109 protein-coding genes (2 of these 109 cut by a window edge) are annotated in these 111,554 nt (G+C 63.8%); 61 read left to right on the forward strand and 48 right to left on the reverse strand.

The features are described 5' to 3' along the window. The 5 genes from AC1RBA_RS21390 to AC1RBA_RS21410 form a co-directional block, all read right to left on the reverse strand. Positions 1-555, reverse strand: partial view of a YbdK family carboxylate-amine ligase gene (locus AC1RBA_RS21390; RefSeq protein ID WP_034780287.1) — the 5' portion only. Its footprint begins 576 nt before the window's first position; only the first 555 of its 1,131 coding nucleotides appear in the window; its start codon is at positions 553-555; its stop codon lies beyond the left edge, outside the window. Further along, positions 556-1,743, reverse strand: a complete 1,188-nt coding sequence (locus tag AC1RBA_RS21395) for a cation:proton antiporter (RefSeq protein ID WP_070218615.1) — start codon at positions 1,741-1,743, stop codon at positions 556-558. A 313-nt stretch (positions 1,744-2,056) separates the two neighbouring features. Beyond that, entirely contained in the window at positions 2,057-3,226 is a 1,170-nt protein-coding gene (locus AC1RBA_RS21400; RefSeq protein WP_070218606.1) for a vWA domain-containing protein, read from the reverse strand. Next, positions 3,220-3,858: a GNAT family N-acetyltransferase gene (locus AC1RBA_RS21405; RefSeq protein WP_070218605.1), complete on the reverse strand. Its 639-nt coding sequence runs from the start codon at positions 3,856-3,858 to the stop codon at positions 3,220-3,222. The genes AC1RBA_RS21400 and AC1RBA_RS21405 overlap by 7 nt, the downstream gene beginning before the upstream one ends. A 9-nt stretch (positions 3,859-3,867) precedes the next feature. After that, positions 3,868-4,737 carry an AAA family ATPase gene (locus tag AC1RBA_RS21410; RefSeq protein WP_070218604.1) on the reverse strand — a complete coding sequence of 290 codons (870 nt, stop codon included), beginning with the start codon at positions 4,735-4,737 and terminating at the stop codon, positions 3,868-3,870. A gap of 233 nt (positions 4,738-4,970) precedes the next feature. Between AC1RBA_RS21410 and AC1RBA_RS21415 the strand changes: the two genes are divergently transcribed. Then, positions 4,971-5,300, forward strand: coding sequence for a c-type cytochrome (locus AC1RBA_RS21415; protein ID WP_046684254.1), 330 nt, complete (start codon positions 4,971-4,973; stop codon positions 5,298-5,300). 14 nt (positions 5,301-5,314) lie between these two features. Beyond that, a complete protein-coding gene (locus tag AC1RBA_RS21420) occupies positions 5,315-5,656 on the forward strand; it encodes a c-type cytochrome (RefSeq protein ID WP_099410807.1) in 342 nt (113 codons plus the stop codon). 14 nt (positions 5,657-5,670) lie between these two features. Here the strand turns inward: AC1RBA_RS21420 and norR are convergent, their stop codons facing one another. Beyond that, complete coding sequence (gene norR, locus AC1RBA_RS21425; RefSeq protein ID WP_492419778.1) at positions 5,671-7,227, reverse strand: nitric oxide reductase transcriptional regulator NorR; 1,557 nt, start codon at positions 7,225-7,227, stop codon at positions 5,671-5,673. A gap of 150 nt (positions 7,228-7,377) precedes the next feature. Between norR and nirK the strand changes: the two genes are divergently transcribed. The 3 genes from nirK to AC1RBA_RS21440 are packed head-to-tail and all read left to right on the forward strand — an operon-like array spanning position 7,378 to position 11,872. Continuing rightward, entirely contained in the window at positions 7,378-8,874 is a 1,497-nt protein-coding gene (gene nirK, locus AC1RBA_RS21430) for a copper-containing nitrite reductase (RefSeq protein ID WP_492419779.1), read from the forward strand. Positions 8,875-8,906: 32 nt separating this feature from the next. Further along, positions 8,907-9,584, forward strand: coding sequence for an iron-sulfur cluster repair protein YtfE (gene ytfE / locus AC1RBA_RS21435; protein ID WP_492419780.1), 678 nt, complete (start codon positions 8,907-8,909; stop codon positions 9,582-9,584). A 14-nt stretch (positions 9,585-9,598) separates the two neighbouring features. Further along, positions 9,599-11,872 carry a nitric-oxide reductase large subunit gene (locus AC1RBA_RS21440; protein WP_492419781.1) on the forward strand — a complete coding sequence of 758 codons (2,274 nt, stop codon included), beginning with the start codon at positions 9,599-9,601 and terminating at the stop codon, positions 11,870-11,872. Positions 11,873-11,920: 48 nt separating this feature from the next. On the opposite strand, the gene AC1RBA_RS21445 is transcribed toward AC1RBA_RS21440, so the two are convergent. Genes AC1RBA_RS21445 through AC1RBA_RS21460 form a run of 4 tightly spaced genes read right to left on the reverse strand, consistent with a single transcriptional unit; the run spans position 11,921 to position 14,355 of the window. Next, positions 11,921-12,304 (reverse strand): DoxX-like family protein, encoded by a 384-nt coding sequence (locus AC1RBA_RS21445; protein WP_052140001.1) that lies wholly within the window; start codon positions 12,302-12,304, stop codon positions 11,921-11,923. Continuing rightward, positions 12,301-12,771 (reverse strand): DUF2269 family protein, encoded by a 471-nt coding sequence (locus tag AC1RBA_RS21450; RefSeq protein ID WP_099410756.1) that lies wholly within the window; start codon positions 12,769-12,771, stop codon positions 12,301-12,303. The genes AC1RBA_RS21445 and AC1RBA_RS21450 overlap by 4 nt, the downstream gene beginning before the upstream one ends. Then, positions 12,768-13,886: a saccharopine dehydrogenase family protein gene (locus tag AC1RBA_RS21455; RefSeq protein ID WP_492419782.1), complete on the reverse strand. Its 1,119-nt coding sequence runs from the start codon at positions 13,884-13,886 to the stop codon at positions 12,768-12,770. Before AC1RBA_RS21455 ends, AC1RBA_RS21450 begins: the two co-directional genes overlap by 4 nt. Positions 13,887-13,932: 46 nt before the next feature. Then, the gene (locus tag AC1RBA_RS21460) at positions 13,933-14,355 is read right to left on the reverse strand and encodes a DUF1841 family protein (RefSeq protein WP_070218599.1); all 423 of its coding nucleotides are present in this window, start codon (positions 14,353-14,355) and stop codon (positions 13,933-13,935) included. Between the two features lie 442 nt (positions 14,356-14,797). On the opposite strand from AC1RBA_RS21460, the gene mqo reads away from it, so the two are divergent. Further along, positions 14,798-16,396, forward strand: a complete 1,599-nt coding sequence (gene mqo / locus AC1RBA_RS21465; RefSeq protein WP_205602292.1) for a malate dehydrogenase (quinone) — start codon at positions 14,798-14,800, stop codon at positions 16,394-16,396. 100 nt (positions 16,397-16,496) lie between these two features. Here mqo and AC1RBA_RS21470 read toward each other — a convergent pair whose 3' ends face one another. Further along, positions 16,497-17,129 carry an RNA pyrophosphohydrolase gene (locus AC1RBA_RS21470; protein WP_070218597.1) on the reverse strand — a complete coding sequence of 211 codons (633 nt, stop codon included), beginning with the start codon at positions 17,127-17,129 and terminating at the stop codon, positions 16,497-16,499. A gap of 204 nt (positions 17,130-17,333) precedes the next feature. Here AC1RBA_RS21470 and AC1RBA_RS21475 point away from each other — a divergent pair, with 204 nt between their 5' ends. Beyond that, complete coding sequence (locus AC1RBA_RS21475; RefSeq protein ID WP_492419783.1) at positions 17,334-19,073, forward strand: proline--tRNA ligase; 1,740 nt, start codon at positions 17,334-17,336, stop codon at positions 19,071-19,073. Continuing rightward, a complete protein-coding gene (locus AC1RBA_RS21480) occupies positions 19,070-19,687 on the forward strand; it encodes a lytic transglycosylase domain-containing protein (RefSeq protein WP_492419784.1) in 618 nt (205 codons plus the stop codon). The genes AC1RBA_RS21475 and AC1RBA_RS21480 overlap by 4 nt, the downstream gene beginning before the upstream one ends. 212 nt (positions 19,688-19,899) lie before the next feature. On the opposite strand, the gene AC1RBA_RS21485 is transcribed toward AC1RBA_RS21480, so the two are convergent. Continuing rightward, positions 19,900-20,295 carry an SWIB/MDM2 domain-containing protein gene (locus AC1RBA_RS21485; RefSeq protein ID WP_071650146.1) on the reverse strand — a complete coding sequence of 132 codons (396 nt, stop codon included), beginning with the start codon at positions 20,293-20,295 and terminating at the stop codon, positions 19,900-19,902. 77 nt (positions 20,296-20,372) lie between these two features. Between AC1RBA_RS21485 and AC1RBA_RS21490 the strand changes: the two genes are divergently transcribed. Continuing rightward, complete coding sequence (locus AC1RBA_RS21490; protein ID WP_139142937.1) at positions 20,373-20,582, forward strand: hypothetical protein; 210 nt, start codon at positions 20,373-20,375, stop codon at positions 20,580-20,582. Positions 20,583-20,731: 149 nt separating this feature from the next. On the opposite strand, the gene ffh is transcribed toward AC1RBA_RS21490, so the two are convergent. Next, entirely contained in the window at positions 20,732-22,099 is a 1,368-nt protein-coding gene (gene ffh / locus AC1RBA_RS21495) for a signal recognition particle protein (protein WP_034746567.1), read from the reverse strand. Between the two features lie 238 nt (positions 22,100-22,337). Here ffh and AC1RBA_RS21500 point away from each other — a divergent pair, with 238 nt between their 5' ends. From AC1RBA_RS21500 to AC1RBA_RS21540, 9 genes are all read left to right on the forward strand, one after another. Then, complete coding sequence (locus AC1RBA_RS21500) at positions 22,338-22,847, forward strand: sigma-70 family RNA polymerase sigma factor (RefSeq protein WP_492402325.1); 510 nt, start codon at positions 22,338-22,340, stop codon at positions 22,845-22,847. Continuing rightward, positions 22,844-23,836, forward strand: a complete 993-nt coding sequence (locus tag AC1RBA_RS21505; RefSeq protein ID WP_492419785.1) for a FecR domain-containing protein — start codon at positions 22,844-22,846, stop codon at positions 23,834-23,836. Before AC1RBA_RS21500 ends, AC1RBA_RS21505 begins: the two co-directional genes overlap by 4 nt. A 115-nt stretch (positions 23,837-23,951) precedes the next feature. Further along, entirely contained in the window at positions 23,952-26,153 is a 2,202-nt protein-coding gene (locus AC1RBA_RS21510) for a TonB-dependent siderophore receptor (protein ID WP_492419786.1), read from the forward strand. 116 nt (positions 26,154-26,269) lie between these two features. Then, a complete protein-coding gene (locus tag AC1RBA_RS21515; RefSeq protein ID WP_083287002.1) occupies positions 26,270-26,551 on the forward strand; it encodes a hypothetical protein in 282 nt (93 codons plus the stop codon). Beyond that, positions 26,548-28,245 (forward strand): PepSY-associated TM helix domain-containing protein, encoded by a 1,698-nt coding sequence (locus AC1RBA_RS21520; protein WP_492419787.1) that lies wholly within the window; start codon positions 26,548-26,550, stop codon positions 28,243-28,245. The genes AC1RBA_RS21515 and AC1RBA_RS21520 overlap by 4 nt, the downstream gene beginning before the upstream one ends. Continuing rightward, positions 28,242-28,583 carry a DUF3325 domain-containing protein gene (locus AC1RBA_RS21525; RefSeq protein WP_492419788.1) on the forward strand — a complete coding sequence of 114 codons (342 nt, stop codon included), beginning with the start codon at positions 28,242-28,244 and terminating at the stop codon, positions 28,581-28,583. Before AC1RBA_RS21520 ends, AC1RBA_RS21525 begins: the two co-directional genes overlap by 4 nt. A 91-nt stretch (positions 28,584-28,674) precedes the next feature. Beyond that, positions 28,675-29,862, forward strand: a complete 1,188-nt coding sequence (locus AC1RBA_RS21530; protein WP_492419789.1) for an efflux RND transporter periplasmic adaptor subunit — start codon at positions 28,675-28,677, stop codon at positions 29,860-29,862. Positions 29,863-29,867: 5 nt separating this feature from the next. After that, a complete protein-coding gene (locus tag AC1RBA_RS21535) occupies positions 29,868-31,862 on the forward strand; it encodes a MacB family efflux pump subunit (RefSeq protein ID WP_492419903.1) in 1,995 nt (664 codons plus the stop codon). 189 nt (positions 31,863-32,051) lie between these two features. Next, positions 32,052-33,041: an ABC transporter substrate-binding protein gene (locus AC1RBA_RS21540; protein WP_492419790.1), complete on the forward strand. Its 990-nt coding sequence runs from the start codon at positions 32,052-32,054 to the stop codon at positions 33,039-33,041. 69 nt (positions 33,042-33,110) lie between these two features. Here AC1RBA_RS21540 and AC1RBA_RS21545 read toward each other — a convergent pair whose 3' ends face one another. Continuing rightward, positions 33,111-33,650: a hypothetical protein gene (locus AC1RBA_RS21545; RefSeq protein ID WP_492419791.1), complete on the reverse strand. Its 540-nt coding sequence runs from the start codon at positions 33,648-33,650 to the stop codon at positions 33,111-33,113. A 332-nt stretch (positions 33,651-33,982) separates the two neighbouring features. Between AC1RBA_RS21545 and AC1RBA_RS21550 the strand changes: the two genes are divergently transcribed. From AC1RBA_RS21550 to AC1RBA_RS21575, 6 genes are all read left to right on the forward strand, one after another. After that, entirely contained in the window at positions 33,983-34,786 is an 804-nt protein-coding gene (locus AC1RBA_RS21550; RefSeq protein ID WP_070288603.1) for a cytochrome C assembly family protein, read from the forward strand. Then, the gene (locus AC1RBA_RS21555; protein WP_070218586.1) at positions 34,783-35,037 is read left to right on the forward strand and encodes a PP0621 family protein; all 255 of its coding nucleotides are present in this window, start codon (positions 34,783-34,785) and stop codon (positions 35,035-35,037) included. The genes AC1RBA_RS21550 and AC1RBA_RS21555 overlap by 4 nt, the downstream gene beginning before the upstream one ends. A gap of 119 nt (positions 35,038-35,156) precedes the next feature. Continuing rightward, positions 35,157-36,236: a sigma 54-interacting transcriptional regulator gene (locus tag AC1RBA_RS21560; protein ID WP_070288602.1), complete on the forward strand. Its 1,080-nt coding sequence runs from the start codon at positions 35,157-35,159 to the stop codon at positions 36,234-36,236. Next, the gene (gene ampD, locus AC1RBA_RS21565; RefSeq protein WP_492419792.1) at positions 36,214-36,825 is read left to right on the forward strand and encodes a 1,6-anhydro-N-acetylmuramyl-L-alanine amidase AmpD; all 612 of its coding nucleotides are present in this window, start codon (positions 36,214-36,216) and stop codon (positions 36,823-36,825) included. Before AC1RBA_RS21560 ends, ampD begins: the two co-directional genes overlap by 23 nt. 391 nt (positions 36,826-37,216) lie before the next feature. Then, on the forward strand, positions 37,217-40,168 hold the full coding sequence (locus tag AC1RBA_RS21570; RefSeq protein WP_070218583.1) for a ribonucleoside-diphosphate reductase subunit alpha: 2,952 nt from the start codon (positions 37,217-37,219) through the stop codon (positions 40,166-40,168). Positions 40,169-40,286: 118 nt separating this feature from the next. After that, complete coding sequence (locus AC1RBA_RS21575; RefSeq protein WP_034780261.1) at positions 40,287-41,438, forward strand: ribonucleotide-diphosphate reductase subunit beta; 1,152 nt, start codon at positions 40,287-40,289, stop codon at positions 41,436-41,438. Between the two features lie 719 nt (positions 41,439-42,157). On the opposite strand, the gene AC1RBA_RS21580 is transcribed toward AC1RBA_RS21575, so the two are convergent. Then, positions 42,158-43,228, reverse strand: a complete 1,071-nt coding sequence (locus tag AC1RBA_RS21580) for a hypothetical protein (protein WP_492419793.1) — start codon at positions 43,226-43,228, stop codon at positions 42,158-42,160. A 318-nt stretch (positions 43,229-43,546) separates the two neighbouring features. Here AC1RBA_RS21580 and AC1RBA_RS21585 point away from each other — a divergent pair, with 318 nt between their 5' ends. Next, positions 43,547-44,080 (forward strand): YggT family protein, encoded by a 534-nt coding sequence (locus tag AC1RBA_RS21585; RefSeq protein ID WP_227742044.1) that lies wholly within the window; start codon positions 43,547-43,549, stop codon positions 44,078-44,080. A 70-nt stretch (positions 44,081-44,150) separates the two neighbouring features. On the opposite strand, the gene AC1RBA_RS21590 is transcribed toward AC1RBA_RS21585, so the two are convergent. The 8 genes from AC1RBA_RS21590 to AC1RBA_RS21625 all read right to left on the reverse strand — a co-directional run bounded on the left by AC1RBA_RS21590 (position 44,151) and on the right by AC1RBA_RS21625 (position 51,121). Next, positions 44,151-45,089, reverse strand: a complete 939-nt coding sequence (locus tag AC1RBA_RS21590; RefSeq protein ID WP_492419794.1) for a carbohydrate kinase family protein — start codon at positions 45,087-45,089, stop codon at positions 44,151-44,153. Positions 45,090-45,100: 11 nt separating this feature from the next. Continuing rightward, positions 45,101-46,366, reverse strand: coding sequence for a DUF3426 domain-containing protein (locus AC1RBA_RS21595; protein WP_492419795.1), 1,266 nt, complete (start codon positions 46,364-46,366; stop codon positions 45,101-45,103). A gap of 8 nt (positions 46,367-46,374) precedes the next feature. After that, entirely contained in the window at positions 46,375-47,319 is a 945-nt protein-coding gene (gene prmA, locus AC1RBA_RS21600) for a 50S ribosomal protein L11 methyltransferase (RefSeq protein WP_070222159.1), read from the reverse strand. Continuing rightward, entirely contained in the window at positions 47,316-48,731 is a 1,416-nt protein-coding gene (accC, locus tag AC1RBA_RS21605) for an acetyl-CoA carboxylase biotin carboxylase subunit (RefSeq protein ID WP_070222157.1), read from the reverse strand. Before accC ends, prmA begins: the two co-directional genes overlap by 4 nt. Positions 48,732-48,832: 101 nt before the next feature. Beyond that, positions 48,833-49,297, reverse strand: coding sequence for an acetyl-CoA carboxylase biotin carboxyl carrier protein (accB, locus tag AC1RBA_RS21610; RefSeq protein WP_070222155.1), 465 nt, complete (start codon positions 49,295-49,297; stop codon positions 48,833-48,835). Positions 49,298-49,388: 91 nt separating this feature from the next. After that, the gene (gene aroQ, locus AC1RBA_RS21615; protein ID WP_034746628.1) at positions 49,389-49,826 is read right to left on the reverse strand and encodes a type II 3-dehydroquinate dehydratase; all 438 of its coding nucleotides are present in this window, start codon (positions 49,824-49,826) and stop codon (positions 49,389-49,391) included. 82 nt (positions 49,827-49,908) lie between these two features. Continuing rightward, positions 49,909-50,463, reverse strand: coding sequence for a TlpA family protein disulfide reductase (locus AC1RBA_RS21620; RefSeq protein WP_070222153.1), 555 nt, complete (start codon positions 50,461-50,463; stop codon positions 49,909-49,911). A 19-nt stretch (positions 50,464-50,482) separates the two neighbouring features. Next, positions 50,483-51,121 (reverse strand): hypothetical protein, encoded by a 639-nt coding sequence (locus AC1RBA_RS21625; RefSeq protein WP_070222151.1) that lies wholly within the window; start codon positions 51,119-51,121, stop codon positions 50,483-50,485. Between the two features lie 115 nt (positions 51,122-51,236). Here AC1RBA_RS21625 and mpl point away from each other — a divergent pair, with 115 nt between their 5' ends. From mpl to AC1RBA_RS21670, 9 genes are all read left to right on the forward strand, one after another. Beyond that, positions 51,237-52,613, forward strand: coding sequence for a UDP-N-acetylmuramate:L-alanyl-gamma-D-glutamyl-meso-diaminopimelate ligase (mpl, locus tag AC1RBA_RS21630; RefSeq protein WP_492419796.1), 1,377 nt, complete (start codon positions 51,237-51,239; stop codon positions 52,611-52,613). Next, entirely contained in the window at positions 52,610-53,194 is a 585-nt protein-coding gene (locus AC1RBA_RS21635; RefSeq protein WP_070290492.1) for a YqiA/YcfP family alpha/beta fold hydrolase, read from the forward strand. The genes mpl and AC1RBA_RS21635 overlap by 4 nt, the downstream gene beginning before the upstream one ends. Continuing rightward, positions 53,191-53,805 carry a chorismate--pyruvate lyase family protein gene (locus AC1RBA_RS21640; RefSeq protein WP_492419797.1) on the forward strand — a complete coding sequence of 205 codons (615 nt, stop codon included), beginning with the start codon at positions 53,191-53,193 and terminating at the stop codon, positions 53,803-53,805. Before AC1RBA_RS21635 ends, AC1RBA_RS21640 begins: the two co-directional genes overlap by 4 nt. 2 nt (positions 53,806-53,807) lie before the next feature. Next, entirely contained in the window at positions 53,808-55,895 is a 2,088-nt protein-coding gene (locus AC1RBA_RS21645; RefSeq protein WP_492419798.1) for a ribonuclease catalytic domain-containing protein, read from the forward strand. Positions 55,896-56,032: 137 nt separating this feature from the next. Beyond that, complete coding sequence (locus tag AC1RBA_RS21650) at positions 56,033-56,890, forward strand: energy transducer TonB family protein (protein WP_492402366.1); 858 nt, start codon at positions 56,033-56,035, stop codon at positions 56,888-56,890. 11 nt (positions 56,891-56,901) lie between these two features. Then, complete coding sequence (gene aroE, locus AC1RBA_RS21655; RefSeq protein ID WP_492419799.1) at positions 56,902-57,729, forward strand: shikimate dehydrogenase; 828 nt, start codon at positions 56,902-56,904, stop codon at positions 57,727-57,729. Then, entirely contained in the window at positions 57,711-58,451 is a 741-nt protein-coding gene (mtgA, locus tag AC1RBA_RS21660; RefSeq protein ID WP_492419904.1) for a monofunctional biosynthetic peptidoglycan transglycosylase, read from the forward strand. The genes aroE and mtgA overlap by 19 nt, the downstream gene beginning before the upstream one ends. 221 nt (positions 58,452-58,672) lie before the next feature. Next, positions 58,673-59,638, forward strand: a complete 966-nt coding sequence (gene corA, locus AC1RBA_RS21665) for a magnesium/cobalt transporter CorA (RefSeq protein WP_034746658.1) — start codon at positions 58,673-58,675, stop codon at positions 59,636-59,638. Between the two features lie 278 nt (positions 59,639-59,916). Further along, the gene (locus AC1RBA_RS21670; RefSeq protein ID WP_070222139.1) at positions 59,917-60,633 is read left to right on the forward strand and encodes an HAD family hydrolase; all 717 of its coding nucleotides are present in this window, start codon (positions 59,917-59,919) and stop codon (positions 60,631-60,633) included. A 6-nt stretch (positions 60,634-60,639) separates the two neighbouring features. Here the strand turns inward: AC1RBA_RS21670 and hemL are convergent, their stop codons facing one another. Both hemL and thiD read right to left on the reverse strand, forming a co-directional pair. Then, positions 60,640-61,929: a glutamate-1-semialdehyde 2,1-aminomutase gene (hemL, locus tag AC1RBA_RS21675; RefSeq protein ID WP_492419800.1), complete on the reverse strand. Its 1,290-nt coding sequence runs from the start codon at positions 61,927-61,929 to the stop codon at positions 60,640-60,642. Between the two features lie 59 nt (positions 61,930-61,988). Then, a complete protein-coding gene (gene thiD / locus AC1RBA_RS21680; protein ID WP_070222137.1) occupies positions 61,989-62,846 on the reverse strand; it encodes a bifunctional hydroxymethylpyrimidine kinase/phosphomethylpyrimidine kinase in 858 nt (285 codons plus the stop codon). A gap of 96 nt (positions 62,847-62,942) precedes the next feature. Here thiD and AC1RBA_RS21685 point away from each other — a divergent pair, with 96 nt between their 5' ends. The 6 genes from AC1RBA_RS21685 (at position 62,943) to AC1RBA_RS21710 (ending at position 72,131) form a co-directional block, all read left to right on the forward strand. Next, positions 62,943-63,095 (forward strand): rubredoxin, encoded by a 153-nt coding sequence (locus AC1RBA_RS21685; RefSeq protein ID WP_010401308.1) that lies wholly within the window; start codon positions 62,943-62,945, stop codon positions 63,093-63,095. A gap of 84 nt (positions 63,096-63,179) precedes the next feature. After that, a complete protein-coding gene (locus AC1RBA_RS21690; protein WP_492419801.1) occupies positions 63,180-63,602 on the forward strand; it encodes a response regulator in 423 nt (140 codons plus the stop codon). A 36-nt stretch (positions 63,603-63,638) separates the two neighbouring features. Next, complete coding sequence (locus AC1RBA_RS21695; protein WP_070222135.1) at positions 63,639-64,004, forward strand: response regulator transcription factor; 366 nt, start codon at positions 63,639-63,641, stop codon at positions 64,002-64,004. Between the two features lie 26 nt (positions 64,005-64,030). Next, positions 64,031-64,636 (forward strand): chemotaxis protein CheW, encoded by a 606-nt coding sequence (locus AC1RBA_RS21700; RefSeq protein ID WP_492419802.1) that lies wholly within the window; start codon positions 64,031-64,033, stop codon positions 64,634-64,636. Continuing rightward, a complete protein-coding gene (locus AC1RBA_RS21705; RefSeq protein ID WP_070308405.1) occupies positions 64,636-66,873 on the forward strand; it encodes a methyl-accepting chemotaxis protein in 2,238 nt (745 codons plus the stop codon). The genes AC1RBA_RS21700 and AC1RBA_RS21705 overlap by 1 nt, the downstream gene beginning before the upstream one ends. Before the next feature lie 41 nt (positions 66,874-66,914). After that, positions 66,915-72,131 (forward strand): Hpt domain-containing protein, encoded by a 5,217-nt coding sequence (locus AC1RBA_RS21710; protein ID WP_492419803.1) that lies wholly within the window; start codon positions 66,915-66,917, stop codon positions 72,129-72,131. Positions 72,132-72,288: 157 nt separating this feature from the next. Here AC1RBA_RS21710 and AC1RBA_RS21715 read toward each other — a convergent pair whose 3' ends face one another. Then, the gene (locus tag AC1RBA_RS21715; protein ID WP_492419804.1) at positions 72,289-73,752 is read right to left on the reverse strand and encodes a cryptochrome/photolyase family protein; all 1,464 of its coding nucleotides are present in this window, start codon (positions 73,750-73,752) and stop codon (positions 72,289-72,291) included. A 386-nt stretch (positions 73,753-74,138) separates the two neighbouring features. On the opposite strand from AC1RBA_RS21715, the gene AC1RBA_RS21720 reads away from it, so the two are divergent. From AC1RBA_RS21720 to AC1RBA_RS21745, 6 genes are all read left to right on the forward strand, one after another. Beyond that, on the forward strand, positions 74,139-74,741 hold the full coding sequence (locus AC1RBA_RS21720) for a YqgE/AlgH family protein (protein ID WP_070222127.1): 603 nt from the start codon (positions 74,139-74,141) through the stop codon (positions 74,739-74,741). Beyond that, positions 74,738-75,136 (forward strand): Holliday junction resolvase RuvX, encoded by a 399-nt coding sequence (gene ruvX, locus AC1RBA_RS21725; RefSeq protein WP_492419805.1) that lies wholly within the window; start codon positions 74,738-74,740, stop codon positions 75,134-75,136. Before AC1RBA_RS21720 ends, ruvX begins: the two co-directional genes overlap by 4 nt. A 39-nt stretch (positions 75,137-75,175) precedes the next feature. Beyond that, complete coding sequence (pyrR, locus tag AC1RBA_RS21730; protein ID WP_070222125.1) at positions 75,176-75,700, forward strand: bifunctional pyr operon transcriptional regulator/uracil phosphoribosyltransferase PyrR; 525 nt, start codon at positions 75,176-75,178, stop codon at positions 75,698-75,700. After that, on the forward strand, positions 75,693-76,658 hold the full coding sequence (locus AC1RBA_RS21735) for an aspartate carbamoyltransferase catalytic subunit (RefSeq protein WP_034746695.1): 966 nt from the start codon (positions 75,693-75,695) through the stop codon (positions 76,656-76,658). The genes pyrR and AC1RBA_RS21735 overlap by 8 nt, the downstream gene beginning before the upstream one ends. Positions 76,659-76,682: 24 nt before the next feature. Next, positions 76,683-77,984, forward strand: coding sequence for a dihydroorotase (locus AC1RBA_RS21740; RefSeq protein WP_492419806.1), 1,302 nt, complete (start codon positions 76,683-76,685; stop codon positions 77,982-77,984). Positions 77,985-78,131: 147 nt separating this feature from the next. Continuing rightward, positions 78,132-78,878, forward strand: coding sequence for a lysophospholipid acyltransferase family protein (locus AC1RBA_RS21745; RefSeq protein ID WP_070290477.1), 747 nt, complete (start codon positions 78,132-78,134; stop codon positions 78,876-78,878). Here the strand turns inward: AC1RBA_RS21745 and AC1RBA_RS21750 are convergent. The 7 genes from AC1RBA_RS21750 to AC1RBA_RS21780 form a co-directional block, all read right to left on the reverse strand. Continuing rightward, the gene (locus AC1RBA_RS21750; protein WP_070222119.1) at positions 78,875-79,639 is read right to left on the reverse strand and encodes an ABC transporter permease; all 765 of its coding nucleotides are present in this window, start codon (positions 79,637-79,639) and stop codon (positions 78,875-78,877) included. The genes AC1RBA_RS21745 and AC1RBA_RS21750 overlap by 4 nt on opposite strands. Positions 79,640-79,641: 2 nt before the next feature. Continuing rightward, complete coding sequence (locus AC1RBA_RS21755) at positions 79,642-80,886, reverse strand: ABC transporter substrate-binding protein (protein WP_070222116.1); 1,245 nt, start codon at positions 80,884-80,886, stop codon at positions 79,642-79,644. 20 nt (positions 80,887-80,906) lie between these two features. Further along, on the reverse strand, positions 80,907-81,695 hold the full coding sequence (locus tag AC1RBA_RS21760) for an ABC transporter ATP-binding protein (RefSeq protein WP_070310174.1): 789 nt from the start codon (positions 81,693-81,695) through the stop codon (positions 80,907-80,909). Continuing rightward, entirely contained in the window at positions 81,692-82,771 is a 1,080-nt protein-coding gene (locus tag AC1RBA_RS21765; protein WP_492419808.1) for an acyl-CoA dehydrogenase family protein, read from the reverse strand. The genes AC1RBA_RS21760 and AC1RBA_RS21765 overlap by 4 nt, the downstream gene beginning before the upstream one ends. A 1-nt stretch (position 82,772) precedes the next feature. After that, the gene (locus tag AC1RBA_RS21770) at positions 82,773-83,327 is read right to left on the reverse strand and encodes a carboxymuconolactone decarboxylase family protein (RefSeq protein ID WP_492419809.1); all 555 of its coding nucleotides are present in this window, start codon (positions 83,325-83,327) and stop codon (positions 82,773-82,775) included. A 129-nt stretch (positions 83,328-83,456) separates the two neighbouring features. Then, the gene (locus AC1RBA_RS21775; RefSeq protein WP_070222108.1) at positions 83,457-84,377 is read right to left on the reverse strand and encodes an AraC family transcriptional regulator; all 921 of its coding nucleotides are present in this window, start codon (positions 84,375-84,377) and stop codon (positions 83,457-83,459) included. 93 nt (positions 84,378-84,470) lie between these two features. Then, on the reverse strand, positions 84,471-85,310 hold the full coding sequence (locus AC1RBA_RS21780) for a symmetrical bis(5'-nucleosyl)-tetraphosphatase (protein WP_492419810.1): 840 nt from the start codon (positions 85,308-85,310) through the stop codon (positions 84,471-84,473). Positions 85,311-85,758: 448 nt separating this feature from the next. Here AC1RBA_RS21780 and AC1RBA_RS21785 point away from each other — a divergent pair, with 448 nt between their 5' ends. From AC1RBA_RS21785 to waaA, 4 genes are all read left to right on the forward strand, one after another. Next, on the forward strand, positions 85,759-86,067 hold the full coding sequence (locus AC1RBA_RS21785; RefSeq protein ID WP_070290469.1) for an H-NS histone family protein: 309 nt from the start codon (positions 85,759-85,761) through the stop codon (positions 86,065-86,067). A 90-nt stretch (positions 86,068-86,157) separates the two neighbouring features. Beyond that, positions 86,158-87,540, forward strand: coding sequence for a phosphomannomutase/phosphoglucomutase (locus tag AC1RBA_RS21790; protein WP_409027855.1), 1,383 nt, complete (start codon positions 86,158-86,160; stop codon positions 87,538-87,540). 4 nt (positions 87,541-87,544) lie between these two features. Beyond that, complete coding sequence (gene waaC, locus AC1RBA_RS21795) at positions 87,545-88,567, forward strand: lipopolysaccharide heptosyltransferase I (RefSeq protein ID WP_070290465.1); 1,023 nt, start codon at positions 87,545-87,547, stop codon at positions 88,565-88,567. Between the two features lie 32 nt (positions 88,568-88,599). Continuing rightward, positions 88,600-89,877 carry a lipid IV(A) 3-deoxy-D-manno-octulosonic acid transferase gene (gene waaA / locus AC1RBA_RS21800; protein ID WP_492419811.1) on the forward strand — a complete coding sequence of 426 codons (1,278 nt, stop codon included), beginning with the start codon at positions 88,600-88,602 and terminating at the stop codon, positions 89,875-89,877. A 59-nt stretch (positions 89,878-89,936) separates the two neighbouring features. Here the strand turns inward: waaA and AC1RBA_RS21805 are convergent, their stop codons facing one another. The 11 genes from AC1RBA_RS21805 to miaB all read right to left on the reverse strand — a co-directional run bounded on the left by AC1RBA_RS21805 (position 89,937) and on the right by miaB (position 101,533). Then, positions 89,937-90,857, reverse strand: coding sequence for a M48 family metallopeptidase (locus tag AC1RBA_RS21805; protein WP_492419812.1), 921 nt, complete (start codon positions 90,855-90,857; stop codon positions 89,937-89,939). A 44-nt stretch (positions 90,858-90,901) separates the two neighbouring features. Further along, entirely contained in the window at positions 90,902-91,642 is a 741-nt protein-coding gene (locus AC1RBA_RS21810) for a lysophospholipid acyltransferase family protein (protein WP_034746739.1), read from the reverse strand. A 16-nt stretch (positions 91,643-91,658) separates the two neighbouring features. Continuing rightward, positions 91,659-92,246, reverse strand: coding sequence for a D-glycero-beta-D-manno-heptose 1,7-bisphosphate 7-phosphatase (gene gmhB / locus AC1RBA_RS21815; protein WP_121670435.1), 588 nt, complete (start codon positions 92,244-92,246; stop codon positions 91,659-91,661). Then, positions 92,246-94,348, reverse strand: a complete 2,103-nt coding sequence (glyS, locus tag AC1RBA_RS21820; RefSeq protein WP_492419813.1) for a glycine--tRNA ligase subunit beta — start codon at positions 94,346-94,348, stop codon at positions 92,246-92,248. The genes gmhB and glyS overlap by 1 nt, the downstream gene beginning before the upstream one ends. 37 nt (positions 94,349-94,385) lie before the next feature. Beyond that, entirely contained in the window at positions 94,386-95,300 is a 915-nt protein-coding gene (gene glyQ, locus AC1RBA_RS21825) for a glycine--tRNA ligase subunit alpha (protein ID WP_070290459.1), read from the reverse strand. 146 nt (positions 95,301-95,446) lie between these two features. After that, a complete protein-coding gene (gene lnt, locus AC1RBA_RS21830) occupies positions 95,447-97,036 on the reverse strand; it encodes an apolipoprotein N-acyltransferase (protein ID WP_492419814.1) in 1,590 nt (529 codons plus the stop codon). A gap of 16 nt (positions 97,037-97,052) precedes the next feature. Further along, the gene (locus AC1RBA_RS21835; protein ID WP_034746750.1) at positions 97,053-97,931 is read right to left on the reverse strand and encodes a CorC family transporter; all 879 of its coding nucleotides are present in this window, start codon (positions 97,929-97,931) and stop codon (positions 97,053-97,055) included. Positions 97,932-98,048: 117 nt separating this feature from the next. After that, positions 98,049-98,471 carry a DUF4259 domain-containing protein gene (locus tag AC1RBA_RS21840; RefSeq protein WP_492402343.1) on the reverse strand — a complete coding sequence of 141 codons (423 nt, stop codon included), beginning with the start codon at positions 98,469-98,471 and terminating at the stop codon, positions 98,049-98,051. 179 nt (positions 98,472-98,650) lie between these two features. Then, positions 98,651-99,121: an rRNA maturation RNase YbeY gene (gene ybeY / locus AC1RBA_RS21845; protein WP_230502140.1), complete on the reverse strand. Its 471-nt coding sequence runs from the start codon at positions 99,119-99,121 to the stop codon at positions 98,651-98,653. Continuing rightward, complete coding sequence (locus tag AC1RBA_RS21850) at positions 99,105-100,169, reverse strand: PhoH family protein (RefSeq protein WP_492419815.1); 1,065 nt, start codon at positions 100,167-100,169, stop codon at positions 99,105-99,107. Before AC1RBA_RS21850 ends, ybeY begins: the two co-directional genes overlap by 17 nt. After that, the gene (gene miaB / locus AC1RBA_RS21855; RefSeq protein ID WP_121670432.1) at positions 100,166-101,533 is read right to left on the reverse strand and encodes a tRNA (N6-isopentenyl adenosine(37)-C2)-methylthiotransferase MiaB; all 1,368 of its coding nucleotides are present in this window, start codon (positions 101,531-101,533) and stop codon (positions 100,166-100,168) included. The genes AC1RBA_RS21850 and miaB overlap by 4 nt, the downstream gene beginning before the upstream one ends. A gap of 650 nt (positions 101,534-102,183) precedes the next feature. Between miaB and AC1RBA_RS21860 the strand changes: the two genes are divergently transcribed. Next, positions 102,184-102,510 carry a hypothetical protein gene (locus AC1RBA_RS21860; RefSeq protein ID WP_034746769.1) on the forward strand — a complete coding sequence of 109 codons (327 nt, stop codon included), beginning with the start codon at positions 102,184-102,186 and terminating at the stop codon, positions 102,508-102,510. 166 nt (positions 102,511-102,676) lie between these two features. On the opposite strand, the gene AC1RBA_RS21865 is transcribed toward AC1RBA_RS21860, so the two are convergent. Both AC1RBA_RS21865 and AC1RBA_RS21870 read right to left on the reverse strand, forming a co-directional pair. Further along, the gene (locus AC1RBA_RS21865; protein WP_070221006.1) at positions 102,677-103,522 is read right to left on the reverse strand and encodes an HDOD domain-containing protein; all 846 of its coding nucleotides are present in this window, start codon (positions 103,520-103,522) and stop codon (positions 102,677-102,679) included. Continuing rightward, on the reverse strand, positions 103,519-103,857 hold the full coding sequence (locus AC1RBA_RS21870) for a hypothetical protein (protein ID WP_492419816.1): 339 nt from the start codon (positions 103,855-103,857) through the stop codon (positions 103,519-103,521). The genes AC1RBA_RS21865 and AC1RBA_RS21870 overlap by 4 nt, the downstream gene beginning before the upstream one ends. A 207-nt stretch (positions 103,858-104,064) precedes the next feature. On the opposite strand from AC1RBA_RS21870, the gene AC1RBA_RS21875 reads away from it, so the two are divergent. The 4 genes from AC1RBA_RS21875 to AC1RBA_RS21890 are packed head-to-tail and all read left to right on the forward strand — an operon-like array spanning position 104,065 to position 106,808. Continuing rightward, positions 104,065-105,630: a sensor histidine kinase gene (locus AC1RBA_RS21875; RefSeq protein WP_230502680.1), complete on the forward strand. Its 1,566-nt coding sequence runs from the start codon at positions 104,065-104,067 to the stop codon at positions 105,628-105,630. 13 nt (positions 105,631-105,643) lie between these two features. Next, complete coding sequence (locus tag AC1RBA_RS21880) at positions 105,644-106,231, forward strand: DUF1697 domain-containing protein (RefSeq protein WP_070290442.1); 588 nt, start codon at positions 105,644-105,646, stop codon at positions 106,229-106,231. Further along, a complete protein-coding gene (locus tag AC1RBA_RS21885) occupies positions 106,231-106,632 on the forward strand; it encodes a DUF3224 domain-containing protein (protein WP_492419817.1) in 402 nt (133 codons plus the stop codon). Before AC1RBA_RS21880 ends, AC1RBA_RS21885 begins: the two co-directional genes overlap by 1 nt. Further along, positions 106,629-106,808, forward strand: a complete 180-nt coding sequence (locus AC1RBA_RS21890) for a hypothetical protein (RefSeq protein ID WP_121670428.1) — start codon at positions 106,629-106,631, stop codon at positions 106,806-106,808. Before AC1RBA_RS21885 ends, AC1RBA_RS21890 begins: the two co-directional genes overlap by 4 nt. 71 nt (positions 106,809-106,879) lie before the next feature. Here AC1RBA_RS21890 and AC1RBA_RS21895 read toward each other — a convergent pair whose 3' ends face one another. Beyond that, entirely contained in the window at positions 106,880-107,284 is a 405-nt protein-coding gene (locus AC1RBA_RS21895) for a PEP-CTERM sorting domain-containing protein (protein WP_409027864.1), read from the reverse strand. A 333-nt stretch (positions 107,285-107,617) separates the two neighbouring features. Between AC1RBA_RS21895 and AC1RBA_RS21900 the strand changes: the two genes are divergently transcribed. Genes AC1RBA_RS21900 through AC1RBA_RS21915 form a run of 4 tightly spaced genes read left to right on the forward strand, consistent with a single transcriptional unit; the run spans position 107,618 to position 109,744 of the window. Beyond that, positions 107,618-107,971: an ArsR/SmtB family transcription factor gene (locus AC1RBA_RS21900; RefSeq protein ID WP_035822023.1), complete on the forward strand. Its 354-nt coding sequence runs from the start codon at positions 107,618-107,620 to the stop codon at positions 107,969-107,971. Positions 107,972-107,978: 7 nt separating this feature from the next. After that, positions 107,979-108,404: a YeeE/YedE family protein gene (locus tag AC1RBA_RS21905; RefSeq protein ID WP_492419818.1), complete on the forward strand. Its 426-nt coding sequence runs from the start codon at positions 107,979-107,981 to the stop codon at positions 108,402-108,404. 8 nt (positions 108,405-108,412) lie between these two features. Next, positions 108,413-108,844 carry a DUF6691 family protein gene (locus AC1RBA_RS21910; protein WP_492402348.1) on the forward strand — a complete coding sequence of 144 codons (432 nt, stop codon included), beginning with the start codon at positions 108,413-108,415 and terminating at the stop codon, positions 108,842-108,844. Positions 108,845-108,886: 42 nt separating this feature from the next. Continuing rightward, the gene (locus AC1RBA_RS21915) at positions 108,887-109,744 is read left to right on the forward strand and encodes a ChaN family lipoprotein (RefSeq protein WP_492419819.1); all 858 of its coding nucleotides are present in this window, start codon (positions 108,887-108,889) and stop codon (positions 109,742-109,744) included. Here AC1RBA_RS21915 and AC1RBA_RS21920 read toward each other — a convergent pair whose 3' ends face one another. After that, complete coding sequence (locus AC1RBA_RS21920; protein ID WP_492419820.1) at positions 109,745-110,572, reverse strand: IclR family transcriptional regulator domain-containing protein; 828 nt, start codon at positions 110,570-110,572, stop codon at positions 109,745-109,747. A 165-nt stretch (positions 110,573-110,737) separates the two neighbouring features. On the opposite strand from AC1RBA_RS21920, the gene AC1RBA_RS21925 reads away from it, so the two are divergent. Continuing rightward, complete coding sequence (locus AC1RBA_RS21925) at positions 110,738-111,436, forward strand: 3-oxoacid CoA-transferase subunit A (RefSeq protein ID WP_121670423.1); 699 nt, start codon at positions 110,738-110,740, stop codon at positions 111,434-111,436. 11 nt (positions 111,437-111,447) lie between these two features. Beyond that, positions 111,448-111,554: the beginning of a 3-oxoacid CoA-transferase subunit B gene (locus AC1RBA_RS21930; RefSeq protein WP_492419821.1), read on the forward strand. It continues 535 nt past the right edge of the window; 107 of the gene's 642 nt are visible here — the first part of the coding sequence; it begins with the start codon at positions 111,448-111,450; its stop codon lies off the right edge, out of view.

Here is a 111,554-nt window from a genome sequence, read left to right on the forward strand (position 1 = left end):
GGAGTTCAAACGGGCGGAATCGAACAGGGTATCGCGGCCCTGCACATAGGGCGAGGAAGCCGACAGGGCGATGAAGTGGGGGATGTAGCGGTTCAGCGAATGCAGCAGGAACATGGCGTCGTCGCCCGAGGCGCAGCCGATGTGCACGTGCTGGCCGAAGATGGTGAACTGCTTGGCCAGGTAGCCGTACAGTTCCGAAATCTCCTGGAAGCGGGGCTTGGAAAAGATCTTTTGCGACGACCATTGCTGGAACGGGTGCGTGCCGCCGCCCGCGATGCCGATATTGAGCTTGTCGCCGGCCGTGATCAAGGTGTCGCGGATTTCCTGCAATTGCTCCAGCAGGGGGCCGTGGTGCGTGTGCACGCTCGAGTTAATCTCGATCATGCTTTCGGTGATTTCCGGCGTGACGTTGCCGGGGAACGGCTTTTTATTCAGCAGATGCAGCAGGTCGGGGCTGGCGGCCGTCAAGTCATAGTCCGACAGGTTCACCAGTTGCAGTTCGAGTTCGACGCCGAAGGTCAGCGCGGCCGATTGGCCAAAAGGTTCCAGCGGCATTTAGCGCTCCTTGATTTCGTGGGTTTCTTTGGCCAGCATCAGCACGCGCTGCACCAGCACGGGGCCGATCAGTTCCAGGCCCAGGGTGATGGCGGCCAGGGCGTTCAATTCGTCGCCGAAGTTCACGCCGTGCTGGCGCGCGTGCTCGAGCAGCAGGATGATGAAGACGGAGACGGGCGTCAGGGCCACGCCCGTCAGCACGCCCTTGCGCCAGGAAATGCCGCTCACATGCGAAAACGCGGCCACGCCGGCGACCTTCGTCAGCAATCGTCCGCCGACGACGGCCAGGGCCAGTCCTGCGCCGGCCGTCACGCTGGCCCATTCCAGGGTGGAGGCGGCATACACGAACAGCAGCACCGTCAGCAGCTCGCCCATGGCGCCGAAATTGCGCTGCGCCTGGCTGAAGGCGACCCTGCGGTGGCGCGCCACCAGGCCGAAGGTGAGGGTGGCCAGCAGCGGCGACAGGCTGGTGGTGTAGGTCAGGGCGACGAGCAGCATCACCGACAGGGCGAACGCCACGGTGGCGTCCTGCGCCATGTTGCCCAGGCGGCGCAGCATGGCCGGCACGACGATGCCGAAGACGGTGCCGGCGGCCACGGAGGCGGCCAGCACGGCGGCGCTGCTGCTGCTCGCCTCGATCAGGTCGGTGGAACTCTGGAACATCCAGAAGCCGACGATGATGTTGAACGTGAAGACGGCCAGCACGCAGTTCAGGGCGGTGAGGTGGACGATGCGTTCCGTGACCTGGCCCGAGCTGCGTTCCTCGTTGATGACGCGCATGATGGTGGCCGGCGAGGTGGACATGGCCAGTGATGCGAGCAGCAGCGCCGTCATCGAGGTGCTGCCGAATTCGATGCCGATGAAGTAGACGACGGCAAAGGTCAGCAGGGATTCGACCAGGCCCGTGACGGCGATCCACGGATTGTTCTTCAGCCAGCGCAGGTTGATGCGGTAGCCGACCTCGAACAGGATCAGGCCGAAAGCCACGTCGGCCAGCACCAGCATGGGGCCGGCGTCCGTCTGCGGCAGGATGCCTACCTGCGTCTGCGCGAGGACGAAACCGATCACGCCGTAAAAACTGATGCGCGGCAGGCCAGTCCAGCGGTGGCCGAATTCGCCCACCACCCAGGCCAGGGTAATGGCGAACGGCCAGGACAGGTCGGCGGCGATCGAGATCAGACTTTGCATGCTCATTCCTTTGAAATTGGCGCTGGCACCGGCCGGCAGCACGGGGGCTGGCGCGGCAAGGTCTTGGTGCAGCGGTGGTGCATAGTTTGCGCAGAGCGATGCGCCGATTCTACCGGAGCAGAAGGCGCGCACGATGTGCGCAATCGAACAGTGTCGCGACCATGGCGGCCGCGCACGGGATGCAGCAGGGTGGGGCAGGGCTGGTACCGGCGTATGCTACCCGCCCGCGGCGGAGATGCTCCGCACGGTAGTGCCGTGTCGCAGTGTACGGCATGGCGGGCTCATGCCGCCATGGACTTTTTGTTGCGTGCTTTTATTTACTGAGCAGACGCATGCCCCGTTCCAGCCCATCGATCGACAGGGGGAACATGCGGTTGTTCATCAACTGCCGCATCACGCCGATCGACTGGCGGTACTGCCACAATCCTTCCGCTTCGGGGTTGAGCCAGATGAATTTCGGGAACGCCTGGGTAAAGCGCGCCAGCCACGCCGATCCCGCTTCCTCGTTGTTGTATTCCACGCTGCCGCCCGGCTGCAGGATTTCGTAGGGGCTCATGGTGGCGTCGCCGACGAAAATCAGCTTGGTGTCGGGCGGGTATTTGCGCAGCACGTCCCAAGTGGGAAAACGCTCGGCATTGCGGCGCCGGTTGTTCTTCCACAGATAGTCGTAGACGCAGTTATGGAAGTAAAAGAATTCCATGTTCTTGAATTCCGTCTTCGCCGCCGAAAACAGTTCTTCGGTGCGCTCGATATGGTCGTCCATGCTGCCGCCCACGTCGAGCAGCATCAGCACCTTGATGCGGTTCTTGCGCTCGGGCCGCATCCTGATGTCGAGGTAGCCCGCGTTGTTGGCCGTGGCGGCGATGGTGGCGTCGAGCGCCAGTTCATCTTCCGCGCCTTCGCGCGCGAACTTGCGCAGGCGGCGCAAGGCCACCTTGATGTTGCGCGTGCCCAGTTCGCGCTCGCCGTCATAATCCTTGTAGCTGCGCGCTTCCCACACCTTCACGGCCGTGCGGTTGCCGCCCTTGCCGCCGATGCGGATGCCTTCCGGATTCGTGCCGCCATTGCCGAACGGCGAGGTGCCGCCCGTGCCGATCCACTTGCTGCCGCCCTCGTGGCGCTCCTTCTGTTCCTTCAGCAGCTCGTTCAGGCGGTCCATCAGCTTGTCGTAGCCGAATTTTTCCAGCTGCGCCTTCTGCTCCTCGGAAAGCTCGCGCTGCATGCGTTTGAGCAGCCAGTCGAGGGGAATCGCCGCGTTCGTGTCGAAAGCCGCGCTGACGCCCTTGAAGTACTGGCCAAAGGCGCGGTCGAACTTGTCGAAATGGGCTTCATCCTTGACCAGGGTCAAACGCGCCAGATAGTAGAAATCGTCCATCGAGGCGTCGATGACGTTCTTTTGCAGCGCTTCAAGAAGGGTCAGAAATTCCTTGATCGAGACGGGAATCTTCGCATCCTTGAGCGTGAAGAAGAAATCGATTAGCATGGCGCCCGCTCTCCCGCGCGGGGCAGAGCGGCGATGGGGCGCTGCGCCAGCTTGTAGCGCAGGTGGGCGGCAATTTCCGGCCACTCTCCGCGCGTGATGCTGTACATGACGGTGTCGCGCACGGTGCCGTCGCGGCGCAGCGCATGGTGGCGCAGCACGCCATCCTTTTTCGCGCCCAGGCGCTCGATGGCCGCCTGCGAGGCGTGGTTGAAATTGTCGGTGCGCAGGCCCACCAGCGCGCAGCCGAGGTTATCGAAGGCGTGCGCCAGCAGCAGCAATTTGCAGGTGGTGTTGACGTGGCTGCGCTGGCAGCGCTTCGCATACCAGGTGTAGCCGATTTCCAGGCGTCCGATGGCCGGCACCACGTCGTGATAGCTGGTGGTGCCGAGCACCTCGCCGCTGGCCGCGTCGATGACGGCAAAGGCGAAGCGCGTGGGGCGCATCTCGATGCCCTTGAAAATGTACTGGTCCACCTGGTCCGGCTCGGGCACGGAGGTGACGCGCAGATTCCACAGTTCCCCATCCATGGCTGCCGCGCGCAGGCCGGGCGCGTGGTGCGGCGCCAGCGCTTCGAGGCGGATGCCGTGCAGTTCCAGGGGGACGAAGACCTTGTCCGGGCTGATATCGTTCACCGGCGCTCCTTAGCGGTTGGTGCGCGACATGAACATCAGGCGCTCGAACAGGTGCACGTCCTGCTCGTTTTTCAGCAGCGCGCCGTGCAGCGGCGGCACGACGGCCTTGTTGTCCTTGCTGCGCAGCGCTTCGGCTGGGATGTCCTCGGCCAGCAGGAGCTTGAGCCAGTCGAGGAATTCCGACGTCGACGGCTTTTTCTTCAGGCCCGGCACGTCGCGCACTTCATAGAAGGTTTGCAGCGCCTGCGCCAGCAATTCCTGTTTCAGGTGCGGGTAGTGGACGGCGACGATCTGCTCCATCGTGTCCTTGTCCGGGAATTTGATGTAGTGGAAGAAGCAGCGGCGCAGGAAGGCGTCCGGCAATTCCTTCTCGTTGTTCGAGGTGATGATGACGAGCGGTCGGTGGCGCGCCGAGACCATTTCGCGCGTCTCATACACATAGAATTCCATGCGGTCCAGTTCGCGCAGCAGGTCGTTCGGGAATTCGATGTCGGCCTTGTCGATCTCGTCGATCAGCAGCACCACCGGTTCGGGCGCCGTGAACGCCTGCCACAGCACGCCCTTGACGATATAGTTCTGGATGTCGCGCACGCGCTCGTCGCCCAGCTGCGAATCGCGCAGGCGCGATACGGCGTCGTATTCGTACAGGCCCTGCTGCGCCTTGGTGGTCGATTTGATATGCCATTGCATCAGCGGCATGTTCAGCGCGGCGGCCACTTCCTCGGCCAGCATGGTCTTGCCCGTGCCCGGTTCGCCCTTGATCAGCAGCGGGCGTTGCAGGGTCAGCGCCGCATTCACGGCCAGTTTCAGGTCGGCGGTGGCGACATAGCTGTCGGAACCTTCGAAGCGTTGGCCTTGCTGGGTGTGCTGTGCTTGCATGAGCGGTCTGCCAAAGTAGGGAAATGGTGAGTATAAACAGAACTGTGGCGCGCTGCCACGCGGACGGCCTGTGCCTGCCTGCCGACAATGCGGGTTTTATAGGTGGACTTGCAAGAATATCTTGGCTAGAATCGGCAAGCAGCAGATTAATTGTCAACCTTAATTGTCAACACATAAAATCAATAAAAACCAGCACTGGCGTTTCTCCGATTACCTTTGTTCACATTGCCACTATGAAAAAAATATTTGCACTTCTCGTGCTTGCCGGCATAGCAAATGCCGTCACAGCGGCTGACATTGTAGGAAACGCCAAGGCAGCCCCTGCCAAGGTGGAAATGTGTATCGGCTGCCACGGCATCCCCGGTTACAAGGCAACCTTCCCCGAAGTGTTCCAGGTGCCGATGATCGGCGGCCAGCCGGCAAAATATATCGAGAATGCGCTGCAAGCCTACAAGAAGGGCGACCGCAAGCACCCCAGCATGAAGGGCATCGCCAGCAGCCTGTCCGACCAGGATATCGCCGATGTCGCCGCGTACTATGCGCAACAAGCCAAGCCGAACTGAGGACCAGCCAGATGATGAAAACACTACTCGCCGCCCTCGTTTGCGCCACCGTCTCGTTTTCCGCCAGCGCCGCCGGCAATATCAACACGGGCAAGGCCCTGGCCGAAAAATACAGCTGCGCCACCTGCCACGGCAAGGATTACGGTTCGCCCATCGACCCGTCCTACCCGAAGCTGGCTGGTCAGCACAGGGATTACCTGGAACACGCGTTGACGGCGTATAAACGGGGCGACAAGGCCAACGGCCGCAACAACGCCATCATGACGGGCCAGGTAAAACCGCTGAGCAACCAGGACATCAAGGACCTGGCCGCCTACCTGCACAGCTTGCCGACCACCCTGGTGACCCACCGCTGAGCGGTAACGCCGGTTCAGGCTTTCAGTCCGACCCGGCGCGCCAGCTTGTGCAGATTGCTGGCGTCGAGTCCCAGCTGCCGTGCGGCAGCGGCCCAGTTATCCTGATGCAGCACCAGCGCTTGCCGGATGGCCTGGCGCTGGCTCGCTTCGACGATCTGATGCATCGATAGCAGCGGCGCCGCCGGCGTGCCGCACGCGGCTGGCGCCAGCGGCAGCGCGTCCGCGCCGGCCGGCGCTTCCAGCGCATCGAGGTCGAGCATATCCGTTTCCAGCGTTACTATCTCTTTGCGGTCCGCGCCGCGGATCACGGCTTTCAGCGCGGCCCGGCTGATCACATGTTCCAGTTCGCGTACGTTGCCGGGCCAGCGGTAGTGGCACAATGCGTTTTCCGCCGCGGCCGACAGGCGCAGGCTGCGCAAGCCCAGGCGCGCGCGGTTCAGTTCCAGGAAACCGCCCGCCAGCAGCAGCACGTCGTTGCCCCGCTCGCGCAGCGGCGGAATCGGCACGGGATAGACGGATAAACGGTGGTACAGATCGGCGCGGAACGAGCCGTCGCGCACATGTTCGCGCAGGCTGCGGTTGGTGGCGGCGATCACGCGCACGTTGACCCGGCGCGGCCGGTCCGCGCCCAGGCGCTGGATTTCGCCATTTTGCAAGGTGCGCAGCAGCTTGGCCTGTATCGACAGCGGCAATTCCCCCACTTCATCGAGAAACAGGGTGCCCCCTTCGGCCGCCTCGAAACGCCCGGGCCGGTCGCTGACGGCGCCGGAAAACGCGCCGCGCACATGGCCGAACAACTCGCTCTCGGCCAGCGATTCCGGCAAGGCCGCGCAATTGACGTGGATCAATGGCTTGCCGGCGCGGCGCGACAGCCGGTGCAGGCGGTGCGCGCACAATTCCTTGCCGACGCCTGTCTCTCCCAGCAGCAGCACGGGCAGCTCGGAATCGGCGACCACCTGCAATTCGTGCAGCAAATGCGTGATGGCGCTGCTCTGGCCGACGAAGTCGTGTTCCTCGCGCGGGGCCTGCGCATCGGCCAGCATGGCGCCGCCCGACAGGCGCAGGGCGCGGATTTCCGTCTCCAGGCGCGTGACGCGCACGGCCGCCTCGATGGCGCAGGCCAGCTCGCCCAGGTCGCGCTGCGCTTGCGTATCGAAGGTGCCCACCCGCAGCGCGTCGAGCGTGATCACGCCCCAGCGTTCGCCTTCCAGGTCCAGCGCCATGCCCATGCAGTCGTGCACGGGCAGCGGTTCGCCGGCCCGCTCGGCGATCAGGCCGTCGTAGGGATCGGGCAGCGAGCTGTCGTGATGGAAGCACAGCACGCCGCGCCGCTGCAGGATGGCGGCCAGGCGCGGATGGTCGGCGACGGCGAAGCGGCGTCCCAGCGCGTCGCTGGCCAGGCCGGCCATCGCCACGGGGCGCAGGTGCTCGCCATCGAGCTTGAGCAAGGCCACGGCCTCGCAGCCGAAGTGCGCGCGCAGGCTGCCCACGAGGCGCTGCAGGCGCACGGCCACGGGCAGGTCGGCGACCAGGTCGGTGAGCAGCAGCAGGTGGATGGCGGTGGTGGTCATAAGTACCATGCAGGGTACAACGGACCACGCTTGAAAAGGGTCATATCGACCCTGCATTTTTCAAATCGTTGATTTAAAACAAGTTTTTCCTGGCACACCGTTTGCCTAGGTAAGGGTGCCGAACCGGCATACAAGACCAAGGAAAGCCTGATGAAAACGACTCCCTCCCTCCGCGCCATTGCCGCCGCCGTCTGCGTGCTGGCCATGCCCCTGTCCGTGCAAGCCCAGGCGAGCCTGCCGGCCAGCGCCGCCGCCACTGCGGCCGCTGTCAGCCAACCCTCTGCCGCCGCCGTGGTCAAGCGCTATGAACTGCAAACCAATATCGTCGACGGCAAGATGGTGTTCATCGATGCCAAGGGCCAGGTCAACCCCGTGCTGGCGGCCAAGGTGGGCGACACGGTCGAACTGGTGCTGAAAAGCGGCGAAGGCGCCGAGCACGACCTGCTGATCCCGGAACTGAACGTGGCATCAAACAAGTTCAGCGCCAATAGCGGCAGCACCACCGTGCGCTTCAAGGTCACGCGCGCCGGCACGTTCACCTATTACTGCTCGATTCCCGGCCACCGCCAGATCGGCATGGAAGGCAAGCTGGAAGTCGCCGGCACCTCGCTGGCCGAAGCCGGGGCACCGAAGGCCGCTGGCGCCGGCAGCGCTGCCGGCGAATCGAGCCAGGCCGCCGCGCTGGCCCTGTACACGCCCGCGCCGTCGCCGATGCGCGGCCCCGATCCATCGGCCGTCAGCGTGGCCGCCAATCCGGCGCAGGTGCCTTCCGCCATCGGCGCGCGCGCGCCGCAAACCCTGAAATACAGGATGGAGACGGTGGAACTGCCGGGCAAGCTCGATGACGGCACCAGCTTTACCTACTGGACCTTCAACCGGCAAGTGCCGGGCCCGATGCTGCGCGCGAAGGTGGGCGACACGGTGGAACTGACCCTGTTCAACGCCAAGGACAGCAAGATGATCCACTCGATCGACCTGCACGCGGTGACGGGCGGCCATGGCGGCGGACAGCACACGCAGGTGGCGCCGGGGCAGGAAAAGACGGTGACCTTCAAGGCGCTCAATCCGGGCCTGTTCGTCTACCACTGCGCCACGCCGCTGGTGCCGCAGCATATCGCGGCCGGCATGTACGGCATGATCCTCGTCGAACCGGAAGGCGGCCTGTCAAAAGTCGACCGCGAGTATTACGTGATGCAGGGCGAGATGTACACGGGCCGTCCGCACGGCGCCCCCGTGCACCAGGAACCGAACCTGGAAAAAATGGCCAATGAGCTGCCCGACTACTACGTCTTCAACGGCGAAGTGGGCGCCCTGAGCAAGACGCACAAACTGCAGGCCAAAGTCGGCGAGACCGTGCGCATCTATTTCGGTGTCGGCGGCCCGAACAAGATTTCATCATTCCACATCATCGGCGAGATCTTCGACAAGGTGTACAGCGAAGGCTCGATCAGCAGCCCGAAAAACGACGTGCAAACCACGCTCGTCGCACCGGGCGGCGCGACCATCGTCGAACTCAAGGTGCAGCACCCTGGCAGCTATCTGCTGGTCGACCATGCGCTGTCGCGCGCCGGCAAGGGCGCCGTGGGCGTGCTGGAAGTGACGGGCGAAGCCGTGCCCGGCGTCTACCACGCGGGCGCCGTCCAATAAAACAACCCCCCATTCATCATCAAGGAATTGCTATGGAAATGATCGACCTATCCCTGGGCCAGCTGGCCCGCCGCATCCCCGGCGCCACGCGCCTGTTCGATGCGCACCGCCTCGATTTCTGCTGCAGCGGCAACAAGACCCTGCGCGCGGCGGCTGAAGCGGCCGGCGTGGACACGGCGCCCATCGTCGAGGAACTGCAAGTGCTGGCCGGACGGATTGACGCCAGCGGCGAGCGTGACTGGCAGGACGCCCCGGCCGCCGAGCTGGTGGAACACATCCTGGCGCGCTACCACGCCGTGCATCGCGAGCAGCTGCCCGAGCTGATACGCCTGGCGCGCAAGGTCGAGCAGGTGCATGGCGACCGCGCCGACTGTCCGCACGGGCTGGCGGAACACCTGTCGGCCATGGCGCAGGAACTGGAAAGCCATATGCGCAAGGAGGAAGACGTGCTGTTCCCCATGATCGTGCGCGGCCAGGGCCCCCGGGCCGGCGCGCCCATCAACGTGATGCGCATGGAGCATGACGACCATGGCGTGGCCTTGCGCGCCATGGAGGCGATGACGAACGATATCACCGCACCAGGTGGCGCCTGCACCACCTGGCGCGCGCTGTACACGGGCCTGCGCACTTTCCGCGAAGACCTGATGGCGCACATCCATACTGAAAACAATATCCTGTTCGAGCGCTTTGCGCCGGCCGTGGTGCACTGACAAAGGAAAGACCCATGGGTCCCTACAAAAAACTCTGGTTCACCCTGATCGGTGTGCTGATTGTGACGTTTTCGCTGCTCGGCTACTACGGCACGGAAGTGTATCGGCAAGCGCCGCCCATCCCCGCGCAAGTGCTGGCGCAGGATGGCCGGCAGCTGTTCGACCGCGAGGGCATCCTCGACGGCCAGACGGCCTGGCAATCGGTCGGCGGCATGCAGCTGGGCTCCATCTGGGGCCACGGCGCCTACCAGGCGCCCGACTGGACGGCCGACTGGCTGCACCGCGAATTGACGGCCTGGCTGGAACTGGCCGCGCTAGAGCAGCATGGCAAGGCGTACGCGGCGCTCGACGGCCCCGCGCAGGCGGCGCTGCGCGAAGCGCTCAAGCTGGAGTACCGCGGCAACCGTACCGATGGTGCGCAAGTGCTGCATCTGTCGGCGCGCCGCGTGCAAGCCATCGCCAACACGGCGCACTATTACGACCAGCTGTTCTCCGACGCGCCGGCGCTGCAAAAAAGCCGCGAACACTTCGCCATGAAGGAAAACACCCTGCCCAGCGCCGAGCGGCGCGCGCAGATGACGCAGTTCTTCTTCTGGACGGCGTGGGCTGCCGCCACCGAACGTCCGGGCCAGAAAGTGACCTATACGAACAACTGGCCGCACGAACCGCTGATCGGCAACCAGCCCAGCGGCGAAAACCTCGTCTGGTCGGTCGCCAGCGTGGTGGTGCTGCTGGCCGGCGTGGGCTTCCTCGTCTGGGGCTGGGCCTTCTTGCGCGACCACGACGAAGCGCTGCCGGCCGCCGGTCCGCGCGATCCACTCACCACTTTCGCGCTGACGCCTTCGCAGCGGGGACTGGGCAAGTACCTGTTCCTGGTGGTGGCGCTGTTCATCTTCCAGGTCTTCATCGGCGGCTTTACGGCGCACTACACGGTGGAAGGACAGCAGTTCTACGGCATCGACGTGTCGCGCTGGTTCCCGTATGCGCTCACGCGCACCTGGCATATCCAGGCCGCGCTGTTCTGGATCGCCACGGGCTTCCTGGCCGCCGGCCTGTTCCTCGCGCCCTTGATCAATGGCGGCAAGGATCCCAAGTGGCAGCGTCTCGGCGTCGACGTGCTGTTCTGGGCCCTCGTCGCGGTCGTCGTCGGCTCGTTCATCGGCAATTACCTGGCCATTGCGCAAGTGATGCCGCCCGAGTGGAATTTCTGGCTTGGCCACCAGGGCTATGAATATGTCGACCTGGGCCGTTTGTGGCAGATCGGCAAATTTGTCGGTATTCTGCTGTGGCTCGTGCTGATGTTGCGCGGCGTCGTGCCGGCCCTGCGCCAGCCGGGCGGCGACAAGAACCTGCTGGCGCTGCTGACCGCGTCCGTGGGCGCCATCGGCCTATTCTATGGCGCCGGCCTGTTCTACGGCGAGCGCACGCATTTATCGGTGATGGAATACTGGCGCTGGTGGGTGGTGCACCTGTGGGTGGAAGGTTTCTTTGAAGTGTTCGCCACGACGGCGCTGGCCTTCATCTTCTCGACCCTGGGCCTGGTGTCGGTGCGCATGGCCACGACGGCCAGCCTGGCGTCGGCCTCGCTGTTCATGCTGGGCGGCATACCCGGCACCTTCCACCACCTGTACTTTGCCGGCACCACCACGCCCGTGATGGCCATCGGCGCGAGCTTCAGTGCGCTGGAAGTGGTGCCGCTGATCGTCTTGGGCCACGAAGCGTGGGAAAACTGGCGCCTGAAGGAACGCGCGCCGTGGATGGAAAACCTGCGCTGGCCCCTGATGTGCTTTGTCGCCGTCGCCTTCTGGAACATGCTGGGCGCCGGCGTGCTGGGCTTCATGATCAACCCGCCCGTAGCCTTGTACTACATCCAGGGCCTGAACACGACTCCCGTGCATGCGCATGCGGCGCTGTTCGGCGTGTACGGCTTCCTGGCGCTGGGCTTTACCTTGCTGGTGCTGCGCTACCTGCGGCCCGACTACCGCTTCAGCCCTGCCTTGATGAAGACGGCGTTCTGGGGCTTGAACGGGGGGCTGGCGCTGATGATCTTCACCAGCTTGCTGCCGATTGGCATCATCCAGTTCCACGCCAGCGTGACGGAAGGCCTGTGGTATGCGCGCAGCGAAGGCTTCATGCAGCAGCCTTTGTTGCAGAACCTGCGCTGGATACGCACCTTCGGCGACGTGGTGTTCATCGCCGGCGCCGTCGCCATGGCGCTGCAGGTGGTGCTGGGATTGCTGGACAAGGCGAAGGCACCCGCGCTGCCACAGGCGGTACGGCCAGCCTGATCGCTTGCTGCGCCGCAGAGTGTTGTTGATCGATCTCCCGAAGCCGTGCTAGCCACGGCTTTTTTCATATAGGGCCAGGAAGACGAGGCCGGCGACCAGCGGGATATTTTTCGTCAGCGGCCCGAAAGGGTGTATCAGGAATTCCGGCAGGAAGACGGCGATCACCAGTGTATAGCCGGCCACCAGCGCGCACTGCGTCCACCATAGCAACGGCCTGGCATGGAACAGCGAGGCGATGCCCATGGCTAGGTCGGCCAGGCAGGAGGCGGCAAACACGTGTTCCGTATGCAGCGTGATGCCGCTGCGGCGCAGCCATGCGAGCGATTCGGCATGCGGATACAGATACCAGGACACAAACGCCGTCCATAGCCAGATAAAGGCCATGCCGAGGCGCATGGCCCAGTACAGCCCTTGCAGCTTGGCTGGCGTCATGGCGCGGGCTTGGCAACCATCAGCCAGTAGACCAGCATGAGCGCGGCAAATGCGGGCACGCCAAGCCAGAACCAGCAGCGCGCATAGAACCAGTACAGGCGCGGCAGCGGTGTGCCCGTGTCATCAGCCAGGCGGGCCAGGCTGCGCATGCGGATCTGCAGCCATACCACGGGTAACCAGCAGGCGCCGGCCACCGCATACAGCAGCATCGAGGCGAGGACCCAGCCGGACAGGATCGGATAGCCGGCCAGGTGCGCCAGGGCCAGTCCGGACAGCGGCTGGACAATGACGGCCGGCGTGGTGAACAGCCAGTCGGCCAGCACGGTCTTTTCGGCCGACAGGCGGATCGCACGCACCTCGCCACCCCGGTCGTTGATCCACTTGAAGAAAGCGATGCCGATGCCAGTGCCAAACAGGATGGTGGCGCTGAGGATGTGCAGCCATTTGACGAACAGGTACCAGCTCATGCCGGTACCTCGGTCACGTCATGGCCTTGCAGCGCGGCCAGGTAATTTTCCACCGTGAGCAGGCCGACGCAGGGCATCGCGCCGTGCGGTAGCGGCGCGCCACCGCTGCTGGCGCCGGCCAACCGGTTCGCCAGCGCGATCGACGCGCCGCACGGGATATGCGGGCCGTGGTTTTGCGCCGCCAGCAATTGCCAGGTCAGCGTCAGCGGCAGGCCATCGAGTCCCGTGCCTTGCAGCGTCACGAACATCGCGCCTTTGTCGCTGACCAGCGGTTCCACCCATTGGCTGATGGCGTGCAATGGCCTGGCCAGCGGCAGCAGGCTGCGCAACAGGCCCAGGCGCACCAGTTGCGCGGCGGCCCAGACGAACAGATGGCCGGGCGCACCGGCAAAACCGGCGTGAAAAGTGACGGTGTCGAGGCCCGGATAGCGTTGCGGGAACAGCGCCAGGTCGGGCACGTCGCAGCTGCCCAGCAAGCGCCGTCCCACGGGCGCGGCAAAGCGGTGGCGCTTCAGGTCGAGCCAGCCGTGCGTGGTCTGCTGGGTGCCGGCAACCAGGCGCTGGAACGGTTTGCCACAGTACGAGAAGATGCCGGCCATAGTGGCGATGCCCGGCGCGCGGGCGCCGGAGGCGATGCCGTGGCGGATCGATGTGAGCTGGCGAAAGCGCGGCAGGTAGCGGTCTACCACGGCCGAGGACAGCGCTGGCAGCGAGCTGGCGCCGCTGGTGACGAACACGCCGCGCTGGCGCGCCAGGTCGTCGAGGCTGGCGATGCCGGCGACAAAATCGCGGCCGTCGGCCAGGTCGATATAGTTGGCGCCGGCATCGATCGCCGCATCGGCGACGCGGTAATCCTGGCCCTGGAACGGGCCGGCGGTATGGATCAGCGTATCGACGCCCAGTTCGGCCAGGCGCCGCGCCAGATCAGGTGCATCAGCATCGAGCGCCAGTGCTTGCCGCGGCGGCAAGCCCAATTGCGCCGCCAGTACCCTGGCCCTGGCGGCGTCGCGCCCGGCCACCAGCAGATGGATATCCTGGTTGCCGGCTAGCGCCTGGCAAATGCGCGTGCCGAAAAAACCGTAACCGCCGAGTACGAGAATGGTGTGATGGGCCAAGATATCCTTCAGTGGCTGAGTTTCTTGGCAACATGATACTACCTGATCAGCGGCGCCGCACGCAGTCGATATACGCGTCCGTATCGGGCGGCAAGCCCGAGCGCTGCGAGGCCCAGATCATCTGGCCCAGACATTCCATCACTTCGTGCTGGGCCGCATGGGCCGAATCGAGGCGCTGGGTCAGCTGCTGGACGGCCGGGCGAATGCCGCGCGGCTGGTCCACCTGTACCTGCTCCGTGATCGACAGATGCATGGACAGGTGCAGGAAGGGATTGGCCTGGCCCCCTTCGACGGAGTAATCGCGCGCCAGCGCCGCTTCGACATCGGAGAGCTCGTTTTCATACTCGGGATGTTCGAGGATCCAGTCGAGCGCGATGGCTTCCATCGGCGTGAGGATTTCATGGGCGCGGTGCTTGCGCAAGGTGTCGCAAAAGAAGCGGCGCACGTCGTCGGACGAGGGGTTGAACATGGCTAAAGGACTGTGGCTAAAGGGCAGCCGGCATTGTACCGCGTACGTCAATTCAAGGCATCGGGGATGCCTTTTTTGCCGTCTGGCGTCCGCTTTCGTGACCCGATAGTCACCGCAATTTAATACCCTGCAGTAAGTATTATCCACTACCGCCACGGCCCGGTGGCGCCAAATAACGGTGATAAAATCGCCGCTCTTGATATTTGCACTGGACACGATGGCGATTTTGTTGCCATTGCGTGCTTCCATTGCCCGCACCTTTGCCACCAGATCTTGCTCCAGGCTTATCCCGGAGCGCGGCAGCATGCCTATCACCATCGACCTTGACCTGTCCGGCCGCCCTGGCGTTCCGGCTTGCCAACTGTTTTCATTTCATGCAGCGATGGTGCCGCCACGGTGGCGCGCAAGAATCATCCTTCAGTATTCATAAACGGAGTTACGTATGCGTAAATCGCTATTACTTTTGATGTCGTGCCTGATCCTGGCGGCATGTGACAAGACCCCTCCGGCCTCGTCCGAAAAACCGGTCGACGTGCTGCTGATCGGCGCCGGCACCATGAGCGCCACCCTGGGCAGTATGCTCAAGGAACTCGATCCCTCGCTGACGATGGAAATGGTCGAGCGCCTCGATTCCGTGGCCGCCGAAAGTTCGGACGCGATGAACAATGCGGGCACGGGCCACTCGGCATTTGCCGAACTGAACTACACGCCGGAAGCGGCCGACGGCAGCATCGAGACCAAGAAGGCCGTTGCCATCAACGAGCAATTCGAAATTTCCAAGCAATTCTGGGCTTATCAGGTGGCCAACAAGCACCTGGGCGCGCCGCAAACCTTCATCAACAATGTGCCGCACATGGCCTTTGTCTGGGGCGACGACAATATTGCCTTTTTGAAGAAGCGCTATGCCGCGCTGCAAAAGGAAAACCTGTTCAAGGGCATGCTGTACTCGGAAGACCAGGCGCAGATCGAACAGTGGGCGCCGCTGGTCATGCAAGGGCGCGACAAGGGCCAGAAAGTGGCCGCGACGCGCATGGACATCGGTACCGACGTCAATTTCGGTAACCTCACGCGCGGCCTCGTGAAATACCTGACGGACAGCCACGGCATGGTGCTGCACCTGCGCCACCAGGTGGAAGACATCCGGCGCGGCGCCGACGGCGTATGGAACGTGACGGTGAAAGACCTGGCCGCCGGCAAGGAAAAGACCATGCGCGCCAAGTTCGTCTTCATCGGCGCCGGCGGCGGTTCGCTGCCGCTGCTGGAAAAATCGGGTATTCCTGAAGCCAAGGGCTACGGCGGCGTGCCGGTCGGCGGCCAATGGCTCGTGACCACCAATCCGGAACTGGTGGCGGCGCATGCGGCCAAGGTCTACGGCAAGGCGTCCGTCGGTTCGCCGCCGATGTCCGTGCCGCATCTGGACACGCGCATCATCGATGGCAAGAAAGCCCTGCTGTTTGGACCGTTCGCCACCTTCTCGACGAAGTTCCTGAAAAACGGCTCGTGGATCGACTTGCCTGCCTCGATCGGCACGGGCAATGTGAAACCGATGCTGCAAGCCGGCTACGACAATATTCCACTGACGAAATACCTGGTGGAACAGGTCATGAACACGCCGGAAGACCGCCTGAAGACCCTGCGCGAATACTTGCCGAACGCCAAGATGGAAGACTGGACCTTGCAAAACGCCGGCCAGCGCGTGCAGATCGTCAAGGATGACCCTGTCAAAGGCGGCTTGCTGCAGTTCGGCACGGAAGTCGTCGGCGCCGCCGATGGCAGCATCGTCGCCCTGCTGGGTGCTTCGCCAGGCGCCTCGACCGCGCCGCCGATCATGATCAAGGTGCTGCAAACGGCCTTCAAGAGCCGTCTGGCCACGCCGGAATGGCAAGCGAAGATGGTGGAAATGGTGCCGTCGTACGGTCAAAAGCTGAACAACGACCCGGCCCTGGCCAACAAGATCCGCCATTACAGCAGCAATATCCTGGGCTTGAAAGCCATCACGCTCGACGTTCCCGCTGCTGCGCCAGCGCCGGCGGCAAACTAAGCCAGCCTGACCGGCAGGGGAGTTTCCTGCCGGCATGAAAAAAGGGGCAGCCTGTTCAGGCTGCCCCTTTTGCGTGGGAGCGTGCGTTCATTGCGGCGGACTACTCCTTGCCCGGCAAGATCAGCTCCGGCGTACACCCTTCGGCGGCGATGCCGTCGCAAGGCTTGGCCAGTGCCGCGCCGTCCTGTGCCCGTGGCGCATGGGGCTGGCGCAGGTAGCGCGACGTGTGGCGGTGCGCTTGCTGTGCGTTGCCATGCACGGGCCAGGTCAGGAAGCGGGACAGCTCCTGCAAGGCGCGCTGGTACACATCGCGTTTAAATTCAATGACGACATCGAGCGGGACCCAGTATTCATGCCAGCGCCAGGCGTCGAACTCCGGATGGTCGGTCAGGCGCAGATTGACGTCGTTATCGCGCGCGCACATTCTCAGCAGAAACCAAATCTGCTTCTGGCCACGGTAATGGCCGCGAATCTCGCGCTTGATGAAGTGGTCTGGCACTTCATAGCGCAGCCAGTCGCGGGTGCGGCCGACAATTTTGACGTGTTCCTGTCTGAGTCCGATTTCCTCTTCAAGTTCGCGAAACATGGCTTGTTCCGGTGTTTCGCCATATTTGATACCGCCTTGCGGAAACTGCCATGAGTGCTCGCGCACCCGCTTGCCCCACCACACCTCGTTCTGGGCGTTTAGCAGGATGATGCCGACGTTGGGCCGAAACCCTTCACGGTCGAGCATAATGCACCTCAAACTTTCTGCGACCGAGCGTCCTTTTTTACATAATTACCCACAACTTCGCAAGCCGGTGACCTTTTCGGGGTGCGAAAAGCGCCGGAATCGCACCAATTGAGCGCATTTGTGTAAAGTATGGACGCATCAGCCAGCTAATCCTTTAAAATTAGGTTGATTATAACCCTCTCTTTTTAAAAAGAATTCACCGTTATGCGCGCCTCCCGTTTTTTTATTTCCACACTTAAAGATGCACCTTCTGACGCGGAAATCGTCAGCCACCAATTGATGATGCGTGCAGGCATGATCAAACGCCTCGGTTCCGGCATCTATACCTACATGCCGATGGGCTTGCGCGTGATCCGCAAGGTGGAAGCCATCATCCGTGACGAGATGAACAAAGCCGCCGGTATCGAACTGCTGATGCCGCTCGTGCAGCCGGCCGAACTGTGGCAGGAAACGGGCCGCTGGACCAAGATGGGCGACGAACTGATGCGCGTGAAAGACCGCCACGGCCGCGAATACGCGATCCAGCCCACGTCGGAAGAAGTCATCACCGACGTCGTGCGCACGGAAATCAAGTCCTACCGCCAGTTGCCGCTGAACTTTTATCACATCCAGACCAAGTTCCGCGACGAGCGCCGCCCACGTTTCGGCCTGATGCGCGGCCGCGAATTCACCATGAAGGACGCGTATTCGTTCGACCGCGACCTGGCCGGCATGCAGGCGTCGTACAAGGTCATGTTTGACGCCTACACGCGCATCTTCACGCGTTTCGGCCTGAAATTCCGCGCCGTGGCGGCCGACAACGGCGCCATCGGCGGTTCCGGTTCGCACGAATTCCACGTCATCGCCCACACGGGCGAAGACGCGCTCGTGTACTGCCCGACCTCCGACTACGCCGCCAACATGGAAGCGGCCGAAGCGCTGCCGCCAGCGGGCGAGCGCCCGGCCGCCAGCCAGGCGCTGACGAAAACGGCCACGCCGGACACCGTCAAGTGCGAAACCGTGGCCGCCCTGCTGGGCATCGAGCTGTCGCGCACCGTGAAAACCATCGCCCTGACGGTGGAAACGACGGGCAAGGACGAGAAAGTCACGAAACAGCATTTCATGCTGCTGCTGCGCGGCGACCATGAATTGAACGAGATCAAGGTGGGCAAGGTTGCCGGCCTGGCCGGTCACCGTTTCTCGACGGAAGCGGAAATCCTGGAAGTCTACGGCACCATCCCTGGCTACCTGGGCCCGATCGGCACGAAGGCGCCGGTCACCGTGGTGGCGGACCGCACGGTCGCCCACATGAGCGACTTCGTCTGCGGCGCGAATGAGGCCGGTTTCCACTACACGGGCGCCAACTGGGGCCGTGACGTGGCCGAGCCTGCCATCGTGGCCGACTTGCGCAATGTCGTCGCCGGCGACGCGTCGCCGGACGGCCAGGGCGCCCTGGCCATCGAGCGCGGCATCGAAGTGGGCCACGTGTTCCAGCTGGGTACGGCGTATTCGGAAAGCATGAAAGCCACCTTCCTCGATGAAAACGGCAAGCCTGCGCCGTTGCAGATGGGTTGCTACGGCATCGGCGTGACGCGCATCCTGGGCGCCGCCATCGAACAGAACTTCGATGACAAGGGCATCATCTGGCCAGCGTCGATCGCGCCGTTCGAAGTCGTGCTGTGCCCGATGGGCATGGACCGCAGCGAACTGGTCAAGGAAGAGACGGAGAAGCTGTACGCGGCCCTGCAAGGCGCTGGCGTGGACGTCATCGTCGACGACCGCGGCTTGCGCCCTGGCGCCATGTTTGCTGACTGGGAACTGATTGGCGTGCCGCACCGCATCGTCATCGGCGAGCGCGGCCTGAAAGAAGGCAAGCTGGAATACCAGGGCCGCCGCGATGCGGAAGCGACCGGCGTTGCGCCGGACGAGATCGTTGCCTTCATCCAGGGCCAAATGGCGCAGTGAAGCGCTTATCGGTAAGCAAGGCGGCCGGCGCGCTCGCGCTGGCCGCCGGCCTGGCCTGCGTTTCCTTTGCGCAGGCCGGCAACCAGAAGGAGGAGGCGCTGGCCGACTCCGTCCGCCTGGCCCTGTCGCATGCGATCCGCGACGAACGCCCGCCGCAGCCCAAATTTGCCACGCCCGCCGACTTGCAGCGCTACCAGCAATGGCTGGCGCAGATGTCGCAACGCCTGCAGCGCAAGCTGCCGGACGCCCAGTTGCGCACGGAATTCCTGGAAACCGTCTGGTACGAAGCGCGCCGCGCGGGCCTGGAACCGGCCCTGGTGCTGGGCCTGATCCAGGTGGAGTCGGCCTACCGCAAATATGCCGTCTCGCTGGCCGGCGCGCGCGGCTACATGCAGGTGATGCCGTTCTGGACGGGCGTCATCGGTGATAGCGACCGCAGCAAGCTGTTCCACATGCAGACGAATCTGCGCTACGGCTGCGCGATCCTGCGCATGTACCTGGATATGGAAAAGGGCGATTTGTACCTGGCGCTGGGCCGGTATAACGGCAGCCGGGGCCGGGCCGAGTATCCGAATGCGGTAAGGGCGGCTTGGAAGCAGTGGGAAGTCAAATAAAGGCTGGGGTCAGACCCCCGGCAGCGTTGGCGCAGAGCTCTGTATTAACGGTGTTGAGGGTCTGACCCTGGGTGAATGGGGCGGACGTAGGTCGGATTAGGTCTGAAAGACCGTCATCCGACAACATGGTTGACCCCCGCAGCAAAAAAATGCCCCGCTCGCAGTAAAGCGGCGGGGCACTCACACGGCGTAGACGCCCTGTGCGTATCTGATTATTTCAAATGATCGGAGATCAGTTTCGTCATTTCAAACATGGAGACTTGGGCTTTGCCGCCGAAAACAGCTTTCAGCTTGTCGTCCGCATTGATCATGCGGCGGTTGGCCGGATCTTGCAGATCGAGTTTTTTGATGTAATCCCATACCTTTTTGGTCACTTCCGTGCGCGGCAGTGGTGCTGCGCCAACAACGGCGGCCAGATCTTTCGATGGCGTCATTGCTTTCATGAATGCTGCGTTTGGCTTGCGTGGTGTTGCCGGTGCTGCCGCTTTCTTCGCCGCTGCTGGTTTAGCTGCTGCCTTGGCTGCGGGTGCTGCTTTCTTGGCGGCTGCAGGCTTGGCTGCTGCTGCTTTGGCTGGCGCTGCTACTGGGGTTTTTTTGGCTGTTGCCATCTTCGAGCCTCCTTAACAAACACATGGGAAATTGCGCAATTAATCGCACGGCTAATATTGGTGTGGATTTACCTTGTATGCAAGTGTTTTTCACGTTTTCACGAGGAAAAAGCAGGGAAATGGCAATGCTGTCGCCCGGGCGCACCGCTTGGGAGCGCAGAACGGCGTTTTTACCCGTAAATGGCATGGTTGCTGGCTATGCGGGGAGGGGCGCTGCGGAGGGCGGGAAGCGTGATGCCGGACACATGAAAATGCAATCCGGCATTATTTGGAACGGTGTTTTTTGATCTATCGACTTTCGATACGCGGCGTAAAAAAGGCCTTCAAAATCACAGCGAGCGGAGGTGATTTGTGGCCGAGAAGCGCAACCGTACTTTAGTACGGTGAGCATCGCCGGCCACAAAGCGCCCCGCGCAGCCGATTTTGAAGCCTTCTACTACCTCATGCCAGGCATCATGCCCTTCATGGAACGCATCATCTTCATCATGCCGCCGCCCGACAATTTCTTCATCATCGTCTGCATCTGCTCGAACTGCGTCAGCATGCGGTTCACTTCCTGCACCTGCACGCCGGCGCCGGCGGCGATGCGGCGCTTGCGCGTGGCCTTGATCAGTTCAGGCTTGGCGCGTTCCTGCGGCGTCATCGAGTCGATGATGCCGCACATGCGGCGCACCTGCTTGTCTGCCTGATCCATGTTCTTGCCGCCCGCCGCCTGCTGGAACTGGGCCGGCAGCTTGTCCATCAGGTTGGCCATGCCGCCCATTTTCTTCATCTGGCCCAGCTGCGCCTTGAAGTCGTTCATGTCGAACTTGCCGCCGACCTTGATCTTTTGCGCCAGGTCGGCCGCCGCCTTGCTGTCGACGCCCTTGCGCGCTTCTTCCACCAGGGCGAGGATGTCGCCCATGCCGAGGATGCGGTTGGCCATGCGGGTCGGATCGAACGCTTCCAGGCCGTCGAGTTTTTCCGAGACACCGGCAAACTTGATCGGTTTGCCCGTGATGTGGCGCACGGACAGGGCGGCACCGCCGCGCGCATCGCCATCGAGCTTGGTCAGCACGATACCGGTCAGCGGCAGCGCATCATTGAAGGCCTTGGCCGTGTTGATGGCGTCCTGGCCCAGCATGGCGTCGACAACGAACAGGGTTTCGATCGGTTTCACGGCGCCATGGACGGCGGCGATTTCGCGCATCATCTCTTCGTCGATACCGAGACGGCCCGCCGTATCGATGATCAGCACGTCGTGGTAGTGCTTCTTCGCCCAGTCCAGCGCGGCCAGGGCGATATCGACCGGCTTGTCCGTGCTGGTGGACGGGAAGAAGTCGGCGCCGACCTGGGCGGTGACCGATTGCAGCTGGGCGATCGCGGCGGGACGGTACACGTCGGCCGAGACGGTCAGCACTTTCTTCTTCTTTTCTTCCTTCAGGTACTTCGCCAGCTTGCCGACGGTGGTGGTTTTACCCACGCCCTGCAGACCGGCCATCAGGATGATGGCGGGCGGCTGCTGCGCAAAGCTGATCTGCGACGCTTCCGGTCCCAGGTCGGCGCCCATCAGGGCGGCCAGCTCGCGCTGCACCACGCCAACGAGGGCCTGGCCTGGCGTCAGCGAGGAAATGACATCCTCGCCCATGGCTTTTTCTTTGACTTTGGCGATGAATTCGCGCACGGCGGGCAGGGCGACGTCGGCTTCGAGCAGCGCCAGGCGCACTTCGCGCAGCATGTCGGCGGTGTTCGCTTCGGTCAGGCGCGCCTCGCCGCGCATGGTCTTGACGACTTTGGCAAGCCGTTGGGTGAGATTATCTAGCATGATGAACCTGCAATGAAAAGCTTGGGAGTGGGCGGCGCAAGCCGGACGATGGCCGTCATTTTACCTTATCGCGGGTGGCTGGCGGTCCTGCGCTGCAGCGCCTGGCGGTTGGCCGGCTTTTGAATTAGTTGGTATTTCTGCCAATGCCGCGATTGCATCAACGGCATTGCGCGGTTAGAATGAGAATAATTCTTATTTACATTCTCGGGTGGCGCACGCCTGAGCGGAAAGGGATGCCATGTCGGCCGCCGATTTTGCACAGCAACAAGACCTGCACGCGCTCTACAGCAGCCATCACGGCTGGCTGCAGGGCTGGCTGCGGCATAAGCTGGGCAATGCGGGCGACGCGGCGGATCTGGCGCAAGACACCTTTATCAGCGTGCTCACCAACGGTGCCGCGCCGCAGATCCGCGAAGCGCGGCCTTTTCTCGCCACCGTCGCGCGCCGCCTGGTGGCGCACCGCTACCGCCGGCAAGTGCTGGAAGACGCCTACCTGGAGGCGCTCGCCTGCCTGCCGCCCGAGGTGGTGCCCGCGCCGGAAGCGCGGCTGCTGGCGCTGGAAGCCTTGCAGGAGATCGACCTGGCCCTCGACGGCTTGCCGGGTCCCGTGCGCACGGCGTTCTTGCTGGCGCAGCTCGAAGGCCTCAGCTATGCCGAGATCGCCGCGCGCCTGAACGTATCGGCCAGCTCGGTCAAGCAATACCTGACGCGCGCCAACCGCCAGGTGTTTTTCTCGCTGCCGGCATGAGCACGGCGGCAGAACCGGCGGCACCGCCAGCCATCCGCGAGGACGTGCAGCAGCAGGCGGCCGAGTGGCTGACCGTGCTGATGTCGAGCGAGGCCAGCGAAGCGCAGCAGGCCGCCTGGCAGCGCTGGCGCGCCGCCGACCCGGAACATGAACGGGCCTGGCGGCATATTGAAGCGGTATCGCGGCGCTTCAACGGTTTGCACCGCGGCGCGGCCGCGCAGGCGCTGGCCGGCACGCAGCGCAAAGCCGTCAACGGCAAGCGGCGCCAGGTGCTGGCATGGCTGGGCGTGGCGGCCGGCGGCGGCATGTTGGCCGCGCAGACGGGCGCCTGGGACGGCGTGCGCGCCCTGCGTGCCGACTACCGCACGGCCACGGGCGAGCGGCGCGAGGTGGTGCTGGACGATGGCAGCGTGCTCAGCCTGAATACGAGATCGGCCGTCAACGTGCGTTTCGACGCCAGCCGCCGCCTGATCGAACTGCTGGCCGGCGAGATCCTCGTCGTTAGCGGCCACGGTGCCGGCAGCGCCGCGCCTTTGGTGGTGGCCACGCGCGAAGGCCTGGTGCGCGCGCTGGGCACGCGCTTTGCCGTGCGCCAGCAAGATGACTACAGCACGGTGGACGTGTTGGAAAGCGCCGTGGAAATCCGTCCCCGCGACAGTGCCGGCGCGCCAATGCTGCTGGCGGCCGGGCGCGGCGTGGCATTTTCCCGCCAGACGCTGGACGCGCCGCACGCTATCGCTGCATATGCGCATGCCTGGTCGCGCGGGCAGCTGATCGTCGACGACGTGACCCTGGGCGATTTCCTGGCCGACCTGGCCCGCTACCGTCCCGGCGTGATCGACTGCGCGCCGGCAGTGGCCCAGCTGCGCCTGTCGGGCGTGTTCCCGCTGGCCGACACGCAGCGCATTTTGAACATGTTGCCCAACTCGCTGCCGGTGCAGGTCCGCAGCCGCACGCGCTATTGGGTCAGCGTCGAGCCGGCGTCATAGCACGCTGCGCAGAAATATTTAGCCATCCGGCTGCCCGTTTTTCGTTTTCGCGGCACCTACAAGGTAGGCGCCTGTTTTTTACCGTCTCATGACGCCATTACTATCAGGAACTTTCATGTCGCACGCTTTGCCTTTTGTCAGTTTGCCATCCTCTCACTCCTCACTGCGTCCGCTGGCGCAAGCTGCCGCGGCCCTGTGCCTGGCCGCCAGCCTGCCGGCGCTGGCGCAGCAGGCCGCGCCTGTCGTTCCCGCGACCGAGCAAACCATGCTCGGCGTGTCCGTCACGGCGGGGCGCGATGCGACGACGGAAGGCAGCGGCTCCTACACGACGGGCGTGAGCAACACGGCAACCAAGCTGAACCTGTCGCTGCGCGAAACGCCGCAGTCGGTCAGCGTGCTGACGCGCCAGCAGATCGACGACCTCGGCATCACGACCCTGGACGACGCCGTGCAGTCGATCACGGGGCTGGTCATGCAAAAAGGCAACTTTACGGGCGATTCGGGCAGTTTCAGCGCGCGGGGCTTTCCAATCGACAACATCCTGTTCGACGGCTTGCCTACCAGCCTGGGCGCGAACGGCACGTTCAATGGCGACAATGACGACCTGGCCATCTATGACCGCATCGAGGTGGTGCGCGGCGCCACGGGCTTGATGACGGGCAGCGGCACGCCCAGCGCGGCCATCAACATGGTGCGCAAGCGCCCGACGGCCACGCCGCAAGCGTCGTTCTCGGCCAGCATCGGCAGCTGGAGCAACTACCGCCTGGAAGCCGATGCGGCCAACGCGCTCAACGCAGCGAAGACCCTGCGCGGGCGCATAGTCGTCACGGTGCAGGACAAGAAGGATTTTGTCGACGTGCTGCATGGACGCAATCACCAGCTGTACGGCATCATCGAGGCCGATCTGCGTCCCGATACCACGTTGACCGTGGGCGCCCACTACCGCAAGACCGATAACGACGGCGTGACAACGGGCGTGGTGACGGCCGCCGACGGCCGCTTTTTGCATTTGCCCCGTTCCACCTACCTGGGCAGCGATTTCGACGGCTGGCGCCAGACCGATAAAACCATCTTCGCCGAACTGGAACACCGCTTCGCCAACGGCTGGAAGGCCAAGCTGGCGGCCACGCGCAAGACGCCCGAGATCGACACGACGTTTTCCGGCATCAACCGCCGCGGCGACACCCTGCGTTTCAATTCGCAAAGCTACCGCGCCGAACTGGCCAACACCAGCTATGACGCCTATGCCAGCGGCAGCTACAGCTTGTTCGGCCGCGAGCACGAGCTGACGGTCGGCGCCAGCCACCGCCGTTCGTCGAAAAACAGCTATGGCGGCTGGGCGCCGTACAGCTGGGGCGCGGCTGCGCCCGTGCTCGACCCGTTCCACTGGGACGCGGGCAGCGTGGCGCGCCCCGTCATCAATTACGCGCAGTGGCGCACGGCCAGCATTACCGAGCAAAGCGGCGTGTATGCGGGCACGCGCCTGCGCCTGACCGAGCCGCTGTCGCTGGTGCTGGGCGGGCGCGTGAGCTGGTACAAGGACGATGCCGGCTACTCGGTGGCGCGCGAATTCACGCCGTACGCCGGTGTCGTGTATGACCTCGACAAGCAGCATTCCGTGTACGCCAGCTGGACCGAGATCTTCCAGCCGCAGGCGTCCACCGATGCCAATGCGCGGCCCCTGAAACCGATCAGCGGCACCAACTATGAAGCGGGCGTGAAAGGCGAATACTTCGGCGGCGCCCTCAATGCCAGCGCGGCCGTGTTCCAGATCCGCCAGCAGAACCGCGGCGTGGACGACCTGGCCGGCCCGAATCCCTGCCCCGGCAGCACCTGGGGCTATTGCCAGCGCGCGTCGGGCGAAGTGCGCAGCGAAGGCGTGGAGCTGGACGTGGCGGGCGCGCTGACGCCGGACTGGCAGCTGTCGGCCGGTTTTACGTATGTGAAGGCGCAATTCACGCGCGACAGCGATCCAGCCAATATCGGCAAGGATTTCAACAGCCGCTATCCGCGCCAGCAGCTCAAGCTGGCCACCAGCTACCGCCTGTCCGGCGCGGCGCAGGGCTGGCGCGTCGGCGCGTCGGTGTACGGGCAGGGCGCGACCGAGTCGAGCGACGGCACCTACCATCTGCGCCAGGGCCGCTATGCGATCGTGGGCCTGAACGCGGCCTGGCAGATCGACAGCCGCGCCGAGCTGCGCCTGAACGTCAACAATGCGCTGGACAAGCACTATTACCAGAGCATCTATTCCGATGTCTTCGGCAACCTGGCAGGGGCGCCGCGCAACGTGATGCTGACATTGAACTACAAACTGTAAACAATCACTTTTGAATGACCTATCTTGATGAAGGATGCATGGCTTATGGATGTGCAGTTGAATCTGGCCCACGCCAGTAATGGCGTGAGCCGGCGTATGCCACGGGGAGTGCCGCAATGATGAAGTCGGCCAACATGATGTTGTTTTCGCGCGTGCTTGCCGCCGTCTTTGGCGGCTATGCGCTCACGTCCGGCGTGGCCGTGCTGCTGGCGGCCGTGCTGCCGCTGTCGCGCGCCGAAGCCGTGCTGACGGCGACCCTGAGCGCCTTTGTCGTCTACACCTGCGCCGTGATCTGGGTCTTTGCCGTGCAAGACCTGCGCCGCGCCTGGCTGGGCATGCTGTTGCCAGCGATCCTGTGCGGCGGCATCGGCCTGCTGCTGTCGCGGGGGGCCGCATGAACGCCGTCAAGGCAGACAAAGTGGTGAAAACGCCGCAGCAGGGCGGCCTGCGCCAGGCCATGGCCTGGCTGCATACCTGGAGCGGCCTGTGGATTTCCTGGCTGCTGTTCGCCATCTTCCTGACCGGCACCCTGGCCGTCTTCGACGACCCGATCGGGCACTGGATGACGCCCGAACACGCACTGGAAGAAGCGGCGCATGCGAACGATCCGCCGTTGCCGAAGGTCACGGACCGTGGCCACCGCCTGGAGCTGGCGCTCGACTTCATGGCCAAGGAACATCCGAAGGCGGACATGTGGGAAATCTGGCCCGTGCAGCGTCCCGGCCACGGCCTGTCCGCCTACTGGTTCCAGCCCAGCGGCGGCTATGGCTCGGCGGAGCTCGATCCGCTGACGGGCGCCGTCATCGAACATGCGCGCGAGGCAACGGAACGGGAAACCATCGGCGGTCACCATTTCGTCGATTTCCACTACGAGCTGCACGCGGGGCGCATCGGCGTCTGGATCGTCGGCATCACCACCATGATCATGCTGGTGGCGCTGGTGAGCGGCGTCATCACGCACAAGCGCATCTTCAAGGATTTCTTCACCTTCCGCCCGGCCAAGGGCCAGCGCTCGTGGCTCGACGCGCACAACGCCGTGGCCGTGCTGACCTTGCCGTTCCAGTTCATGATCGCCTACACGGGCCTGGCATTCTTCAGCGATGACTATGTGCCGGCCCCCGTGGCGGCGCAATACGGCATGGACAATCCCAAGAAAGCCTTTTTGAGCGACTGGAACGACGCGGGCAAACCCGTGAAGACGGGCCAGCCGCTGGCCATTCCCGCGCTGGAAGCGTTCGCGCTGCGCGCCGAGCAGTCCATCGGCCAGGAAATCCGCGCCGTGGTGCTGGACAATCCGAACGACGCCTCCATGCGCGTGTGCATGTACGGCTGGAATGAAGAGACGGACACGATGGAACGCATCAGCGCCAACACGGGCAGGGCCTGCTATGCGCTGGCCACGGGCGAGCAGACCGCCTTGCGCCTGCCCGGCGCGTCCGACACGGGCGGCGCGGGCCTGACGCGCTCCGTCATGTCGAATCTGCACATGGTGGGTTTTGGCGGCACGCCCATGCGCTGGCTGTACTTTTTCTGCGGCCTGGCCGGCACGGCCATGATGGGCACGGGCGCGATCATGTTCATGGTCAAGCGCCGCCAGAAGTCGGGCGGCGAGTTCGGCGCTTACACGCAGCGCGTCTACCGCGTCATCGAATGCCTGAACGTGGCGGCGATTGCCGGCCTGTCCATCGCCTGCGTGGGCTTCCTGTGGGCGAACCGTTTGATCCCCGTCGGCCTTGAGCACCGCGCCGGCTGGGAAGTGCGGGCCTTCTTCGGCATGTGGTTTTTGATGCTCGCGCACGCCTGCCTGCGCGCGGAAAGGCGCGCGTGGATCGAGCAACTGGGCTTGCTGGCCGCCCTGTGCCTGCTGCTGCCGGTGCTCAATGTCCTGAGCACGGGCGACAACCTGGCGGCGCAAATCGCGCGCGGCGACTGGGAAAGCGCCGGCGTGGAGCTGGGCAGCATGGCCTTCGGCCTGCTGGCCGCCTGGGGCGCGTGGAAAGTCCACCAGCGCAAGGAAAAACCGCTCAAAAAGACGGCAAGCAAGGAAACACCATCGGTCAGCCTGCACGTCACTACGGAAGGACAGTCATGATTAACACCATCCTGTGCGCGCTGGGCCTGTCGTATGCGGGCATGGCCAGCCTCTCGCTGGCGTTGGACCGCCACCATGGCCAGGTCTGGGGCAGGGACGCGGCGCCGAACGTGCGGCGCGCGCTGCAGCTGGCGGGTGCCGTCCTGCTGGCGCTGGCCATCTGGCCTTGCGTGGCCGGCTGGAGCGCCACCGTCGGCGTCGTCGCCTGGCTGGGGTTCATTTCGGCCGGCGCGCTGCTGGTGGCCCTGCTGCTGCCGTATGCGCCCCGCTTGCTGTTGCGTAGTTCCCTGCTGGCAGCCGTCGCCGCGCTGGCAGGTCTTGTGACGTTCCTGCGGTGATGTCCACCGCTATTTTCAAGGATAGACCGATGTATTTTTCACGTTTGGCGACACCGTTTTACTGTACCTGTAACCGCAAGGCGGCTTCCTGATGGCGGCCCGACTGCCTTCGCGCCGCGCCCGCATCCTCGGCGGCGTGGTCTTGCTGGCGCTGTTCGGCGCCGGCGCACTGTGGGCCACGCGCGGCCCGGCCACCGTGTTCGACACGGCGCCCGTCAAGCGCGGCAATATCGAGGCCAGCGTCACGGCCATCGGCACCCTGCAGCCGCAAACCTATGTCGACGTGGGTGCGCAGGTGTCGGGCCAGATCACGCGCCTGCACGTGCAGCCGGGCAGCGCCGTGGAAAAAGGCCAGCTGCTGGCCGAGATCGACCCCAGCGTGCAGCAAGCCACGGTCGACGCGGGCCGCGCCGCGCTGGCGGGCTTGCGCGCGCAGCTGGCCGACCAGCAGGCGCAGCACCGCCTGGCGGGCCAGCAGCACGTGCGCCAGAAGCAGATGGCCAAGTTCGATTCGACACCCTTGGCCGACCTGGAGACGGCGGAAGCCACCCTGGCCTCGGCGGGCGCCAAGATCGATCACCTGAAGGCGCAGATAGATCAGACCCAGGCCAGCCTGAAGGCGGACGAGGCGCGCCTCGGCTATACGCGCATCTACGCGCCCATGGCCGGCAAGGTGGTGGGCCTGGACGCGAAAGAGGGGCAAACCCTGAACGCCACCTACCAGACGCCGAACATCCTGCGCATCGCCGATTTGTCTGCCATGACGGTATGGACGGAAGTGTCGGAAGCGGACGTGCGCCGCGTGCGCCCGGACATGCCCGTGTACTTCACCACGCTGGGCGGCGACCAGCGGCGCTGGAGCGGCAAGGTGCGGCAAGTGCTGCCGGCGCCGCCGGTGCCCGGTGGTGCCGCCGCCGGCACGGCCCTGGCGCCGTCAACCAGCAAGGTGATCTTGTATACCGTGCTGTTCGACGTCGATAACGCCGATGGCGAATTGATGCCGCAGATGACGGCGCAAGTGGTGTTTGTCACGGCAGCGGCGAACAATGTGCTGGCCGTGCCCTTGCCGGCCCTGAAACCATCGACGGAAGAAGGCGCCAAGCCGGGGCAGTTCACGGCCCGCGTGATGGATGCGGACGGCAAGGTCGATACGCGCGCCGTCACCGTGGGCGTGCGCAACCGCCTCAGCGCGGAAGTGCTGCAAGGCTTGCGCGAAGGCGAATTGCTGGTCACGGGCGAGCAGCCGGCCGGCAGCGGCAGCAGCAGGTTCCAGCTGTGAGCGCGATGAGCGAGGCCGCGTCGCTGGGACAAGCGGGACAGCCGGACCAAGCGGCGCCGTTGATTGAATTGCAAGGCATCCGCAAGCGCTACGGCGGCCACGATGGCGCGCCGGCCGTGGAAGTGCTGCGCGGCTTGACCCTGGCTATCGGCGCCGGCGAATTCGTCGCCATCGTCGGTGCGTCCGGTTCCGGCAAATCGACCCTGATGCACTTGCTGGGGTGCCTGGACAGGCCCAGCGACGGCACTTACCGTTTCGCCGGCCAGGACGTGGCCAGCCTGAATCCCGATGAACTGGCGTGGCTGCGGCGCGAAGCGTTCGGCTTCGTTTTCCAGGGTTATCACCTGATCGCCACCGAATCGGCGCGCGAAAACGTGGAAGTGCCGGCCCTGTACGCGGGCATGCCGGCCGCGGCCCGCCACGCCCGCTCGGAAGCGCTGCTCAAGCGCCTGGGTCTCGGTGAACGTTTGGATCACCGGCCGAACCAATTGTCGGGCGGGCAGCAGCAGCGCGTGTCGATTGCGCGTGCCCTGATGAATGGCGGGCGCATCATCCTCGCCGATGAACCGACGGGGGCGTTAGATAGCAGCAGCGGCGCCGAAGTCATGGCCCTCTTGGGCGAACTGGCCGACGCGGGCCATACCATCATCCTCATCACGCATGACCGCAAGGTGGCGGCCCAGGCGCGCCGCGTGATCGAGATCAGCGACGGCGAAATCATCGCAGACTCGGGCGCCATCGCCATTCCCGCCACATCGACGGCCCTGCCGCCGCTGGACATGTCGCGCGCCGCCCATGACACGGGCGCGTCGCTGGGCACGGAATTGCTCGACGCGGCGCGCGCCGCCTGGCGCGTGCTGTGGATCAACCGTTTCCGCACGGGCTTGACCTTGCTCGGCATCGTCATCGGCGTCGCTTCCGTGATCGTCATGCTGGCCATCGGCCTGGGCACGCGCCAGCAGGTGATGGCGCAATTGGGCGCGTTCGGCTCGAACCTGCTGTACATGGCGTCGCGCGGCGAAAGTTCGCGCATCCCCGGGCGCAGCATCACCCTGGCCGACCTCGATGCGCTCAAGGACGTGCCGGGCATTTCCCACGTGCTGCCGAATGTCACGGGCAACAAGGTGATACGCCACGGTAACCTTGACGTGCAGACCTATGTGCGCGGCACGGGGCCGGCCCTGCCGCAGATCCAGACCTGGCCCGTGGCCAAGGGCGGCTTCTTTACCGAGGAAGACGAGCGCGAGATGGCCACCGTGGCCGTGCTGGGCGCGCACCTGGCCGAAAAGCTGATGCCCGACGTGGCCAACCCCGTGGGGCAGAGCATCCTGATCGGCAACGTGCCGTTCCAGGTGATCGGCGTGATGAGCGCGAAGGGCGCGCTGACGGGCGAGAAGGATGAAGACGACGTGCTGCTGCTGCCGTTTTCCACGGCCGGCATCCGGGTCTTCGGCCAGCGCGAGCCGACGTACACGGTGATGGCCGTGGACGACGTCAAGCGCGTGACGGAGGTGGAGGCGGCGGTCGACGCCACCATGTTCGAGCGCCACCGCATCCGCGACTACGGCATCAGCAATGCGGCCGCGTCGATCGCCGCCGAAGCCAAGACGCAGGACAACATGACCATGATGCTCAGCCTGATCGCCGCCGTCTCGCTGGTGGTGGGCGGCATCGGCGTCATGAACGTGATGCTGATGACGGTGCGCGAGCGCACGCGCGAAATCGGCATCCGCATGGCGACGGGCGCGCGCCGGCGCGACATCCTGCGCCAGTTCCTCACCGAAGCCGTGCTGGTGTCGGTGGTGGGCGGCGTGGCCGGCATCGTGGTCGGCGTGACGGTGGCAGGCCTGCTGCTGGTCTGGGACGTGCCGGTGATCTTTTCCCTGAGCGCCATCGCCGGGGCCTTTGCCTGCGCCGTAGTGACGGGGCTGGTGTTCGGCTTCATGCCGGCGCGCAAGGCGTCGGGACTCGATCCGGTGGTGGCGCTGGCGGGACAGTAACGCTTCATGAAGCCGGGCTTGCTGCTCCCGGATTCGCCTGTCTTTGCGCTGCTGCAACAGCGCCAAGGCAGGCTTTCCATAAAAAAGATTGCTCCTGACTCAACACACGGTACTATCTCCCCATAATAAGAGCAGTGTTTCGTGTTTTATGCCCTTGCGGGCACATACCAACCACCACAGGAGAACCCGATGCAGAAAAAATCAACCTTGAAGACCGGTATTGCCGCCGCCCTCATGCTGGCGTTCGGCATGGGCGCCGTGCAGGCACAGGAGCAGGAAGTCGTGCGCCTGGGGAATTTGAAATTCGCCCATTACGGCGCCGTGTCGTACATCAAGGAAATCGCGCCCAAGTGCGGCATCAAGGTCGAAGAGCATGTCTTCGCCAAGGGCCTCGACGTGATGCAGGCGATTATCGCGGGCGAGCTGGACGTGGGCGCGACGGCGTCCGAAGCGGCCATTTCCGGCCGCGCCGGCGGCGCGCCGATCTATGTGGTGGCCGGTTTTGCCAAGGGCGGCGCGCGCCTGGTGGCGGGCGCCGGGCAAAAGATCGCCAGCGTCAAGGAACTCAAGGGCAAGCGCGTGGGCGTGACGCGCGGCGGCATCCAGGAAGTGCTGCTGCTGGCCGAGCTGTCGCAGGCGGGCCTGACGTACTCGGAAACCAAGGGCAAGGATGTGCAGCTGGTGTTTCTCGCCTACGCCGACTTGAACCAGGCGCTGATGGGCAAGAATATCGACGCCATGATGCAGTCGGAGCCGCAATCGTCGCAGGCGATCAACAAGGGCTTTGGCACCGAAGTCATCAAACCGTACGACACGCCGATCGGCGAGCCCGTGCGGACCATGGTGATGACGGAAAAGTTCTACAAGGAACGCCGTCCCGTGGCGGAAAAATTCATGCGCTGCTTCGTCGAAGCGACGAAAACCTTTATCGACAACAAGGCGACGGCGGAAAAGTATGTGCGTGAAGTCGTGTTCCGCGGTCAGATCACGAAGGATGACTTCGACGACGCGATCAGCAATTCGCCGTATTCGTACGACATCTCGCCCGAGCATATCCAGGTCACCACGGACGTGATGGTGAAAACGGGCGTGGGCCGCATGACGAAACCGCCCGTGGCCAAGGACTGGGTCAAGACGGACTTGCTGGAGCAGGCGAAAAAGAGCCTGAACGTGAAGTAAATCAGGCAACCATGTAAAAAACCTCCGTGCCAGCGATGGCGCGGAGGTTTTTTTTGTGGAGGCGTGGCCTTAGCGGGCGTTAAAACCCATCCAGCCTTTTTCCGTCTGCCGGAAGCTCAAGGTGTAGATGCGCGTCAGTTCATCGCCCTTCTTGAGCTGGCGGCTGATGATGGCGCCGTAATTGTCTTGCACGAGCTGGTCCGACCATTGCAGCAGGTTCTCGAAACGCTCGGCCGTCATCGCCGCCTGGCGCGCCAGCAGCGGTGCGGGAATCGCCTTCTTTTCCTGCTGCTGCGTCCAGAATTCGCGGAACACCTTGTTTTCGCCGCCCATGCCGCGCGCCATCAGGCCCAAACCCATGGTCATGCCCACGGAGCCGTCCGTCTTGGCCTGCGCTTCGAGCTTGTCGGCCACGTCGGCCAGCAATTCCAGGTAGCTCACCTTGGCGCGCAGCACGGCCGAGCCCTTGATTTCATATTGCTCGTTCTCTTTCCAGCCATTGAGCTTTTCCAGCTTCGCGATGTCGAAGTAATCCCTGTACAGGTCATAGCCCTGGATCGAGGTACGGAAATACTCTTCGTAGGTGGACTGGGACGGCGCATCTTTCATGCAGCCGCTTAATATAGTGCAGGCGGCCAGCAGCAGACAGGTCCAGGAAATTTTTTTGAAAGAAAACATGGCGGTGGGGGGCGAGTGGCGAAAAGTGAAAGATTGTTGCTCTATGGACATAATTATAGGGCTGGCTCATCCAGATGGCAACGTGGCCGTGACGCGGTGGCAGTGCGCCGCAGGAAAGATTGCCGAAATCTTGAGGGTGCGCCACCCCGTCGCGCCCGAGGCACGATATCATGGCAGGCTTGCGGTATCGGCTGGCGGCGAATTGCCTGCAGCCCATACTGTCGCTTGAATCGCGCTTGCCGGCTATGGTGTAAACTTAAACTATGCAGATCTATTTCTTTTTCATCGCCGCCCTGTTGTACGCGGCGTGCGCGGTGCTTCCCTCGTCCCGTGCCCGGCTCATTGCCGGCCTGACCGGCGTCGCCTGGCTGGCGCACGCCGCCACCCTGTGGTTCGACCTGATGGCGCCGGGCACCTTGCGCTTCGGCTTTTCCGCCATGCTGTCGGCCGCGCTGTGGGTCTCGGTGGGCGCCTACTGGATAGAGAACCGCAATTTCAGCCTGGACGGCCTGCGCCGCATGGTCATGCCCAGCGCCGTCATCGCCATCGGCCTGGCCTGGGCCTTTCCCGGCAGCCAGGTCAGCATGGAAGGCAAGTCGGCCGTCTTCGGCTGGCATATCGCCGTGGCCGTGCTCGCCTACAGCACCTTGACGATCGCCGCCTTTCACGCCGTGCTGATGGCGCTGCAGGAATCGCGGCTGCATACGCGCAGCGAAAGCCGCGGCTTCATCGGCACGGCGCTGGACCAGCTGCCCGCCCTGCTGACGATGGAAAAGCTGCTGTTCCGCATGATTGGCCTCGGTTTTATTTTGCTCAGCTTGACCGTGCTGTCGGGCATCGTGTTCTCCGAGCAATTATTTGGCAAGGCGCTCAACTGGGATCACAAATCCGTGTTTACCATGCTGTCGTGGTTATTGTTTGCCGCCCTGCTGGCGGGGCGCCGCTTTCGCGGCTGGCGCGGCAAGACGGCGCTGAGCTTTACCCTGGCCGGTTTCGCCACCTTGTTGCTGGCCTATGTCGGCAGCCGTTTTGTACTGGAAGTGGTTTTACACCGAGGATTCGCATGACACGTGTTTTATTCTGGCTGGCGCTGGTGTTCCTGGTGCTGTTTGCTATCCGCAGCAAGATCCGGGGCATGCAGCAGCGCGCCCGCGCGCAGCAGCCGCCGAATCCGTTTGCGCCGCCGGGCCGGCCGCAGGAATTGCCCGATGCCGAGCTGATGCTGTGCTGCGCCCATTGCGGCGTCTACTATCCGGCCTCGGAAAACGTGCAGGCCAAGGGTCACGATTACTGCAGCCACGCGCACGCCACCGTGTAAGGGCAAGCGCGCAGCTTCGCGCGCGTTGCTCATCCGTATCGTAACGACCTCCGGCATTCGTCCGGCGTAGCATCTGCAGCAGGCGGTTCGCCACCGCCATTGCAGAAAGGCGCGCTCCCATGTCCAGTCCCCGCACCAGCCAGCAGACCGTGACCACCACCGGCATGCCGCCGGCGCCGCAACTGAGCGGTAATTCCTTGCCCATGCAGGCGCTGCGCGCGCAGATAAGCCGCATCGCCCGCTGCGGCGCGCCGGTGGCCATCCGCGGCGAATCGGGCACGGGCAAGGAACTGGCGGCGCGCGCCATCCATGCGCAGGGCGCGCGCGCCGGCTTCCCGTTTATCGCCGTCAACTGCGGCGCCATACCCGAAGCGCTGATGGAAGCGGAATTCTTTGGCTGCCGCCCGGGCGCCTACACGGGCGCGCTGCACGAGCGCCAGGGCTTGTTCCAGGCGGCCCATGGCGGCAGCCTGCTGCTCGACGAAGTCGACGACCTGCCGCTGGCCATGCAGGTGAAACTGTTGCGCGTGCTGCAGGAGCGCCGCGTGCGCAAGCTGGGCGGCAGTGCCGACGAAGCCGTCGACGTGCGCATCCTGTGCGCCAGCCAGCATGGCCTGGCGCGCGGCGTGGCCGCCGGCACCTTTCGCCAGGATCTGTTTTACCGCCTCAATGTGATCGAACTGGCGCTGCCGCCGTTGCGCGAACGGCGCGGCGATCTGCAGGTATTATGTGAGGTGATCCTGGCGCGCCTGTCGCCACGCCGGGCCGTGAGCCTGGCGCCGCCCGTGCTGGCGGCCCTGGCCGCGTATGCGTTTCCCGGCAATGTGCGCGAACTGGAAAACGTGCTGGAGCGGGCGCTGGCCTTTGCCGACGGCGGCGTGATCGCGCTCGACGGGCTGGCCTTGCCATCCGCGCCGGGCAGCATGCCGTTGCGGGCGGCGCCGGCATTGCCGGACTTGCCGGAACGGCAACTGTGCCTGCCCGGCATGGCGGCATATGGCGTGGGCCCGGTCCTGCCGCTGGACGTGTATTTGCGTCAGGCCGAGCGCGACATGATCATGCAGGCGCTGGTCCAGGCGCGTTATCACCGCGCGCGGGCGGCGCGCCAGCTGGGCCTGAGTGTGCGCCAGCTGCGTTACCGCATGCAGAAATTGACGATACAGGAAGCCTTACTTGATGAGCGGATGGACGATAGATGAAGATGGCTGGTGCGACGGCGCGCTGCGCTATGACTCGCCGTACTGTGATGCGCGTCCGGACGGTGCGCAAGTCGACTTGCTGGTGATTCATAACATCAGCTTGCCGGGTGGCCGCTTTGGCGGGCCGCATGTGTCGGACTTGTTTACGGGCCGGGTAGATTATAATGCCGATCCTTCCTTCGCCGACCTGCGTGGCTTGCAGGTGTCGGCGCACTTTTTTGTGCGGCGCGATGGTGCGTTGTTGCAATATGTTTCTACTGATCAACGTGCCTGGCATGCGGGCGCGTCCGTGTTCGAAGGACGCCCGCAGTGCAATGGCTATTCCATCGGTATCGAAATGGAGGGCGCGGACGATGTGCCTTTCCAGCGGCGGCAATACCATGTGCTGGCGGCGCTGACGGCGGCGCTGGTGGCGCGCCACGGGCTGTCCCATGTGCGCGGTCACGAGCATATCGCACCGGGAAGGAAGACGGATCCGGGGCCGTTTTTTGACTGGTATTTTTATCAAGAGTGCTGGCTGGAAACCCTGCGCGGGCAGCCTGCGTTAGCGCTTACTTCGCGGGGATTGGGCTTTCCATCCATGCCCTGAAAAGTCAACCGAAATCGTATATGAAAATACAAAAAATTACGCCGGCGGATGCTGGAAAACTATTGCATCGCCCTTCGATGGGCACTACAATTAGTACAGAAGTTGGATGTAAAGACTATATCTAGTGCCATCACAGACGTTTTCAGAATTATTGTCAAAGCTATCCGGATTGCTGATAAAGCACTGGAACTGGCGGTTTATCACCCTTGATCGTGTTTCGCGCCAGCCGGGCAGTACGGTGTGGCGCTATGGATACTGACCTGTTTTATGCAGTATAAATTTACTATTTAGCAACAAATACCTGAAGAAACCCTGACCATCGGGCGTTCTATTCAACAACACACGCGGCAGCAAAACTGCAGGCTGACTTTAGCTGACAACGGGAGCTTCAATGCAATCACCACAAGATATTTCCATCCATCCAACGCCAGTATCGCCAGCGCCAGGCGCGGCCAACAGCGTGGCGAGCACGGGCGCGGCATTGGGCGACTATCGCATCATCCGCCGCAACGGCGCGGTGGTGGCATTTGAGCCTTCGAAGATCGCCATCGCCATGACCAAGGCGTTTTTGGCCGTTAACGGCGGCCAGGGCGCCGCCTCGGCACGCATCCGCGAACTGGTGGAGCAACTGACGGACGGCGTCGTCGCCGCGCTGGTGCGTCGCCATCCGGGCGGCGGCACCTTCCATATCGAAGACGTGCAAGACCAGGTGGAACTGTCGCTGATGCGTTCGGGCGAGCACGACGTGGCGCGTGCCTACGTGCTGTACCGCGCCAAGCATATGGAAGAGCGCCGCCTGCAGAAGGAAGCGCAAGGCGCGTCCGCACAAGTTTCCGCGCCGCAATTAAATGTCACCGACAACGGCGTGCGCCGCCTGCTGGACATGCAGGAAGTGCGCGACCTGATCAACGCCGCCTGCGCCGGCCTGGAAAAGCACGTCGATGCCGACGCCATCCTGGCTGAAACGGTGAAGAACCTGTACGACGGCGTGCCCGTCGAAGAGCTGCACAAGTCGGCCATCCTGGCAGCGCGCGCGCTGATGGAAAAAGACCCGGCCTACAGCCAGGTCACGGCCCGCATCCTGCTGCACACGGTGCGCAAGGAAGTGTTCGGCAAGGAAGTGCCGCAAGCGGCCGCCGCCGCCGAATATCTGACGTATTTCCCGCAATATATCGCCAAGGGCATCGCCGCCGAGCTGCTGAACCCGGTACTCGCCAGTTTCGACCTGGAGCGCCTGGCCAAAGCCATCGTCGCCGACCGCGACTTGCAATTCGGCTACATCGGCCTGCAAACCCTGTACGACCGCTACTTCCTGCACATCCAGGACGTGCGCATCGAAATGCCGCAGGCGTTCTACATGCGCGTGGCCATGGGCCTGGCGTTGAACGAGGCGGACCGCGAAGCGCGCGCCATCGAGTTCTACAGCCTGCTGTCCTCGTTCGACTTCATGAGCTCGACCCCGACCCTGTTCAACTCGGGCACCCTGCGCTCGCAGCTGTCGTCGTGCTACCTGAGCACCGTCTCCGATGACCTGGAAGGCATCTACGACGCCATCAAGGACAACGCGCTGCTGGCCAAGTTTGCCGGCGGCCTGGGTAACGACTGGACGCCGGTGCGCGCCCTGGGCGCCCACATCAAGGGCACCAACGGCAAGTCGCAAGGCGTGGTGCCGTTCCTGAAAGTGGTCAACGACACGGCCGTGGCAGTCAACCAGGGCGGCAAGCGCAAGGGCGCCGTCTGCGCCTACCTGGAAACCTGGCACATGGACATCGAGGAATTCCTCGACCTGCGCAAGAACACGGGCGACGACCGCCGCCGCACGCACGACATGAACACGGCGAACTGGATTCCCGACATGTTCATGAAGCGCGTCATGGAAAAAGGCGATTGGACCCTGTTCTCGCCGTCGGACACGCCAGACCTGCACGACAAGGTCGGCAAGGCTTTTGAGCAGGCTTACCTGGGCTACGAAGCCAAGGCCGCCGCCGGCGAAATCCGCGTCTTCAAGAAGATCGCGGCGCTGGACCTGTGGCGCAAGATGCTGTCGATGCTGTTTGAAACGGGCCACCCATGGATCACGTTCAAGGATCCGTGCAACATCCGCAGCCCGCAGTCGCACGTCGGCGTCGTCCACAGCTCGAACCTGTGCACGGAAATCACGCTGAACACGGGCCCTGACGAAATCGCCGTCTGCAACCTCGGTTCCGTCAACATGCCGGCGCACATGAAGGAAGGCAAGCTCGATCACGTCAAGCTGGCCAAGACCATCCGCACCGCCATGCGCATGCTCGACAACGTCATCGACATCAATTACTACGCCGTCGACAAGGCGCGCAACTCGAACATGCGCCATCGTCCGGTCGGCATGGGCATCATGGGCTTCCAGGACTGCCTGCACATGATGCGCGTGCCGTTCGCCTCGGACGCGGCTGTCAGCTTCGCCGACACCTCGATGGAAGCCGTCTGCTACTACGCCTACCTGGCGTCGACGGAACTGGCCGAAGAGCGCGGCCGCTATGAATCGTACGCAGGTTCGCTGTGGGACCGCGGCATCCTGCCGCAAGACTCGGTGAAACTGCTGGCCGAAGAGCGCGGCGGTTACCTGGAAGTCGATTCCTCGTCGGCCATGGACTGGACGCCGGTGCGCGAGCGCATCGCCAAGTTCGGCATGCGCAACTCGAACTGCGTGGCGATCGCCCCGACGGCGACGATTTCGAACATCATCGGCGTCTCGGCCTGTATCGAGCCGACGTTCCAGAACCTGTACGTGAAATCGAACCTGTCGGGCGAATTCACCGAGATCAACGGCTACCTGGTGCGCGACCTGAAGGCGCGCGACCTGTGGGATGAAGTCATGATCTCGGACCTGAAATACTTCGACGGCTCGCTGGTGAAGATCGACCGCATCCCGCAAGACCTGCGCGACATCTACGCCACCGCCTTTGAAGTGTCGCCAAGCTGGCTGGTGGAAGCGGCTTCGCGTCGCCAGAAGTGGATCGACCAGGCCCAGTCGCTGAACATCTACATGGCTGGCGCTTCGGGCAAGAAACTCGACGAGACCTACAAGCTGGCATGGCTGCGTGGCCTGAAAACCACCTACTACCTGCGCACCATCGCCGCCACCCACATGGAGAAATCGACTTCCAAGACGGGCGCGCTGAACGCCGTGGCAGTCGATGGCGGCATGTCGGCCAGCGCACAGAGCGCCCAGGCAGCCGTCGTGGCGGCAGCAGCAGTGGCCGTGGCGCCGGTAGTGGCAGCGGCAGCGGACGATGCCGATGGCGAAGCCTGCTACCTGCGTCCCGGTGATGACGGTTTCGAAGAGTGCGAAGCCTGCCAGTAAGATTTTAGTTGTCAGCCCGGCACGGTCGGGCTGATTCAATGTTGTCAATGTCCGTATTGTCCGATTCAACGGGCCTGTTGCGGATCGCCGGCTCGCCGGCATGGAAAGGAAGAAGAATATGTCGTTGTCTTGGGATGATGAAACCACGTCGGCAGCTGTGCCGCGTCCGGCGCAGCAAGCGCCGTTGGGAAATACCGAATTGAACCTGCCGGCCGGCGCCGAGCCGTCCGAAGCGAACGCCGAGCAAGTGGCGCGCCGCGTGAATGCCGACGACAAGCGCATCATCAACGGCAAGACGGACGTCAACCAGCTGGTGCCGTTCAAGTACAAGTGGGCGTGGGACAAATACCTGGCCGGCTGCGCCAACCACTGGATGCCGCAGGAAGTGAACATGCAGCGCGATATCGAGCTGTGGAAAAACCCGAACGGCCTGACGGACGACGAGCGCCGCCTGGTCAAGCGCAACCTGGGTTTCTTTGTTACCGCCGACTCGCTGGCCGCCAACAACATCGTGCTGGGCACCTACCGCCACATCACGGCGCCCGAGTGCCGCCAGTACCTGCTGCGCCAGGCGTTCGAGGAAGCGATCCACACGCACGCCTACCAGTACATCGTCGAATCGCTGGGCCTGGACGAAGGCGAGATTTTTAATGCCTACAACGAAGTCAAGTCGATCCGCGACAAGGATGAATTCCTGATCCCGTTCATCAACACCCTGACCGACCCGGCCTTCGTTACCGGCACGGTGGAAAACGACCAGAAGCTGCTGAAATCCCTGATCGTGTTTGCCTGCCTGATGGAAGGCCTGTTCTTCTACGTCGGCTTCACGCAGATCCTGGCGCTGGGCCGCCAAAACAAGATGATGGGCGCGGCCGAGCAGTACCAGTACATCCTGCGCGACGAATCGATGCACTGCAACTTCGGCATCGACTTGATCAACACGATCAAGATGGAAAACCCGCAGCTGTGGACGGCCGCCTTCCGCGAAGAGATCAAGGACCTGTTCATGAAGGCCGTGGAACTGGAATACGCGTACGCGGAAGACACCATGCCGCGCGGCGTGCTGGGTCTGAACGCGCCGATGTTCAAGGGCTATTTGCGCTTCATCGCCAACCGCCGCGCGCAGCAGATCGGCATCGAGCCGCTGTTCGCCCAGGAAGAAAACCCATTCCCGTGGATGAGCGAAATGATCGACATGAAGAAGGAACGCAACTTCTTCGAGACCCGCGTGACCGAGTATCAAACGGGTGGTGCGCTGAACTGGGAGTAATCCTTTTTCAGGCTACGCCAACAAGCGCCGTCATCGTGACGGCGCTTTTTTTTTGCGTGCGTGGCGGCGCAAAAATGCGTGCACCATCGGTGCATGCGACGAGGCCTGCGCCAGGATTTCCGGATGCCGCGCATGGCCGCATCGCACACCCGAAAAAGCATTTCCGGAGACGCTGGCGGCGGCATTTGCCGCGCGATTGTGCGATAGCACGCGTATCGTGCAAAAAAGCGGGCGAAAACGTGTCGTGCCGGTTGCGCATTGACAAGGTTTTCGTGTACTTTATGAGATTGCAAATGCGAGCGTTAGAATGCGGGGTTTTTTAACCAGCGCGGTAGCGAAAAAACCTCGCAAAACAGGGATACAGATTTACACGGATATGCACAAAACCACACCGTTTTCGTCTGCCGCCGTGCCCGAATTTTTTCAGGCATGGCGGTTTTTTATTTGACGCATCGGTGTTGTGGCGAGCGCGATGCGAGGAGCGAAAAAACGCACGGCATCGAAAACGAATGACCGAATTCAGACTTTGCCACCAGCTGCGAGATAAAGCAGGGTGGCACCGACGATGGCTGAAGTGCTGCAAACGTGAGGAGTTGCAGCAGTTCAGCTGGTGCCGAATTCATTAGCGCAAACGACCGTTTGTGCCGATGAATAATTCGCCTGGCCTATCCCTGTGGTGGGTCGGACGGGTTTAAATCTTGTAGCTTAAATTTCTCATCTCAGATGAAGGAGAGACAAATGGCAACAGCCGCTAAGAAATCAGAAGTAAAGAAACCAGCCGCCAAGGCTGCTCCTGCCGCGAAGAAGCCGGCAGCTGCAGCGAAGACGGTTGCCGCTAAACCAGCTGCCAAAGCCGCAGCGAAACCAGCAGCAAAACCGGCCGCCAAAGCCGCAGCCAAGCCTGCAGCAAAAGTGGCTGCCAAGCCAGTAGCGAAAGCCGCAGCCAAACCAGCGGCCAAGCCGGCAGCAAAAGCCGCAGCAAAACCTGCAGCCAAGGCAGCAGCCAAGCCTGTAGCGAAAAAAGCCGCAGCCAAACCAGCGGCCAAGCCAGCAGCAAAAGCTGCGGCAAAACCAGCCGCCAAAGCAGCAGCCAAGCCAGCAGTGAAAAAAGCCGCAGCGAAACCTGTAGCCAAGGCAGCATCCAAGCCGGCCGCCAAGGCAGCAGTCAAGCCAGCAGCGAAAAAAGCCGCAGCAAAACCTGCAGCCAAGCCGGCCGCCAAAGCCGCAGCGAAGCCAGCAGCAAAAGCTGTCGCCAAGCCAGCAGTGAAAAAAGCCGCAGCGAAACCTGCAGCCAAGGCAGCAGCGAAGCCGGCCGCCAAAGCGGCCGCCAAGCCAGCAGCGAAAAAAGTCGTCGCCAAGGCAGCAGCCAAGCCAGCAGCCAAGGCAGCGACCAAGCCAGCAGCAAAAGCAGCAGCGAAGCCAGCGGCAAAAGCGGCAGCCAAGCCAGCGGCCAAGGTCGCAGCGAAGCCGGCAGCCAAGCCAGCAACTAAGGCAGCAGCCAAGCCAGCGGCCAAGGTAGCGGCGAAGCCAGCAGCCAAGGCAGCAACGAAGGCCGCAGCCAAGCCAGCAGCCAAGGTGGCAGCGAAGCCGGCAGCAAAAGCGGCAGCCAAGCCAGCGGCCAAGGTCGCAGCGAAGCCAGCCGCCAAAGCAGCAGCGAAACCTGCCGCCAAGGTAGCAGCAAAACCTGCAGCCAAGCCAGCGGCCAAGGTAGCAGCGAAGCCGGCAGCAAAAGTTGCAGCCAAGCCAGCGGCCAAGCCGGCAGCAAAAGCAGCAGCGAAACCTGCCGCCAAGCCAGCCGCAGCACCAGTCGTGGCAGCCGCACCAGCAGCAGCGCCGGCAGCAGCTCCAGCGGCACCAGCCGCCGTGGCCGCCAAGCCAGCCGCCAAGAAGGCCGCGCCTAAAAAGGCCGCACCGAAGAAGGCAGCTCCTGTCGCCAAGCCATCGGCACCTATCGCACCTGTAGCAAAAACCGTGTTGGCACCGGCTGCAGCCTGGCCATTCCCAACCAGCACCCGCCCATCGTAATTCCAACGATACGGGTGCCTGGATGAGGCAACACGCCGCTGTGTGACTCAATCACACAGCGGTTTTTTTTTGGAGAATTAGTCGTGCTGATCGTTATCCTTACATTGATCGTTGATACCATCGCCACCTTGCTGGGCGGCGTGTTGCTGCTGCGCTTCTGGATGCAGGCGGTGCGCGTGCGGCCGCCCTCGTCGGTGGCGCAATTCACGTTTCAATTGTCCGACTGGCTGGTGCGCCCCCTGCGCCGCGTGGTACCGGGCGTGGGCGGGTATGACTGGGCCAGCCTGATCGGCGCCTTCCTGATCGTGCTGCTGGCCAGCTCGGTGCTGTTTATTTCCGGCGCTCCCGTCGAAGTGGTGCTGCTCAAGTCGCTGCAACGCTTCCTGCAATGGATACTCTACGGTTTCATGGCCTTGCTGATCATCGAAGCCATCTTCAGCTGGGTCAACCCGCATGCGCCGCTGGCGCCGTTCGTACGGGCCCTGAACGAGCCGCTGCTGCGTCCGATCCGCAAGGTGGTGCCGCTGGTGGGCAGTCTGGATTTGTCGCTGCTGGTGGCGCTGATCCTGTTGCAGATTGCGCAAGTGCTGGTGGGGATGATTATTGTGCTGCGATGATGGTGATGTGAGGGCGTAGGTCGGGTTAGCGTAGCGTAACCCGACATCCCCCACGAACCCGACCTACATATTAATAGCGGTAACCGAACGCCGCTTCGAACTGCTCGGCGATGCTCTCCGGCGTAAACACATGGTTTTGCGCGCCCTGGGTGGCGATCTTGATGGCGCCCAGCAAGCTGGCCAGACGGCCGCTGGTTTCCCAGCTCAGGTCGTTGGTGATGCCGAACAGCAAGCCGGCACGGTAGGCGTCGCCGCAACCGGTCGGGTCCAGCACTTCCTTGGCGGTCACGACAGGAATGTCGATGCGCTTGCCGTCCGTATAGATCTCCGAACCTTTTTCGCCACGCGTGACGATCAGCGCTTCCAGGCGGCTGGCGATGTCCGGCAGGGTCAAGCCCGTGCGTTCCATCAACATTTCCATCTCATAATCGTTGGCCGACACATACGTGGCCTTGTTGATGAAGTCGATCAACTGTTCGCCATTGAAGCGTGGCAACTGCTGGCCCGGATCGAACATGAAGGGAATGCCCAACTCGGCCAGGTCGGCGGCGTGCTTGAGCATGCCCTGGTCGCCGTCCGGCGAAATGATGGCGACCTTGGCCGGGCCTGCATTGGCGATCGGGTTTTCATGCGCGAACGACATGGCGCCCGGGTGGAAGGCGTTGATCTGATTATTGTCCGCATCGGCCGTGACGAAGCACTGCGCGTTGTAGCTGTCGGCCTTGATCAGGATGTTGGCGGTGGAAATGCCCAGCTTTTGCAGGCGCTCCAGGTAGGCGGCACTGTCTTGCCCCATCACGCCGACGATGCGCGGGTCGCCGCCCAGCATTTTCAGGCTGTAGGCGATGTTGCCCGAGCAGCCGCCGAACTCCGTGCGCATGGTGGGCACGAGGAAGGAGACGTTCACCTTGTGCAGCTGGTCGGCCAGCAGGGATTCGCCGAAGCGGCCAGGGAATTGCATGATGGTGTCGGTGGCAAGCGAGCCGCAGATCAGCGATGTTTTGGTCATGATAGTGCCTGTTAAGGGTAAAAGATGGCGATATGGTAGCCAGACGCCGTGAGCTGGTCTAATGCAAAATACAGTTTGATGGTTTGTTCCGAGCGCGGCGCAAACCCCGCGTTCACGTCGATAGTGGCCGGCAGATAGTCGCGCGGCGCGATCACGCGGCGCAAGAGGGGCTTGTCGTTCGCGTCGTTGAGGATCAGTTCGATGCTGGGCCAGGCTTGCACGCTGCGGCTCTGGTTGCGCAGCAGCGAGACGTAGGAAAACGTCTGTTCCTTCAGGGTCTGCAGCTCGCCCTGCTCGATGGCCAGCGCCTCGATCTGCGCCGGCAAGTCGACCTGGCAGCCGCTGAGCTTGCACAGCGTGACCAGGGTCGGCTTCCACTGCGGAAATTGCGCCGCCAGCGGATTGCGGAAGGTGGTCATTACCTGCAGGAATAATAAAAGCAGCAGTACCACCGAGCCGGCGGCCATGGCCACGCGCAGGGCCTTGCTGCTCTGTTCGCGGCGCCGGCCCTGGGTGACGAAAGCCGGTTCGTCGTCGGCTGGCGGCAGGACCGGTTCTTCCTGCTCATCGGCTGGCGCCGGCGCAACGGCGGCGGGCCGCGGCGTGAAGGCATGGTCGGCCAGCGTGGGTTCGCGGCGCGCGGGGCTGGCTGCGGCAGGCGCAGGCGGCATGGGCTTGTCCAGGCTGACTTTTTCGGTCGCGGGCGGCGCCGCTGCGGCGCCAGTTTCCAGATTCGGTTCGCGGCGGCTGTCGCGCAAATACGTGGCAAAGGCGGGCGCGTCAGCGTCATCGACCTGGCGGCGCTTGAAGGGCGCCATTGGCTGGGGCAACGGTGCTTCGGGCAGCTCGGCCGGTGTTTTTGCCGGTGTTTCTTCGGGGAGTTCGGGCGGTGTGTCGGCTGCTGCCTCTTCAGGCAGGCTGACGTCGAGGTCCAGCTCGATGTGCTCGCCATCGTCCGCGTCATCCTTGAGCTTCGCCGTTTCCGGCAGGATGCCAAACGGATCGAACGAGGTGTCGAAGTCGAGGGAATAGATGGGTTCGTCGTCCGTGGCGGACGGCAGGCTGTTGTCGGCCAGATAACTGCTTGACGGCGGGGCGGCAGTACCGGGAGCGGATGTTAAAAACGGCGATGCCGCGGCTGGATCGACCAGCGCGGCATTGCCGTCAAACACTTCCCTGCACGTGCCACAGCGCACGATGCCCCCACGTAACTTCAACTGGTCAGCAGCGACCCGAAATATCGTGTTGCAATGGGGGCATTTGGTGGCGAGGGCCATTGCTGTGCTTATGCACCTTCCGCGCGGGGCGCAGGCGCTTGCGTTGCACCCAGGCGGCCATGCAGGGCCACCCAGCCGTCTTGCTCGGCCCATACGCCCAGCTCGATGAATGGCGCGTAGGCAGCGGCCACTTCTTCCGCCTGGCGTGCCAGCACGCCGGACAGGATCAGCGCGCCGCCGTCGGCGACACGGCCCGAGAGCATCGGCGCCATCAGCTTCAATGGACTCGACAGGATATTGGCGACGACGATGTCAAACTTGGCCGTGGCGTGTGCCGACGTGGCAAACGTGTCTGGCAAGAAATATTCGATCTCGCACTGGTTGCGCTCGGCATTGTCGCGCGCCGATTCGATCGCTTGCGGGTCGATATCGACGCCGGCCACCGTTTGCGCACCGAGTTTCTTGGCCACCATGGCCAGGATGCCGGAACCGCAACCGTAGTCGAGCACGGTCTTGCCTGGGGCAGGATGGGCTTCCAGCCATTCCATGCACAAACGCGTGGTCGGGTGGCTGCCCGTGCCGAAGGCCAGGCCCGGATCCAGTTCCAGGATCAGGCCGCTTGGGTCCGGTGCCTCGTGCCAGCTGGGCACGACCCAGATATTCTTGCCGATGTGAATCGGGGCGAATTGCGACTGGGTCAAACGCACCCAGTCCTGCTCTTCCACGGGGCGCATGCTAAAGGCGGGCACTTCCGTCATGCCGACCGCTTGCGCAGCGGCGGCCACGATGGCGGCCTGGTCGGCGTCGACGTCCGTCAGCGCCACCACGCGGCTGCGTTCCCACGCCGCTTCCTTCGGTTCCATGCCGGGCTCGCCAAACAGCGGCTGCTCGGCATCCGTGCCTTCATCGGCGTCTTCCACCGATACCGACAGGGCGCCCGCTTCCATCAACGCATCGGACATGGCCTCGGCGTTGTCACGGGCGATTTCGATGACGATTTCCGTCCAGCTCATGCGCCCGCCTTGATTTCGGACTTCTTGGCGATGCTGGGGCTGCCGCCATTCAGGTTCTTGCCCAGGTCCGGCATGTCGGCCAGCTTCTGTTCCAGATAGTGAATGTTGGTGCCGCCTTCGATGAAGCGCGCGTCGATCATCAGTTCCCGGTGCAGGGCGATATTCGTGTTGATGCCTTCGACCACCATTTCGGACAGGGCGATCTGCATGCGGCGGATCGCTTGTTCGCGCGTGGCGCCGTAAGCGATCACTTTGCCTATCATCGAGTCGTAGTGCGGCGGCACATAGTAGCCGGCGTAGGCGTGCGAATCGACGCGGATGCCAGGGCCGCCCGGCGCATGCCACGACACGATCTTGCCTGGCGATGGCGTGAACTTGAACGGGTCTTCCGCATTGATGCGGCACTCGATGGCGTGGCCCGACAGCAAGACGTCGCGCTGGCGGAAACGCAGTTTTTCGCCGGCGGCGATGCGGATCTGTTCTTGCACGATGTCGATGCCGGTGATCATCTCGGTGACGGGATGCTCCACTTGCACGCGGGTATTCATTTCAATGAAATAGAACTCGCCGTTTTCGTACAGAAATTCAAACGTGCCAGCGCCGCGGTAGCCGATCTTGCGGCATGCTTCGGCGCAACGGTCGCCAATTTTCTCGATCAGTTTGCGCGGGATGCCCGGCGCCGGTGCTTCTTCGATCACTTTCTGGTGGCGGCGCTGCATGGAGCAGTCGCGCTCGCCCAACCAGACGGCGTTCTTGTGTTCGTCGGCGAGGATCTGGATTTCCACGTGGCGCGGATTTTCCAGGTACTTCTCCATATACACTTCAGGGTTGCCGAAAGCCGTGCCCGCTTCCGTCTTGGTCATCGCCACGGCGTTGATCAGGGCAGCTTCCGTGTGCACCACGCGCATGCCGCGTCCGCCACCGCCGCCGGCGGCCTTGATGATGACCGGGTAGCCGATCTTGCGGGCAATTTGCACGATCGCTTTCGGATCGTCCGGCAACGCGCCTTCCGAGCCGGGTACGCACGGTACGCCAGCCTTGATCATGGTTTGCTTGGCCGATACTTTATCGCCCATCAGACGGATCGATTCGGAACGGGGGCCGATGAAGACGAAGCCCGATTTCTCGACGCGTTCGGCAAAGTCGGCATTTTCCGACAGGAAGCCATAGCCTGGGTGAATCGCTTGCGCATCCGTCACTTCAGCGGCGCTGATGATGGCGGGCATGTTCAGGTAGCTCAGGGTCGACTGTGCCGGGCCGATACAAACGGATTCGTCGGCCAGCTTGACGTATTTCGCGTCCTTGTCGGCTTCGGAGTGGACTACAACCGTTTTAATGCCCATTTCGCGGCAGGCGCGCTGAATACGGAGGGCAATTTCACCACGGTTGGCAATCAGGATTTTTTCAAACATGGTAGGTTCGCGTATGTCTGTGAGAGCCGGCGAGCCGGCGAAACAACAAGTGTGAGGGGCTAAAACTGCAAACGGCCGTTGCCGGCCGTGTGGACTGGGTTTTAGCCGATCACAAACAAGGGTTGACCGAATTCGACCGGTTGGCCGTTTTCGACCAGGATCTGGGTCACGACGCCGGCTTTATCGGAGTCGATTTCATTCAGGAGCTTCATCGCTTCGATGATGCACAGGGTATCACCTTCCTTGACGGTCGAGCCCACTTCAACATAGGCGGCGCTGCCAGGAGCGGAGGAACGGTAGAAGGTACCGACCATCGGCGACTTGACCACATAGCCCGTTGGCTCGGCGGCGACCACGACGGCAGGTGCCGCAGCGGGAGCGGCGGCTGGCGCGGCTGGCTGGTATTGGGCTTGCATGCCTTGCGGCTGCATCATGACCATCTGGTTTTGCGGCATGGCCGACGATTTGACGATGCGAACCTTGCTTTCGCCTTCGGTAACTTCCAGCTCTGCGATATCCGATTCGGCGACCAGGTCGATCAAGGTCTTGAGTTTTCGTAGATCCATGTAAAACCCCTAGGAATGTAGTTTGTTTTATGAGTGATGCGGTGATGTCCAAGAGCCTATCGCCGCGCTAAATGCGTGCAGATCGCGTAGATTAACGTTTTTTAAGCGCAAAGTCGATGGCAAACCGATATCCATCGATACCTAGCCCGCAGATCGTCCCCTGCGCGATCGCGCTGAGAAATGAGTGATGTCGAAACGTTTCGCGTTGATAAATATTCGAGATATGGACTTCCACGAACGGGATGGCGACCCCGGCCAGCGCATCGCGCAAGGCAACGCTGGTATGGGTCAGGCCGCCCGGATTGATGACGATGGCATCGATCCCTTCCGCTCGCGCGGCATGGATGCGGTCGATCAGCGCGCCTTCGTGGTTGCTTTGAAAGCAGACCAGGTCGGCACCGGCCGCCATGGCTTGCGCCATTGCGGCCTGCTCGATATCGGCCAAGGTGCTGGCGCCGTAGACCTCAGGCTCGCGCGTTCCCAGCAAATTCAGGTTGGGACCGTTGAGCAGAAGGAGGTTTTTTGCCATGTATGGAAGACCGTTTTAGCGAAAGTTCCGCATTTTGCCGCCAAAGATACGCATTGGCAAGAGAAAAAAGCACGCTCCGAATTTACAATTTATCCAGATCGGCGCGTAACTGATCAAATTTCAAGCGGCCCAGATAGGTCTTTTTGACTTCGCCATCGGCGCCGATCAGCACCGTAAAGGGCAAACCGCCCGTGGCATTGCCAAAATGGCGCGACAGGTCGGTGCCGCTCATGCCGGAGACATACACGGGATAGGCGATCTTGAATTTGCTGGCAAAAGTGGCAATATTGCTGGCCGAATCGATGCCGATGCCGATCACCTGCAGGTTTTTCGCCGCATAATGGCCTTGCACTTCGGATAACTCCGGCATTTCTTCCACGCAAGGTGGGCACCACGGCGCCCAGAAATTGACCAGTAAATTCTTGCCTTTCCATTGCGACAAGGCTTGCGTGGCGCCCGCCGCGTCCGGCAAGGACAGCGCATACAGCTCATTGACGGGGCCCGTCGCGCCTGGCGCGATCGTGGTCGTCAGCGGTCCCGCCGCTTTCGCTTTTTCCTTGCTTAAACCGACGTAGGCGCCCATGCCGCCAAACATCAGCGCGACGATGGCGCAGGCGATCCAATTCTTTTTTGTCATAACTTTATCTATATCAATGTTAGTCGGCAGCCGGCACGCCATCGGCAAGGCTGGCGGCCAGCAGGCTGCGCAGCCCGGCGATATCGGTGCGCAGCACCTTGCCGTCCGCCTTGGCTTTCAGCGCGCCGCGCATATCGTCGAGCTCATACATGGCGGCGTGCACGCCTTCGTTTTTCCACAGGAAACTGGCTGTCTCGACCGCATCATAACGCGCTCCCTTGAAATGCGGGCTTTCCGACATGTCGAGCACGACATTTTTATTCAGCAGGAAGATGTGGATTTCCTTGGCGCTCTCGGCAAACAGCTGCAAATAGATCTCGTCATGGGGGCCGGCCGTGCCATTGAGCACGGGGCCGCTGAGCAGGGGATGAAATTGTTGCAACGCTTCCATGACCTGCAGCGCAATCGTGCGCAGCTGGAACAGCCGTGCCGGCTGGCTGTCGGCCAGGAACAGGGCATTGTATTGCCGCACCTGTTCTTCGATCATGTCGTTGTCAGGCAGTACATTGGTCAGGTTCGGCGCGTCACCGAGGACTTGCCGCGCCGCCTTGCGCTTGGCGCTGCCATAGTCGGCGCCATCCTGCGCCACGAGGCGCGCGGCAGCGGCGGCGATTTCCAGGCGCAACTGCGCGCTATCGTCAAATGCATCGTTCGTCATGAGCGAGATGATACTCCGAAGCGGAAAAAGTCATGGCGTCAGGTAAAATCCTGCACTTGCTGTTTTTTATCTCACCGTCTTACTTACTTAAGCGTGCACCTTTCGCACTGATCACATGCATATTCATATTCTCGGTATTTGCGGTACCTTCATGGGCGGCCTGGCTGTCCTGGCCAAGGAAGCCGGCCATAAAGTCACCGGTTGCGATGCCAACGTCTATCCGCCGATGAGCACTCAGCTGGAATCGCAGGGAATCGAACTGATCCAGGGGTTTGATCCGGAACAGACCAAGCTGAACCCGGATTTGTATGTGATTGGCAATGTGGTCTCGCGCGGCAACCCGCTGGTGGAAGAAATCCTCAACCGCAGCCTGCCGTATGTATCGGGCCCGCAATGGATCGGCGAACACATCCTGCGCAATCGGTGGGTGCTGGCGGTGGCCGGCACGCATGGCAAGACGACAACATCAGCCATGCTGGCCTGGATACTCGAAGACGCGGGCTACGCGCCGGGCTTTTTGATCGGCGGCGTGCCGATGAACTTTGGCATTTCCGCCCGCCTGTCCGGCAAGATCGACGGCAAGAGCGCCGAGTCGGACTTCTTCGTCATCGAAGCCGACGAATACGATACGGCCTTCTTCGACAAGCGCAGTAAATTCGTGCATTACCACGCGAAGACGGCCGTCATGAATAACCTGGAATACGATCACGCCGACATCTTCCCCGATCTGCACGCGATCGAGACGCAATTCCACCATCTGGTGCGCACCGTGCCCGGCATCGGCCGCCTCGTGTACAACGGCGACGAAGCGTCGCTGCAGCGCGTGCTCGCACGCGGCTGCTGGAGCGAACAGGAAAGTTTTGGTCAAGATGCCCACTGGCAACTGCAAGAGCAGGCCGACGGCAGCTTCGACGTGTATTTCAATGGCCAGCAGGAAGGCCATGTGGCATGGGCGCTCACGGGCAAGCACAACCGCAGCAATGCGCTGGCGGCCATCGCCGCCGCGCGCCACGTGGGCGTGCCCATTGCCCAGGCGTGCGCTTCGCTGGCCACGTTCGAGAGCGTCAAGCGCCGCATGGAAGTGCGCGGCGTGGTCAACGACATCACCGTGTACGACGATTTCGCGCACCATCCGACGGCCATTGCCACCACCGTGGGCGGCTTGCGCCAGAAGATAGGCGACAGCGGCCGCATCCTGGCCGTGCTGGAACCGCGCTCGAACACCATGAAGCTGGGCGCCATGAAAGAGGCGTTGCCGGGCAGCCTCAAGGATGCGGACCTGGTATTCGGTTTTGGCAGCCATGCCGCGCTGGGCTGGAGCCTGGGCGACGCACTGGCGCCGCTGGGCAAGATTGCCAGCGCCTATGAAGACATCGATACCCTCGTGGCAGCCGTGGCCGCCAGCGCCCGTCCCGGCGACCAGATCGTGGTCATGAGCAACGGCGGCTTTGGCGGCGTGCACCAGAAATTGCTGGAGGCGCTGGGCCGATGATTCTGTACCTGCATGGATTTCGCTCGTCGCCCCTGTCGATGAAGTCGCGCCTGCTGGCCGCGCAGATGCAGGCGCTGGGCCGTGAAGCACAGTGGCTGTGCCCGCAGTTGCCGGCCTCGCCCAAGCTGGCCATCGAGTTGGCCCTGTCGCTGGTCAAGGATGTGACGCCGGCCGACTTGACGATTATCGGCTCCTCGCTGGGCGGCTATTACGCCACCTGGCTGGCCGAGCGGCTCGGTTGCCGCGCCGTGCTGCTCAATCCTGCCATCGTGCCCCTGATCGACCTGGAGCAGCATGTGGGCGTGACGACGGAGTTCCATTCGGACAAGCCATTCGAGTTCAAGCGCGAATACATCGCCGAACTTGGAACCTTTGCTGTAGAGAAAATTACTGAGCCGCAACGCTATTTCCTGATTGCCGCCACCGGCGATGAAGTGCTCGACTACCGCGATATGGTGGCGCATTATCAGGGTGCGCGGCAGTGCGTCATCGACGGCAGCGACCATGGCATCAGCGAATTTGCCGCATACGTGGCGCCCGTGCTGGCCTTTTGCGGCATCGACGCGGACTCTGCCCAGTGAGGCCGGGTTCGCTGCGGCAGGCGCAATGGCATGCGCACGTGAACGCCGTCAATGCGCCGCCGGCCCTGCGCCACTGGCTCACGGGCGGCGGTTCGCTGACGGCCAAGCTGAAAGCGCACAGCCAGGCGTTCCGCGTGCAATGTTTGCATCAGGAAACGGCACGCTGCTTGAGCGACGAGGCCGCCATCATTGGTTTGCACCGCGCGGGCCGGGTATGGGAGCGCGAAGTGCTGTTGCGTTGTGATAACAGACCGGCCGTGTTTGGCCATACCGTCGTGCCCATGCAGGCGACGGCCACGGACTGGCCCCTGTTTTCCGCGCTGGGCGAGCGTTCGCTGGGCACGACCCTGTTTGGCGACCGCATGGTACGCCGCGGTGCACTGGCATTTGCCCGTTTGCGCGCCGGGCACCCGCTGGTGCAGCGGGCGCAGGCGGCACTGGCATTGGAAGGGCGGCGCTTTGATGCCAAGTCGCTGTTTTTTGCCCGCCGCTGCCTGTACCAGCGTCACCAGGGATTGCTGCTGGTAACAGAAGTATTTTTGCCGGCGGTGCTCGAGTTGACGTCCGTCGCTCGCACCGCTGCAACCGACACACTAATAAACAAAGCATAACAATGAATCTATTTTTTGAAGAATCCGGCGATTTCAAGGTCGGCACGGTCCTGTCGCAAGCGGGTGAAGCCTACCAGGTCGAAATGGCCAGCGGCAAGCGCACCAAGGTCAAGGTCAAGGATGTGCTGCTGCAGTATGAAAAGCCGGCCCCGGCCGAGCTGCTGGAACAGGCCAAGGCCGTTGCTGCCGAGATCGACCTCGATTTCCTGTGGGAAGTGGCGGGCGAAGACGAGTTCGGCTTTGCCGAGCTGGGCGCCGAGTATTTCGGCCATGCCCCCTTGCCGCCGGAAGCGGCCGGCCTGATCCTCGCCCTGCATTCGGCGCCCGTGTATTTCTACAAGAAGGGCCGTGGCCGCTACAAGGCGGCGCCGGAAGCGTCCTTGAAGGCGGCATTGGCCGGCATCGAAAAGAAAAAGCAGCAGGCCCTGGTGCAGGCAGGCTATGTGGAAGAGCTGAAACAGAACCGCTTGCCCGCCTCGATGCAGCCCATGGTGCTGCAATTGCTGTTCAAGCCGGACAAGAACACGATTGAATACAAGGCGCTGGAAGCGGCGTGCACGGAATTGCACACGACGCCGCCGCGCCTGATGCTGGCTGTCGGTGGTATCGCTTCGCCGAAAGACTTGCACCTGTCGAAGTTCCTCTTCGAAAATTTCCCCAAGGGCGCCGGTTTCCCGAGCGTGCCTGTGCCGTCCGTGACAGCCAAGCTGCCGCTGGCCGACGTGGCCGCCTTCTCGATCGACGACGTGACCACGACCGAGATCGACGATGCTTTCTCCGTGCAGCCCTTGCCGGACGGCACCGTGAAAGTGGGTATTCACATCGCCGCGCCGGGCCTGGGCATCCGTCCGGAAGACGTGATCGACAAGATGGCGCGCCAGCGCATGTCGACCGTCTACATGCCGGGCGACAAGATCACCATGCTGCCGGACGAAATCGTCAATGCGTTTACCCTGGCGGAAGGCACGACGTGCCCGGCCCTGTCGCTGTATGCGACCCTGGACCCGAAAGCCGACTGGGCCGTGGTCAGCACGCAGACGCGCGCCGAACTGGTGCCGATTGCCAGCAACTTGCGCCACAACCAGCTCGACGACCTGGTCAACGAGGAAACCCTGGCCAGCGGCGAAGGAGAATACCCGCACAAGGCCGATTTCGCTGTGCTGTGGCAATGGGCGCAGCAGCTGGAACAGGGCCGCATGAAGAAGCGCGAAGCGTTTGGCCTGAAGCCGGAACAGAATAACCGCGTCGATTTCAACTTTTATGTGGAAAACGACATCGTCACCGTGGCGCGCCGCAAGCGTGGCGCGCCGCTCGACAAGATCGTCGCCGAATTGATGATCTTTGCCAACAGTACCTGGGGCAAGATGCTGCACGACCATGGCGTACCGGGCATCTACCGCAGCCAGGGCGGCGGCAGCGGCAATAGCTGGGCGGCAAAGATGCAGGTGCGCATGGTCACCCATGCGGCGCCGCATCAGGGCCTGGGCGTGGATCAATACGCGTGGAGCACCTCGCCCTTGCGCCGCTACACGGACCTGGTGAACCAGTGGCAAATCATCGCCTGCGCCGAGCATGGCGTGACGGCGCCGCTGGTGGCCCCGTTCAAGCCGCGCGATGCGAATCTGTTCGCCATCGTCTCGGCCTTCGACGCCGCGTATGCCGCGTATGGCGATTTCCAGTCGAATATGGAACGCTACTGGTGCTTGCGCTGGGTGCACCAGGAAAACGCGCGCCAGGTCGATGCCGTCGTGCTGAAAGATGAAATCCTGCGCCTGGTCGACATTCCGCTGGTCATCAAGCTGCCGGGCATGCCATCGGTGGCGCGCGGTGCGCAGGTCAAGCTGGATCTCTTGCGCTGGGATGAAGTCGACCTGAGCATCGAAGCGCGCCTGCTGGAAATCGCCGCCGTGCCCGATGCGGCGGCCGATGCCGAGCTCGACTACGAAGAGGAATCGGGCGACGAAGGTGCGGAAGAGGGCGACGCGGCGGCGGAAGCCTCGCCGGAAGCGGCGAACCAGGTCAGCGACGCGGACGCGGAAGTGGCGGAACTGGCCAGCGAAGACGTGGTCAGCGAGCCCGAGGTCAAGTAAGGCCGCGGGGCGGCGTGAAAAACGGGACTAAAACTGTTTCCCGCGTCGCCCTTTGACGTAGAATTCAGCCATCTTGTATGGTGTGCTTGTTGCTAACTGGGTTGCGCGTGAAGTCTTTCCGAGAGAATCGTTTCCTGATGATCGCCGTGGCGGTATCGCTGCTGGCGCACGGCGCCTTGCTGGCGATGCATTTTGTCGCCCCGGCCCCGCAGCGGGCCGTCGCCACCGATCCCGGCCTGGAAGTGATACTGGTCAATGCCAAGCATGCGGACAAGCCGCTGAAGGCCGATGCACTGGCGCAAGCCAACCTCGACGGCGGTGGACAAGCGGACAAGGGGCGCGCCAAGTCGCCCTTGCCCGACATGCGCAAGGTGGAAGAGGGCGACAGCGTCAAGGCCAGCGCCCGGCGCATCGCCGAGCTGGAGCAGAAGCAGCAGGAACTGCTGACGCAGGCGGCCAAACCGACGCCCTACAGCGCCGCGCCCGTCACGGAAAAAGACAAGCCCAATCCCCTGGCCTCCGGTTCGGACTTGATGGAAAGCAGCAAGGCCATCGCCCGCATGGCGGCCGAGATCAGCCAGACCGTGGAAGACCAGAACAAGCGCCCGCGCAAGACCTTTATTACGCCCAGTACGCAGGAGGTCGGCTATGCCATGTATTACAAGACCTTGCAAAAGCGTATCGAGGAAATCGGCACCCTGAATTTCCCGCAAAACAATGGCCGCAAGATGTATGGCGAACTGGTCGTCTACATCCCCATCTTCCAGGACGGCACGATTTACCAGAAAGAGGGCGGCGTCCGCGTGGAAAAAAGCTCGGGTAATCCCGCGCTGGACGCGGCAGCCCTGGCCATCGTGCGCCGCGCGGCGCCGTTCGGCCGTTTCCCACCGAATATGTTGTCGAGTGATAAAGATGACCTGTGGGTCGTCATCACCCGTTTCAAATTTACCCGCGAAGAAAAAATGGAAGCTAACCTGACTGGCGGCAGCAATTGAACAAGCAAGAGATGAACCCCGATCAATATTGCGTCTTCGGCAATCCCATCGCCCACAGCAAGTCCCCCCTGATCCACGCCGCGTTTGCCCTGCAGACAGGACAAGCGTTGGTCTACGAGCGCCGCCTGGCTCCGCTCGACGGTTTTGCGCTGGCCGCCCGCAGCTTTGCGGCCGAAGGCGGCAAGGGCGCGAACGTGACGGTGCCCTTCAAGCTCGACGCGTGCGCGCTGGCCACCGAGCTGACGCCGCGGGCCAGGGCCGCCGGCGCCGTCAATACCCTGCGTTTTGATGGCGACATCATTCTTGGCGACAATACCGATGGCGCGGGCCTGGTGGCCGACATCGTGCGCAACGCGGGCGTGGCCATCGCCGGCAAGCGCGTCTTGCTGCTGGGCGCGGGCGGCGCGGCGCGCGGCGTCGTGCTGCCCTTGCTGGAACAGGAACCGCAGGAAATTTTTATTGCCAACCGCACCGTGACCACGGCCGAGGTGCTGGTGGCGCAGTTTGCCGATGCGCTGGCGCACCCCGGCCAGCTGCGTGCCGGCGGCTTCACGCAGCCCGAAGGCGTCTTCGATATCGTCATCAATGCCACCTCGGCCAGCCTGGCGGGCGACTTGCCGCCCGTGCCGCCCGGTATCTTCGGCAGCCGCACCCTGGCGCTGGACATGATGTACGGTGCCCAGCCCACCGTCTTCATGGATTTTGCCGCCCAGCATGGCGCGCAGGTGCGCGACGGCCTGGGCATGCTGGTAGAGCAGGCGGCTGAAGCGTTTTACGTGTGGCGTGGCGTGCGGCCGCAGACGCAGGATTTGCTGGCGCAATTGCGAGGCAGCCTGTGAGCGCCGGCAAGAAGGGCGCGCGCAAGAGCGGCCGTGGCTATGGCTGGATCAAGTGGCTGTTCATCGTGCCCGTGCTGGCCTTTATCGTCGTGCAACTGTATTTCTTCCTGCAAATCTGGTGGTGGGTCGACCATAACCCGTCCAGCACGGCTTTCATGCGCGAACAGTTGTCTGTCTTGCAGGAAAAGAATCCGAATGCCACGATCCAGCAGACGTGGGTGCCGTACAACCGCATTTCGAACAATCTGAAACGGGCCATCATCGCCTCGGAAGACGCGAATTTTTCCGAGCACGAAGGCGTGGACTGGGAAGCCTTGCAAAAGGCATATGAAAAGAACAGCAAGAAGCAGAAAGTCGTGGCGGGCGGCTCCACCATCACGCAGCAGCTGGCGAAGAATCTGTTCCTGTCCGGTTCGCGCAGCTATGTGCGCAAAGGCCAGGAACTGATCATCACGTATATGCTGGAAAACCTGATGGAAAAGCAGCGCATTTTCGAGATTTATCTGAACGTGGTGGAATTTGGCACGGGCACCTTCGGCGCCGAAGCGGCCGCGCGCCACTATTACCGTGTCAGCGCGGCGGGCTTGAGCGCGGCGCAGGCGGCGAAATTGGCCGTGATGCTGCCGAACCCCCGCTTTTACGACCGTCACCGCGACACCGGTTATCTGAACCGGCGCACGGGCGTGATTCTGCGCCGCATGGGGGCGGCGGAATTGCCTTGATGGCGAGGCGATTCCTTTGCATAAAGTTAAAGCTGCCTGATTGGCACTATTGCGGCGCAGCATCTTAATCGCCTCCCTTGGTGCAACGCCGCACTTTTTCCGTGAAAAAGCCGTGCCGGGGGTGGTCGTGAAAAGGCCTTTGCGGGTACACTTGCGCTGTTTTCATTTTTGGCGCCAGCGCCAGCACATCACGATAACCCCACATCCGGCTGAGAGCGCGCATGATCAATGTCTTTGTATTACAGAATGGCCGGCTCAACCAGGTGCCGATCGACAGCCGCGCAGACCTCGAAAATGCCGAACCGGTGTGGGTCGACCTGACCGACCCTACCGATGATGAACGGGCCTGGGTCAAGGCCATCTACAACGTCACCCTGCCGGGCGAAGACGAAGTCAAGGATATTGAAGCGTCGGCCCGCTATTACGAAGCGGAAAACGGCGACTTGCACCTGCGCACGGATTTCTTGCGCGAAGAGGACGACGGCCCGTCGCGCGTCATCACCGTGGCCTTCATCCTGGCCCGCAAGATCCTGTTTTCCATGCATACGGACGACTTGCCCGTGTTCCGCCTGGTGCGCATGCGCGCCCGTTCGCGGCCCGGCTCGATTGCCGACTACATGGACGTGCTGCTCGACCTGTACGCCACCGATGCCGAATATTCGGCCGACGTGCTCGAAGGCATCTACCAGAACCTGGAAGAAGTCAGCACGCGCGTGCTGCAAAAGGAATTTACCGATGCGCACGCGGCCGAAGCGCTGAATGCTATTGCCCACGAGGAAGATTTGAATGGCCGTATCCGCCGCAACATGATGGATACGCGCCGCGCCGTGAGCTTCCTGATGCGCGGCCGCTTGCTCAATTCCGAGCAGTTCGAGGAAGCGCGCCAGATTTTGCGCGACATCGAATCGCTCGATGGCCACACCTCGTTCCTGTTCGACAAGATCAACTTCCTGATGGACGCCACCGTCGGCTTCATCAACATCAACCAGAACAAGATCATCAAGATCTTCTCGGTGGCCAGCGTGGCCTTCCTGCCGCCTACCCTGATCGCCAGCGTGTACGGCATGAACTTCAAGCTGATGCCGGAGCTGGAATGGTCGTTCGGCTATCCATGGGCCTGGGGCTTGATGATCACCAGCGCCATCGCGCCCTTCCTGTACTTCCGCCACCGCGGCTGGCTGAAATAAGCAGCATCGCCGGGACGCTCCCGCGTCCCGGTTTCAAGGCGAGCGCAGCAAATTCAAAAATCAGCGATAATCACTGGTATTGCGTGGTATTGAATTGGTATCTACGTTGCCTGTGTTGAGCCAGTCTTTTCCCCGTAGTCTGTCTTTTGCAGAAAAGTATCGTCATTGAGTCGTTTTCTGCGTGGCAGCGTCCGCCTGTTCCACCTATGATCGTTGCGATGCCAGCCTTGGCCGGCTGGCCGCCGCATTTCCCGTCACCGTTGTCTTCTGGAGAGTCCATGCCTGATACCGCCATCACCCCACCGCGCTTTACCCATCTGATCAGCGACTGCGATGGCGTGCTGATCGACAGCGAAGCCGTGGCCCTGCAAGCGCTGCTGGAGTTGCTGGGGCCGCGCCTGCCGAACCTGCCCGAGGGCGTCACCCTGCAAGGCTTGATCGAGCCGCGCCTGGGCCAGCGCCTGGTGCCGCTGATGCAGGATATCTACAAGGAGCTGGGCTTGCCGCAATTGCCGGCCGACGAGATCATGGCCATCGGCAACGCCGTCGATGCCGCTTGCGACGCGCAATTGCGCGCCGTGCCCGGCGTGGCGCAGGCGCTGGCCGCCATTGCGCTGCCCAAGGCCGTGGCCTCGAACAGCGTCAGCGCGCGCGTGCTGTCGGCGCTCGAGCGGACCAGCATGGCGCCGCTGTTCGACAAGCGCGTGTTTACGCCGGACCTGGTGGGCCATGCCAAGCCGCATCCGGGCGTCTACCTGGCGGCGGCTGCCGCGTTTGGCGTGCCGCCAAGCCAATGCCTGGTGCTGGAAGACAGCGTGACGGGCGTGACGGCCGCCGTGGCGGCGGGCATGACGGTATTGGGATTCATCGGCGGCGGGCATATCGCCGCAGGCCAGGAAGATAGGTTGAAAGCGGCCGGCGCGCATGTCGTGTTCAACGACATGGCCAGGCTGCCGGCGCTGGTGGCCGCGGTGATGGACACCGCGACCGTCTGATTGTGCTTATGCTAATTTAGCAAAGACCTTGCGCGCGGCAGCGATGGTGGCGTCGATGACGGCGTCATCGTGCTGCGCCGAGACGAAGCCCGCCTCGAAGGCGGCGGGCGCGAAGTACACGCCTTCGTCCAGCATGGCGTGGAAGAAGGCGTTGAACTTGCTGCGGTCGCCCGCCATCATTTCCGCGTAGCTGGTCGGCGGCGTTTCGCTAAAATAAATGCCGAACATGCCGCCGATGTAGTCGGCGCAGAACACCACGCCTGCCTCCTTGGCGGCGGCGGTCAGGCCTTCGGCCAGGCGCTTGGCCGTGGAGCCCAGCTGCTCGTAGAAGCCCGGCTGCTGGATCAGTTTCAGGGTGGCCATGCCGGCCGCCACGGCGACCGGGTTGCCGGACAAGGTGCCGGCCTGGTAGACGGCGCCCAGCGGCGCCATGTTGTGCATCAGCGCCGCGCTGCCGCCGAAGGCCGCCACCGGCATGCCGCCGCCGATCACCTTGCCCAGCGCGGTGAGGTCGGGCTGGATGCCGTACAGCGCCTGCGCGCCGCCCAGGGCCACGCGCAAGCCGCACATTACTTCATCGAAAATGAGCAGAGCGCCGTGCTGCGTGCACAGCTCGCGCATCGCCTGCAGGAATGCCGGCGTGGCTTTTACCAGGTTCATGTTGCCGGCCACCGGTTCGACGATGACGCAGGCGATCTCCGCGCCGAAGCTGTCGAAGGCGTCCTTCAGCTGTTCCACGTTGTTATAGTCGAGCACCAGGGTGTGCTTGACAAAATCTTCCGGCACGCCGGCCGACGTCGGGTTGCCGAAGGTGAGCAGGCCGCTGCCCGCCTTGACCAGCAGCGAATCGGCGTGGCCGTGGTAGCAGCCTTCGAACTTGACGATCTTGTCGCGTCCCGTGGCGCCGCGCGCCAGGCGCAGGGCGCTCATGGTCGCTTCCGTGCCCGACGACACCAGGCGCACCTGCTCGATCGACGGCACCAGACGCGTGATTTCCTCGGCCATCAGCACTTCGCCTTCGGTCGGCGCACCGAACGACAGGCCCAGCGCGGCCGCATCCTGCACCGCCTTTACCACTTCCGGGTGGGCGTGGCCGACGATGGCCGGGCCCCACGAGCCGATGTAGTCGATATAGCGCTTGCCGTCCGCGTCCCAGAAGTACGGGCCTTCGGCGCGCGTGATGAAGCGCGGCGTGCCGCCCACGGAGCGGAAGGCGCGCACGGGCGAGTTGACGCCGCCTGGCGTGGTTTTTTGTGCGCGGGCAAACAGGATGTCGTTCTGTGAAGTCGTCGTCATGATAATCGTGCCTTGAGAGTGGATCGTTGTCTGTGTCGTCTGTGTTTGTCTGGACGGGATTATTGGGCGCCGTGCTGGCGCTGCTGCCGGAACAGCCGGTTCGGCACCAGCTTGCCCATGCCGTGGCGCTGCGCGTGGGCCAACGCGCCGGCCGTGAATTCCTGCGCCGCCACGACCACTTGCGGCACATCGTCTTCGTTTTCCGCCAGGGCCAGCAGGGCGGTGGCCGCCGCCGACAGGGTGCTGCCGGCGCCGTTGAAGATGCCGGGCAGGTGCTGCCATTCGTCGTGGCGCACCACGCCGTCCTCGCCGAACAGGGTATTGGCGCGCAGCTTGCCTTCGCCCATGCCGGACTTGCTGGCGTCGGCCGGCATGCCGGTGACAAGCACGTACTCGCAGCCCAGCGCCACCAGGTAATCGACGTCGTTTTGCAGGGTGTCGTCCGGATCGGCGTCGCGCCAGGTCTCGGCCAGGCGCTCCAGTTCCACCGGCGAGAGCACCAGCAGGGTCGTTTGCGGGATCAGCAACTGGCGCACGGCGGTGAGGATGTCCTCGTCGTCCATGCCCTGTTCCGGCAGCGCCGAAATGAAGGGATCGAGGATCAGCGGCACGTTCGGATAGTCGGAGACGATTTCGGCGATGGCCGTGACGTTTTCCACGCTGCCCAGCGCGCCGATCTTGATGGCGGCCACGGACATGTCTTCCAGCAGCACGCGCGCCTGGTCGGAAACCCAGTCCGGGTCGACCGCCTGCACGTCTTCCACGCGTGCCGTATCGCTGATCAGCAGGCCCGTGGTGACCGACAGGCCATGGCAGCCGAAGGCTGAAAACGTGGCCAGATCGGCCTGGATACCGATCGCGCCGACCGGATCGGACACGCCGAAGCTTAATATGAGGGGAGAAGTTTGGTTTTGCACGGCGGGTAGATTAAGATACCTAATTCAGCATTTTACTTGATTGAAGGGTGGCAGAACGTGAGTAGCAACGAAACAACGCAGCAATTCCAAACGTGGATGTGTCTTATTTGCGGCTGGGTTTATGATGAAGCGGCCGGCTTGCCCGACGAAGACATCGCTCCCGGCACGCGTTGGGCCGATGTTCCGATGAACTGGACCTGTCCTGAATGCGGTGCGCGCAAGGATGATTTCGAGATGGTAGCGCTGTAATCAATCAGGTCCACGGGATGCCGCTGCCGCACGCAGGTGTCGCGGCTGCCTGTGCTATGGTATGAAAAATTGTCGAATAATCACATGACGCGATCTTCCTTGCCAGAGGCGCCGTCCGATGCCGTGTGTGCCGGCGTCACGGTACTCGTCATCGACGACAGCGCGACGATACGCAGCGCTGCCGCGAAGATACTGGGCGAGGCCGGTTACCACGTGGTGGTGGCGGAAAACGGCTTTGCGGCCCTGGCCAAGATCGCCGACTGCCAGCCGGCGCTGATCGTGTGCGACATTATGATGCCGCGCCTGGACGGCTACCGCACCTGCGCGCTGATCAAGGCCAGCGCCGCGTATCACGCCACGCCGGTGCTGATGCTGTCGTCGAAGGAAGGCTTGTTCGACCGGGCGCGCGGCGCCATGGCGGGCGCCAGCGCCTGCCTGGTCAAGCCGCTGGCGCGCGAGGCGTTGCTGGAGGCCGTGCGGCTGCACCTGGCCGGGCATTTTGAGTAAGTGTTTTTATTGATTGACAACGCAGCAAGGAAGCAGATGGCCATACACACAATTCTGATCGTCGATGACTCGCCGACAGAACGCTACTACCTGAGCGAGATGCTGGTGCGTGCCGGTTATGCCGTCCTCACGGCGCAGGACGGCGCCGACGCGCTGGCGCAACTCAAAGAGGCCAGGCCCGACCTGATCCTGATGGACGTGGTGATGCCCGGTGCGAATGGCTTTCAGATCACGCGCGCGATTGCGCGCGATCCCGAACTGCAGGACGTGCCGGTGATTATCTGTTCCAGCAAGAGCCAGGAAACGGACCGCATCTGGGGCTTGCGCCAGGGCGCGCGCGATTACCTGGTCAAACCGGTGGTCGAAGCCGAGCTGCTGGCCAAGATCGCCGCGCTTTCCTGAGCATGCAAACGATGCCAGGTCTCGGCGTGCCTACAGCGGCCTTTCCGCCCGCCGCTGCCGCCATGCCATCTTTCGAGACGGGCACGCGGCAGGGGCGCTTGCGCCAGTATCAGCTTCAATTGATCGAGCGGATACAGGCGGCGCGCAGCGGCGCGCTGGCTGCGCGCAAGGAACTGGGCGTGATGCTCGGTGGCCGGCCCTGCCTGCTCGACCTGACGCAGCTTGGTGAAATCGTCATTGCCGCCGGCGTGCAGATCCAGGGCGTGCCGCTGGCGCAGGACTGGTACCTGGGCCTGGCGGCCATGCGCGGACGCCTGACGGGCGTCGTCGACCTGGCCCGCTACATGGGCGAACCGGCTTGCGCGCCCGGCAATCACTGCCGCATCATCACTTTTTCTCCGCGCCTGGGCCTCAATTGCGCACTGCTGGTCGAGCGCGTACTGGGCTTGCGCCAGCTGCGCACGATGCAGCCCGTCTCCGTGCCGGATGCACCGCCGTCGTGGGCAGCGCAGGCGCTGCGCGACAGCGAAGGGCAGCAGTGGCTGCGCCTGGACCTGGCGCAGCTGGCGCAAGCGGAACGCTTCCTCGATGCCGGCTTTGGCGGCCTCGCCGACTACAAGGATATTTGCTGATGGGCGCCCATTCCCCCATCCTGGCGGCCGCGATGCCCGAAGCGGAGCACGCGCCCGGCGAGCCGGCATCGGCGGCCGACCTGCCGCTGCGCCTGCGCGACGCGCTGGGACGGCGCAAGTCGCTGGCCAGCACGCCGGTGCGCGACTTGAAGCTGCCGCTGATCGGCCATTTGCCGCTGCAAAAGCAGCTGAGCATCCTGTCGACGGTGATGGCCCTGAGCCTGGCCGCCAGCCTGCTGTTCGTGGGCCTCAATACGCGCAGCGGCAATATCGCCTCGGCGCAGACGCAGCTGGCCAGTGATGCGCTGATGCATTCGCAGCGCATCGGCAAGGCCGCGCCGAACGCCGTGCAAGGCAATCCGGAAGCGTTCCGTCAGCTCGAGGAAAGCCGCAATGAACTGAACCAGGATTTCCGCCTGATGCTGCGCGGCGGGACGTATCACGGCCGCGATATCGGCGAGTCGCGTTCCGCCCTGCTGGCGGCCGTGGCCGACGCGCGCAAGAAGTGGGCCAGCAGCGACCGCGCGGCCAGCACCATCCTGCGCCTGAAACCTGAATTGGGCGAATTCGACAAGACCTTGCAGCAATTGAACGCGCTGTCGCCGGCGTTGCTGGCGCAGACCGAGGAAGTCGCGGCCCTGAAGGTGCAGCGCGGCGGCAATGCGCGCGACCTTGCCGTCATCGGCCGCCTGATGATGCTGAGCCAGCGCATGAGCCGCAGCGCCAGCGAGTTCCTGTCGTCGGGCAGCATCAGCTCGGAAACGGCGTTTTCGCTGGGGCGCGACACGACGTATTTCCGCACCGCCGTCGAAGGGCTGTTGAATGGCAGCGTGCCGCTGCAACTGGCGCCCACGCGCGACGCCGAACTGCGCGACCGGCTGGTGGCGCTGAAAGCCAGTTTCGACACTTACCAGAAGCTGGTGTCGTCGATACTCGACCGGCTCGATAAATTCAGTTCGGCGAAAAGCGCCGAACAGCTGATCTTCAACGAGAACGAAGATCTGCGCCAGCGTTTGACCCTACTGCAGCAGATGTACCACGTGAACCAGGAAACCCTGGGCATGGCCTTCTGGATGATGGTCGGCGGCGTGTTGCTGACCCTGATCGCGGCGGCCGGCATCGGCAGGGTGCTGCTGCAGGACTCCGTCAACCGCACGCGCGACGCCGAGCGGCGGCGCCAGGAGGCGGAAATCCTGCGCCTCCAGTCGCAGGGAAAAGAGGAAGCGGCGAAGGCCAGGAATGACCAGAACCAGGCAGCCATCCTGCGCCTGATGAACGAATTGCAGAAGGTCGCCGATGGTGATCTGACGGTGCAGGCCACCGTGTCGGAAGACATCACGGGCGCCATCGCCGATTCCGTCAACTACACGGTCGAGGAATTGCGCGGCCTGGTGGGACGGGTGACGGCGACGGCCGAACAGGTCAACCGCGCCTCGACGCAGGCGCAAAGCATCTCCAGCAAGCTGCTGATCGCGTCGCAGCAGCAGTCGCGCGAAATCCAGGGCGTCAGCGCCACCGTGGTCAAGATGGCCAATGCGATTACCGACGTGTCGAAGTCGGCCAGCGTCTCGGCCGACGTGGCGCGCCAGTCGGTGGCGGCGGCGCAGCAGGGTTCGACGGCGGTGGAAAACGCCATCAAGGGCATGCATGAAATCCGCGAGCAGATCCAGGATACGTCCAAGCGCATCAAGCGCCTGGGCGAATCGTCGCAGGAAATCGGCGAAATCACCGAGCTCATTTCCGACATCACCGAGCAGACCAATGTGCTGGCGCTGAACGCCGCCATTCAGGCCGCATCGGCCGGCGAGGCGGGGCGCGGCTTTTCCGTCGTCGCCGAGGAAGTGCAGCGCCTGGCCGAACGCTCGGCCGCGGCCGCCAAGCAGATCGGCGCGCTGGTGCGCACCATCCAGGCCGATACCCAGGATGCGACGCGGGCGATGGAAACGTCCACGCAGGGCGTGGTCGAGGGCGCGCGCCTGTCCGACGCGGCCGGAGCGGCCTTGAACGACATCAGCCAGGTGTCGAAACACCTGGCCGAACTGATACAGGGCATCTCGTTCGCCACTGGTACGCAGGCCGGTTCGGCCAGCGGCGTGGCCTTGAATATCCAGCATATCCTGAGCGTGACGGAGCAGACGCAGGACGGCACGCAGCAAACGGCGCAGTCGATCCATAAACTGTCGATGCTGGCGCAGGAACTGAAAAACTCGGTGTCGCGCTTCCGCGTCGCCGCCTGAACGTCGCGCCAAGCCAGGGCGATTTCTTTACCGAGGCATGCATGAGCACACCAGATAGTCCACAGCAGTCCAAGCCGTTCGACAGCGAACCTTTGTCCTGGGTGATGGTGGAAATCCGCGAAGCGCTGGGCCGCTCGAAAACGGCCCTGTTCGAAGCGGGCGGCCGCGAACGCGAGGAACGCGCCACGGCCCTGCAGCATGCGCGCTCGCACCTGCACCAGGCGCATGGCGCGCTGGTGATGGTGGACGTGGCCGGCGCCAGCCTGCTGACGGACGGCGCGGAACAGGCGCTGGCGCGCTTTCGCGACGGCAGCCTCGAATACACGCTGGACCATGCGCAGATCGTCGCCGCACTGTATCAGGCCCTGACCGAATACCTGGAAGACCTGGTGGCCGGCACGCCGCCGCAGCCGGCGCGTTTGTTCCCCTACTACCGCGACCTGCAAAACCTGCTGGGCGCCGAGCGCATCCACCCGGCCGACCTGTTTTTCCCGCCCTCCGCCATGCTGGAAGGGCAGGCCATCGCGCTGGCCGACACGCCGCCCGTGGCGGACTATCCTGCCTGGCGCGGGCGCTTTGAAAAGTCCCTGCTGCCCTTCCTGAAGGCGCAGGATGATGGGGCGCGGCGCCAGCACGCGGGCGAGCTGCACGCCACCTTGACCCTGGTGGCCGACGCGCAGCAGGAAGCGCCGGCGCGCACCTTCTGGTTCGCCATGCAGGCGTTCGCGGGGCTGGCGGCCAGCGGCGAGGGCATGGGCACGCTCAACGTCAAGCAGCTGTTCGGCCTGATCAACCTGCAGTTGCGCCGCCTGGCGCAGGGCACGGCCAGCCTGCCCGAAGCGATGCTGCGCGACGCCCTGTTCTTCATCGCCGCGGCGCCCGAGCCGACGCCGGAGGCACGCCAGCTGCGCGCCGCTTTCGCCCTGGACGGCATGCTGCCCGCCGACGTGGAAACGCGGCGCTACGGCCAGGTCGACCAGGATGCCTTGCAAGGCGCCCGCGCGGCCCTGGCGCAGGCGCGCGCCAGCTGGAGCCGCCTGGCGCAAGCCGACCTCGATCCTGTCCTGGGCCCGGATTTTGAAGCGTCGCTGCAACAGGTGGCGGCACATGTGGAGACCTTGAAGCAGCCGGCCCTGGCCAGCCTGCTGCGCGAATGCGCGGCCGTGGCGCGGCAAGCCGTGGCCAGCGGGCGCAGCGCGGCCCTGGAGAATGAAATCGGCATGGCGCTGCTGTTTGCCGACACGGGACTGGAGCAGCTGCGCCGCCTGCCCGACGATTTCGCCGGCAATGCGGAAACCATCGCCGCGCGCCTGCAGGCGCTGCTGGCCGGCGAAGCGCCGCCGCCCGTCACGGCGGGCGAGCTGTCGCGCCAGATCGAACAGGGCCAGACCGTGGCCGCGCTGGCCGAGGACATGAAGACGGGCCTGCGCCAGGTGGAAAAGGTGCTCAACGCCTACTACGCGGATGCCGCGGGTGCGGGAACGGCGGGGGCGCTCGATGGCGTTGCGCCCGTGCTGGAGCAGTTGCAGCGGCAGCTGGCCGGGCTGGGACAGGAAGACGCGCGCGCCGCCGTGCTGCAGGTCGATGCGGCCGTGCGGCAGCTGGCCGGTGGCGACGCCAAGGCGGCGACCAGGGCGGACGCGCACGCCGAGGCGCTCGACGAGATCGCGCAAAATGTCAGCGCGCTGGGCTTTTTTGTCGATATGCTGGGCCGCAACGCGCAGGCGGCCAGCGGGCGTTTCCATTTCGATGCGGCCGCCGGCACTTTCCGCGCGCTGCCATTTGAAAAAGTCGCCGCCGCCGGCGCCGTACCGGTACCTTTGCTCGACCAGGCCCTGGCGCCCACAGCACCCGCCGGCATGCATGCCGCACCGGCCGTGACCGACGTCGACGCGGAGATGCTCGACATTTTCATCGCCGAAGCGCGCGAAGTGCTGGCCTTCATCGACACCACCCTGGCCTTGCCGCGCGAGCAGGCCGCCAGTGGCGACCACCTGGCCATGCTGCGCCGCTCGTTCCATACCCTGAAAGGCAGCAGCCGCATGATCGGCCTGGCGCAGTTTGCCGAAGCGGCCGGCGCCATCGAGCGCGTCATGAATACCTGGCTGGCCGAAGCGCGTCCCGCCAGCGACGACTTGTTTACCTTGCTCAATTACGGCTGGTACCAGCTCAGCGAATGGGTGGCCGAACTGGAAGGTGGCGCGGGGCGCGAGCGCGAGGCCGGCATGCTGCTGGCGGCGGCCGAGCGCGTGCGCGAAGGGGGACCGTTCGAACTGCGCAAGCCGCGCCCGGCCGCGCCGTTGGCCGGCAATGGCAATGTGATCGGACTTCCTTTGGCCACGGCGCCCGCGCTCCACGAAGCGCCGGACGATCACCTCAAGCACGTGGGCGAACTGCGCATCAGCCTGCCTTTGTACAACATCTACCTGGCCGAGACGGATGAATTGCTGCGCGTGCTCACGCGCGATTTCGGCGAGTGGCGCCATGAACCGCGCGCCGTCAGCGCCGAGGCGCTGCAAGCCGTGCATACGCTGGCGGGGACGTCCGGCACGGTGGGCTTCCAGTCCCTGCGCGACCTGGCGCACGCGCTGGAAACGGTGATTGAAACGGTGGTGCCGCCACTGGCCGGCCTGCGCGCCGAACAGCACGACGTGCTGGAGCAGGCCACGCAGCGCATCGGACAAATGCTGCAGGCGTTCGCGCTGGGCGAGCTGGCGCCAACGCAGCCGGACATGATCGAAGCGCTCAACACTCTGTGGCGCGCCTTGACGGCGCCGCCTGGCGAAAGCAAGGAAGACCGCCTTGACGCCCTGTTTGCGGAGGCTTACGCCAGCATCGTCGGTACGCCGGCGCAGCCTGCCGAGCCGCTGGCCGAAGTGCCGGCACCGGCGCCAGCGCAGGCGCCGACGCAGGAGAGTGGCGCCAGCGACGACCTGTTCGATGCCGGTTTCGAACACGCACCGCCATTGGAGCATGCGGCGCCGGAAGCGCCGGCACCGGCCATCATGCCGGCCGATGCGGCCGCGCTGCTGGCGGCGAGCGCCGGCATCAGCGATGAACTCGACCTCGATTTATTGTCCGTCTTCCTGGAAGAGGGCGCCGACCTGCTGCCGCAGATCGGCGAGGCGCTGCGCAGCTGGCAGCAGCAGCCGCACGACAGCGGCCAGGCGCAGATGCTGCTGCGCACCCTGCACACCGTCAAGGGCAGCGCGCGCATGGCCGGCGCCATGCGTCTGGGCCAGCATGCGCATGAAATCGAGACGCATATCGAAAACATGCTGCACGCGGGCACCGCCACGCCGCAAGCTTTCGAAGAATTGCTGGCCCATTACGACCATGCGCTGCACCTGTTCGAGCAGCTGCAGCAACCGTTGCTGCCCTTGCCGGGCATGGAAGACACCCCGGTGGCCGAACCGAAGGCGGCGCTGGTGCGCGTGCGCGCCGATATCCTCGACCGCCTGGTGAACCAGGCCGGCGAAGTGTCGATCACGCGCTCGAAGATGGAAAATGAAGTGGGCGTGCTGGGCGCTTCGCTGTCCGAATTTTCCGACAACCTGGCGCGCCTGCGGCGCCAGTTGCGCGAAGTGGAAATGCAGGCCGAATCGCAGATCGCTTCGCGCATGGCGGTCGGCAGCGAGCGCGAATTCGACCCGCTCGAATTCGACCGCTTTACGCGCCTGCAGGAACTCACGCGCATGATGGCCGAAAGCGTCAACGACGTGGCCTCGTTCCATGAAAACCTCAGCCACAGCGTCGATGCGGTGACGGACGACCTGGTGCTGCAGGCGCGGCTGACGCGCGAGCTGCAGCGCGACCTGATGCAGATCCGCATGGTGCCGTTTGCCAGCATCGCCGAACGCCTGTTCCGCGTGGCGCGGCAAAGCGCCAAGGAAGTCGACAAGCGCGTCAACCTCGACATCCGCGGCGGCGGCGTGGAAATCGACCGCAGCGTGCTCGAACGCATGGCCGCGCCCTTCGAACACCTGCTGCGCAACGCCATCGTGCACGGCGTCGAGCCGCGCGATGCGCGCCTGCTTGCTGGCAAGAGCGAGACGGGCGAGCTGCTGGTGCAGGTCAGCCAGCAGGGCAATGAAGTGGCGATCGCTTTTTCCGACGATGGCGCGGGGCTGGACCTGGAACGCATCCGCGCCAAGGCGCACGGCGCCGGCCTGGTGCCGACGGATGCGCCTTTGAGCGACGCGCAGGCGGCCGAGCTGATTTTCACGCCCGGATTTTCCACCGCCGACAGCCTGACGGAACTGGCAGGACGCGGTTTTGGCATGGACATCGTGCGCTCCGAAGCGCTGGCCCTGGGCGGGCGCGTGGAAACGCAGACGCAGGCGGGCCTGGGCATGCGCTTCACCATCCACCTGCCGCTGACCCTGGCCGTCACCCAGGTGGTGCTGCTGGCGGCGAACGGCAAGACGTATGCCTTGCCGTCGGTGCTGGTCGAGCAGGTGCTGCACCTGAAAGGCGAACAGCTGGAGCAGGTGCGGGCGGCCGGGCGCATCGAGTCGCACGGGCAGTCGCTGGCGCTGCATCACCTGTCGGCCATGCTGGGCGAGACGCCGGCGGAGCAGGCCACGCAGCGCCATGCGCCGGTGCTGTTGCTCCGGAATGGCAATGACAGGCTGGCCTTGCAGGTCGATGACGTGGTGGGCAACCGCGAGGTCGTGGTCAAGCACGTGGGGCCGCAACTGGCGCGCATGCCGGGCATCGCCGGCGCCACGGTGCTGGGCACGGGCGACATCGTGCTGATCCTCAACCCGGTGGCGCTGGCGCAGCACCTCGAGCACCATCCGGAACTGCTGTCGCAATATGCGCTGGCCAGCCGCGAGCAGCACGCCGCTTCCAGCGTGCTGGCCGTGCCAGCCGTGCGCGTGATGGTGGTCGACGATTCGCTGACGGTGCGCCGCGTGATGCAGCGCCTGTTCGAGCGCGAAGGCTACCAGGTGCTGCTGGCCAAGGATGGCCTCGATGCGCTGGAGCAGCTGCATGCGCTGGAACCGGCCGCCATGCCGGCGCTGCTGCTGGTCGACGTGGAAATGCCGCGCATGGACGGTTTTGATTTGACGCGCAATGTGCGCAGCGACGACAAGACGCGCGCCATCCCCGTCATCATGATCACCTCGCGCAGCGCCGACAAGCACCGCGCGCATGCATTCGAACTGGGCGTGAATGCGTATTTCGGCAAGCCGTTCCAGGAAGAGGAATTGCTGGCCGAGGTGGGACGCTTGCTGGCCGACGGCGTGGTGTAACACGACGCCGTCACAAGCGCCAACGATGTTGTCGGATTACGCGGGGCCTTGCCCCGCCAATCCGACCTACGCTCTTGCACGATGGCGCATGTCGGGTAGGTCGGGTTAGCGCGCAGCGCGTAACCCGACATCACCGTAATGCCAATCAATTACCTGCTTACCCCACCACCTTCACCACGGCATAGCGCTCCAGGGTCTCCTTGCGCGCCTCGTCGTGCTGCACGATGGGTTCCGGATAGTCGCGTCCCAGCACGATGTTTTTTTGCTCGAGCAGCATGCGCGGCACCAGCCAGGGCGCGTGGATTTCCTTGTCGCCCAGCGCCTTCAGCTGCGGCAGGTAGCGGCGGATGAAGCGTCCGCCGGCGTCGAATTTTTCCGACTGCGTGATGGGATTGAAGATGCGGAAGTAAGGCTGCGCATCGCAGCCGGACGACGACGCCCATTGCCAGCCGCCGTTGTTCGAGGCCAGGTCGAAGTCGTTCAGATGCAGCGCGAAATACGCTTCGCCGCGGCGCCAGTCGATGCCCAGATCCTTGATCAGAAAGCAGGCCGTGACCATGCGCAGGCGGTTGTGCATATAGCCCGTCTGGTTCAGCTGTGCCATGGCCGCGTCGACCAGAGGATAGCCGGTGCGGCCCCCGCACCAGGCAGCAAAGGCGGCATCGGCCTCGGCTCCCGTTTCCCAGACGATGGCGTCGTAGGCCGGTTTAAAGGCGCCGCCTTCCACGTGCGGGTTCTGGTACAAAATCATGGCGTAGAAATCGCGCCAGATCAGTTCGGCCAGCCACACGGGCGCCCCATCGCCGCCGCCGCCCCGGTCCATCAGGTCGACCACGGTGCGCACCAGATAGCGCAGCGACACGGTGCCGAAGCGCAAATGCATGGACAGGTAGGACGGTCCCTTCAGGGCGGGAAAATCGCGCGCCACGTCATAGCGGGCCACGCGCGGCAAAAAATCCTCGAACAGCGCGCTGGCGCCCGACATGCCGGTGGGGATGGCCAGTTCGGCCAGGTTGCTGGCCTCGAACCCCAGTTCGCCCAAGCTGGGCAGGGGCGACGGCGTGCCGGCGCGGGGCGGCGCCAGGCTGGCCGCATGCGGCTCGATAGCGAACGGCGCCAGGCAGGCGGGTTCGGCGCGCATTTTCTTCAGCCAGGCATTTTTATACGGCGTATAGACGGTGTAGGGTTTGGCCGAGAGCGTCAATACCTCGTCCTTTTCAAAGATGACCTGGTCCTTGAAGCTGAACCACAGGCGCGCGTTGTGCGTGAGCGCGGCGGCCACCGTGGCGTCGCGGGCGATCGCCTGCGGTTCGTAGTCGTGGTTGGCAAAGACGGCGTCGGCGTTCAATTCGGCGGCCAGGCGCGGAATCGCCTCGGCCGCGTCCGCGTGCAGCACGATCAGGTCGCCGCCCAGCTGGCGCAGCTCATGGGCCAGCTCGGCCACGCTGGCATGGATGAAGTCGATCCGCCGGTCGCGGCGCGGCAGGGCTGCCAGGATGGCGGTGTCGTATACGAAGACGCAATGCACGGCCTGGCTTTGACGCAGGGCGTGATGCAGTGCAGCATGGTCAAACGCGCGCAGATCGCGGCGGAACCATACCAGGGAAGTCTTAATTGTCATTATTTCGCGTGTTCAAGGTCAAAGATAGGCGATTTTTTGCCGTCAACAGGGCTTTATGGCCGCTCGCGTCGCGCCTTTGGCGTCGCTGCGGCGGCAATTCAGTGTAAACTAGCGGGTATGTTCGCGGTACTTTATGTGCGACAGCGATTTTGCAATCAATTTTACAATTGGCATTGAAATGCGCCTGCAGGCATAGCGAATTGATCATTAATTTATAACATAACAAGAATAACGCCTGGCACCACGGTGCGCGCCGCCCAAGATATGCGGCCGCTTGCGCCGGGCGTACGATAGCGGGGTAAGCGAGACTTGCCAGCAAGCCCACAGAGAGAGCATCGCGTATGAAAAAGAGTAAAATCGACCAGACTCTACCAGGACATCGTCTGATGCAGGGTGTGGGAGAGCCGGCCGCGACCGGTTCCTCCACCCTGAATCTGGCGAACCATTTCCTGATTGCGATGCCGGCCATGCAAGATCCGATCTTCGGCGGCACGGTCGTGTACGTGTGTGAACACAATGAAAACGGCGTGCTGGGCGTCGTCATCAACAAACCCACCGACATGACCATGGAAGTGCTGTTCGACCGCATCGACCTGAAACTCGAGGCTGGCAGCGACACGCCCATCATCAACGAGCCGATCATGTTCGGCGGCCCCGTGCAGGATGACCGCGGCTTCGTGCTGCACACGCCGGGCGCGCGCTATTCCTCGTCGCTGACGGTGACCGATGAAGTGGCGTTTACCACCTCGATCGACGTGCTCGAAGCCGTCGCCAAGGGCGATGGCCCCGAGCGCATGCTCGTCTCGATCGGCTACTCGGGCTGGAGCCCGGGCCAGCTGGAAGACGAGATCGGCCGCAACGGCTGGCTGACGGTAGGCGCCTCGGCCGATATCCTGTTCGATTTCCCCATCGAACAGCGCTACGTGGCGGCCATCAAGTTGCTCGGTATCGATCCCCTCATGCTGGCGAGCGAGGCTGGCCACGCATGAGCGGTAACGCCATCGACACCATCCTTGCCTTCGATTTCGGCTTGAAACGCATCGGCGTGGCCATCGGCAATACCATGATTTGCCAGGCCAAGCCGCTCAGCGTGATCACGGCCACGGCGAACGAACCGAAGTTTGCCGCCATCGATAACCTGATCAAGGAGTGGGGCGCCAGCCGCATCGTGGTGGGCTTGCCCAGCCACCCCGATGGCACGGAACACGAGATGAGCGCGCGCTGCCGCCGTTTCGCCAACCAGGTGCATGGCCGCTTCAACCTGCCCGTGGAACTGGTCGACGAGCGCTATTCCTCGGCCGTGATCGCCGCCAAGCGCGGCGAAGTGATCGATGACCGCGCCGCCGCCATCATCCTGCAACAGTATTTCGACGCGAATTATTAATCTGACCCTAGACTCCCTCCCTGAATGATTAAGAACTCTATGCCGCATCCTGCGAATCCTTCCCAACTCGACGCCGAGGCCCTGTATGCAGATTTGCTGCAGCAGGTGCGGAGCGGCCTGGCGGGCATCCCCAACGTGGCCATCGTCGGCATCCATTCGGGCGGCGCCTGGCTGGCTGAACGCCTGGCGCGCGATCTGAATCTGCTCGACCGCCTGGGCGTGCTCGACGTGTCCTTCTACCGCGACGACTTTGCCCAGAAGGGCTTGCATGCGGACGTCAAGCCGACGCAAATCAGCTTCGACGTGGCCGGCGCCACCATCCTGCTGGTCGACGACGTGCTGTACACGGGCCGCACCACGCGCGCGGCCATCAACGAATTGTTCGACTATGGCCGCCCGGCCAAGATCATGCTGGCGGCCCTGGTCGACCGCGGCGAACGCCAGCTGCCAGTGGCCGCCGATTTCGTGGCCGCCTTCACTGCCGTGCCGCCGGGCCAGGCCCTGGTCCTGAAGCAAGCCGACGATGGAAAATTCACGCTCACCATAGATAACAACCATGCTTAATCCGCAACTGAATAAACACGGCGAACTGCAACATCTGCTGACGATCGAAGGCTTGCCGAAGTCTATCGTCAACCATATCCTCGACACGGCTTCCTCGTTCGTCGGCATTTCCGACCGCGACGTGAAAAAGGTGCCGCTGATGCGTGGCAAGAGCGTTTTCAACCTGTTCTTTGAAAACTCCACGCGCACCCGCACCACCTTCGAAATCGCCTCGAAGCGCCTGTCGGCCGACGTCATCAACCTGAACATCCAGGCCTCGTCGGCCAGCAAGGGCGAATCGCTGCTCGACACCATCGACAACCTGTCGGCCATGCACGCCGACATGTTCGTCGTGCGCCACGCGCAGTCGGGCGCGCCCTACCTGATCGCCAAGCACCTGATCGACACCAAGCAGCCGCACGTCCACGTGGTCAACGCGGGCGACGGACGCCACGCGCACCCGACCCAGGGCTTGCTCGACATGTACACGATCCGCCATTACAAGAAGGATTTCACGAACCTGACGGTGGCCATCGTGGGCGACATCCTGCACAGCCGCGTGGCCCGTTCCGACATCCATGCGCTGACCACGCTGGGCGTGCCGGAAGTGCGCGCCATCGGCCCGCACACCCTGCTGCCGGGCGGCCTGGAACAGATGGGCGTGCGCACCTTCACCAACATGGATGAAGGTCTCAAGGGCGTGGACGTGATCATCATGCTGCGCCTGCAGAATGAGCGCATGAGCGGCGCGCTGCTGCCGTCGGCGCAGGAATACTTCAAGAGCTATGGCCTCACGCCCGAACGCCTGGCGCTGGCGAAACCGGATGCCATCGTCATGCATCCGGGCCCGATGAACCGCGGCGTGGAAATCGATTCGGCCGTGGCCGACGGTCCGCAGGCGGTGATCCTGCCGCAGGTGACCTTCGGTATCGCCGTGCGCATGGCGGTAATGAGTATTTTGGCTGGTAATCAGGGCTGATAGCCCAAGGACGAGTAAGCGAGCATGACGACACTACATATCAAGAACGGCCACCTGATCGACCCTGCCAACGGCATCGATGGCTTGCAAGACCTGTTTATCGCCGACGGCAAGGTGCTGGCCGTGGGCAGCGCCCCGGCCGGCTTCAAGGCCGACACCACGTTTGACGCGGCCGGCCTGGTGGTTTCCCCCGGCCTGGTCGACCTGTCCGCGCGCCTGCGCGAGCCGGGCTACGAATACAAGGCGACCCTGGAATCGGAACTGCAGGCGGCGCTGCAAGGCGGCGTGACGAGCCTGGTCTGCCCGCCCGACACCGATCCCGTGCTCGATGAGCCGGGCCTGGTGGAGATGCTGAAATACCGCGCCAAGACGCAGAACAAGGCCCACGTGCACCCGCTGGGCGCGCTGACCATGGGCTTGAAAGGCCAGTCGCTGACGGAAATGGCGGAACTGACGGAAGCGGGCTGCATTGGCTTCGCGCAGGCGGAAGAGCCGATCGAGGACACCACCGTGCTGCTGCGCGCCATGCAGTACGCGAACACCTTCGGCTACACGGTCTGGCTGCGCCCGCAAGACCCGCACATCGGCCGTGGCGGCATCGCCCACAGCGGTCCGCTGGCGTCGCGCCTGGGCTTGTCCGGCGTGCCCGTGATGTCCGAAACCATCGCGCTGCACACGATCTTTGAATTGATGCGCGCCAGTCGCGCGCGCGTGCACCTGTGCCGCATCTCGTCGGCGGCGGGCCTGGAACTGATCCGCGCCGCCAAGGCCGAAGGCTTGCCCGTCACCTGCGACGTCGGCGTGCACCATGTGCACCTGACGGACGCCGACATCGGCTTCTTCGACCCGAACGCGCGCGTCACGCCGCCGTTCCGCAGCCAGCGCGACCGCGATGCGATCCGCGCCGGCCTGCTCGACGGCACGATCGACGCCATGTGCTCGGACCACACGCCCGTCGACGACGATGAAAAACTGCTGCCGTTCGGCGAAGCGTCGCCCGGCGCCACGGGCCTGGAACTGCTGTTGTCGCTGGCCCTGAAATGGGCCGACGACTACGCCTTGAACCAGCCGCAAACGGGCGAGCGTCCGCTGGCGCGCGCCGTGGCCAAGGTCACGTCCGATGCGGCGCGTGTCGCCGGCATCCCGGCCGGCAGCCTGGCCGTGGGCGAAGCGGCCGACATCTGCGTCTTCGATCCCGCCGCGCGCTGGACCGTGTCGTCGGCGTCGCTGGCCAGCCAGGGCAAGCACACGCCTTTCCTCGGCTATGAGCTGAGCGGCATCGTCAAGGCGACCATCGTTGCCGGACAGGTGGCGTTTCAGCGTTAATTTTTTGTATCGGAGCCGTAGGTCGGAGTAGCGGTACGCGTAATCCGACAAGTCCATGGCGGCTCCTGTCGGCTTACGCAGCGCCTCGCGGGCGCTGCCAAGCCGACCTACGCAGCTGCATGGCTTTGCTTCCAACCTTGGTGTCATTTGAAACTTCTGCTTACCTACCGCCTCGCGCGCATCGCCATTCACCTGAGCTGCGGCATGGCCAAGAGCGCCGTGCTCTTTCCCTGGCTGGACCTGGAAGGGCGCAACCGGCGCATCCGCCGCTGGTCGACGCAGCTGCTCGACATCTGCGGCGTGCACGTGGCGCAGCCGGCGGACAGCGTGCCGGCACTCGACCATGCGATGATGGTGGCGAACCACGTCTCGTGGCTCGACATCTTCGTCATCAATGCCGTCCACCCTTGCCGTTTCGTCGCCAAGGCGGAAATCCGCGCCTGGCCTATCCTCGGCTGGCTGGCGGGGCGCGCCGGCACCATCTTCATTTCGCGCGGCAGCAAGCGCGACCTGCGCCTGATCTTCCAGGGCCTGGTGGACAAATTGACGGCGGGCGAACGCATTGCGTTTTTCCCCGAAGGCACGACCGCCGCGCAAGGGCAGATCCTGCCGTTTCACGCCAACCTGTTCGAGGCGGCCATCGACGCGCAAGTGCCGGTGCAGCCGTTCGCGCTCGTGTACGTGGATGACAAGGGGGCCTTGCATCACGCCGTCGACTTCATCGGCGACATGAGCTTTGCGCAAAGCATGGTGGCGATCCTGAGCGGCCCGCCGATCACGGCGCGCCTGACCTGTCTGGCGCCAGTGGCGACGGCCGACGCGCACCGGCGTGAGCTGGCGGCGGCAACGCAGGCGGCCGTGGCCGCTGCGCTGCCGCTGGAAAAGGCGGCCTAGTTTTTGACGTGCAGCCAGCGCGCATGCGCGGCGCGGGCCAGGTAGTCGAGGATGAAACCTAACATCCCGATCAGCACGATGGCGGCCATCAGCTCCGAATACGCGAGGCGGTCGCGCGTGTCGAGGATGAAGTAGCCGAGGCCGGCCGATACGCCCAGCATTTCCGCCGGCACCAGCACGATCCAGATGATGCCGATGGCCAGCCGCACGCCCGTCAGGATATCGGCCGTGATGCCCGGCAAAATCACCTTGAAGACGATCTCGCTGCGCGTGGCCGACAGGCTGCGCGCCAGCAGCAGCCAGTTCGGGTCGAGCCGCGCCACGCCGGCCGCCGTATTGAGCAGGATGGGCCAGACGGCCGCGAACGCCAGCAGGAAGTATACGGGCGCGTCGCCGACGCCGAGCACCATCACGGCGATCGGCATCCACGACAGCGGCGAAATCATGCGCAGCAGCTGGAACAGCGGCATGGCCGCGCCGGAAAAGCTCTTCGACATGGCCACCAGCACGCCGAGCGGCACGCCGATTACGATGGCCAGCCCCAAGCCCACGGCGACCCTTTGCAGGCTCAAGACCACGTGCAGCCAGATATCGGAACCACCGAGCATCTCCCTGAACGCCAGCGCCGTGGGCAAGGGCGCGAAGGCGGTGGCGATCGGCGTGGATTTCTCCAGCGCCGTCACGCCCATGGACCACAGCAGCAAGGCACAGGCCAGCCCCACCAGGGGCAGGCCGAACTTCGTGAACAACTTGCTTGCCATCGTCAGACCGCCACGGTTTCGCTGCGCAGCAGATTGGCCGGCAAGCCGAAGGCGGCCGGTCCGCCGACTGCCGTGATGGCCTTGCGCACGAAACGGTCATCGACCAGGTCGCGCGCGGCGAATTTCGGATCGAGATTCGCCAGGAAGCGCGTATCGCCCTCCACCTTGGTGCGGCCGATGGCGCGCACCAGTTCTTCCGTGTACGAGGCGAATGGATAGGGCTGGAAGTCGATGCGGCGCTGCTGCCAGTTCTTGTGCACGATCAGGCCCTGCTTTTCATAGCCGGCGTAATCGGTGGTGGCCAGCACCTTCGTCAGCACCTGCAGCGGATGCGGCGTGTAGCGGTGCTCGCCCACGTTCGACAGCAGCTTGGCCGTATCGACCTGGTTCGAACGCGTCCACAACTGCGCCTTGACGATGGCGTTGGTGACCTTTTGCGCCCATTCCGGGCGCGTGTTGATGTCGCGCTCGGACAGGAAGGTGACGCAGCACGCATGGTTTTTCCACACGTCGCCCGAGAAGCGCAGGATCTTGCCGATGCCGGCGTTTTCCGCCGCCGCATTGAAAGGCTCGGCCACGATGTAGCCGGCAATCGACTTGCTGGCCAGGGCCGAGACCATTTCGGCCGGCGCCAGCACGATCAGGTTGACTTCATTCGGCTTGATGGCCGCGTTGCGCGCGCGCGTGACCGGCGTCAGGCCATTCGAGGACAGGATCTGCTGCAGCAGGATGTTGTGGATCGAGTACCAGAATGGAATCGCGACCGTGCGTCCGCCCAGGTCGGAGACCTTGTTGATCTCGTTGGCCACGGTCAGCGCGGAGCCGTTGACGTGGTTCCAGGCGACGACTTTCGCGGGGAACTTGGCGCCGTAGCGCACCCACAGGGTGGCCGGCGACAGCAGGTGGATGACGTTGACCTGGCCGGCGACGAACGCTTCGATGATCTGCGCCCAGCTGCGGAACAGGCGCGGCGTTTCCGCCTGCAAGCCTTCCGCCTCGAACAGCTTGCGCGCGTGGGCGACGAGCAGCGGGGTGGCGTCGGTGATCGGCAGGTAGCCGATTTTTACGGGCTGGTCATCGCCTTTCGGGCCTTGCTGGGCCATGGCGTCGCCGGCGAACAGCAGCGGCGAGGCGACGCTGGCCGTGGCCAGGGCCGACATGCGCAGGAAGTCGCGCCGCGTCAGGCCGCAGTCGCAATCGGAGGAGGCGCAGATATGCAGGGGTTTGTTATCGTGTGGGAGGGACATGAAGGTTCCAGTAAAGTGCATTAGTGGGCGGCGTGGGCCTGATCTTGCTGTTGCAGCGCTTGCAGGGCGTCGAGGATGTCCATCTTGAGGGCGATCACGTCGGCGCTGTGGCCGATGCGCGGCTGGTCGATGGCGACGGGCCATTCGCGCACGATGTTGCCCGGCTTGCCGCCCATGAGCAGGATGCGGTCGGCGACGAGGATGGCTTCGTCGATATCGTGCGTGACCAGCAGCACGGCCGTGTGCCAGCGGTGCACCACGTCGACCAGCAGCGACTGCATCTCGGCGCGGGTGATGGCGTCGAGGGCGGAAAACGGTTCGTCGGCGAACAGCAGTTCCGGTTCGCGCGCCAGCGCGCGGGCCAGCGCCACGCGCTGCGCCATGCCGCCCGACAGCGCGGACGGATACAGTTTTTCGCGGCCCTTCAGGCCCACCGCTTCGATGGCTTGCGCCACGCGCGCCTCGTGCGCTGCGCGCGTGAGCTGCGGCTGGTGCTTGAAATCCAGACCGAAACCCGCGTTGCCCGTGACGTTCAGCCAGGGCAAAAGGCTCGCCTGCTGGAACACGAGGGCGCTGCGCGGGTCCGGTTCGCGCATGGGCGCATCGAGGAATTGAATGGCGCCCGTCGATGGCGGCTGCAGGCCGGCCAGCACGCGCAGCAGGCTCGATTTGCCGCAGCCGCTGCCGCCCAGCAGGCAGACGATCTCGCGCTTGCGCACACCCAGCGAGACGTGCTGGAACACGGGCGTGCTGCCCGCATAGGAAAAGCTCAGGTCCTGCGCCTGCAAGGCCCAATCAGCAACGCTCATGCCGGGGCTCCCGCTGCCGCCTGCTGGCTGTCGAACAGCTGCAAGGCCGATTGCAACTGCGTCAGGCTGGGGGTGACGATGGGGATGAACGACGATTCGCGCCAGCGGCGGGCAAAGCCCTGCTGTTCGGCGTTCAGGTAGGCGCGCCCGCCCATGGCTTGCAGTTCCAGCATCAGCGCCTGCTGCAGCACGTCGGCCAGCTGTATGCGCAGGCGGAACATGGCCGGCGCCTGCGTCTTGAAGCGGCCGTCGTGCACGCCGGCCAGCAAGGTGGCGACGGCGCTTTCCAGTGTCGCTTGCAGCGCTTCGATGCGTGGCGTGAGTTGGTTGCGCGAGCCGGCCGAGATTTGCGCCGCCTTTGCCAGGCTGGCGCGCGCCAGGCCGATCGACAGGCCGCACTGCATGCCGAGGAACGATGGGCGCACCTGCGGCAGCCAGGCCGGCGCGTTGTCGCTGATGATGTCCGCGGCGGGGATGTGCACCTGCGCCAGCTTGACGGAAGCCGTATTGCTGCCGCGCAGGGCAATCAGGTCCAGGTCATCGCTGCGCCTGACGCCCGCCGTGCCGCTGTCGAAGGCGACGATGACGGGGGGCGCGCCGTCGTCGGGCGCCACGGCGGCTGCCGCGACAAAGCCGGCCTTGCGCAAGTTGGTCACCCAGGCCAGGCCGCCGTCGACGAGCAAGCCGTCATCGTGGCGCGCGCCCGTGATTTGCAGCTGTTCGATGCCGGACAAGAATTTCATCGCGTTCGACAAACCGCTGGCGCCTGCCTGCGTGCCGGCCAGCAGGCCGGGCAAACGGCGCTCGGCCAGTGCGCGGTTCTCGCTTTGCAGCAGGAATTCGATGAAGCAGCGCTGGCCCCAGAAGACAAAGGCCGCCGTCACCGATTGCTCGGCCACTTTGGCGATGGCGTCGATGGCGTCGCGCACGTCGCCGCCCGCGCCGCCGTGCTCCTGCGGTACGCCGATGGCCAGCAGCTTGTCGCCCGCGAGGGCGGGCAAAACGGTTTCAGCCAGCTCCGGCGATTGGTCGAGCTGGTCGGCATGCATGTGCAGCCAGTGAGTGAGGTTCGCCATGTCAGACGGCGCCAGGCAGGTAGGGCGTCAATTGCGGATTGACGGGCGTGCCGGCCAGGCTGTTGGAGAAATTGCACAGGGTGGCCAGGCTGATGCCCAGCACGACTTCGAGCGCCTGCTGTTCGTTGTAGCCGGCGGCCAGGAAGGCTTGATATTCGGCGTCGCTGACGGCGCCGCGCGTGGCGATGACGGCCGTGGCGAAGGCGGCGACGGCGTCGAGCTGCGTATCGCCCGTCGGCTGGCCGTGCTGCAGGGCGCGCACCGTGTCCGGTGTCTGGCCCGCTTTTTTCAGCGAGATGGCGCTATGGCCGGCGATGCAGAAATCGCAGCCATGGATGCGCGCGGCCGTGATCTGCACCACTTCGCGCTCCATCAGGGTCAGGCTGGCGCGCGCATTGATGCCGGAGACGGTCAGATAGGTTTCCAGTGCCAGCGGGGCATTGGCCAGCACGCCGATCAGATTGGGCAGGAAGCCATTGTTGGCGATGGCCTTTTCCACGAAGGGGCGGCTGTCGGCCGGGGCGGTATCGAGAGTGTGCAGCGTCAGACGGGACATGGGGTACCTTGCTAAGTTAGTAAGTCACCCGGTCATTATATCGGCCATGCCGTGCACGCAACAGACGTCAGCGTCGTCCTTTTGTGCTCGTTCGTCTGCGATTGTGTGATCCTTGATTCCGGCAGGCTCTTAGCTGGCCAGCTGGCGCAATCGCTGGTCGCGCCGGTAGGCGCCCGGCTGCTCGCCCGTGACCCGCTTGAAGGCGCGCGTAAAGGCGGCGTGCGAGCGGTAGCCCACCAGTTCGGCGGCGCGTTCGACGGAGACGCCGTCGTGCAGACGCCGCGCGGCGATCTTCATGCGCAGCAGGAGCAGGAACTGGGCCGGCGAGTGGCCGCTGGCGCTGGCGAAATGCTTGCAGAAGCTGGCGCGCGACATGCACGCTGCCTTGGCCATGTTCTCGATCGACCAGTCGTCGGCAGGGGCGTCGAGCATGCGTTCGAGCAGTGGCGAAAATGCGGGCTGGTGCAGCAGCGACAGCAGGCCGGCCGCCACCTGCTCGCCCTGCGCCACATGGCGGATCAGGTAAAAGAACAGCAGCTCGACCAGGCGCGCGATGAGCGGCGACGGCTGTTCCGGATCGCCGCCTGCTTCGGCGAGGATCAGGTCGAACAGCGCGGCGGCGGCGCTGAAGGCGGGCGCGTCGCCGCGTATCAGCAGATACGGCGGGAACGAGTCGACGATCAGCGCGGAGAGGGCGCCGCGAAATTGAAAGAAGCCGCAGGCCAGCGCCGTCGCCGGCTGCTGCGTGGGCGTTTGCAGCGGCAGCATCGCTTGCGCGCTCGCCGCCTGCAGCGGATCGCTGTGGGGACTGAGGAAGTGCGGCAAGTCGCGCAGCAGGAAGACGCCGTCGCGCGGGCCGAGCGCAATGGGCGCCGCGCCGTCGAGGTGCAAGTAGCAATGGCCATCGAGCACCAGGTGAAAGCTGCCCAGTTCCCGGCCCGCCGTGGAAGCGCGCCAGCGGCCGCAGTACTGGCCCACATGCAGCACGGCGGTGTCGAGTTCCAGGCTGCCGAGCAGCCAGCGCGCCAGTCTGTCGGTATCAGGATGCATGGGATCGCAAAGGCAAAAGCTCCATCATACGGGCCAGACGCGGCAAGGCCAACGACCGATTTCGACTAAGCATATGCGCGCCAAGCTTGGCGCTTACTGCTTGCCGCCGTGCTGCTGGAACGCGGGGCAGTCGATTTGCAGCAGCGAGCGGTCTTCCAGGCACACGGCCGAGAGTTTCCCGCCCCAGACGCAGCCGCTATCGAGTCCGATCAGGTGCGGCCGTAGTAGCAGTCCCAGCGCCGACCAGTGGCCGAAGACGATGGTGTCGCCGGCGCTGCGCCGGCCCGGCACGTCGAACCAGGGCAGCAGGCCGGAGCCTGGCGGCGGGCTGCCGCTTTCCTTCATCTTGAAATCCATCACGCCGTCCGGCGTGCAAAAGCGCAGCCGCGTCATGGCGTTGACGATGCAGCGCAGCCGGTCGGTGCCCTGCAGGTCGTCGCGCCAGGCGGCCGGCTCGTTGCCGTACATGGTGCGCAGGAACGCCACCCAATCGTCGCTGCGCAGCATGGCGGATACCTCCCCGCTCAGGGACAGGGCCTGGGCCGCGCTCCATTGCGGCAGCAAGCCCGCATGCACGAGCACATGGCCATCGTGTTCCAGTGCCAGTGGCCGCTGGCGCAGCCAGTTGATCAACTCCTCGCGGTCGGGTGCATCGAGGATGTCGGCGAGGGTGTCGGACGCATGCTCGGGCCGGATGCCGTTGGCCACGGCCAGCAAGTGCAAGTCATGGTTGCCCAGGACGCTGTCGGCCAGGCCTTGCTGCGCCAGGGCGTGCACGTGGCGCAGGGTGGCCAGCGAGGCCGGGCCGCGATTGATCAAGTCGCCCGCGAACAGCAGGCGGTACGGACCGCCCGCTGCCGCCTGGATCCGTTCGATCAATTCGACGGTTTGTGCATGACAGCCTTGCAGATCGCCGATAAAGTAAGTTTTCATATGTGCCGGGGTGAAGTGAACTACGCGCCTGCATTATAAGCATGCCCGCCCTTTGGCGTTGGGGCATTTCTGGCAGGTGCCCGATTGCGCGCATGGCCGGCGGGAAGAAAAACGCGGGCGCCGATTATGCCGCATGGGAATTTGATTCAGCGGTATGTCACGCTGCCGTATCACGCTGCCATATAGGAGTAATAATCCGCCTGCATGCTAGGAGTAATAATCCGCCTGCATGCCGTTCAGGCACGCGGGAATGCCATTTGATTCATGGTTATTCATTTTTCATGCGGGCTTCCGGTATATTCTTCATTTAATCTTAATGTTGGCCCGCCAAATAAATCGAGGGCCGTGATTCAATTGATGATGGATTATGCGTTGGTGCACAGATATTTATGCAATGTAGTATATTCCACGTGATTTTATTATTTAAATGAATATAAAGGATGTACCAATGGATCTGTCTACGATGACGATGCTGGAATTGCGCAAACTGGAAGATAATGTCAAACAGGAATTGAACAGCCGCGAGCGCCAAGACTTGAACAAGGCGCGCGAACAGATCATGGCCATCGCGCAGCAAGCCGGCATTCCGCTGAAACAGCTGATACTCGATGGCTTGCACCCGCGCACGGGCAAAGTCGCGGTGCGTTACCGTCATCCTGAGAATGCGGCCGAGCAATGGACAGGCCGTGGCCGTCAGCCGCTGTGGGTCAGGCAGTGGGTGGAATCGGGCAAGTCGATCGATCTGCTGCGCGTATAATTCGGTATACTCTTGGCGTAGTGGCAAGCCGCCAGCCGCGCGCTGCACCTTGCCAGGCACCTTATTGACCCTACTTATACCGGCCACACCATGCTCCCATTGTCCAGAACGATCTTCAAGGCCTACGATATTCGCGGCATCATCGCTAAAACCCTCGATGCCGGCGTGGCCCACAAGATCGGTCAGGCATTTGGCCAGGCCGCCCTGGCCAAGGGCGAGCAGCGGGTCGTGATCGGCCGTGACGGCCGTCTGTCGGGACCGGAATTGACGGCGGCGCTGGCGCAGGGCTTGCAAGCGGCGGGCGTCGACGTGATCGACCTGGGCGTGGTGGCCACGCCGATGGTCTACTTCGGCACGAATGTGCTCGACACGCGCTCCGGCATCATGGTCACGGGCAGCCACAATCCGCCCGACTACAACGGCTTCAAGATGGTGCTGGCCGGCGAGGCGATCCACGGCGAAGCGATCCAGGCGCTGTACCACAGCATTGTCGCGCACGACGGCAGCGCCAGTGCCAAGCCGGGCACCTATGCCACGCACGATATCCGCGCCGCCTACCTGGAGCGCATCCTGGGCGACGTCAAGCTGGCGCGCCCGATCAAGATCGCCGTCGACTGCGGCAATGGCGTGGCCGGCGCGTTCGCGGGGGACCTGTTCCGCGGCATGGGCTGCGAAGTCATCGAACTGTTCTGCGAAGTCGACGGCCACTTCCCGAACCACCATCCGGACCCGGCGCACCCGGAAAACCTGCAGGACCTGATCCGCTGCCTGGCCGAGACGGATGCCGAAATCGGCATCGCCTTCGACGGCGACGGCGACCGCCTGGGCGTGGTCACCAAGGATGGCCAGATCATCTACCCTGACCGCCAGATGATGCTGTTCGCGGCCGACGTGCTGACCCGCCATCCTGGCGCGCAGATTTTGTACGACGTGAAATGCACGCGCCACCTGGCGCCGTGGATCAGCAAGCATGGCGGCGTACCGCTGATGTACAAGACGGGCCACTCGCTGGTAAAAGCCAAGCTGCGCGAAACGGGTGCGCCGCTGGGCGGCGAAATGAGCGGCCATATCTTCTTCAAGGACCGCTGGTACGGTTTCGACGACGGCATGTATTCGGCCGCGCGCCTGCTCGAAATCCTCACGCGCGAAGCGGATCCGTCGGCTTTGCTGAATTCCCTGCCGCAGTCCGACAGCACGCCGGAACTGCACCTGGAGCTGAAGGAGGGCGAGAACGTCGCGCTGATGGACGTGCTGCGCCGCGACGCCGTCTTCCCCGGCAATGAACAGATCATCACCATCGACGGCTTGCGCGTGGAATACGCGGACGGCTTCGGCCTGGCCCGCTCGTCGAACACCACGCCAGTGATCGTCATGCGCTTCGAAGCGGAAACGCCGGCAGCCCTGGCGCGCATCCAGGGACAGTTCAAGAGCGTGATCCTGGCCGCCAAGCCTGACGCCGTGCTGCCGTTCTGACAGCATGGCCGCTCAACCAGGCGCGCAGGCGCCCTTGAAAATCCTGCTGGTGCGCGTGTCCTCGCTGGGCGACGTGCTGCATAACCTGCCGATGGTGGCGGACATCGCCCGCCATTTCCCGAATGCGACCATCGACTGGGTGGTTGAAGAGGGCTACACCAGCCTGGTGCGCCTGAACGCGCGCGTCAATACCATTTTCCCGTTCGCGCTGCGGCGCTGGCGCAAGAGCCTGGGCAAGAAAGAGACGCGCGCGGAAATCGCCGCCTTCTTCCGCAGCCTGCGCCAGACGCGCTACGATTATGTGTTCGATACCCAGGGCTTGCTCAAGACGGGCATCATCATGGGCGCCGCGCGCCTGGCGCCGGGCGGACAGAAGGTCGGCCTAGCCAATGGCAGCGAAGGCTCCGGCTACGAAGGCATCTCGCGCCTGTTCCACACCAAAAGCATTCCGCTCGACCCGCGCACGCATGCGGTAGCGCGCGGCCGCCTGGTCGCTGCCGCTGCACTCGGCTACACGATCGACACGCCGGCCGATTTCGGCTTGCCGGAAGTCTCGCGCAACGAGCCGCGCCCGGACTGGATGGGCGAAGCTCCCTACTGCGTGTATTTCCACGGTACGGCGCGCGACGCCAAGAAATGGGCGCCGGAAAACTGGATCGCCCTGGGCCGTGCCTTGGCACCGATGCCGATTTTGCTGCCCTGGGGTTCGCCCAGGGAAAAGGCGGAAGCCGAACAACTGGCGGCCGGTCTGCCGAACGCGCGCGTGCTGCCGAAACTGTCGATGGACGACGCCACCCTGCTGGCGCGCCACGCGGCGCTGGTGATCGGCGTCGACACGGGCCTGACGCATATCGCGGCCGCCTTCGTGCGCCCGACGGTGGAAATCTATGCCGATTCTCCGCTGTGGAAAACGGAAGGCAACTGGTCGCCGAACATCATCAACCTGGGCGACAAGGGTGCGCCGCCCGGCGTGCCGGAAGTGCTGGCCGCGGCACAACGCCTGCTGACCGAACATCCTCCCGCCTGACTTCAACCGCCTGACCTTAACATTCAACAATCATGCGACTTCTTTATACCCTTGCCTGGTGGCTGGCCTTGCCCCTGGTGCTGGCGCGGCTGTGGCTGCGCGGACGCCAGGAACCCGGCTACCGCCAGCACTGGGGCGAGCGCCTGGGCTTTTACGGCCGCCAGCCGACAACGGCTACAGACACCATCTGGCTGCACGCCGTCTCCGTCGGCGAGACGCGCGCGGCCGAGCCGCTGATCGATGCGCTGCTGGCCGCCTGGCCCAGGTGCCGCATCGTCCTCACGCACATGACGCCGACGGGGCGCGCGACGGGCAAGGCGCTGTTCGCCAAACACGGCGCGCGCCTCGTGCAAAGCTATCTGCCCTACGACACGGGCGCCATGCCGGCCCGTTTCATCCGCCATTTCACCCCGCGCATCTGCATCCTGATGGAGACGGAAGTGTGGCCGAATCTGATCCACCAATGCACTCGCTACAAAGTGCCCGTGGTGCTGGCCAACGCGCGCTTGTCGCAGCGTTCGCTGGGCAAGGCGCAGCGTCTGGGCAAGCTGATTGCCGATGCGGCGCGCGGCATCACCCTGGTGGCGGCGCAGACGCAGGACGATGCCGATCGCGTGCGCCAGCTGGGCGTGCAGGACGTGGTGGTCACGGGCAGCATCAAGTTCGACGTCGTCGTGCCCGGGGCGGCCCTGGCGACGGGGGCAGCGCTGCGCGCCGCCATCGGTGCGCGCCCCGTGCTGCTGTGCGCCAGCACGCGCGAAGGCGAAGAGCAGCTGATCCTCGATGCCTTTACCCGCGCCAGCTTGCCCGATGATGCGCTGCTGCTGATCGTGCCGCGCCACCCGCAGCGCTTCGACGAGGTGGAAAAATTGATCGCGGCGCACGGCCTGGCCGTGCAGCGCAGGTCCGGCCTGGCGCAGGACGATGTGGTGGCGGCGGGCACGCAGGTGCTGCTGGGAGACTCGATGGGCGAGATGTTTGCGTACTACGCGGCCTGCGATTGCGCATTCGTCGGCGGCAGCCTGCTGCCGCTGGGCGGACAAAACCTGATCGAGCCGGCGGCCCTGGGCAAGCCCGTGCTGATCGGTCCGCACACCTTCAATTTCGCGCTGGTCACCGAGCAGGCGATTGCCGCCGGCGGCGCCGCGCTGGTGGCGGATGCCGATGCGCTGATGGCGCAGGCATCTGCCTTGCTGCAGGATCCGGCGCGTTTATCGTCGATGGGTCAAAAGGCGCTGGCGTTTGCCAGCCAGCACCGGGGCGCCACGCCGCGCACCATCGCGGCGATTCAACCTTTATTGTTGGTTTAATTCCGGGGTCAGACCCGCCGGGTCTGACCCCAGCTTTGCGCCGTTTGGTCGGAGTACCGTTAAAACAACACCGGCAGTTCTTGCGAGCGCTTCCTTAATGCCTGCTTGGCCCCATCGTAATCGGGATAGATCGATTCCACGGTGGCCCAGAAGCGGGGGCTGTGGTTCATTTCCAGCAGGTGCGACAGTTCGTGCGCCACGACGTAATCGATCAGCGGCAGGGCGAAGTGGATCAGGCGCCAGTTCAGGCGGATCTTGCGCTCGATGGTGCAGCTGCCCCAGCGCGTGCCGGCCGACGACAGCGACAGCGAATCGTAGCGCACGCCCAGCTTGTCCGCATACAGGTCCAGCCGTGCTTCGAACAGCTGGCGCGCCTCGTGCTGGAACCAGCCCTTCACTTTTTCCTTCAATTGCTGCTCGCTGCCCGTGGGCGTGACCCACACGTGCAGTTCATTGGTGTCGCGCTGAAAGCTGGCGCGGTGGCGCGGCGCCTGGTGCAATCGCAAGGTGATCTCGCCACCGAGGTAGGGCAGCACGGCGCCATCGACCCATGCCACGGGCGGGCGCTGCTGGCGCTGCACCTTGCGCTCGCCCCGTTCCAGCAGCTTCGAGACGATCCAGCCTTGCTTGGCGCGGATGGCGTTGTCGATTTCGGCCAGGGTGACGCGCTTGGGCGCCGTGACGCGCAAACCGTTATCGTCGATCATGAAGCCGATGGAACGGCGCGTGGAGCGGCGCAGGGCGAATTCGACGAGGTGGCTGCCCAGCTGCAGCTGGCGCAGCGGCGGGCCATCGGCGGTGCGTGGCGGGGAAGGCAGGGGAGGCGGGGCAGGGCGAACGATGGGCGGCGCGGGCGCCACTACCGGTGGGGCCACGGGCGGCGCTGGCGGTGCCGTGGGGCGCACCGCCGGGGGCGTGCTGGTCGAGACGTCATGCGCGAACAAATCCAGTTGTTGGTCGCCGACCTTGATGGTCTTCATCTGCTGGCGCAGTGTCGGCTCCTGGATGACCGCGCTGATGCCGTCTAGCCAGCGTTGTAGGCGTGAGGCGAAATGACGCGCATTTCTGATTCTATCCAATTTTCCACCTGTTGCATCATGCTGTCCGGGGTTTGCCCTTCCGGCGAAATCGGTTTGCCTATCGAGACGGTGATCAGTCCCGGGCGTTTGAGGAATGACTGCTTGGGCCAGCACTCGCCTGAATTATGCGCAATCGGCACCACCACGGCGCCCGTGGCGATGGCCAGACGCGTGCCGCCGCTCTTGTACTTGCCCGCCTGGCCCACGGGAATGCGGGTACCTTCAGGGAACATGATAATCCATTGGCCATCGGCCAGCCGGCGCTTGCCATGTGCGACCACGCTCTTGAACGCATGCTTGCCCTGCTTGCGGTCGATGGGGATCATGCGCAGCAGCGCCATGGCCCAGCCGAAGAAGGGGATGTACAGGATCTCCTTCTTGAACACATATACGAGCGGACGGGGCAGGCTGGGCAGCAAGAAGATGGTTTCCCATGCCGACTGGTGCTTCGACAGCACGATGGCCGGCGCGTCCGGGAAGTTCTCGGCGCCCTTGACTTCATAGCGGATGCCGCAAATGACCTTGGCGCACCACAGGATAAACACATTCCAGCGCGAGGTGACCCAATAGCGCTTGTTGTAGCTCAATGGCGCGGCAAAAAAGCACACGCAGGCCCAGACGATGGTGGCCACGATCATGATGATCATGAACAGCAGTGATCGCAGGAACAGGGAAATATTACGCAATGCGGTTCTCCGAAGATTAGATACTGAATGCCACGGTGGGCGCCGGTGTGGCGGGCGCCTTGAGCAGGTGGTTCACGACGGCGGCCAGGTCGGGGAAGACCTGAGTGCCGGGCGGCAGGCCACCCGTCTCGTTGGTTTTTTCGCCCTTGCCCGTCAAGACCAGGTAGGGCACGCAGCCGCTGATGAAGCCGGCCTGCAGGTCGCGCAGCGAATCGCCAACGGTGGGCACGCCTCGCAGGCTGGTGTTGTAGCGCTGCGAGATTTCATGGAACATGCCCGGTTTCGGCTTGCGGCAGTCGCAATTGTCCGCGCCCGCATGCGGGCAAAAGAAGATGGCGTCGATATCGGCGCCCACCTGCTGCGCCAGGGTGTGCATCTTCTGGTGGATCGCGTTGAGCACCGTCATGTCGAAGTATTCGCGCGCGATGCCGGACTGGTTCGAGGCGACGACGACGCGATAGCCGGCCTGGTTCAGGCGGGCGATCGCTTCGAGCGAACCGGGGATGGGCAGCCATTCGGCCGGCGACTTGATGAAGTCCGGCGAGTCATGATTAATGACGCCGTCGCGGTCGAGAATAATCAGTTTCAGCGCCGGAGTGCCCATTATGCCGCCAGCTTGGAAATGTCGGCCACGCGGTTCATCATGCCGTGCAAGGACGACAGCAAGGCCAGGCGGTTGTTGCGCAGGGCGACATCCTCGGCCATCACCATCACGTCGTTGAAGAAGCCATCGACGTCATCGCGCAGCTGCGCCAGGGTTTGCAGGGTGCTGGTGAAGTCGCCCTTGGCAAAGGCCGCGTCGACTTCCGGCTGCACGCGCGAGACGGCGGCGGCCAGTTTTTTCTCCGCTTCGTCCTGCAGCAGTGCCACGTTGACGCCGCCGGCGGCGACCTGGCTCACGGCTTCCTCGTTCTTTTTCAGGATGTTCGTGATGCGCTTGTTGGCCGCTGCCAGCGAGGCGCTTTCCGGCAGCGCGGCAAACGCCTGCACGGCTTCCAGGCGCTGCACGATGTCGTCCAGGCGGTCCGGGTTCTGCGCCACGACGGCTTCGATTTCATTCGGCGAGAAACCGCGCTCGCGCAGGATGCCGCGCAGGCGGTCCAGCATGAAGGTGGTCACATCCGCGACGGGGTCCTTGAAGCCTGGCACGGCTGCGAACTGCGCGGCGGCGTCAAACAGCAAGCCCTGGATCGACAAGGGCAGGCGTTTTTCCAGCAGCATGCGCAGCACGCCCAGGGCGTGGCGGCGTAGCGCGAACGGGTCCTTGTCGCCTGTCGGCGCCAGGCCGATGGCCCAGATGCCGACCAGGGTTTCGAGCTTGTCGGCCAGGGCCACGGCGGTGCCGGTGGCGGTGGACGGCAGGCTGTCGCCGGCAAAGCGCGGCTGGTAGTGTTCGGAGGCGGCCAGCGCCACTTCTTCCGGTTCGCCGTCATGGCGCGCGTAGTACGTGCCCATGATGCCTTGCAGTTCGGGGAATTCGCCCACCATGTCGGTCAGCAGATCGGCCTTGGCCAGCAGGGCGCCCCGTTCGGCCAGCGCCACGTCGTAGCCCAGCTTGGCGGCGATGGCGCCGGCCAGCGACTTGACGCGCTCTGTGCGGGCCGCTTGCGTGCCCAGCTTGTTGTGATAGACGACGTTGGCCAGCAGCGGCAGACGCGATGCCAGGGTCTTCTTCTTGTCTTGCTCGAAGAAGAACTTGGCGTCGGACAGGCGCGGGCGCACGACGCGCTCGTTGCCGCCGATGATGTGCTCGGGCGTGTCCGTCTCGATGTTCGAGACGATCAAAAAGCGCGAGCGCAGCTTGCCTTCGCTGTCCGTCAGGGCGAAGTATTTCTGGTTCGTCTGCATCGTGAGGATCAGGCATTCCTGCGGCACGGCCAGGAATTCTTCCTCGAAGTGGCACTCATACACGACCGGCCATTCGACCAGGGCCGTGACTTCATCGAGCAGCGCTTCGGGCATCAGCACCTGGTCGGCGCCGGCCTTGTCCAGCAGCTGGGCGCGGATGCGCTCCTTGCGTTCCTCGTTGCTGGCGATGACGCTGGCGTTGAGAATCAGCGAGGGCGCATAGTTTTCCGCGTGCGCGATGGTGATCGGTTCGCCGTCGGTGAGGAAGCGGTGGCCCAGGGTGGTGCGGCCGGCCGTCAAGCCCAGCAGGGTCAATGGCAGGATATTGATGCCGTGCAGGGCGATCAGGCTGTGGGCCGGGCGCACGAACTGCACGGTGGTGCCGTCCGGACGCTGATAGCTCATCAGTTTTGGAATCGGCAGCTTGGCGGCCGATTCCGTCAATGCGGCCTGCGCCCCTGTGGCGAGCTGGCTGCCCGGCGCTGTGTAGGTGTAGAAGAAGCTTTCCGCCTTGCCGTCGGCGGCGCGTTCCAGCTCGGCCACCGTCAGATCGGGGAAGCCCAGCGCGGCCAGTTTCTTGGCCAGCGGCGGCGTGCCGTTGCCGTTCGCGTCCAGCGCTACGGAGACGGGCAGGACTTTTTCGCGGATCGATTTGTCGGGCGAGACTTCGCGCACGTTGGTGATGGAGACGGCCAGGCGGCGCGGCGAGGCGTAGCTGGTGGCGACGCTGTCGGCTTCCAGGAAGTCGCGCGTTTTCAGGCCGTTGACGATGCCGGCCGTGAAGGCGGCGCCCAGTTTGGCCAGCGCTTTCGGCGGCAGTTCTTCGGTCAGCAGTTCGATGAGCAGTGTTTGGTTCATGGTGTTCTTGTCAGGTACGGCGGTGTGGAGGCTCGAATTAGGCGGCGGCTTGGTCTGCTGCGGGCAGCATCGGGAAACCGAGGCGTTCGCGCGAGTCGTAATACGCTTGCGCCACCAGGCGCGACAGGGTGCGCACGCGGCCGATGTAGGCGGCGCGTTCCGTCACCGAGATGGCGCCGCGCGCGTCGAGCATGTTGAAGCTGTGCGAGGCCTTCATGATCTTCTCGTAGGCGGGCAGGGTCAGTTGCAGTTCGATCAGGCGCTTCGCTTCCGCTTCGTAGTTGCCGAACTGTTCGAACAGCAGGTCCGTGTTCGCGTGCTCGAAGTTGTAGGTCGATTGCTCCACCTCGTTCTGGTGGAAGACGTCGCCGTAGGTCAGTTTTTTCGTAATACCGTTTTCTTCCCACTCTGTCCACACCAGGTCATACACGTTTTCCACGCCCTGCAGATACATGGCCAGGCGTTCGATGCCGTAGGTGATCTCGCCCAGCACGGGCTTGCAATCGAGGCCGCCCACTTGCTGGAAGTAGGTAAACTGGGTCACTTCCATGCCGTTCAGCCAGACTTCCCAGCCCAGGCCCCAGGCGCCCAGGGTCGGGCTTTCCCAGTCGTCTTCGACGAAGCGCACGTCATTCTGCTTCAAGTCCAGGCCCAGCGCGGCCAGCGAACCCAGATACAGGTCGAGGATGTTTTCCGGCGCCGGCTTCAACACCACCTGGTACTGGTAGTAGTGCTGCATGCGGTTCGGGTTTTCGCCATAGCGGCCATCCTTCGGGCGGCGCGACGGCTGCACATACGCGGCGCGCCACGGTTCCGGACCGATCGCGCGCAGGAAGGTACCGGTGTGGAAGGTGCCGGCGCCGACTTCCATGTCGTATGGCTGGAGCAGGGCGCAACCTTGCTTGTCCCAATATGTTTGCAAGGTCAGGATAATTTGTTGAAATGTGAGCATCGTATGAGTTCGCCGCGCGGGAGACTGCGCGCTGTTAAGGTTTGCTTGAAGCCCGCACGCCGCTAACAAGCGCGTCCGGGCCGGGGTTTTGCTAATTTTAGCGGTTTTTACGGGCCCACTGTGACTCTTCGGGCAATATCGGCCGCTTATTGCTGCGCGGCGCGGCCACGGCGGGCGGCGCGCGACAGCAGGAAGGCCGTCAGCAGGGCCAGCGCGGCCAGGGCCAGCACCAGTTTGTTGCCGTACAGAATGTATGGTGTCATGCCGCCCATGCCCTGCACCTTGGCCGCCAGCGTGGCTTGCTGTTCCGGCGGCAGCAGGCTTTGCACCACGCCCTTGCCGTCGATGACGGCGGTGGCGCCCGTGTTCGTCGAGCGCAGCATGGGGCGGCCCGTTTCCAGGCTGCGCATCTGCGAAATCTGCAGATGCTGGGGGATGGCGATCGAGTCACCGAACCAGGCCAGGTTCGAGATATTGAGCAGCACGGACGCCGACTGCTTGCCGTGGCGGTGGGCGCTGGCCAGCTGGCCGGCGATTTCCTCGCCAAACAAGTCTTCGTAGCAGATATTCGGCAGCACCAGCTGGTCGCGTACCTGCAGCGGCGCCTGCACCTCGGCGCCGCGGCCCATGTCGCCGAGCGGGATGGCCATCATGGCGACGAACCAGTGCAGGCCGGGCGGCACGAATTCGCCGAACGGCACCAGATGGTGCTTGCGGTACTGGTAGTAGGGACCCGGCGTGCCGTTGGGCGTGATGCCCACGGCCGCATTGTAGAAGCGCTGCTGCTCGTCGAGCACGGGCATGCCGACCAAAATCGTGCTGCCCGTCTGCTGCGCATACGTCGCCAGGCTATCGAGATAGCCGGGCGGCAGCTGGTGCGGCAGCACGGTGACGGCCGTTTCCGGCGTGGCGATCAGGTCGGCCGGCGCGCTGGTGATGGCGCTCTGGTACATCTGCAGGGCGCCCAGCACGAAGCCGGGGTCGAATTTCTGCTGCTGCGGCACATTGCCCTGCAACAGGCGCACGGTGATGGGGCGCCCGACCGGGTGGGTCCAGTTCACGTATTGCAAGCCAACGCCGGCCGCGTACAGGGCGATGACGCCGCCCAGCGCGCTCCAGCGCGTGCGGTGCAGGGGGTGGACCAGTAGCAGCAGGGCGCCGGCGGACAGCGCCGCCAGCCAGCCCAGGCCGTACGATCCGACGATGGGGGCAAAGCCGCCCAGCGGGCTGGCATTGTGGGCGTAGCCGGTGGCCAGCCACGGAAAACCCGTAAACAGCCAGCCGCGCGTCCATTCGAACAGGGTCCACGTGGCGGGCAGCACCAGCAAGGTCATGGCGGGCAGGGACAGCACCCAGCGCTGGCGCAGCCAGGCGGCCGCGCCCATGGCCAGGGCCACGTAGATGGCCATCAAGAGTGCCAGCAAGGCCACGGCGATGGCGGCGATCGGCGCGGCCATGTCGCCATAGCGGTGCATCGAGATGTACAGCCAGTGCGTGCCGGCCGCGCACCAGCCGAAGCCGTAGGCCCAGCCGATCAGCGCGCCGGCCTTGACGTTCGCCGCGCGCAGCACCTGGTAGAACAGCACGCCCAGGCTGAGGATTTGCAGCGGCCAGTAGCCGAAAGGGGCGAACGCCAGCACGGCGACTGCGCCGGCAACAAAGGCAGTCAGCATGCGCGCCCAGGTGCTGCGGGGCGGTTTGGCGGGGGCGTTGGGGTCGGCGCGTCTGAAACGCATTTACAGCACGCGCATGTCAGAGTTCCAGTTCCGGCACATTGGGCAGGCGCTCGACGAGCAGCACGTGCACCTGGCGCGCATCGGCGCGCAGCACCTCGAAGCGCAAATTGCCCAGGTCGAAGATGTCGCCCTTGTGCGCCATGCGGCCCAGGTACTTCGACACGAGGCCGCCGATGGTGTCGACGTCGTCGTCCACCAGGTGGCTGCCCACTTCTTCGTTGAACTGTTCGATCTCGGTCAGCGCCTTGACCCTCCAGCGGGGGCCGAACTGGCCTTCCTTGAGCGAGAGGATATTGTCCTCGGCTTCGTCGAAGTCGTATTCGTCCTCGATATCGCCGACGATCTGTTCCAGCACGTCTTCGATGGTGATCAGGCCGGCGACGCCGCTGTATTCATCGACGACGATGGCCATGTGATTGTGGTTGGCGCGGAAATCGCGCAGCAGCACATTCAGGCGTTTCGATTCGGGGATGAAGATGGCGGGGCGCAGCATGTCACGCACGTCGAAAGTTTCTTCTGCGTAATAACGCAGCAAGTCTTTCGCCAGCAGGATGCCGATGACCTTGTCGCGCTCGCCTTCGATCGCGGGGAAGCGCGAGTGGGCGGTGGACAGGACTTCCGGCATCCATTCCTCGATCGGCTTGCTGATGTCGATGACATCCATTTGCGAACGGGGAATCATGATGTCGCGCGCACAGAGATCCGACACCTGGAACACGCCTTCGATCATCGACAGGGCGTCGGCGTCGATCAGCTTGCGTTCATGCGCATCGTGTAGAACTTCGAGCAATTCTGCACGGTTCTCTGGCTCGGGGGAAATGAGTGCGGTCAGGCGTTCAAACAGTGACCGGTGGGGCTTGACGTCAGTTCTGACGCCACTAGGGTGCTCGGGCATAGGAGGCGTGAGCCGTTGTTGCGAAGGGATATAGGATACACCAAAAGTGGGGGAATACCGGATTTCCCCGCTTTTGATGCAAATTTAATACGTTGAAGTGCGCCGTTGCGCGATCTTTTACGCCGCTTCCGGGCCCAGCACGCGCGCGCGCAAGTGCGCCACGTCGGCCTGCCAGTCGGCAAAGTGTTCGCTGTCCTGCCACAGCTGGCGCAGTTCCGACGCTTCGGCCGTGATCTTGTCGAAGGCCAGGCGCGCCTTTTCCAGCAGCGGCGGCGTGACTTTCTTCTTGCAGGCGGCCACCCATTCGTCAACCTCGGCCGTGGCCGGGTCGTCCTCGCCCGGCTTGCCCAGCAGGCGTGCGATCACTTCCAGCGCGGCCAGCGCCTCGGCGGCGAACGGCGCTTCCAGTTCCGCTTCCGTGCTGTCGATGACGTTGTCGAGCGTCGTCTCGACCAGTTCCAGTGTTTTATATTCGTGCAAATCCTGCGCCCAATCCATGGCGTAGTCGTTGCCGAAGGCGTCAGTGGCCCAAGTGCCCATAGTATGTCCTTGTGTGCGCGCGTTGGCGCTATTTGTATGCAGGTCAGACGTAGGTCAGATTAGCGCAGCGTAATCTGACACTGTGCAGCTTGCATCATGGTGAAGCAAGCATGTGTCGGCTTACGCCCTGCGGGCTAACCCGACCTACCCGACCTACCGACCGCCCCAATCTGCGCGGTTTATTTTGGGTCCGCGTACGGATCGGCAATGCCGAGTTTGGCCAGGATCTCCGTCTCCAGCCCTTCCATTTCGCTAGCTTCCTCGTCATCCATGTGGTCGTAGCCCTGCGCATGCAGCACGCCGTGCACGATCAGATGGGCCGTGTGTTCTTCCACGCTCTTCTTTTGCTCGGCCGCTTCCTTTTCCAGCACGTCCGTGCACAGGATGATGTCGGCGCGCGTCGGCTCGTCGTCATTCAACTCTTCGCCTTCGTTGTAGGCGAAGGTCAGCACGTTGGTGGCGTAGTCCTTTTCGCGGTAGTCGCGGTTCAGGCTGCGGCCTTCTTCCGCGTCGACGAAGCGGATGGTGAATTCGGCCGGGGCGAACAGGGCCGCCTTGACCCAGCGGCGCACTTTCGGGCGCGTGATCAGGGTTTCCAGGCGGGCATCCGGGTATTGCACGGACAAGGACAGTTTATTTTTTTCGGACATTTTTGGCGGCGGCTGGTTTCAATAAGGAGGGCAGGTGGGCGGCGTCGGCATTGGCCGCCTGCGCCGTTTCATAGGCGTCGACGATGCGCGCGACAAGCGGATGGCGTACCACGTCGGTGCTGTTAAATTGCGTGAAGCCGATGCCGCGTACGTCTTTCAATACGTGCACGGCGTCGATCAGGCCGCTCGTCTGGCTCTTGTGCAGGTCGACTTGCGTCACGTCGCCCGTCACCACGGCCTTGCTGCCAAAGCCGATGCGCGTCAAAAACATCTTCATCTGTTCGACGGTGGTGTTTTGCGCCTCGTCGAGGATGACAAACGCGTGGTTCAGGGTGCGCCCGCGCATGTAAGCCAGCGGGGCGATCTCGATCACCTGTTTTTCAAACAGCTTCTGCGTGCGGTCAAAGCCCAGCAAATCGTACAGCGCGTCGTACAGGGGGCGCAGGTAGGGGTCGACCTTTTGCGCCAGGTCGCCCGGCAAAAAGCCCAGGCGCTCGCCCGCTTCGACGGCGGGGCGCGTCAGGATGATGCGCTTGACGGCGTCGCGTTCGAGCGCGTCGACGGCGCAGGCGACGGCCAGGTAGGTCTTGCCCGTGCCGGCTGGACCCACGCCGAAGCTGATGTCGTGTTCGAGTATGTCGCGCAGGTAGGCGATCTGGTGCGGCGTGCGTCCGCGCAGGTCGGAGCGCCGCGTTTTCAGCACGGGGCTGGCGATGTCCGGCTCGACGAAGGTGCTGATGGGCGCGTTGGCGTGGTGTTCGGAGGCGGCGGACAGGCCCGCGCGCTGTTCCACCAGGGCCAGTTGCACTTCTTCCAGCGGCACGACCTTGTTGGCGATGGCGTAGAACTGTTCGAGGATTTCCACGGCGCGCTCGGCGTTGCTGCCGCCGACGATGAATTTCTCGCCGCGGCGGAAGATCGTCACGTCGAGGGCGGCGGAAATCTGGCGCAGGTTTTCATCGAGCGGTCCGCACAGATGCGCCAGGCGCGTGTTGTCGAGCGGCTCGGGGATGAAGTAATGCGGCTGTATCGGGGCTTTGGTTTTCAACTGGCTCTTTTCAATGCGGGGGCGCTGGCGACGAGTTCGCCGCGCAGGGTGTAGGAATGGCTTTCGGTGATGCGCACGTCGACCAGCTGGCCGATCAATTGCAAACCGTCCGGGCCGGCGTCGAAATTGACCACGCGGTTGTTCTCGGTGCGGCCTTGCAGCTCGCTATCGTCTGTATCCTTTTTGGAGCGGCCTTCGACGACGATGGTTTGCACCGTGCCTACCATGGCCAGGCTGTATTTGCGCGTATTGGCATCGATGGCCGCCTGCAGCTGCTGCAGCCGGGCCAGCTTGATCTCGTGCGGCGTGTCATCTTCCAGGCTGGCGGCCGGCGTGCCGGGGCGCTTGCTGAAGATGAAGCTGTAGCTGTTGTCGAAGCCCACGTCCGCAATCAGCTTCATCATGGCGTCGAAATCGGCCTGGGTCTCGCCAGGAAAGCCCACGATGAAGTCGGACGAAATGGCCATGTTCGGGCGCACGGCGCGGATGCGGCGGATGATGGACTTGTATTCGAGGCCCGTGTAGCCGCGCTTCATGGCGCCGAGGATCTTGTCGGAACCGTGCTGCGCCGGCAGGTACAGATGGTCGACCAGCTGCGGGATCTTCGCGTAGGCGTCGATCAGGCGCTGCGTGAATTCCTTCGGGTGGCTGGTGACGAAGCGCATGCGTTCGATGCCGGGAATGTCGGCCACGTATTCGAGCAGCAGGGCGAAGTCGGCGATCTCGCCGCCTTCCATCGCGCCCCGGTAGGCATTCACGTTTTGCCCCAGCAGGGTGATTTCCTTGACGCCCTGGGCGGCCAGGCCCGCCACCTCCGTCAGCACGTCCTCGAAGCGGCGCGACACTTCCTCGCCGCGCGTGTAGGGCACGACGCAGTAGCTGCAATATTTGCTGCAGCCTTCCATGATGGAGACGAACGCCGAAGCGCCTTCCACCTTGGCCGGCGGCATGTGGTCGAACTTTTCGATTTCCGGGAAGCTGATGTCCACTTGCGCATCGCCGCTGGCGCGGCGCAGTTCGATCATCTGCGGCAGGCGGTGCAGGGTTTGCGGGCCGAACACCATGTCGACATACGGCGCGCGCTTGACGATGGCGTCGCCTTCCTGCGAGGCCACGCAGCCGCCCACGCCGATCAGGAGGTGCGGCTTGGCCAGTTTCAGCTCGCGCAGACGGCCCAGGTCGGAAAACACTTTTTCCTGCGCCTTTTCGCGCACGGAGCAGGTGTTGAGCAGGATGACGTCGGCGTCTTCCGGCGTGTCGGTGCGCACCAGGCCATCGGAGGCGCCCAGCACGTCGGCCATCTTGTCCGAGTCATACTCGTTCATCTGGCAGCCGAAGGTTTTAATGAATACTTTTTTCTGCATGGAGTCGGGCGCTTATCGGTAAATGTGGCGGCAAACAAGATGGGTGGGCAGGATGCTGCGGCGCAGGGGGCCGCTCAGGGTTGGGCGCGGTGGATGACCGGCCGGGCGCCTCTGGCTGCCCGGTGGCAGGCTCGCTGCAAGTTCAGGCCATAGTTTAGCGTAAATCGCCGGCACGGGCCATGTCGTGCTGATCTTGCCGGCAAGGTTGCGATGTGAACAAGGCGCCCGGAACGGCGATGCTGAAAAGCATTTATTGCTGTACGGCACCATTGATTTGTAACAAGTTGCTGCAAAGCCTTGTGTGCGCCCGCTGGCATCCTAATGTGTTGAAATAGCATCGTTGCCAAGCCAACCAGCAGATTGATTGATATTTAACAATCAGGAAGTTTGCGCGAGGCGCAGATGCTGCGTGTTTGGACTAGTATATTGTCTTATATGCAATTCATTTTGGTGGGTTGCAGTGCTTTTACTCACGCGGCAAGTTGCGTACGTTGGCCGGGCGTGGCTGTGCGAGTCCTGTGCGGGCAGTGCGATAAGGAAAAAGGCGGGGGAAGGCTGAATCAGTTGGAAGGACGTTTATTTAAACACTCTAAGCCAGCCTTAAGTTCATATCGGCATTATTTTCTACATTCACCAGACGAGGAAAAATCATGGCACATCATGCATTAGCATCGCAAGAGAGTTACAACCCGAACCACCTGCTGGATATTCTGCTGAGCAAGATGCAGCTGAAGAATGATGCAGCCCTGTCGCGCCTGCTTGAAGTGGCGCCACCGGTCATCAGCAAGATCCGCCACCACCGCTTGCCGGTCGGCGCCTCGCTGCTGATCCGCATGCACGAAGTGACGGGCATGAGCATCCGCGACCTGCGCGACTTGATGGGCGATCGCCGCACCAAGTATCGTCTGTCCGACGCCCAGGGCCGTCCAAAAGCGGAAGACCGCGGCGATGCGCAAGAATCGAATTACGCGCACTGATGTGGCGGTTGCGCGCTGACTGTGCCGCTTGCGTAGCTGCTGGCGGCAACAGGCTGGCGTGGACCGGGCAGCATGGACCGGGTAACATGGATGTATCGCAGTACCCATAACGGCTTTCGCTTCGCAGCGAGAGCCGTTTGCGTTTGCGGCCTCGTGAGGATATTGATCAGCTCAGCAGTGCCGAGGTGATTTCGTCGTAGCGCAGTTCCGTTTCGCGGAACAGCTGCAGATACGCGTCTTCGCCCAGGCCCAGCGCATCCCAGGCCACCGGCGAGACGCGCGGCACCATGTCGTCGCCTGCCTGCGCCAGGTCGAGCGCGCAGACAATCGCATGGGCCACGTGGATCAGCGACGCGAGAAAGCCTGCCCCCGGCGCTTCCGGCTGCAGGTAGTTGCCCAGCGCCAGGCGCATGGTGTCGGAAAAATTCCAGTGTTCGGCCAGGGCCACGGCCGCCTGCACGTGGTCCACGCCCAGCACGGCCTGCTCCGCTTCGAGCAGGCTGCAATCGTGCGCGGCCTGGTGTGCGATGACTTGCGCGTAGTGCGCGGGAAAGCTGCTGACCAGCACCAGCCGTCCGATGTTGTGCAGCAAGCCAGCCGTGAATGCGTAATCCTGGTTGAAACGGATCTGCCGCGCCAGCACCTTGGCGCAGGCGGCCGTCGCCACCGAATGGCGCCAGAAGGCCTTGTCGTCGAAACCGGGGCAGCGGCCTTCCGGGAAGCAGCCCGTGATGGCGGCCGAGGTGATCAGGCTGCGCGTGGTCTGGAAGCCCAGGTAAGTGATCGCCTGCTGGATGGTGGTGGCCTTCACTTGCAGGCCATAGTGCGATGAGTTGGCCAGGCGCAGGGTTTTTGCCGTCAGCGCCTGGTCATACGACACTTTTTTGGCCAGCACGGAAATATCGACGTCTTCCTGGTCTATGCTGTTGAGCAGTTCCATGACGACGGCGGGCAGCGAAGGCAGGTCATCGAGGTGGGCGACGATATCGTCGAGCGTCAGCTGGGTGCTCATGCGGCCTCTCCCGTGCCCAGGCGGTAAGCCGTGACATAGTTGCGCAGCAAGGTGGTGGCCGCATCGAGGGGATCGTCCGGGTCATGCTTGCGGAACAGGTAGGCCAGCCGTTCGCTGTCGGCCGCCTGCTGCGCGGCGACTTCTTCCGGCGACGGGGGCGGCGCCTGGATCGGCAGCATGTCGATGTTGTGGCGAGGCATCAGAGCCAGCATGTTTTCCGTCAATACCGCACCTTGCGGCAACAGCACTTGTCCATGCGCATCGAGCAAGACATCCGACAAGATCATGCCGGGACGAACTTGTTCCAGGGGTAGATGTTGATGCGTGACCGCCATGACGACTCCTTAGATGATTGCGGGATATTACCATTGCCATGACGCAATGTCTCAACCTGCATCAAAGTCTCTATCGAAACTGGGAATGCTGTAAATCTTGCCAATAAGCATGTCATACCGTACATTTGAATCAGGCCCTTGCATTGCTGACGTATCTGCGCCCGCGCCGCGGGCTGGCGGCTGGCCTGGCCCGGGGAGTGTTGATTGATGGTGAGTATCCAAGTCCGGCTGACCCTGCTTTTTGTCGTGATCGTCACCTTGGTGCTGGGCATTTCCGGCAGCTATACCCAATATACCTTGAGCAAGGAACTCGAATCGGGCAGCGCGCGCCTGCGCAGCGGCGTGCTCACGCGCTTGCAGACCAGCTTGCCGTCCGCCCTGTGGGACCTCGACAAATCCAAGGTCGACAGCATCGTGGCGGCCGAAATGCTGCCGCCGGAACTGGTCGGCATCCGCGTCTATGACGCCTCGGTCGGTTTGTTCGCCGGCGAAGTGCGCGACGCGGCCGGCACGCTAGTGCCGCTTGAGGCGGACGTGGCCATGGGCGGCACGCCCGTCGAGGCGCCGCTGGTGTTCCGCGACGCCGTGGCGGCGGCCTCGGGCGGCAAGCCGGTGATCGTCGGCAAGGTCATCGTCAATTTCAGCCGCGCGCAGATCGATGCGGCCTTGCGCAGCGAAGTGCGGCGCAAGGTACTGGAAGTGTTGCTGCTTGACATCATCCTCGTGGGCGCCCTGGCGCTGAGCCTGCGCATCGTCTTCGACCCCCTGAAGCAGTTGCGCGACGGCTTGTTCGACCTGGCCACGCGCGGCAGCGACGAGGTCGAAGAGCTGCCGGAAAGCCGGCGCGACGAACTGGGCGACGTGATCCGCGGCTTCAATGCCGTGCAGCGCAAGCTCAAGTCCATCATCGAAGGCAGCCGCGAGGCGGAAGACATGGCGCGCCGTTCGCAGCAGGCAACGGCGCAGGCCATGGACGAGCTACGCCGCGCGCAGGAATCGTTGCTGCAGTCGGAACGCCTGGCCTCGCTGGGCAGCCTGGTGGCCGGCGTGGCGCATGAAATCAACACCCCGGTCGGCATCGCGCTGACCAGCGCTTCGGTACTGAAGGAAGCCACCGATGACATCAGCGCGGCGGTGGCTGGCGGCAACGTGAAGAAGACCGACATCGTGCGCTACCTGGAAACGGCCGGCGAAAGCGCGCGGCTGATCATGAACAATGCCTACCGGGCCGCGCATCTGATCCACAGCTTCAAGCAGATCGCCGTCGACCAGGTCAGCGAGGCGCGCCGTTTGTTCGAATTGCGCGACTATATCGGCGAAGTGATCTCGAGCCTGCAGCCGACCCTGAAAAAGACGCGCATCAGCATCGATATCGATTGCCCGCCTGACATCATGCTCGACAGCTATCCGGGTGCGCTGGCGCAGGTGCTGACCAACCTGGTCTTGAACTGCGTCGAGCACGCCTTCGATGCGGACACGGCGGGCAATATCCATATCGGCGTGCGCCGCGACGGCGACGCGATCGCCATGCAGGTGCGCGACAACGGCCGCGGCATCGCGCCCGACATGCTCGACCGCGTGTTCGATCCGTTTGTCACCACGCGGCGCGGGCAGGGCGGCACGGGGCTGGGCTTGAATATCGTGTTCAACTTGATTGCCAAGCAGTTTGGCGGCACCATCACGGTCAGCAGCACCTTGGGGCAGGGCGCGACGTTCCTGCTGCGCCTGCCCACGGTGACGCCGTTGCCGGAAAGCACCAGCAGCCAGGCATAGTCAAGGAGAAGACATGGCACAGATAGAAAACAGTCAGCAAGTGGCGCTTTTGCGCGGGATCAATGTGGGTCGCGCCAAGCGCGTGGCCATGGCCGACCTGCGCAAGCTGCTGGGCGACCTCGGTTTTGCGCAGGTGCGTACGGTACTCAACAGCGGCAACGTCGTGTATGACGGGGGGGCGGTGGCGCCGGCCGAGGCCGCTGCCCGCATCGAGGAAGCGCTGGTGCTGAAACTGGGCGTGGCGGCCAGGGTGACGGTGCTGTCGGCCAGCCAGTTTGCCGAACTGGTCGAACAAAACACCCTGGCGCCGGCGACCGATGCGGCACGCCTGCTGACCTTGGTGCTGAACAATCCGGCCGACGTGCAGCGCCTGACGCCGCTCTTGCAGCAGTCGTGGCAGCCCGAAGCGCTGGCGCTGGGCCGCTGGGCCGCGTATGCCTGGTGTCCCGATGGCGTGCTGGCCAGCAAGGTGGTGGCGGCGCTCGGTGTGCTGCTGGGCGACGGCGTCACCTCGCGCAACTGGGCCACCATGCAAAAATTATATGCGCTGCTGAACGGAGCGGATGCGGCAGCCATATCCTCATTTACCAAGGAGCACTGATGCCTTCCATTTCAGGGACATTCGACGTCATCATCCGTCCGGAAGCCTTGTCTGACACGGCCGCGCAGTCGGGGCTGGGACGCTTGTCGCTAGCCAAGCGCTACCACGGCGCCCTCGACGCCAGCGCGCAGGGCGAGATGCTCAGCGCGCGTGCCAGCGTGACCGGTTCGGCAGGCTATGTGGCGCTGGAATGGGTGGAAGGCACTTTGGACGGGCGCCACGGCAGTTCTTATTTGCAGCACAGCGGCAGCATGACGCGCGGCGCGCCCGCCTTGTCCGTGACGGTGGTGCCCGATACGGGTACGGGCCAGTTGCAAGGACTCACCGGCAGCCTGGCCATCCGCATCGAGGAGGGCAAGCATTATTATGATTTTACATATGACATTGTTGAGACGCCATGAACTGGGATATCGTCAAGGGCGTCTTGATCGTGCTCGTCGCCATCAGCGCGGTGGTGACGGCCTTCGTGCTCATGTCCGCCTCGGGCCCGGACAAGGCGGGCTGCATCGCGCGCGCCCTGAAGTCGGGCATTCCGGTGGGGAATATCGAACGGGTCTGCCGCCTGCTCGATAAATGAGGACGCCATCAAAAAACATTCCGCACCAGGCGGAATGTTTTGCAGCAGCGCACTTGCCAGCGCAGGCGCCGTCAGTTGTCGAATTTTTCCTGTTTTTCGCCGTGCAGGCTCAAGGCCACCAGGCCCAATCCCACCAGCAGCATCGAGTACATGCTCGCTTCCGGCACGGCGGCCGGTACGCTGGTTTGCTGTGCGGTCGCGGCCGTCGTGGGCCTGGGCGGCGCCAGGGCCGCATGGCGCGCGCCACTGCTGCTCCAGTGCGGTGCCGCCGTCGCGGTGCTGCTGGCCAGCAGGCGTGCATACGGCAAGTCCGGCGTTTCCCAGCCAGGATTGTTATTCAAGCTGATGCTTTCATCGATCGTCACGCGTTCGCCGGCTTCCTGCTTGCCGGCCGTCGTGTCGCTGACTGCCGCCATGCTCCCCGTGCTGGCCGACAGCGCCAGCAAGGCCACGCATAACGGCTGATAGATTCTCATCGTGCTCTCCCTGTTGTTCACCGCGCGGCGCAGCCGAAACCGGCTAGCGCATGGACGGACAATTCGCCTGTACGGGGGCGTATCATGATTTTTCTGCTGTTCTCCCATTACAGCATAGATCGTGACATTTTTGATACGTTTATTTCCTCTTTATTACGAATATTTGTCATTTTGATAGCGTAAACATGATCGCTGCCGCACACTTTGCATAAGCACGCTATCGCCGAAAAACACTGTTGTTTTTTTGTGCGAATCGCCAGCAGGAAAACAATATATTGATTAGTATATTGTTTATCGCACGCTATTCAATATGACCGCCTGTGGGAGGGCACGATGGAGACAGTTGCAACACAACACGCCGAATACAACCTCGACGCCATGCGGGGTTCGGCCTACAAGGCCAGCTCGCTGCTCAAGGCCATGGGCAATGCCGACCGTTTGATGCTGCTGTGCCAGCTATCGCAGGGCGAGCATTGCGTCAGCGACCTCGAGCAAAAAGTGGGCATCGGCCAGCCGACCCTGTCGCAGCAGCTGGGCGTGCTGCGCGAAGAGATGTTGGTGGCCACGCGGCGCGACGGCAAGCAGATCTATTACCGCGTCGCCAGCGCGCCCGTGCTGGCCGTGCTGCAAGTACTGTACGCGCAATTTTGCGCGCCGCGCCCCACGTTCAACGACGAAGCCGACTGATCCTGCCATGACTATCGACTGGCCGCACTTCACGCCATGGGCCGCGCTGGCCGGCGGCATGCTGATCGGCCTGGCGGCGGCACTATTGATCTTGTTCAATGGCCGCATCGCCGGCATCAGCGGCATCCTTGGCGGCTTGCTGCGCCCGCGCAGTGGCGACCTGGGCTGGCGCATCGCCTTTCTCGCCGGCCTGATCGGCACGCCCCTGCTGTGGCAGTTGTGGCAAGCCTTGCCGCCCGTGCAGGTCGACGCCGGTACGCCTGCCCTGATCGTGGCGGGCTTGCTGGTGGGCGTGGGCGTGCGCTATGGCGCCGGCTGCACCAGCGGCCACGGCGTGTGCGGCCTGTCGCGTCTGTCACCGCGTTCGCTGGCGGCCACGTGTGCCTTCATGGCGGCCGGTTTCCTCACCGTGTATCTGTTGCGCCATCTGTGAGCAAGCTTATGAGCAAGCTCATCCTTTCCCTGTTGAGCGGCCTCGTCTTTGGACTGGGCCTGATCGTCTCCGGCATGGCCAACCCGGCCAAGGTGCTCGGTTTCCTCGACCTGGCCGGCGCCTGGGACCCATCGCTGGCGCTGGTGATGGGCGGCGCCATCGGCGTGGCCCTTCCTGCCTTCTGGCTGGCGCGCCGGCGCAGCAATTCGCTGCTGGGTGAGCCCATGCAATTGCCCGCGTCGCGCCGCATCGACCGGCGCTTGCTGCTGGGCAGCCTGGCCTTTGGCGCGGGCTGGGGCATCGCCGGTTTCTGTCCCGGTCCCGCCCTCGTGTCGTTGCTGGCGGGCCAGCCGAAGGCCTGGCTGTTTACCGGCGCCATGCTGGCCGGCATGCTGCTCTTTGAAGTGCTGGAGCGCCGCAAGGCACCTGCGCCGGCCTGAGACGGTACAATCTGGCGCATCGCCACTCTGGATACTGCTTACATGAAGACCGTGATTTTCCGCGCCGGCGCGCGCGCCGCCCTGCTGTGCAGCATGCTGGCGCTGTCCGCCTGCGGCGGCTTGCTGAAGAAGGAAGCCCCGCCCCCTCCCGCGCCCGTGGCCGACACCTTGCCCAATCCGCAAGTGCTGCTGCTCGGCGAAGTGCATGACAATGCGCAAGGCCACCGCCTGAGGGTCGCGGAATTGCAGCGCCGCCTGGCGGCCGGCTGGCGTCCCGTGATCGTCATGGAGCAGTTCGACCGCGAAAACCAGGCCTTGCTGACGCGCGCCGCGCGCGATTGCGCCGACCCCGATTGCATCATCCGCGTGATGGAACAGCCGCGCTGGGACTGGAGCTTGTACCGGCCCGTGCTGGACCTGGTCATCAGCTACCAGCTGACCCTGGTCGCCGGCAACCTGTCGCCGGCCGATGCCTCGCGCATCGTGCGCGACGGTATCCAGTGGTCCATGCCGCCCGCGATGGTCGCCACGTACCTGGCCGCGCCCGTGCCGGCCGATATTCTGGAAGGGCAAAAGAAGGAAGCCCAGGCGGCCCGCTGCAATATGCTGCCCGACATGATGATCAACGGTGTCGTCAACGCCCAGGTGGCGCGCGATATCTGGATGGCCAAGCTGATCCGCGACCAGGCGCCGCGCGACGTGGTGCTGATCGCCGGCAATGTGCATGTGCGCAAGGATATCGGCGTGCCCCGCTGGCTGAAACTGGCCGACCCGCAACTGAACCTGCGCAGCATCGGCTACCTGGAACAGGGCGTCGCCGGTTACCAGGGTACGTTCGACCTGACGCAAACGATGCCGGCCCAGCCGCGCGCGGACCTGTGCGCGAAGTTTAACAAGTAACTACTGCTGCACCCGCACCAGGGCGCTGACCCGGCTGGCCGTGTCGAGCAGTTTCGGCAGGCTGTGTTCCAGCAGGTGTGCCACGGACGGCCCCGCCGTCTGGCCGCTGACGTTGATCGCCGCCACCACCTTGCCCGCCCGGTCGAACACGGGCGCGGCCAGGGCGATCAAGCCCTGTTCCAGCTCTTCCTGCACCAGGCACCAGCCCTGGCGCCGCACTTGCGCAATCTCTTCCATCAGGACCTCGATATCGACCTTGGTGGCCGGCGTGATCTTCAGCAGCGCCATCTTCGACAGCCGTTCGCGCAGCACGTCGGGCGCCAGGCCCGACAGCAACACTCTGCCCATCGAGGTGCAGTAGGCGGGCAGGCGGCTGCCGATGCCCAGGTTGATCGACATGGTGCGGTGCGCGGACAGGCGCACGACATACACGATGTCGTCGCCGTCGAGCACGGTGGCCGAGCACGACTGGCGCAAGGTCTGCATCAATTCTTCCAGCAGCGGCTGTGCCTGCGTCCACACGGGCAAGGATGACAGATAGGCGTAACCGAGGTCGAGCACCTTGGGCGTCAAACGGAACAGCCGTCCATCCGCTTCCACATAACCGAGATGCAGCAAGGTGTGCAGGATGCGCCGCGCGCCCGCGCGCGTCAGCTGCGCCCGTTCCGCCACTTCGCTCAAGGTCTGTTGCGGCGCCTCCGCGCCAAAGCTGCGCAGCACGGCCAGGCCCCGCGCGAACGATTGCACATAGCTGTCGCCGGGACGCGGCGCGCCGTCGGCATCGACGGTTTCTTCGGTGGAAAGGGAGGTGCGGCTGCGTGCGGTCATGGCAATTCCAATGGGGCAAGGTGGCAATTATAGCCATGGCGCTGGCGAAAACGGCAAATTGACAAGCGCCCCGATCAGGCATATTCTCACGAATAAGTTCTAAATGCGAATATTTGTTCGATATACGAACAAATGACTAATGAGTTTGATTGGGAGGAGACCGCAATGATCGACAAACTGCGTTCCAGCGTGATTGATGCGCTGGCCGATATCCACGATGGCGCCACCGTCATGATTGGCGGCTTCGGCGGCGCGGGCCAGCCGGCCGAGCTGATCGACGGCCTGATCGCCCAGGGCGCGCGCGACCTCGTCATCGTCAACAACAACGCGGGCAATGGCGACACGGGCCTGGCCGCCCTGCTGAAAAACGGGCAGGTGCGCAAGATCATCTGCTCGTTCCCGCGTCAGGCCGATTCCCACGTCTTCGACGCCCTGTACCACGCGGGCAAGCTGGAACTGGAATTGGTGCCGCAGGGCAACCTGGCCGAGCGCATCCGCGCCGCCGGCGCCGGCATCGGCGGCTTTTTTACGCCCACCGGTTATGGCACGGACTTGGCCAAGGGCAAGGAAACGCGCGAGATCGACGGGCGCATGTATGTGTTCGAGTCGCCCATCCACGCCGATTTCGCCCTGATCAAGGCGGAGCAGGGCGACCGCTGGGGCAACCTGACCTACCGCAAGACGGCGCGCAACTTCGGTCCCATCATGGCCATGGCCGCCAAGGTCAGCATTGCTTCCGTGCACGAGGTGCTTGACTTGGGCAGCATCGACCCCGAACACGTCATCACGCCGGGCCTGTTCGTGCAGCGCATCGTGCAAGTGCCGCGCACGGCCACCGGCCCCGCCGGCTTCAAAGCAGCCTGAGGAAAATCAACATGAATAAATGGAATCGAGATCAAATGGCAGCCCGCGTGGCGGCCGACATCCATGAAGGCGCCGTCGTGAACCTGGGCATCGGCTTGCCGACCTTGGTGGCGAACCA

The sequence above is a fragment of the Janthinobacterium sp. GW823-FHT03B06 genome, assembly GCF_058796955.1.

Bases quoted from the DNA above. Each gene is read 5' to 3' on its own strand.
- AC1RBA_RS21440 (WP_492419781.1), top strand. From the start codon at position 9,599: ATGGGTCCCTACAAAAAACTCTGGTTCACCCTGATCGGTGTGCTGATT.
- AC1RBA_RS21535 (WP_492419903.1), top strand. From the start codon at position 29,868: ATGAGCGAGGCCGCGTCGCTGGGACAAGCGGGACAGCCGGACCAAGCG.
- mqo (WP_205602292.1), top strand. From the start codon at position 14,798: ATGCGTAAATCGCTATTACTTTTGATGTCGTGCCTGATCCTGGCGGCA.
- AC1RBA_RS21695 (WP_070222135.1), top strand. From the start codon at position 63,639: ATGGCCATACACACAATTCTGATCGTCGATGACTCGCCGACAGAACGC.
- AC1RBA_RS21685 (WP_010401308.1), top strand. From the start codon at position 62,943: ATGTGTCTTATTTGCGGCTGGGTTTATGATGAAGCGGCCGGCTTGCCC.
- AC1RBA_RS21670 (WP_070222139.1), top strand. From the start codon at position 59,917: ATGCCTGATACCGCCATCACCCCACCGCGCTTTACCCATCTGATCAGC.
- ampD (WP_492419792.1), top strand. From the start codon at position 36,214: ATGAGCGGATGGACGATAGATGAAGATGGCTGGTGCGACGGCGCGCTG.
- AC1RBA_RS21920 (WP_492419820.1), bottom strand. From the start codon at position 110,572: ATGACCGCACGCAGCCGCACCTCCCTTTCCACCGAAGAAACCGTCGAT.
- mpl (WP_492419796.1), top strand. From the start codon at position 51,237: ATGCATATTCATATTCTCGGTATTTGCGGTACCTTCATGGGCGGCCTG.
- AC1RBA_RS21785 (WP_070290469.1), top strand. From the start codon at position 85,759: ATGGATCTGTCTACGATGACGATGCTGGAATTGCGCAAACTGGAAGAT.
- AC1RBA_RS21910 (WP_492402348.1), top strand. From the start codon at position 108,413: ATGAGCAAGCTCATCCTTTCCCTGTTGAGCGGCCTCGTCTTTGGACTG.
- AC1RBA_RS21550 (WP_070288603.1), top strand. From the start codon at position 33,983: ATGCAGATCTATTTCTTTTTCATCGCCGCCCTGTTGTACGCGGCGTGC.
- AC1RBA_RS21515 (WP_083287002.1), top strand. From the start codon at position 26,270: ATGATGAAGTCGGCCAACATGATGTTGTTTTCGCGCGTGCTTGCCGCC.
- AC1RBA_RS21625 (WP_070222151.1), bottom strand. From the start codon at position 51,121: ATGACGAACGATGCATTTGACGATAGCGCGCAGTTGCGCCTGGAAATC.
- gmhB (WP_121670435.1), bottom strand. From the start codon at position 92,246: ATGGGCACTCCGGCGCTGAAACTGATTATTCTCGACCGCGACGGCGTC.
- AC1RBA_RS21445 (WP_052140001.1), bottom strand. From the start codon at position 12,304: ATGACGCCAGCCAAGCTGCAAGGGCTGTACTGGGCCATGCGCCTCGGC.
- waaC (WP_070290465.1), top strand. From the start codon at position 87,545: ATGGCCGCTCAACCAGGCGCGCAGGCGCCCTTGAAAATCCTGCTGGTG.
- AC1RBA_RS21595 (WP_492419795.1), bottom strand. From the start codon at position 46,366: ATGGCCCTCGCCACCAAATGCCCCCATTGCAACACGATATTTCGGGTC.
- AC1RBA_RS21835 (WP_034746750.1), bottom strand. From the start codon at position 97,931: ATGCCCGAGCACCCTAGTGGCGTCAGAACTGACGTCAAGCCCCACCGG.
- AC1RBA_RS21865 (WP_070221006.1), bottom strand. From the start codon at position 103,522: ATGAGCACCCAGCTGACGCTCGACGATATCGTCGCCCACCTCGATGAC.
- AC1RBA_RS21540 (WP_492419790.1), top strand. From the start codon at position 32,052: ATGCAGAAAAAATCAACCTTGAAGACCGGTATTGCCGCCGCCCTCATG.
- AC1RBA_RS21545 (WP_492419791.1), bottom strand. From the start codon at position 33,650: ATGAAAGATGCGCCGTCCCAGTCCACCTACGAAGAGTATTTCCGTACC.
- AC1RBA_RS21520 (WP_492419787.1), top strand. From the start codon at position 26,548: ATGAACGCCGTCAAGGCAGACAAAGTGGTGAAAACGCCGCAGCAGGGC.
- AC1RBA_RS21485 (WP_071650146.1), bottom strand. From the start codon at position 20,295: ATGGCAACAGCCAAAAAAACCCCAGTAGCAGCGCCAGCCAAAGCAGCA.
- AC1RBA_RS21755 (WP_070222116.1), bottom strand. From the start codon at position 80,886: ATGTCCCTCCCACACGATAACAAACCCCTGCATATCTGCGCCTCCTCC.
- AC1RBA_RS21570 (WP_070218583.1), top strand. From the start codon at position 37,217: ATGCAATCACCACAAGATATTTCCATCCATCCAACGCCAGTATCGCCA.
- AC1RBA_RS21880 (WP_070290442.1), top strand. From the start codon at position 105,644: ATGGCACAGATAGAAAACAGTCAGCAAGTGGCGCTTTTGCGCGGGATC.
- pyrR (WP_070222125.1), top strand. From the start codon at position 75,176: ATGCCGCATCCTGCGAATCCTTCCCAACTCGACGCCGAGGCCCTGTAT.
- AC1RBA_RS21530 (WP_492419789.1), top strand. From the start codon at position 28,675: ATGGCGGCCCGACTGCCTTCGCGCCGCGCCCGCATCCTCGGCGGCGTG.
- AC1RBA_RS21805 (WP_492419812.1), bottom strand. From the start codon at position 90,857: ATGAAGACCATCAAGGTCGGCGACCAACAACTGGATTTGTTCGCGCAT.
- accB (WP_070222155.1), bottom strand. From the start codon at position 49,297: ATGGATCTACGAAAACTCAAGACCTTGATCGACCTGGTCGCCGAATCG.
- AC1RBA_RS21620 (WP_070222153.1), bottom strand. From the start codon at position 50,463: ATGACAAAAAAGAATTGGATCGCCTGCGCCATCGTCGCGCTGATGTTT.
- AC1RBA_RS21470 (WP_070218597.1), bottom strand. From the start codon at position 17,129: ATGCTCGACCGTGAAGGGTTTCGGCCCAACGTCGGCATCATCCTGCTA.
- waaA (WP_492419811.1), top strand. From the start codon at position 88,600: ATGCGACTTCTTTATACCCTTGCCTGGTGGCTGGCCTTGCCCCTGGTG.
- AC1RBA_RS21650 (WP_492402366.1), top strand. From the start codon at position 56,033: ATGATCGCCGTGGCGGTATCGCTGCTGGCGCACGGCGCCTTGCTGGCG.
- AC1RBA_RS21410 (WP_070218604.1), bottom strand. From the start codon at position 4,737: ATGCAAGCACAGCACACCCAGCAAGGCCAACGCTTCGAAGGTTCCGAC.
- AC1RBA_RS21510 (WP_492419786.1), top strand. From the start codon at position 23,952: ATGTCGCACGCTTTGCCTTTTGTCAGTTTGCCATCCTCTCACTCCTCA.
- AC1RBA_RS21895 (WP_409027864.1), bottom strand. From the start codon at position 107,284: ATGAGAATCTATCAGCCGTTATGCGTGGCCTTGCTGGCGCTGTCGGCC.
- AC1RBA_RS21905 (WP_492419818.1), top strand. From the start codon at position 107,979: ATGACTATCGACTGGCCGCACTTCACGCCATGGGCCGCGCTGGCCGGC.
- AC1RBA_RS21740 (WP_492419806.1), top strand. From the start codon at position 76,683: ATGACGACACTACATATCAAGAACGGCCACCTGATCGACCCTGCCAAC.
- AC1RBA_RS21560 (WP_070288602.1), top strand. From the start codon at position 35,157: ATGTCCAGTCCCCGCACCAGCCAGCAGACCGTGACCACCACCGGCATG.
- glyQ (WP_070290459.1), bottom strand. From the start codon at position 95,300: ATGCTCACATTTCAACAAATTATCCTGACCTTGCAAACATATTGGGAC.
- AC1RBA_RS21395 (WP_070218615.1), bottom strand. From the start codon at position 1,743: ATGCAAAGTCTGATCTCGATCGCCGCCGACCTGTCCTGGCCGTTCGCC.
- AC1RBA_RS21460 (WP_070218599.1), bottom strand. From the start codon at position 14,355: ATGTTCAACCCCTCGTCCGACGACGTGCGCCGCTTCTTTTGCGACACC.
- AC1RBA_RS21475 (WP_492419783.1), top strand. From the start codon at position 17,334: ATGCGCGCCTCCCGTTTTTTTATTTCCACACTTAAAGATGCACCTTCT.
- AC1RBA_RS21690 (WP_492419801.1), top strand. From the start codon at position 63,180: ATGACGCGATCTTCCTTGCCAGAGGCGCCGTCCGATGCCGTGTGTGCC.
- AC1RBA_RS21635 (WP_070290492.1), top strand. From the start codon at position 52,610: ATGATTCTGTACCTGCATGGATTTCGCTCGTCGCCCCTGTCGATGAAG.
- AC1RBA_RS21500 (WP_492402325.1), top strand. From the start codon at position 22,338: ATGTCGGCCGCCGATTTTGCACAGCAACAAGACCTGCACGCGCTCTAC.
- hemL (WP_492419800.1), bottom strand. From the start codon at position 61,929: ATGACGACGACTTCACAGAACGACATCCTGTTTGCCCGCGCACAAAAA.
- AC1RBA_RS21885 (WP_492419817.1), top strand. From the start codon at position 106,231: ATGCCTTCCATTTCAGGGACATTCGACGTCATCATCCGTCCGGAAGCC.
- AC1RBA_RS21490 (WP_139142937.1), top strand. From the start codon at position 20,373: ATGCAAGTGTTTTTCACGTTTTCACGAGGAAAAAGCAGGGAAATGGCA.
- norR (WP_492419778.1), bottom strand. From the start codon at position 7,227: ATGACCACCACCGCCATCCACCTGCTGCTGCTCACCGACCTGGTCGCC.
- AC1RBA_RS21735 (WP_034746695.1), top strand. From the start codon at position 75,693: ATGCTTAATCCGCAACTGAATAAACACGGCGAACTGCAACATCTGCTG.
- AC1RBA_RS21750 (WP_070222119.1), bottom strand. From the start codon at position 79,639: ATGGCAAGCAAGTTGTTCACGAAGTTCGGCCTGCCCCTGGTGGGGCTG.
- AC1RBA_RS21890 (WP_121670428.1), top strand. From the start codon at position 106,629: ATGAACTGGGATATCGTCAAGGGCGTCTTGATCGTGCTCGTCGCCATC.
- aroQ (WP_034746628.1), bottom strand. From the start codon at position 49,826: ATGGCAAAAAACCTCCTTCTGCTCAACGGTCCCAACCTGAATTTGCTG.
- AC1RBA_RS21875 (WP_230502680.1), top strand. From the start codon at position 104,065: ATGGTGAGTATCCAAGTCCGGCTGACCCTGCTTTTTGTCGTGATCGTC.
- AC1RBA_RS21860 (WP_034746769.1), top strand. From the start codon at position 102,184: ATGGCACATCATGCATTAGCATCGCAAGAGAGTTACAACCCGAACCAC.
- AC1RBA_RS21555 (WP_070218586.1), top strand. From the start codon at position 34,783: ATGACACGTGTTTTATTCTGGCTGGCGCTGGTGTTCCTGGTGCTGTTT.
- AC1RBA_RS21400 (WP_070218606.1), bottom strand. From the start codon at position 3,226: ATGCTAATCGATTTCTTCTTCACGCTCAAGGATGCGAAGATTCCCGTC.
- AC1RBA_RS21765 (WP_492419808.1), bottom strand. From the start codon at position 82,771: ATGGCGAACCTCACTCACTGGCTGCACATGCATGCCGACCAGCTCGAC.
- AC1RBA_RS21450 (WP_099410756.1), bottom strand. From the start codon at position 12,771: ATGAGCTGGTACCTGTTCGTCAAATGGCTGCACATCCTCAGCGCCACC.
- AC1RBA_RS21780 (WP_492419810.1), bottom strand. From the start codon at position 85,310: ATGAAAACTTACTTTATCGGCGATCTGCAAGGCTGTCATGCACAAACC.
- AC1RBA_RS21590 (WP_492419794.1), bottom strand. From the start codon at position 45,089: ATGACCAAAACATCGCTGATCTGCGGCTCGCTTGCCACCGACACCATC.
- AC1RBA_RS21420 (WP_099410807.1), top strand. From the start codon at position 5,315: ATGAAAACACTACTCGCCGCCCTCGTTTGCGCCACCGTCTCGTTTTCC.
- glyS (WP_492419813.1), bottom strand. From the start codon at position 94,348: ATGAACCAAACACTGCTCATCGAACTGCTGACCGAAGAACTGCCGCCG.
- AC1RBA_RS21710 (WP_492419803.1), top strand. From the start codon at position 66,915: ATGAGCACACCAGATAGTCCACAGCAGTCCAAGCCGTTCGACAGCGAA.
- miaB (WP_121670432.1), bottom strand. From the start codon at position 101,533: ATGCAGAAAAAAGTATTCATTAAAACCTTCGGCTGCCAGATGAACGAG.
- ytfE (WP_492419780.1), top strand. From the start codon at position 8,907: ATGGAAATGATCGACCTATCCCTGGGCCAGCTGGCCCGCCGCATCCCC.
- ybeY (WP_230502140.1), bottom strand. From the start codon at position 99,121: ATGTCCGAAAAAAATAAACTGTCCTTGTCCGTGCAATACCCGGATGCC.
- prmA (WP_070222159.1), bottom strand. From the start codon at position 47,319: ATGAGCTGGACGGAAATCGTCATCGAAATCGCCCGTGACAACGCCGAG.
- AC1RBA_RS21525 (WP_492419788.1), top strand. From the start codon at position 28,242: ATGATTAACACCATCCTGTGCGCGCTGGGCCTGTCGTATGCGGGCATG.
- AC1RBA_RS21915 (WP_492419819.1), top strand. From the start codon at position 108,887: ATGAAGACCGTGATTTTCCGCGCCGGCGCGCGCGCCGCCCTGCTGTGC.
- AC1RBA_RS21575 (WP_034780261.1), top strand. From the start codon at position 40,287: ATGTCGTTGTCTTGGGATGATGAAACCACGTCGGCAGCTGTGCCGCGT.
- AC1RBA_RS21720 (WP_070222127.1), top strand. From the start codon at position 74,139: ATGCAGGGTGTGGGAGAGCCGGCCGCGACCGGTTCCTCCACCCTGAAT.
- aroE (WP_492419799.1), top strand. From the start codon at position 56,902: ATGAACCCCGATCAATATTGCGTCTTCGGCAATCCCATCGCCCACAGC.
- AC1RBA_RS21505 (WP_492419785.1), top strand. From the start codon at position 22,844: ATGAGCACGGCGGCAGAACCGGCGGCACCGCCAGCCATCCGCGAGGAC.
- AC1RBA_RS21790 (WP_409027855.1), top strand. From the start codon at position 86,158: ATGCTCCCATTGTCCAGAACGATCTTCAAGGCCTACGATATTCGCGGC.
- AC1RBA_RS21715 (WP_492419804.1), bottom strand. From the start codon at position 73,752: ATGACAATTAAGACTTCCCTGGTATGGTTCCGCCGCGATCTGCGCGCG.
- AC1RBA_RS21900 (WP_035822023.1), top strand. From the start codon at position 107,618: ATGGAGACAGTTGCAACACAACACGCCGAATACAACCTCGACGCCATG.
- AC1RBA_RS21415 (WP_046684254.1), top strand. From the start codon at position 4,971: ATGAAAAAAATATTTGCACTTCTCGTGCTTGCCGGCATAGCAAATGCC.
- lnt (WP_492419814.1), bottom strand. From the start codon at position 97,036: ATGCGTTTCAGACGCGCCGACCCCAACGCCCCCGCCAAACCGCCCCGC.
- AC1RBA_RS21840 (WP_492402343.1), bottom strand. From the start codon at position 98,471: ATGGGCACTTGGGCCACTGACGCCTTCGGCAACGACTACGCCATGGAT.
- AC1RBA_RS21925 (WP_121670423.1), top strand. From the start codon at position 110,738: ATGATCGACAAACTGCGTTCCAGCGTGATTGATGCGCTGGCCGATATC.
- AC1RBA_RS21760 (WP_070310174.1), bottom strand. From the start codon at position 81,695: ATGAGCGTTGCTGATTGGGCCTTGCAGGCGCAGGACCTGAGCTTTTCC.
- AC1RBA_RS21770 (WP_492419809.1), bottom strand. From the start codon at position 83,327: ATGTCCCGTCTGACGCTGCACACTCTCGATACCGCCCCGGCCGACAGC.
- ffh (WP_034746567.1), bottom strand. From the start codon at position 22,099: ATGCTAGATAATCTCACCCAACGGCTTGCCAAAGTCGTCAAGACCATG.
- AC1RBA_RS21870 (WP_492419816.1), bottom strand. From the start codon at position 103,857: ATGGCGGTCACGCATCAACATCTACCCCTGGAACAAGTTCGTCCCGGC.
- AC1RBA_RS21705 (WP_070308405.1), top strand. From the start codon at position 64,636: ATGGGCGCCCATTCCCCCATCCTGGCGGCCGCGATGCCCGAAGCGGAG.
- nirK (WP_492419779.1), top strand. From the start codon at position 7,378: ATGAAAACGACTCCCTCCCTCCGCGCCATTGCCGCCGCCGTCTGCGTG.
- corA (WP_034746658.1), top strand. From the start codon at position 58,673: ATGATCAATGTCTTTGTATTACAGAATGGCCGGCTCAACCAGGTGCCG.
- ruvX (WP_492419805.1), top strand. From the start codon at position 74,738: ATGAGCGGTAACGCCATCGACACCATCCTTGCCTTCGATTTCGGCTTG.
- accC (WP_070222157.1), bottom strand. From the start codon at position 48,731: ATGTTTGAAAAAATCCTGATTGCCAACCGTGGTGAAATTGCCCTCCGT.
- AC1RBA_RS21645 (WP_492419798.1), top strand. From the start codon at position 53,808: ATGAATCTATTTTTTGAAGAATCCGGCGATTTCAAGGTCGGCACGGTC.
- AC1RBA_RS21775 (WP_070222108.1), bottom strand. From the start codon at position 84,377: ATGCATCCTGATACCGACAGACTGGCGCGCTGGCTGCTCGGCAGCCTG.